Below are 87,391 nucleotides of genomic sequence, written 5' to 3'. Positions count from 1 at the left end.
TATCCTCATGGAAGTCGCTGTTGCAGACGGTAGTGCTGCTGATATATTTTATGTGCAGACTACCGAAACAGCTGATGATGCCTTCATTTATATGCAAGGTGGTTTCGATGACCCCAGGGTAGCAACTGTACAAATCAATGGCATGATTAATATTGCTTTTGTTTACACTGACTGAGCACCATCAACAGGCACTAGGGGAATGTCAAGAAAAAAGGTTAGTCGTCAATCCTCTTGAAGGAACCACTCGTCACTAGGGTCAGATACTGAAGTCCAACTCCACGAATCGTCATACCAAAGGTCACGCACGTAACTCCACCCCTTCGGTGCGTCAATGTCAAATACCTGAGTAAACCCTTCATTATCGGTACAACTTCCCTTAATCTTGGTGTCCTGATAGAAATAGACTAACGTTGTTGTGTCCACGTCTGTTCCGTGGACAAGCTTCCAATGTTTGGGGGTAAGGGTCAATATGTCATCCGAGTATAGTCCCCGTTCTAGAAAAAACTCCAAATTTACAGCGTAAAAACTACCTACCGTAGAGGGGTCAATCAAAACGTTAGAACAATCCTGATCAAGATTTACAAAATCTTCAAGACGCCAGCCGAAGGCTGCTAGGGGCGTCGGAAGAAAAATGCTGAGGTCACCAGTCTTAGATAAGGTGCCCAAGATTGGCAAAAATTCATACTCTTCGCTATATGCCTCATCATAATTAAGGGCAATAAGTGTGAGGCTTAAATCAGGATTATAGTCAGCAGTTAGTTCCTGCAGGGTCCCCGTATTATCAAAATAAACATCAAATACAAGCTCATGTTCCTCTAATTGCTGTTGTGGGACGAAGCCAGAAACGTGGTAACCGTCACGAAAGAGCTGGTGGTTTAGCTCAATTGTAGACATGCGCTCTTCCTTAAAACTCTGCGGGACTCTAGCTGTGACCTCACGAGCAACGTACTCCTTCAGGCGTTCTAGTCCTTCTTGGAAGTCAGCCTCGAGCGGGTCCCAACCTGTCTTACCATCACCCTCCATTAAATAGAAACCAACACCAATAAACAAAACACCAACAAAGGCAGCTAGTAAAGTTCGCATGGTTCTACTTATCATCAACAGGCACTAGAAGAATGTCAAGAAATTTGAAAGTCACTAGTGGAGTTATAATTTTCGTTACTGAATACTTCTAGCGTCACATCGTTTCTGAATCCGACTGAAGTTAGGCTCAAGAAAGAGAGGGCATATCGTGTTTAAGTCAATTAGGATGTTATGCGTTTTTGCCTTGTGCCTTGCGGCTGTACTGGTGTTGGCTGCATGCAGTCAGGATTCTGGTGGTTCGAAAACCCACTACATCCCTTCGGACGCCCTAACGACAGAAGGGGACGATGGACTTTCAATTTTTTGGGATGTAAGTCATTGGGCGAGCCAAATCGTTTATGAGGAGACTTATCTTGATGGTATGCCGGTTGGGGCGACAATTGTAGGAATGAGAATTAGGCTTGGCGACAACGGCTTGGGTGGCGGGTCGCAGGATGCTTTTGTTGCTGACACAATTGAGAAGTTTGAGGTTCGACTCAGTTCATCCGAAAATGGACCGGGTACTCTTAGTGATATTTTTGCAGACAATCGGGGTTCAGACGAAGTAATTGTGATTCCTGAAACAAGCTGGGAAATCGCTGCTGACGATTACGAAAATTGTGATGGTATTTGCGAGTTTGGGCCGTTAATTAGCTTTGCTAACCCGTTCGTTTACGCGGGTGGTGACCTTCTAATGGAAGTTGCTCAGAATGGAGGGACGAATGTTAGGTATGCGGATGCAGAGACTCAAGTGGACACCGTTCATGTTTACCTTGACCTCTCAGCAGATTGGGATGCAGCGAGGTCTGGGCACTTCAGTACAACCGTATTGCCTTACATTGCTTTTGTCTACACTGACTGAGCACCCTCAACAAGCACTAGAAGAATGTCAAGAAAAAAAGGGTTAGTCGTCAAGCCTCAGGCCTAAGGTTCTTTTGTGGTCACCATTCCATCGAGTCAATAACTCTAATGTCGATACTAGCGAAATTAGGGTTAGCATCGAAAACTTGGGAGAACGCCCTACTTCCTCCCGCCCTAATGTTCGATAAGTTACCAACAAGAAAATCAGCAGAGTCTATAAGACGGCCGTTCGCATCACGCAGAATTATTTCTATCTTGACGTCCATCCCTATGGAGTTATTGTTCTTAATCTCCCCATAAATCTCGATGTCTCCCCAGTCAGTCTCTCTTTTATCAACGCTAAGGAAACTAAACCCAAGGGCATTCTCTATCTGTACTGAACCTCGAGTACTAGTAGCACTAGGAAAGGGGGTGCTCGTAGTAGAACTACCTCCTAAGCATTCAGAGCCAAATTGTTCCTTGAGTAGTGGAACCACTTGACTAAGGTCTGCCGTTGCGCGACGGACCTTACCGTTGTCGCTATGAAACTCAACCCCAAATACTTGGCCTCTCAAATTAAGAAAACTGTTTGTATAGGTAGCAAGTGGAAGGCTGAGCACGACTGCTTCTCTACCAGTTTTGTTTTTGCTAATCTCACTAGAGATGACCATCCCATCGTGGTTTTTGCTTTGGCTTGTAAACGTCTCGCCAAGTGGAGTTAGTACCACCTTCATACCGTCAGCGGGGTCAACAAATTCTCCACCACCGTAACCTCCCCAAACCGGTGGTCCGCCAGTTGTTTTGTCTAAATGAATGTAAACCGTGACAGTAAAATCTCCAGGTACGAAACTAAACCCAGCAGAAAAGAGTGGTACCCGTCCCTTTCCGGGGTCCAAATTGAGCGCTTGGCGGCAAGAGTCATCGAACCAAAAAACCTCACTCAAATAATGGGGTCCACTTCGGAACCACTCGACATCCTGGGCGTAAGAGGTTACTAAGCCCGTTAGTAGTAAGACTGCCAGTAAGGCACGCATGGTTCTACTTATCATCAACAAGCACTAGAATAATGTCAAGAAAAAAGGGTTAGTCGTCAAGTCTCAGGCCTAAGGTTCTTTTGTGGTCACCATTCGTACGAGACAATAACTCTAATGTGGATACTAGCGAAATTAGGGTTAGCATCGAAAACTTAAGAGAATGCCCAACTTGGGTGACGTCCAATGCATGTGTGTTTTATTTACATGCAACACTATGGTCATGACTAATGACCAAAGCCGCGTCCTCGTGTTAGGTAGCCTCAATATGGATCTGGTGGTTCCGGTAGCAGCACAGCCCAGTCCTGGCGATACTGTTTTAGGTGCGGATGTTCAAACTTTTCCAGGTGGCAAAGGTGCTAATCAAGCCGCTGCCGCAGCTCTAGCTGGAGGCAATGTTTCTATGTTGGGTCGGGTCGGAAACGATGGCTACGGCGATGAACTGCGTGCTGCGTTGAATTCTGTTCAAGTAAATACTAATCGAGTCTTAAGTACTGTTGGTCCAAGTGGAATGGCTTTTATTACAGTCGACGACAACGGGGAGAACATGATTGTTGTGAGCTCCGGCGCGAATAGGAAGCTGGTTCCAACGGACTTACGAGAAGAGGACTTCGCTAATGTTTCAGTGTTACTCATGCAACTTGAGTTACCTCTGGACACAGTAACTCACGCAGCGGCTCTCGCTTGGGATCGTGATATTACGGTAATCCTTAACGCTGCTCCGGTGGCTCCTTTACCTCCGGAGCTTTTAAGCCACATCTCTATTTTAGTAGTAAACGAAGGCGAAGCCGGATCCCTTGCCGGCCTACCAGTAAATAACGTTACACAGGCTGAACAGGCCTCACAAAAACTCATCGATCAGGGGGTAGATTCCGTCATAGTGACCCTCGGAAGCGCAGGTGCCTATTGGCAATCCAACAATAATGGAGGTCTCATTAAACCGCATTCGGTAACCGCAATCGACACAACTGCTGCAGGCGATGCCTTCTGTGGAGCTCTCGCTGCTGAATTATCTCAAGGCAACAATCTCGAGGAAGGATTAACTTTTGCTAATGCAGCCGGGGCAATAACCGTAACCAAATTGGGAGCCCAACCCAGCCTCCCCACTAAGATAGAAATCGATAGCCTATTACTTACTGCCAACTCAAGCCCTCACACCAACTAGCCCTTGCATTAATCTTGATATATTCATTATTCTCGCGTTCCTGAACAGATCACCCCTTTATTTCTAACTTGCGGGGCGACCATCGTAGCCAAATAACAACCATAAGCAAAACACCTGTCAACAAGCCCAATGCAGTTGGGATGTCTTTAGTTGAACCGGTTTCAATAACAATGCCGATTAACGGAGAAATAATTATCGGGGCAATCATTGCAGTGGCTATCACGAGCGGGGTAAGCATCTCAGCCCTGCCTGGAAATACCTCTTCAAGCCAAACCAAAGCCGTAGGGAAAATAGGTGCCAAAGCAAAACCAACGAGAGCGTAAGCATATGGCGCCAATACAATGTATTGCGCAAAAAGAATAGCCAGAACACCTAATCCCGATGAAAAAAGCATAAGACGCCTTGTCGATACGAGCGCACTGATTGGTACGCAAACCAACCGCCCTACCGTAAGCGCTCCCCAGTACAAAGCAGTCAGAGCCGCAGCCCGGCCGGATCCAAATGACGGTTCTAAATGCACCGGCTCCCAACTACCTATCCCTACCTCGACCCCAACATAAAAAAAGAACAACAGGCAAAAAGCAAACATCCTGATCCAAGCCCCACCCAGCCCCCGTATCGGAGACGGGGCGGCTGGAGGTTCCCGTAATCGCCAGACGAACCATAACAGAGCTGCTCCCGCTACTGCGGTAAAAACAAATGCCGGACGGAAGCTCGGTAAAAACATCGCAACCAACAGTGGGCCCGCCACCGCACCCACCCCGAATGTAGTGTGTAGGAGATTCATAGCAGGTGCACCCCCATCTTCGAAAGACCGCACCACCAGTAGATTTACGCTGACATCCAGAAACCCCATTCCAAGACCGATTAAACCCGCGCCGAGTAAAACCATAGTCCAATCGAAACCCAAACCAACTACAGTCGCACCGATCACCAACAGACTTGCCGCAATAATCATCGGACGGCGATATCCAAAATGGGAAACTATCAGGCCACTACAAACTATTGCTGTAAATGCGCCGAGGAAATGGGCACTCACCACAAGTCCAGCAGCACTTTGACCTATCCCAAAACTATCCTGAAATGCCAACAAAGCTGGCCCGTATATAGAAAGAGTTACTCCAACTAAACCAAACGTAAGAAATCCGATGCCAATGACACGCTGCTTCCCTGCACCTTGAAACACACCTTGCAGCGACATGAGTGACATCATATAGGCCGTGAAGCTTCAACACGACATATTACATAGTTACCCGAAACAACATACCTTCTGTATAATCACTTCTCAGTGCACTGGAGGCCTACATTGAATACTGATTGGGATCTGGACAAGTTGAGACTAAGCTATTTGAATTTCTTTGAGGCTAAGTCGCACCTAGTTTATCCTAGCGCCTCGCTAAAGGCGGATGATCCAACTCTGATGTTTACCAGTGCGGGTATGGTCCAGTTCAAACCTTATTTCTTAGGAGCTACCCCCAAGTTCGCTAATTTCGAAGGTACTCACCACCGGGTAGTAACAGCACAAAAGTGTCTCCGTATAGGTGATATTGAAAATGTTGGTAGGACATTGCGCCACCACTCATTTTTCGAAATGCTAGGTAATTTTTCTTTTGGTGATTACTTCAAAAAGGAAGCTGCCGCTTGGAGCTGGGAGTACCTTACATCAGCTGATTGGATGAACCTAGATCCAAAGCGACTTCATGTGACTATTTTCCTAGATGACGACGAAGCTTATGAAATTTGGACTGACCACGTCGGTATACCTCCTGATCATATTTCCCGTTGGGGTGAGGATGAGAACTTTTGGCCGGCTAGCGCCATTACTAAGGGGCCGAATGGGCCTTGTGGGCCTTGCTCAGAAATCTTTTTTGACCGGGGTCCAGAATTTGGAACTCCGGATGAAACTGGCCCCAACACAGGTAGTGGCGACCGGTATATAGAAATCTGGAATCTCGTCTTCACTCAATTCGATCGCCAAGATAATGGGGAACTCAAGCCTCTTCCCCAGCAGAACATTGATACAGGACTAGGCTTTGAACGTCTAGCCGCTGTCATGACCGGCGCCGAAGATGCTTATGCAACCAACCTGTTCCAACCGACAATCAAGGTCCTAGAAAAATATTCTGGGATTTCTTACCAGGGGAAAACAAGTGTTTCGCACAGAGTGATAGCTGATCATGTACGTGCAGTTACCTGCGCCGTAGCCGACGGGGTACTACCCACAAACGACGGTCCTGGTTACGTTATAAAAATGCTAATCCGTCGGGCATCTCGGCACGCATGGCTATTAGGCATTCGTAAACCTATTCTTCATGCTCTAGTCGAATGCGCAGTCGAAGCCATGAGCACCGCTTACCCAGACTTAATTCACGCACAGGAACGAGTACAAGGTATTGTCCATACCGAGGAAAAACAATTCCTGCGTACGCTCGAATCCGGTATTTTACGGGTTGAGGACATCCTAACAAACCTTCCAGATTCAATACTACCTGGGGAAACCGCCTTTGATCTTTGGCAAACTTACGGATTTCCCTTGGACATTACAAGAGAAATGGCGGCCGAGCGGAACATTACCGTTGACGCTGAAGGCTATGAAGTAGCCCGTAATGTCGCCCGGAAGGTCGCGCAACAAAATACGGTTGACCAAAACCTTTTTTCTGAACTCCGAGATGATTTAGGTGCAGTTGCCAAAAAGTACGGTGAAACAACCTTCACAGGTTACGAAAATATGGAACAAACCGATGCAAAAGTTATAGCTCTCCTTTCCGAGGATAAGGCAACGACCGAACTAACAGTTGGACAGAAGGGACATATAGTAATTGAAAGCAGCCCCTTTTACCCTAGAGGCGGTGGTCAAATCGGAGATCGGGGGATCCTCGAGTGGGAAGACGGGCAGGCTAAAATCCTTGAAACCACGAAAACCAATCACGGCCTAATTCTTCACCACGCTACGATTACCCAAGGAACGCTACAGGTGAATAACGATGTCTTAGCGATCCCAGATCCCATCCGCAATAACACGAGTAAGAATCACACAGCTACACACCTACTACACGCTGCCCTACGAACAATTTTAGGGACTCACGTAGCGCAATCCGGCTCTCTGGTAGAGCCTGAAAGACTCCGGTTTGACTTCTCTCATTCTAAAGCCCTGGACCCAAAAGAGCTTGAAAGCATAGAAACCCTAGTCAATTCCTGGATCCAAGGAAACTACGAAATTAAAACCAGCTTCGTCCCTATAAACGAGGCACGTGAATCAGGAGCTATGATGCTCTTTGGTGAAAAATACGGAGAGATTGTCCGTATAGTCGAAGTACATGCAGAAACGAACAAAATTCCTATTTCGATAGAACTATGCGCCGGTACACACGTAAAGCTCACAGGATCTATAGGTCCATTCCTAATTACTGAAGAAGAGGCTGTTTCCGCTGGCGTTAGACGTATTACTGCTGTCACCGGAATGAGCGCCATTAGCGACATCAGTAAACTCAAGGGTTACATAACTCGCCTACAAGATCACTTCGGTGCTCATCGGTCTGAGATAGAAACTAGGGTAATTAGTCTCAGTAGCGACCTCAAGGACACACAACGAGAAGTTAGAGATTTGCGTGAAAAATTAGCTGCAGCACAGACTAAAGAAGCAACCGATCATGAAACTCAAGAAGCCGGCGGCTTCAAATACGCAAGTGCGGTTCTCAAAGATCTCGATGCTAACTCACTTAGAACTGCTGCTGATAACCTCCTTGAAAACTCAGCAGTTGACCTAGTAGTTCTAGGAAGCGGGGCTCTTATGGTGGTTAAATTAACAAGTGACGCCCAAAAACGTGGCCTTCACGCAGGCACCTTGATCCAAACATTAGTAGCTCGAGCAGGTGGCAGTGGCGGTGGCCGCCCCGACATCGCTCAGGCAGGTGTCAAAAATCCTGATCACATTAAATTATGTCTTGACGCCATCCCTGAAATCCTAGAATCTTCTGAATAACGCCGAAAGATTTTTCTCTCTGATGACTACTCTACCCAGATTAATAGCATTTGATTTGGACGGAACACTCCTTACCAGCCAAAAACGTGTAACTGACCGAACCGTTTCCGCCATAAGAGAATTGAGTATCAGAGGCGTAAGAATCATTCTTTGCACGGGTCGACCACCCAGAAATACGCGTTCCTTTATGAACCAACTGGAGATTAATACTGCGATCGTGTACAACGGAGCTGGTTTATATGGCTACCGTAATAACGTAACAACTCATGTGCAAACTCTCTCAAAAACAACGGCACAAGTAATACTTAAAAAAATGCGTGAAACCTTCTCAGATATCCAAGTTGGCCTAGAAACCTTAGAAGGTTGGTATCTCGACCAAAATTTCTTTGATTTCCGCCAGCAAATACGAGAAGAGCCTGACCAGATCCCACCGAATGGAGTAGGTCGCGTTGAAAGATTTCTTGAGGGACAAAGCGCAATCAAACTACTCTTTAGACACCCTCACAAATCAGCCCTGGAATTATCGCGATCTTTGTCAAAGCAAAGTATTTACCAAACATGGAGCGCTAGTTCGGTGTTAGAAGTGATGCATCCACAGGTCAACAAAGGTAACGCCCTTTGCCGGCTAGCTAAAAAACTAGGAATTGAACGGGAAGAGACAGCAGCTTTCGGTGACCAGCATAACGACCGGGAAATGCTCCTGTGGGCAGGAACGAGTGTAGCTCCCGCAAACGCTTCTCCACAAATCCGTGCCATCTCTAATGTTCTCACGACCTCCAACGACGAAGACGGTATCGCCAGAGTGTTGGAGAATTGGTTGGGTAAATCATGAGCATAATGCGGGGAATACTTGCCCTAGATGTTGGAGAAGCCCGGATAGGCGTCGCGGTAAGCCCACCTGGAACCTCCTTCGTTTTCGGAAGGGAAACAATTTTGCGAAGCAATTTATCTACCGACTTGCAAAAAATATATGACCTCGCTGACATAGAAAAGGCTACATTGATAGTAGTAGGTCTACCCGTTAGAACCGATGGAAAAGAGTCATTGCAAGCAAAACGTATATGCTCCTTTACGGAAGCCATAAAACAGCACGGTCTCGAGGTGACTTTCGAAGATGAGCGTTATACCAGTAAGTTAGCCTCTCGTCATATAGCAAGGCACAATCCAAACAAAAGCATCAAACGTAATAAGGGTCTTATAGATAAGATTTCCGCTGTCTTAATCCTAGAATCATTCATAGAGCGGACCAAGCTATGACCCCTTCAGCAAATTCAAGTCACCCAATTGCCTATTCTGACCTAATTGTTGGCACGAAATTTTTGTTTTGCGCCCTATTCTTATTTTTATCAGGCATAGCTCTGGGACTCACGCACTTACTAAGCCCGGTAACACCTAATAGCAATAATGTTATTCAATTCGAAGTTCTAAACGGTTGGGGTGCTTCGCACACTTCAAGACAGTTAGAGACCGCAGGGCTCGTGCGCAACGGGAAACTATTTAGCATTATGCTGCGCATCCGAAATTTAGATACTAAAATAGGAGCGGGCCTTTACGAACTTCACCAAGGCATGAGTGCTCATCAAATAAGCAACAAGTTGATGGCAGGTGGAAAACCACGAACGATAAGGGTCCTATTGCCGGAAGGACTTCGTGACAATGAAGTAGCCGAAACTCTAGCTGCTTCAGGCCTCGGAAACCAGGAAGAGTTTTTCTTAATGATTAGAGAACCTAGAAATTTTCGGAAGGCTTACATCCCAGAAAACCTTGGACTGGAAGGTTTTCTCTTCCCAGCCAGTTACGAGATACCAGTTAAAAGTACCCCAGAGGAAGTCTTAGGATTTCTACTTAACCGCTTTGATCAAGAAATTACGCCTGATGTCGCATCACTATTGTTAGAACGTAACCTTTCAATTATTGAATGGGTAATCTTGGCTAGTATTGTGCAGACTGAAGCTGGAAACGATGACGAGATGAAAATTATTGCTGGCGTATTCCTAAATCGCCTGGACCAAGGAATGCCTTTGCAGTCAGATCCCACAGTTGCTTACGGCCTTAACAAACAACTTCCAGCGTTAGATATAAGGGCGGGAGATTTTGAGCAAGATCATGAGTGGAATACATACACACGAAGCGGTTTACCATCAACTCCCATTAGCAACCCTGGCCAAGTTGCCCTTCTTGCAGTACTATCGCCCCAACGACTGGACTCTAACGGTCTCCCATACTTTTACTTTTTACACGGGTTCGACGGAGATAAGCGCGTTTTCCGTCCTAATGTAAATCTTGCTAATCATAATCGCGACAGAAACAAGTACTTACAACAGTAATATCTCTTCTCGCAGGTAACAAATTATCGTACCGATTCACTAAAGATATTTCATAGGCGAGGAAGGGTAACCCCAGTCTGTCCCTGATACTTGCCTTTACGATCACCGTAGGTTACCTCTGGCCTCTCCCCTTGAAAAAATAATAATTGAACTATTCCTTCATTGGCATATACCTTCGCCGGTAGTGGAGTCGTGTTAGATAGCTCCAGAGTTACATGACCCTCCCAACCAGGCTCTAGGGGCGTCACGTTGGCCACAATTCCACACCGGGCGTACGAACTCTTACCTAGCGCTACAACCATCACATTATCTGGAATCCTAAGGTACTCGACAGAGCGGGTAAGAACGAAAGAGTTAGGGGGAATGATACATTCTTCGTCGGATAGCTCAATGAGGCTATCAGTATCGAATTTTTTTGGATCTACAACCGTATTAAAGGCGTTCACAAAAATAGCCCACTCAGGAGCCGCCCGAAGATCATACCCAAAGCTCGATAACCCGTAACTAATGACGCCTTCCCGAACCAAGTTTTCTTCGAAAGGTTCGATCATGCCCTCCAGGGCCCTTTCGCGAATCCACCAATCTGGTCTAATGCTCATGGGCGGTAGTTTACCAGTCAACCGGTATGCCTTAGAAGTACCTCTTCTATTAAGAGTCCTTTCATGTTGCCATTTTGTTTCCTCTCAGCATTGCTTTTCGGCACCTTGGAATACAAACAATGACTCTTGAAAATATTTCCGTGTGACGCAAACGGCTTTAATCGCGGAGCGAACATATCCACGGAACGTCTGCGAGCAATTATGGTGACACGAACTTATCTTTTTGGGCTCGTATTCGAAATGTACCCACAACCGTTAGTTCCATTTTTTAGAAATATAAGGTATTAACCAAATTTACGATTGTGCAGAAATTTCGATCCTTTTTTAACTTCCTCTACTTACGGCCGTTAGGAATACGGAAAATATTGTCTCCCCCGCTCGGCTTTTCACTTTAATTTCCGCACCGTGCTGCTTAGCAATCTGTTGGGCAATAGCCAGTCCTAACCCAACGCCACCACCGGCTCCTTTGTAAAACTTCTTGAAAATATAAGGTTGAATCTCTTCTGGAATTCCAGGACCATCATCACAAACTCTTAAAATAACCTTGTCCTCATCGGTTTGTAGGTGTAATACAACCCGAGTGGGATCTCCCACCGCTCTTAGCGCATTGGCTGCCAGATTTCTAATAAGTTGCCGAAGGCGATCTGCATCCCCGACCACACCGACTTCAGAATTACCAGTGACACGAAGACCCGGAAATTCCGCCGCTACTGGTTGTAGAATATCCTGCAACGGCTGAACAAAAGAAGGTGCGTTACCTTGAAGCAATTCTCCCCTGGATAGCTCTAGTAAATCTTCCACCAGACGTGCCATCCCATCAGCTATCCGGCTCGCATCGCGAAGATCATTTTCTTGTTCGGAATTTGAATGACGTAAAGCACGAACTAAAAACCCTTTAAGGCTTGTAAGGGGGGTCCTCAATTCATGGCTAGTCTCAGCAAGAAATTCTCTTTGGCCATCAATCGAAACCTTAAGCCGAGCAATAAGTGCATTTAATACCTGGCTTAATTCCCCAACTTCGTCATCTGGCCCTTCATACCCGACAGGAGCTAACCGCATAGGCCCCATTTTGGCTGCTACCCTAGCCAAGCTAGTGATCGGTTTAATCGCTAGACCAGCCACCCAGTATCCAATCACGCCGCTCAAAACCACAAGTGACAACGCTGTAAAAAGTAGTACTAGTCCAATTCGCCTAATTACATTGCCGATATAAGACATATCACTAATCACGGCAACAACCCCCATGTCGAATGGGGCAAGAGCAACTTGGACGCGGGTCCCTTCGATCTTCCCTTGCCAGTCCTGGGCCTGAATCATCGCAGCCAGTACGATCTCTCGTGGAAGAGCAGCAGTTGAACGCTCAAAAGCTGGGCTGGAACCAACGAAAAGAGTACCTACCGAATCGTAAAGTTGGACTGCGACTCTCCCTGTTGGTCCCGTGAGGTATTCCTCCGTCTCCTTGTTTCCCGCATACACTTCAACTACTTTCTTAACATCACGCCTAAGAGCCCTCTGTTCATCGCCGCGCAAAACCGAACTAACTATCCAGAATGACGACAAGGAGGCCAACACGCTTAAAACCGCTATCGTGAAACTTCCGAGAATAGCCACCCGCCACCTCAAAGGCATTCCCGACCTTATTAGCCTTCTTCGGCTGCTGACAGCTTCAGTCCCGGAAACTGCTTATCAACCCTTAACCGCGTAACCAATTCCACGGACAGTACGTATCACACCAAAGCCACCTGCTTGACGAAGCTTTCCCCTAATGTTGGCAATGTGCACATCCACCACATTACTTGATTGCGGCAACTCAGGTCCCCAAACATTCTTCTCTATCTCCTCCCGACTGTAAACACGACCCGGTTTACTACAGAGATAAGTTATTAATTGGAACTCTCTAGGCGATAACCTAACTTCCTTAGAACCGCAAAATACCTGCCGACTTATTTCATCTACCGACAGATCGCCAAGCTTTTTCACACTCGTGTTTGTCCGTTTCCGAAGTTGCACGTTTACACGGGCAACAAGTTCGCTTATGTGAAAGGGTTTAGCCAAGTAGTCGTCGGCTCCATGATTAAGCATTTCTACTTTAGTGCCGAGGTCATGTGCAGCAGTAAGGATAATGATGGGAATTTCACTAGTGCTGCGGACCCGCCGTGCGATTTCCGCTCCACTCAGATCAGGCAACCCAAGGTCTAGGATAACTAAATCTGGTTGCTCTTCCCGAATCGCTAAAAGGCCACGAATTCCTGTTTCAAAAGTATCAACGTGAAACCCGCTTTCCTCTAATTCTAATTTCAGAAGTCGGCTAATATCTTGGTCATCCTCCACAATGATAATTTTGCGCCTGTCAATGGGTATCACGGACTTTCTCTCGCACTAAACGTCATACTTATGCCGAATTGTTTTTGAAGCCATGCGCCAAAATCTACAGCGCCGTGGCCCTCTTTTACGATGACTAAAATACTTCTTCCGTCAGCGTCCACTATCCCAGTTAAGGCGCTACCAAGAACACCCGTCTCTCCCCCAGATTGTTTGTCTTGTTCCATTGAAAATATCAGGAGCCTAAGTTGTTGTCCAGGAGGGAGCCTCCCAAACATCTCTAGGCGTCTTTCTACGACCCGACCAGTAGCATATACACGCAACAGATCTACGGATACGAGACGTACCTCACTCCCAGATTCAATTGTTACGGGAAGAATGGGAGCCTGACCTAACAAAAGCACTAGCCCGATAGGGATTAACATCGTAGTCTACTTACCTGGCAGAAATCTTGTTGCCTCATTAGGGTATGGTAACAACCATCCCTTAATTGTTTGTAACTAAACATTAAGATAATCTTCATAGTGTTGTTGTCTACTTTTGGTTGGGACAATTGGTCAACAACCTTTACTTAAACTTAAATTTCTTAGCCTCATTATTTGTTTTAAGGGCCTTTTGTCGAAGCCCAAGAAATCAATCGACTGGGTTGGAAAGAACAATCTCGTTGAACAAAAAGTACAACCCCACACTATTTAAACCTAATTATCTAATCCATTATCGTATTGACAACGTACCAACCGACTTCGCTTCAGCGAACCGATTCCAACCAAATATCCACCAAGTTTTTTCCAGTGCGCAAAAAACGGCGAACCTTTTTCCAAAAACTGTATTAAAACTCAATACAATCATAGAATAAGTCATCATGTCGGTTTTTGTATTAAATAAACCGTTGGGTTTGACGTCGAGGAAAACAGTAAACTTGGGAAGCCAAGCTTTAGCCGTAAAAAAGGTAGGGCACGCTGGAACTCTGGATCCTCTTGCAACTGGCGTCCTAATCCTCCTTGCGGGACAAGCTACCAAGCTATCGCCTTTCCTCAGCCTTACTACGAAGCGTTATTTAGCTAGCGTAGCTTTCGGGGCTAGCACATTGACTCTCGACGCCGAGGGACCCATATTAGATAGGGCTAGCGCAGAACACATCACCACCGACGCCATAAAAGACTCACTGGGATACTTCCTTTCTCTAGAACACCAGGTGCCCCCACAATTTTCAGCGATAAAACAGAAAGGGGTACCCAGTTACCGGTCAGCCCGCAAAGGCCAAACAATCAATCATGCTCCCCGGCCAGCTCAATACCACACCATCACGTTGATTGGCTTCTATAGTGGTCACTCAGTTCTGCCTAAATTTTTCTCACCCGATCAAAATGGTCATTGGCGTCCGGCCGATCATGGATTTGCGTTTAATACAGCTAAATCGCTCGGGAATTTCCCGACAGCTATATTCGATTTAGAAGTCAGCGCTGGAACCTATGCAAGGGGCTTTGCTCGTGATCTCGGCTCTATTCTAAAAATACCTTCCCACCTAAGTGGCCTGCTCCGCACTCAGGCCGGACACTTCACGCTAACACAGGCTGTATCACCGCTAAATCTAAAATCAGACCAGGGCTTAAGTTTAGTTAATGCTCTTCCATATCCAGTGGTCCAGTTAGAAGAAGATGAAACGTTACGCGTACTAAAGGGACAACGACTGCCTCTGCAAAAGAATGAGCGTCACAGCTTAATTAGCCCAAATGGACATTTGGTTGCTGTGGCAGAACCTTCAAACGGACGCATGCGGTTGCTAAGGGTTTTCTCGGGTTAGATCACGATCTAGTGGTTCTTAGACTTTGAAGCACTTTTGTGTTTTATTCTTCATCGCAATCTTTAAAAATCAAAGTTTTGTTAGCCCTATAAGGGCAGTGTTTGTCCCATATGCCAGGTTTTTCGGTAGTAGCCTAGGATTCACCACGGAATTACAACCAATCGATTCGGCCTATGTGAACATTAGGTCCCAACCCGATAAAAATTACTAACCTTTACGAAAAATACCGAATACTTCGCACTCCGTAACAGGAACGCCAAAAACCTGTTCCACTACGAATTTCCTAATTCGTCCTCTAGCGGAGTTTGCCCAAGCTTTTTCTAATAAGACCTTCGGCTGATTCTTGTGGCTTAGTGATTGCCAACTCAGCGACAACCGCCTTAACGTTAGCCTCTCTATATCCCAAAGCAACTAGAGCTTCGATAGCATCCACGCTGGCCTGACTGCGTACGGTTCCGCTCGGTTTTTGATCCTTACTTTTGAGTGGGAATTCAGCAACCTTATGCTCTAATTCCAACACAATACGCTCAGCCGTTCTTTTCCCAATACCAGGGGCGCTGGAGAGGAGCTCAGAGTCTTTCTGAAGGATAGCAGTCCCGATTACATTTGCCTCGAGGGTAGACAGCATAGCAAGCCCCAGTTTAGGGCCAACTCCAGACACGCTAATTAATTGTTTAAACATATTGAGCAAAACATTATCAGGAAACCCATAGAGCGTCCAACCATCATCACGGACTACCAAATGTGTATAGAGACGGACCAAACTACCCAACCGAAGACCGATAAGGATCGTTTTCGGCACATATACCTCTAAGCCTATAGGCCCAACCTCAACAACAACGCTCTCATCTGACAGCTCCGAAACGGTACCTTCAACAAATTTTATCAAGCTACCTCCTTAAATATTCTTCCGAGTAGCGCAGTTTGATAAATATACCCTCTCACGAACCAGATCGCAGGCTGGCCTACGGCCAAAAGAGATTTCGCAGGAGAAAAAGTGCATCACGCTCTATACCAAACAGCCCGATTACGTTAAATCAAATAATCGATTCTAAGCTAGATGGGCTGCGAACCTTTTTCCTTACTTGTGCATTGCCCCCAAGACCCCAAACTTTCTCGTTTGAACAAGGTATATAACACCTGGCGATACTTTTTAAACAGCATGGCCGATACCCCAGTGGCAAAAAGGCCAGAAAAGTATCAAAGTAGCCTACTTCTCGAAAGGCTTTCCGATAGCTTTAGGGGCTATGGCCCGTCCGACGAAACCAGCTAAGACAAGCATGGTGAGCACAAATGGGATAGCTTGGACTATAGTAGGTGGAAGAAGTTGCGTACCACCCAACAACGTAGCTGCCGCCTCAAAAGCCCCAAAAAGAAGCGTTGCGCCAAGAACACCCCACGGATTCCATTTGCCAAAAATTAGTGCGGCCAGCGCAATAAACCCTCTCCCTCCAGCCATCTCCCGAATAAACTGATTAAGATTTCCTATAGACAAGAAGGCACCAGCTAGACCTGCTAAAACACCCGAAAGTATCACAGCGTAATATCTGATTTGGCGTACGTCAATCCCAACAGAATCTGCTGCTTCAGGATGCTCTCCCACAGATCGTAATCTTAGGCCAAAGGGGGTACGGAAGATTACATACCAGGTTATTGGTACCAACAAAAAAGCCAAATAAACAAGGGGACTTAAGGTAAAATCACCGAAACCCCACTCAGGTAACCGATTCCGAAGCGGTTCACTAGTCGAGGAATTATCGTAAAGCCCAGTCAGTATAAGTCTAGGTATTCCGATTGCCATAAGGTTTATTGCAGTGGCTGTAATTATTTGGTCAGCGTTATACCGGATTGATATAACTGCATGTATCCACCCGACTAAGGCCCCCGCTGCTGCAGCCGCTAAAACGCCAGCTACTGGAGCCAGAGGCACGAAGGCATTAGGGTTGTCTACCAAAAACGGGGCCTCAATCAACTGAGCAGTTATTGCGGCGCTTAGAGCCCCAAAAAGCATAATGCCCTCAAGGGCAATGTTCACCACACCCGACCGCTCGCTAAACATCCCACCGAGCGCAGCTAGGAGAAGGGGCGTTGTAGCTCTAAGGGTAGAACCTATTAAAGTAACTAGTAGGATTGCGTCAAGACTCACCAGATGACCTCTCCTGATATGATTTTCGTCCCGCATTCCCTAGACTGGAAGATCTCTGAACCAACCCTTTGCTAGCCTTGCGAAGAAGAAATCCTTTGGCAGCAATAAACAGCACTACCAAGGCAAGAATCATGCTGACAACATCTCTAGTCAACCCTGGGAAAGTAATGTTTAGAACTGAACCACCGTTCTTTAATACCCCGAACAAAAAAGCTGACAAAACTATACCTAGGGGGGAATTGCCGCCCAATAGGGCTACCGCAATTCCATCGAAACCATCGCCGGTAGGCAAAGCTTGTCGCAAAGAAAAATCATTTAAGGCGCCACCCAAAACATAATGACAGGCGGTAAGACCAGCGAACGCGCCACTCACCGTCATGGCTAGTATAGTATTCCTAGAAATGCTAACACCACCGTATTCTGCGGCCTCAGGAGAAACCCCTACAGCTCTAAGTTCGTATCCCCACTTTGTTCGCCACAGGACGTACTGCATCAAAACCGCAGATGCTATAGCGATAAGAAAGGCAGCGTTAAGATTTGTTGGAGGTATAGCAATGCTGGCTTTCGTAAGTCCAAATGCCGCGCTCACACCAAAACTCAACACTCCAGCGAAACAAGATATAGCGAACCGAAACAACCAAGGCATACGAGTAGCCATCTTCGTGATAATTAAAAGGATTACTAGTCCTACCACTATCCCAATAACTAAGGCACCATTGATCTTTACCTCATTAACACCCGGAGTTTCTCGCACATCAATCCCAAAAAACTCAGGTAACTGGGGCAACCTTGCGGCTTCCCTAACCTCCTGCGACTTAGGTTCTGACCCCGCAACCTTAAACGGTAGGTTGAGAACAACTACCTGATCACCAACCCGTGGTAACCCAACCAAAACCGTGCCAATCAAAACCGTAACACCTACTAATCCTAGTATTGCCCGCGGAGCTTTCTTAAAAACCTTCCGGATGATGGGGATAATTGCTAACGCGAGAATAAATAACCCTGCCAGCGCAAAGAAAACGATAATCCGGAGAGCGGAAGCCGCAAAGGAGGGACTCGAAGACAAAATAAATAGCAAAAATGCCGCCGCGACAAGATTCAGGAGAATAGTATTGATAACTTCGCTAGCTCCAAATCGAGCTTTAAGCCAGCCGGGTAGAGCTCCCCACAGTCCACCTCCAACTGCGGCTGCTATGACGGTTGCAGGAAGAATTAAAATCTTTGGTCCAGGTAAATACACACCTATCAACATTGCAAAAATAGCCCCAATAATCATCTGACCGGGAGCACCAATATTGAATAGGCCGGCTTGAAAGCCAAAGGCTACTGCCAGGCCTGTAAAAATCAGAGGAGTAGAAAACTTCAGCGCTTCCATGAAGCCAGAAAGTGTCCCTAACGAGTCTGAGAACAGCGTTAGATAGGCATGCCATAACGTGTCTATCCGTCCCACCAAATACATATAGGGACTCGAAATTTCAACACTGCGACCTATAGGGGTTGGCTGTAGCAGCAACACCACAATAGCAGCTACAACCAAAGCTAATAGTATGGACATAGTTGGGACAGCTGTAATTGTTATAATTCTATCAATTACACCGCTAATCTGAGAAGAAAGTCTCAAACTAAGGAATACCGAAACGCTCCCAGCTAAGAACATGAGAAAAGCAGATAGGCCCATCCCTCCGTTTTTGTACGGAAGCCGACGAACATTCAGACCAGCCTCTTTAGCTTCTGCAAGGGAATATTTTAGGGGTACAGAATAAGCACGATCGGCTATTTCTCGTAAACGCAATATATCAGTAGTACCTTTAGGATTTTTAATCCGATCTTCAACTACCTCAACGAAAGCTCCCATCCGGGCTTCCGTTACAGCTTGACTAAAAAGATTCAGACCCCATGCGTTAAGGCCAATCGTAGCAACCCCGAATCCAAGCCATAGAAATTGCCGGGTCCTACCAACCAGAACTGTACTCCCAGCAAGGCCTATTAAACAGATTGATCCTAGTATCAATAGAGGCACCTGACCAGGGACGTCAACTGGTTCTGTGCGCCCAGTGAAGTCAATCGAACGGTTAGTTAAGAGCACCACAGCGCTTCTAGCTCCTGTCTCGCGGTTAGTGGCCGCCCACGGGGCAACCCACAATCCCAGGAAAGCAATACCCGCAAGAACAAGAACTACTAACCGCTCATTCACTCAAATCACGCCTCCATACCTGACTGGAGCGATTGTGACACATTGATCCCTTCATCCGTTAGACAAAAGGCAGTTAATAACTGAAATACAAATTATTTCGGCCAAAGGAATGACAACGATTTAAGAGTTTACTTATTAACTTAGCCCTCTATTTTTAACTCCTTTCGCAACAAGGTGAACTCCCTTGATACCCATTTAATAGTGTTTTATGGCAACCGCTTGATGGTTCTAACCGTCGTTGGGATAAGTTTGCAAAGATCCCAACGGTACAATTTTCATGCAACCGGCCACCCCCACTGCCTGTATGGGCCAAAATAGAAACATGAGAGTTCTCGCCTTACTACTTTTGGCGGGTTCAACTTATGCACAAACACTAGTCTTGAACCTTAATTCAGAGGCTCAAGCCTTGGGCTTCTCTGTGCAGATGAAAGATGTTTCAGTTGAAAGGACCAAGCTGAACTTTGGTGTTTCCCTAGCACCAACACCACAGGTTCGAGCAGCATTTCGTAATTCACGTAGCTTTGGACCCATTGGGAATCTACAGCTTTCGGGTTCAGCCTCTGTTAGCAACCATGGTGAGTATTTTGTCGACCTTTCCGGACAGGCAGCGTTCGGGTCAATCGCAGGTAAGGTCACAATAGCCGTCGGAAATACGACCTTGAGGCCCTTCTCCCCTGAAACACGGTTTCCCTTGGAACCACCAGCTTCAGGATTTTTAACAGCACATTGGCAACAAGTCAGTTTTAAATTAGATTATCGACCGTCCCGCGTTATTCTCCTAAATCTTTCTCCTTCTGTTTTTCGAACTACTAGTAATTTCGGGGGTTTTATCAGAACAGAGGCACATTTTTACCGAGCCCTCGGAAACCATAACCTAGAATTCGAAGCTGAAGGGCTTACCAATCATCCACAAAAAAACGACTATTTCAATTTAGGGGCTACGTTCGTATCATCGCCGCGTCATTATCCCAGCTGGCAACTAGCGTTTACAGCTGGCGGTAATAGTGATGGTTTAATACTTGGTACCCGTTTGAAAGGAACTCACTACTTACGAAACCAGACCGAGATCGTCGTTTCATTTTCATCAGAACCTTACAAAGATGATTCGGAGAAGTATCGCTTATCAACTGAATTAATTTTACCTTTTAACGAGCCCGGTTTTTCCTTACAATTAGGCTCCGGACTGACTAAAATGGAGGTAGAAACTGTTTTACATACTGGTATTAAGTTAATAATTGATCTGAAGCCTTAATCACCAAAACTAAGTAACCTCAAAGGAGGATGGAAATTATATGATGTCTTGTTTCAGTTTTATGGAGCGGCCCCTAAACCGCCTAGCTATGGGATCTCTCAAAACTATTGTGGGAATAAAACATTTTTAACTATGAATCCTTCTACTCAAACACCTAACACTAGCCCAGCACTTGAGGGCCGTTTCCAGGCACTACCTACGTGTCAAGTTTGTAGATTTTAGATGGCACTTCCCTCTCTCTTGGGACATGAGGAGGCCCAAGATCTTGTCAGAAACTTTCGTGGTCACGCCCTCCTATTAACAGGTCCTGAAGGTGTAGGAAGACGCGCCTTGGCTCACTGGTATAACGCATATCTTAATTGCGAAAAACCAAAGGATTCGGACCCATGTGGAACATGCAAAAGTTGTGCTACGCCTCCCGACAAACACCCTGATTATCGGGAATTATTCCCCCAAACCTCTACTACCTCAGGTAAAAGATCCCGAAATCCCGAAATCCGCATTGGGGAACTAGTTGTACGGCAGGGCAATGCCGACCAGCCTTTGGTGTCGTGGCTAGAACAAAGACCTATATATAAACGTAGAGTGGGGGTAATAGATGGAGCTCAACACCTCACTCGGAGTGCAGCTAATTCTTTCCTCAAGACGCTCGAGGCGCCCCCTAACTACGCCACAATAATACTCATTGCCCCAAGCAAATCCGCAGTGTTGCCCACGGTGACCTCCCGATGCACCCAGATACGCTTGGGTCCTGTTGACACATCTGATTTCTCAGATTTAGATTTTTTACCCGCTTACCGGCTAGGCCAAATCGGTCCACTCTTAAGGGCCCGTTCAAACCTACAATCCGCCAAAGAATTAGCTGAAACTGTTTCGGCTTTGGCAGCTTCGCTTGAGAGGAATTTAAGTAATAGTTTTGAGATTGCGGAAAGACTGGAAAACCATTGGTTGGTTTCCAATATAGATATATTCACCACTCTGCGTGAACATTTCCGGTTGTTACCACCAACATTATATTACAAAGCATCCAACGCCATAGATAGATGTGAAACCCGCCTGAAGCACTACGGCTCAGCCTCTTTAGCATTTGTAGAATTGATCCTTAATTTAAGGAAGATAACCCGCTAAAGATTACTATTAACTACCCTTTTTGTGACGATGCCACTTCAATATTCTTTCGATTACCCTGACTTGTAATACGTTCTACTTCTTCCGCTGGATACTGCACCGTACCACCCTCATCCTTTCGCATTTCTACAGTACCTTTCAAAGGATTTAAGTTAATTATACGGCCGCAGGTGCCACTTTCTTTATGACATGCTCGACCACCTTTTTTAGGCATTCCTTTTAGGAGGCTCTTATACTGTTCGTGTTCGTATTGAAGGCAACATTTGAGCCGCCCACACGGCCCAGTAATCTTGTCCGGATTGAGAGGTAACTGTTGGTCACGCGCCATACGTATTCCAACAGGCTTAAACTCCTGCAACCACGTCGAACTACACGACCCATCACCACAGGCTCCCAGGGTACCCATTATTCGCGCCTGATCCCGTGGGCCTATATTCAAGAACTCTGTCCGTGCTGACGTATGTGCCTTCAATAATCTTGCTAAGCCCTGTAGCGAAGCATTACGTTCACTAGAGTAATTGACGATCAGTAATTTCTCGTCCAATGTGAACTCTAAGGAAACAATTTTTAATTTAAGCCCTTGCTCTCTGGCTCGAGCCCGAACGAGCCATTTGAGATCGTCAGCTTTAGCGATGAGATGTCGATAGCGTTCGATATCCTCACGTAACGCCGAGCGAATTACGCGCCCATTAGCCTGCGAATGGCTGTTAGCTTCAGTACGAACACGTCCAATTTCTACTCCTCGTCGGGTTTTAACTATACAAAGACTGCCAAGATCCGGAACCTCCGGCGACACCTCCATGTAATGGATCTTCGGTCCATTATCAAACTTTATTCCTACACACTCAGGCACATTTGCCACCAAAGCCCTTCAAAGCCCAATGTTACACCGTCAGTCATGGTAATGCGAGACTCTGTTTGCCTCGAGTACCGGTTTGAATGAATGGCGATGAAAAGAGGTAGGACCATGCTTACGAATAGCCTTAAGGTGCTCCGCGGTTCCATAACCCATATTGCTTTCAAGAAAATATCCCGGATATGCCCGAGCCAACCTAACCAATAGCCTGTCACGATAGGTTTTCGCTAGAATACTCGCGGCCGCCACTTGAATACTAATGCTATCTGCTCTGGGAGGCGAAAGCACCGGGACGGTGGAAGGAAGAAAGAGATAATCAGTAATCAAGCCACCTGGGGAAACTACTAACCGCGACACAGCCCGTTCGGCAGCAAGATGGGTAGCTCCCAAAATATTAAGACGGTCTATGTCCCGTGGCTCAACCACCCCAATACCCCAAGCTAGAGCTTCCTCAATAATACGCTTTTCCCACTCATAGCGCTGCTTGCCAGAAACCTCCTTCGAATCTCTGTACGGATAATTTCCGTAAGGGAGCATGACTGCAGCGACCACAACTGGACCTCCCAGGGCGCCCCGGCCGGCCTCGTCAATTCCCACTAACGGGGTACTTCCGAGAGACCATAACTTCCGCTCTAACGACCATTTAGCGTTTGAGTTAGGACCGTTTCTTTTCATACCAAGATGAGATCTAACTGATACCTATCACCGGTTAACATCTTCTTATAAACCTTTAATCTCCAAGTTACCACTACACACCTAAGCTTAGCTTTATTTCTAAGTTAGCCTTAAGGCGCGAGTGAATAATTTTTGTCAGCCTGATAGGCTGGTTTGTGTTTGGTTTTAATTTCGGCTTTACCTTTGCTTGGGCCTTATTACTTTTACCTTTGGTCCTATTCCTTCCTCGAGCGAGTGGCACCAGGACCTTGCGCTGTCTCACTCTTGCGGTACTCATCATCGCATTGGCCCAACCTGAATTTAAGGCACCTGAAGAGAGCGTTGCCCTACTGATTGATGTCTCTGATAGTGTTGAGAGCCGAGCTAAGCTTACGGCATTGGATCTTGACTTTTCGACGACTAAAGTTGATTTCGAAGTATATTTCTTTGCTGAGAGCGCGACGCGCATATCAAATCCTACTTCAAACGTTCCGGGATTCCTAGAGACAAACAAGACGGACCTTGCTCGTGCCCTTCATGTAGCCGGTTCATCAAGGGCCCAACGTATATTATTAATCTCCGACGGTACAGAAAGTACTGGTAATGCCTTGGAGGCCCTTCCAGACTTTCCTGTAGATGTCTTTCCTATAGAGCCCCTACCGAATGCTCGAATGGTCAAATTGCTTGGCCCGAACCAGGCAAATCCCGGTGAAACAGTAGAAATTGTTGCAGTTATTGAAACGGATCAGGAAGCCAACATTATTTTGCGTCCAGAAGCAAACAACGAATCCTTGAAAACTATTCAACTAGGCATCCCCAAAGGCCTTAGCTCCGTCCCTTTCCAATATCAAATATCGGGGGACTCAGATGTCAGAATGAAAGTCGGATTCGAGATAGCCTTTACACAACCAACTGCCGACGACAATTTAGAGATAACAATCGCCCTAGAAGACCAGGATCCGGTTTTAGTAATTGGCGATCCAGCAACAGCTCTTTTGCTCAAACGACAAGGCTTTAAAATCCATGAAGGAACTGTGGCAGATGTCGAAATTCCATTCCTATTCAGTAGCGTCATCCTACGAGAATCTGCCGGCACATTTACTCCTGGTCAGATGATTTTACTTAAGCGTTATGTCGAAGATGGCGGTGGATTGATGATGACGGGTGGGCCGGATAGTTTCGGTCTGGGCTCATGGTACAGGACTCCAATAGAGGAAGTTCTTCCTGTTAATACAGACCTCCGCACTGACACGGATCTTCCTCTCGTAGCCATGGTGATCATTCTTGACCGTTCGCAATCTATGGGTGCAGGTAAGCCAAGCAAAATCGATCTGGCTAAAGAGGGAGCGATAGGAGTAGTTGATCTTGCCTATCACGAAGACCTATTAGGCCTTGTTGCCTTCAGCGACGAGGCCCTTACTGATTGGGTTTTTGAACTCAGGCCAGCAACCGATCGAGGAAAATCGGAAATGCTAAACAGCATATTAGCAATCACAACGCGAGGAGGAACCATTCTCGGGCCTGCATATGCGAAAGGAGTGCGGGCCCTTTCGAATGCAAACGCTTCTCTAAAACATATTATTGTTCTTTCTGACGGCAATCTTTACGACGAACGATCTTCCCCTTCAGATGGTCCAGTGGAAACATTGAACCAAATGGCTGCTCAAGCACTGGTAGAAAAGATCACGACATCCACTATCGCGATTGGGGAGTCCGCTGATTTTGATGTTCTAGAGGCAATAGCTACCTCTGGCGGGGGTAGATACTACGAGACCTTGGATACAGGCACCCTCCCAAGGATATTCACTAATGAGGCCATTACCGCCACACGGTCACTTATTCGCGATGATCCCTTCCAACCCGTGACTCATCGCCACCCACTAGCAATCTTTGGCAGTTCTCCCCCGCCACCAGACGCTTATGTAGCCAGCACCCTCAAACCTGATTCAGAAATATTGATAGAGGCTCTGAACAACGAACCCCTACTGGCGGTTCGTCACCACGGCCTGGGACGCACCGCTGCATTAACCACAGACCTTAATCTTTGGGGCGGTAAATTCAGTAGATGGTCCCAGCTTCCAAATTCCTTAAGCGCAGTTGTTCGTTGGCTACAAACAACCCCAGAAGAGTTCACGGTCTACGCCTATCAAGAGAAAAATGAACTAAGAATAGTAGTAGATGCTGTTAGGAACGGTTCTTACGTAAATAATCGTAATTTAATAGTTCGATATCTAGGAGAAGAAAGACCCCTCGAACAGATTGGACCTGGTCGATACCAAGGCTCCGTTTCGGCATCAGAAACATCCGGCACATTACTTATAGCTGATAACAACGAGATCGTAGCTAGAACGCGGGTAAGCGCACCCCCAGGGGAATTTAACCGAAAAGGAGCGAGTGACCTGCTGACGCGAATAGCTACAAGAACTGGAGGAAACGTTTACGATGATTTGTCGAAATACTCCCCATCTTCGTCTTCGTCTTCAGTGCCTCTAAGGCCTTATTTAATCCTGACCAGCACAATCATATTTCTGGTGGAGTTAACTCTGCGCCGCTTTGGCTATATTGCTGCCGTCAACCAGTAAACAGTTTCGTTACGGCACCTCTCGATTGGCACAGCGGTCAATCCGGGGGGGGGGACAATGATACTCATCGACTGGCGTCTTAGTAATCTCACGAAGCGAAGAGGTTGCATAAGAGCCTTTACGAAGCCTGAATTGAACAAAAAGATATTTTCCATGACGCTCAATTCTAAAGTCACTATGTACACCGCGGCTGAATCGACGGTCTCCTAGTCTGTTTAAAAGTTCGACCAGGTCACTCCCATTTCCTGAAGAACCTGTTATTCTACGAGACTTTCTTGTCCTTTGGATATATGTACCTTTCGACCATAGAGCGGTAAAGGTCCACTGATCTCTAACTTTTTAGGGCAGTCATTCATCTCTATATTGTCTACTAGAAACGTATCGCCCGTATTATGCTTCCGAGCCCAGTCTCCCACCACAACCTGATCAAACAGGCCCTCAAAGAAACATCTTTCTAAAACCCTGTTGAAATGCATACTCTTTAAAGCTCCAAGAAAGAACCGCTTTAACTTCTGTCCGCCAAGTACATTTTCTCCCCTAGCCGACCTGAAACGGCTATAGCATTTCGGCCGCAACGCCTGAACCTTTGTGGCCCGAAATAGTTTGGGGACCCGCGACTGTTGATAGCTTCCAAAACAGATCTACCAGAGAATCTATCCGAAGAAGAAATGTCCCGAATCTTTATCTTGAATTCATTACCCCGTAAATGACCTATAGCTATTTTTTGAGACGCCGAAAGCACCTCGACCCCCGGCACATCTGCGAGTAGACGTACTGCTCCAGCTTTACGATTCGGGATGCTTAGCCACTGCTTAATAATTGCCCACTTGTCTTTCAACCCTGCAACCCCGATTTCCCTTTCGCAAAGACCACCAATAGACCAAGGCTCTGGCTAGATCACGCTTTATTAATCCCTTCTTCCGAACATAGAAAAAGAGATGGGCACCGGACCCCTTAGGTTCATACAAGGGCACCTCAATCATAGCATTTTCTTCTAGTTTTTCACGAAGATTTGCCCCACTACTCTCAATATCGGGTGTTCCTAACGGTAATTCAGCCTAATTGAACGCCACTCCTTTAAGCAATATTAGAAACACTAGTCATTTCTGGAAAGCGATATCCTAGTTGATTCATTCCAAAGCACCACGTGTTTTACGGTTTTGATTTTCAATTCGCTCCTGCATGAACTGCCTAGCCAAATAAAAGCGTCTTTCAAGAGTTTCTGCTTCAAGCAACACTTGTCCCGACTGACTAGGTAATTGGAGATTCGCACATATGAATGACGCCTGATGAAACAAATCGCTTGGTAGTGCCCTTTCGATTTGTTTTGTTGCATCTTTAGAGAAGAACGAAGCTGCATAAAGGCGGAACGTGTCTAGAGCGTCCCAAGCCGCAATCTGTTCTTCATTAGGATCACTCCTCTTTATTGGCGCAGGCAGGTCGGAAATATGAAAAAGGCTTCTTTCCACGCCGTCCCGATCCTGAATTCCTTCCTCGCAGGCAACTTCTAGACGACACCGTTCACGACCATGGCTAAGGATATGATACGTCCCGTCAGGATTTTCATCGACAGAAAGAATAGTCATAAAGGTTCCCATTCCCCACATAGTTGGAGAGCCATCTGACACCGGACTCGATGACCTGTCAAGCGCTATGGCAAACCGTGGGTCATCTTCTTCCATACAAAGCCTCACAAGCTTTTTGTAACGCTCCTCAAACACATATAACGGAATAGTCATCCCGGGAAACACAACCGTATCAGGTAACAGAAAGAGCGGGAGGCTACTCATAAGATAAGGTTACCAAGAACAAGCACTACTGCGTTGATTTAACAGCATCGACTCGAACTAAGTGAACACATAATTTGATTGGCCTAAAAGAGGCTACTTTGGTTGTAGAGGGATCCCACTGTGAATATGGAATCCCTCTTTCTGGCGGAACCGACGGGATTCGAACCCGCGACCTTCTGCGTGACAGGCAGATATGCTAACCGCTACACTACGGCTCCTCAACTCAACAAAAGTCTATTGGCACAGAGATTAAGGTGTCAATAGGATAGCTATCAAACCAGTAATTCCATCAAAATGCCCACAAGAACAATAGCGCTAATTGCTAGGTTCATTCCAAATGAACTCACAACTGCCTTAGTTCCACCGCGCCGCACCACAATATGAGAATAGATTAATACCAAACCTATCGCAACAAGACTAAACGTGTATGGAATGCCAAAACCATATATTGGAATTGCTAAACATAAACCCCCAAGAGCGCAACTGTGCGCTAAAGCAGCTATAAAAAGGGCCTTCTTGGTGCCGAACCGAGCAGGAATACTGTGAATACCTTCAAAAATATCGAATTCTTTATCAAGCAACGAGTAAATAATATCGAAGCCAGCTACCCAGAATCCAACTCCAATCCAAAGGACAATGGCAATCCCAGAAAACGAACCCGTAACCGCTATCCATCCTGCTGGAGCCGCGGCGCCGATTGTCAGCCCGAGCCAGAAATGGCACAACCAGGTCCATCTCTTAGTCAAGGGGTAAAAGGCGAGGAAAAAAATAGCTATAGGGAGCAAAGCCAAAGTCAATTCATTTAGCGACCAGGCCGACACCGTCAGCAAAGTAAACCCTAAGCCCGTAACAATAATGCCGTCAGTTTTGGTTAGAAGCCCAGAAGGAATTGCTCGAGCTGCTGTCCGTGGATTCTTCCCATCAATCTGAGCGTCTAAAACCCGGTTAAGAGCCATGCTGGCTGTCCGGGCACCGACCATAGCAAGGCTAATCCAAAAAAATTTGGTCCATCCCGGCCACCCAGAAGCTGCTAGCAGCATCCCTCCATAGGCAAAAGGAAGGGCAAACAATGTATGTTCGATCTTCAGGAAGTTTAAATAGGTCCCCAAATTCCTTTGCCGAACCCCGTTGCCCACAGGTTTGGACGATACCATAGAGAATAGGTATGACTTCAAATCACCGACCAAATTTTTCTATTTTTCATAACGATATATCAATGTTGGCGTGAGGCCTCTTTAAGGGCATGAGTAGAGAAACCGAAACTAGGCCGAGTTGAAGTAGTTGCGCCATATAATATCTGCTGACCAAGTTTACCCAACGTATTCTCTCCCAAGGCAACCTCCATACCTAATTCTTTTCTTAGGTAGTCGAGGTTTATTTCGTCAAGCAACGTCTCAGTTCCATAACGCACTATGTTTGGTGATAGTAGCAAAAGGTCTGCTTCCTCAGGCTCAATCTGTTCAAGGATATCTCGACCTGCAAGAAGACCAGCGACTGTTGTCATGGCACCAAACGTTCTATTTTCCAAACATCTGATTTCAAGATCCAACCCCTCAACAAGCTTCAAGGGCTCTATGGCTTCTGAAAGTATCGGATAAAAAAGCTGCCCAGTTACAAGCATAACGCGACGCGGTCCCTTATAAATACCTGTTGGTTTTGTTAAGGGTTCGTCCAAAAAATCACGAACCATGCCTACTCCATTCTCTAGCATTGGAAAACCCTCGTATGCGTAAGTCGGAGGTACTCGCAGGCCAGATACAAGATAAAATTCGTCACTCAAATATACAAAGCGTGAATCACGTTTAGCTTTCATCAGTTTCTGAAATCGTTCCACCCGTTTAACGACATCCTGAGCTTCTTGGATCGCATAGGTCTGAATTTCCGGAAGATTAATCCTATGTTCAGTAAGACCTACAGGCACAAGTGCTACTGCTAACACATTTGATCTGCTGGCCAAATATTCAAGTGATTCTTCAAGTTCAGCACCATCGTTCCTACCAGGTACCAAAACAATTTGGGTATATAGGTCAATCTCTTGAAGCCGCTCAATCATTTCTGCGATACGAAGGGATTTGGGATCCTTTACTTTTCCTGCTAAAGGCTTCATCATTTTGTCACGAAGACCTGCATTAGTCGTATGAACCGACACGTACAATGGACTAAGCCTTTCATCCAAAATGCGACACACATCTTGTTCAGTAAGGTTGGTTAACGTAACAAAAGAACCGTAAAGAAAGCTAGTCCGGAAATCATCATCCATCAAATACAGACTTTTCCGAAATCCTTTAGGCATTTGATGGACATAGCAGAATTCACATTGATTAGCGCATAAATTAATACCATCAAATATGACATCTTCAAATTCTAGGCCAGGGTCCTCCCAAGATACAGAAAAGCTAATTACCTTACCGTATTGATCCCCAAGCTTCAGCTGAGCTGCCCCGGTCGAGAGTTCGCGTCTGTATGCAAGAATATCCGGGATAGCTAAGCCATTAACCGAAAGCAACGACCAGCCCGCTGATATGCCTGCTCTCGCAGCAGCCGATCCTGACTCGACCGATTTCACGACGCCTCTAGGAGGTACGGATAAATGGTCTTCTTTAGGCATCAAGGCTGCAGTTTAGCAAAATTAATTAGGAGTCAAGCTCACTCGGGTTGCATTAATCTGGGCTGCTTAGGCAGCTATACCAACTGATCTTCGTCAATAGGCTCAGAATCCCTGACCACAGAAACCACAAACCCATGAATAGGCGGAAAAGTTTCTACAGAAACATTTGATCCTTCGGCAACTCCGTTAGGTATCCCTTTTTCCGGACCGAAAACCAAGGGAAACCCGATGTCGACGACCATAATATCGTTAGAAATAGCTAAAACTTCGCCAGTACCCTTTAGGTGGCTAATTGTTTTAACCTCAAACTCGCGCGCCCCGGTCGATTGCCAAGCATGAATGACCCCTGTGGCGTTAATAATTACTTCAACTTCCCCACTGGTTAAGGCATAGGGTCCAGTTCTATCCAAAAGATGGAGAATAGAATTAGTAACTTGACATTCCAGAAGGGGGCTCCCCTCAACCTTAGGAAACAACCGGACTCGCGTAGAGAACGATTTCCAAGTTTGGATAAAACCATCGACAGAATCCTCAAACACGTTGCGCATTCTACACTGCCCAGCGTGACAGTTACCCAATTGCGAGATGCACAAGGCCCCCGTGTTAAGCTATACCTCGTGAAAAAAAGGATCCGACTATGACAAAATCCCCGTCGAAGCGAAGTCAGACGGGGATTTGCATGTGAATCGGTCAGAGAGTTGGCCATGCTCGAACAACTAGACGAAGTCCAAAATCTCGATCTAAAACTTGACGCTCTGCAGGAAGAAGTGGGGCAGGTCCCCCCAGACCTGATTTCTACTCGCCAACAAAAGATCAACCTAAATAAACTTCTCGAAACACGTCTTGGGGAACAAGCTGAATTGCGCAAAGAGTTGAATAGAAATGAATTAGAATTATCTAGCCTTGAATCCCGCCGTCGACAGGCAAGCGAAGGCGCGCTAAGAGCTGGATCGTCTAAAGAAGCCTCCCAGTTCCAAAACCAGGAACTTCAATTCGCTACCAGGATTCAAGAGCTAGAAGAGGATACCCTCCCTCTAATGGAAAGCGTTGAACAGGTTTCAGAAGTAGTCAGCTCGCTAGAGCAAGAATTAGACGAATTGGAGCCACACCTTCAATCCCTTACACAAGAAGAGCAAGTCAGAATAGACTCGCTGGATCAGAGCCTCAACTTGGTTCAGGACGAGAGAAATTCCCTAGCCGATATAATCGACCCCAAACTCCTTAGGCAATATGATCAAGTAAGGCGTGCACGCCGAGGCTTGGGCCTGGTTACCATTCAAAATAACAAAACTTGTGGCGGTTGTACGATGCAGCTACCGATACATGTAGTTCAAAAAGCTCGAGCCAGCAAAACGGTTACTAGGTGCCCAAGTTGCGGAAGAATCCTTTGGAATAAAACCTAGGCGGGGTTAGTCATAGCACCGAGATTCTTGTGATTCCCAACAAACGCGATAACTAACTAGAGCCTTAGATTCGTTAGGCCTGTTTAACAGGACCAGAAAGTTCCCTCGTGTGGAAAACCGGGGGTTCGAGGGATATCAAAATCTAACGAAGCTGAGTAAGCGGATCCACAGGACGACCTCGTTGATGCAATTCAAAGTGTAAGTGAGGCCCAGTAGAAATACCAGTTGACCCAATTGCTCCAATAATCTGCCCTTGATTAACATACTGACCGACGTCTACATGAATTTGGCTGTGATGGGCATACCAGGTTTCTTCCTGTCCACCGTGGCGAATTTTAGTAAGTAGGCCGTAACCGCTGCCGGACCAGCCTGCAAAAATGACCGTCCCACTCCTAGATGCGTGAATACCAGTGCCATAAGGTGCCGCAACATCAAGCCCACGATGGAACCCTGACGTACCCATACCGAGACTCCGTCGACCAAAGTAGGAAGTAATACGCCCATGAACTGGCCAGCGATACCGCTGCTCTTCCTCTCTAACCTGAGCGAGTCTTTCCAGAGCACGAGTCGGTTCCACATCTGGAAGGTAGATCATCATTCCCGGCTGCAAATCGTTTGGACCAGTTATTCCATTAATTCGAGCTAGCGCAACAGGATTTATCCGATACTGCCCCAGAATATCAATCAGGGTTTCGCCAGGTTGTATCGTTACCAATAAACCCTCTGCGCCAACCGGTGGGATCAGTAACTCCACTCCCACGGGAAGCAAATCAAGAGAAGAAAGATCTGGATTGGCACCCACCAAAGCATCTAAACTAATCCCAAATTTCTCTACTACCTCAGTCAATGTCTCACCTGACATTAAGGTGTGTTGTCGAAAGCTAGGGGGAGGAGTCGGAGCTGTATCTGCCTGACCTCCTTGATAACGCGTGTAAGGAAGCCTTAATATCTGGCCTGGTTGTAACACAGTCCTTACCAAATCGTTATACTGCATCAATACATCAATGCTAATATTGTACTTTTCAGCAATTCCCCCGATTGTGTCCCCTGGCTGCACTACACGAACCACATAACCACTACCGGCACAAATACCCGAAGAGGCTAATATCGCAATGAGTAAAAACCGTCTAATGTTCATTCCTTAAATAATCGTAATACAAGTTCCCACTAACGCCCGAGCAAAGTACCAGGAGTTTGGGTGAGGTAGATGAGGGATCCCTAGAAACTGTAAACCCCCAATTGTACTAGAACAGCTCTAACTCCAGCCAGGAAAGTAAGCACCTAGGAGCCCTAGAAATAGCTACCCGAGCTTTCTTATTAAAGCTCCCATGATTTTTTTCACCTACTGAGACTACTACCAAAATTTCTGTTACATACTGATTTTTACTTGGCCGCTTTAACTTTAAGGGTCGATTACAGTCAACGAATATTAAAATTCTGTTGGAAGGTTTAACTAACTGTAATTATGCCATTTGTGCAACATTAATCATCTCTTGACCCTACAAGATTCTCTAAATCGCAATAAGCTATCTCCAGTAGAATTCACCTCCTAAACAAGGTTATTGGCTTAGGATCCAATGTTCCGTCATACTAAACTCCCCGGCTGTTGATGAATCAACCTATGCATATCTCCTAACCTAAGGGCGCTTACCGTTTTGAATCCGAAACTGCTGCCACCTGGCTAATCAAAATCGTTTCTGCCTTGTGGATATTTCAAATGGAATCTCAACCCGCCTTACACGGGAATCACCAACATTACCTTCACTCCCGGAAGGAAAGTCATGACGCAATACTGCAAGCCCAATCAAACCAATTATCGGGTGTTCAACGACATGCCCAAGCCAACCTACTGACCGACCTTGATTTTCAACCCTATATTCACCGGAACACGGAGGTTTCTCAAGAATTACCCCGGCTAATCCCCGATTAACGCGAGCACGAGCATCGACACGAGCCATAATCTCCTGGCCTAGGTAACAACCCTTGTTAAAAGAAACTGCTTTAGTTAAATCAATCTCTTGAGGAAGGGCGCCATTTCTAGCTTCGGTCGCTACTGAAGGAATTCCTGCTTCAACACGGGCTATTTGAATTGCATCGACACCCCCGAGAGAAACATGCTCCATAAATTTTCCTGACAGTAGAGCTTCACAATCGGAAATTTTACAATGCACATCAAAGCCTCGCGATGCAGTACGAGCCCTCTCGTAAATCAATACCTCTATTCCATCAATACACCCCTCATATGAATATCCTTGGTTAGGCAAGGCTCCCATTCCCTCAAGGATTATGGTGGCGCCTTTGCCTTGGAGGGAAAACGTACACATTTTGCTTTGTAAATTATGGACAGTAACCTGATCGAAAACTATATGATTATTGAATCCTAGTTCGACAAGTACGCCACCGGGATTTTCAACAGCAATAAATATATCTGTCTCATGCTTTAGCACACTCATTTCAGCTTGTACGTGACCTCGGTGATCAAGCAACAGAGACTGATTTACCCCCCCTATGTTCAGCTCCTTAACGACATTCGAAACCTGCCCATTGACAAAATCGATCCTATCTGCCCCCCGAATGGCTAGCGGAGCCGAACTAATCAGTGGAATCAACAATGCACTATTCTTAGACTGAAGAGTTTTATATTCCTCAAACGCGTCGCCGAATGTGACGACCTCTGTTCCTTGAATATAAGCACCCAGCCCGATCAACAATTGCCGGAGTCCCGTTGGCCCCTTTACGGCTTCCATGATTAGCTCCTTTAGCCGTTACTCTTACCTTCGCCTACACAATACCCGTACAGACGATTAACAGACTAATTCTGGAGGCTAGTTAAATGCATACGCCAGTACCTTATCTCACCCGAAGCTTACTACTCAGGGTTTTCTCCCAATATGGTTAGCCCATACTCTTTCTATACACGTTAGTTGATTCCACAGTTATTTAGCAATTACAAAACCCAAATTTTGGAGATACCCAGGAACTGTATGGGATAACATTATAACCATTAGGCTAAAGCATTAAGTCTAACAAATCCGTTTGTAATTCTAATTGTTTTTTGCTTTTAAATCAGCTAAACCCAAGTAACTATCATGAGTTTCTATCACCTAATTGCCACTCGAGGCCAGCCCAAATCAAGCCTTCGATATCACCATCAAGAACTTCATCTGGATCATGGCTCATCTCACCTGACCGGTGATCTTTTATGTACTGCTTATCTAGAACGTAACTCCGTATCTGGGATCCCCATTCTATCGCTTTTTGCTCACCCCGAGCCTTCAACTGCTCATCGAGGCGACGTTGTTCTTCCCTCTCCCACAATCGGCTCCGAAGAACAGTCATGGCTTTCTCTCGATTCTTGATTTGTGATTTCCCGTCCTGGCAGGTCACGACAATTTCATCTTGGGTCCCACCCCGAAAAACCAAACGCACAGCTGAATCTGTTGTGTTTACAGACTGACCACCAGGCCCGCTTGATCTAAAGACGTCAACACGAACGTCTTTAGGGTCAATATCGATCTCAATTTCATCAGCAATTTCTGGCACCACATCCACCGAAGCAAAACTCGTATGCCTTCTGTTCTGGGAATCAAAAGGACTAACTCGAACTAGCCTATGTACACCGCCCTCAACTCGGAGTAGGCCGAATGCTCTTTCCCCGCGAACAATAAACTGCGCGTGATCAATTCCTTTAGGAGCATCACTATTGGACGCAAGATCAAGAAGTTCAAACACAAAACCATTTCGTTCTGCAAATCTCCGATACATACGCAGCAACATTCCAGCCCAATCGGATGACTCGGTCCCACCAGCTCCCGGCTTAATGGTCAAGATAGCCGGCCGCTCATCATTTGGCCCAGAAAAGAGTGTTTCTCGGAATAGGGTTGATAAAACACCTTCAATCCTGTCTTGCTCGGCACCGAGTTCTTCGTTCTCCTTTTGATCTTCCGAAGAGATTTCCAAATATTCTTGAAGATCTTCAATATCATTTTTTAGGGAAGAAAATTCATTAATAACCTTACGTAACCTAGTAGCTTCTTGCGTGACAATGCGTGCGCGCTCTGGAGAATTCCAAAGCTCGGGATCGTTCAATATTGGTTCGAGCTGTTCTAAGCGAAGCTGCTTACTAGATAGATCAAAGATACCCCCGAAGAGCATCTAGCCGCTCAATAATTTCTAACACCACTTCACCTCACAGCGAAGCCTACCAAACTTCAGAACATATCGTTGGCCCATAGATTGCAATAGCTTGCCGAGATCTAACGTAAACCAAGTTAAATCGAAACTCAACGGAGCCTATGATATATTGGGGTATACTTGTATGCTTCTAAGACTACTTTTTTTGACACTCTTACAGAAGCGATCTGATTTTCCATGGAGGCGGTTTGAAGGTGCTTCAACCCTTCCGTCCAGTATTTGACTTACTCGATATTGCCATCATTGCGATACTGCTTTACCAGGGATACAAGCTACTCATTGGCACAAGGGCCTGGAACGTTTTCCGCGGGCTTGCAGCTGTCACTTTGTTGTGGTTGTTGGCTACGCAATTCCAATTAGACGCAACAAAATGGATTTTTGACCGTGTTGCTCCGGTTGCGTTTATAGCACTAATAGTAGTTTTTCAACCGGAACTAAGAGCGGCTTTGGAACGGGTAGGGCGAGGCCGTTTTGGTAGGCCCGTGGGCGAAAAGCCTGTCCAGGAAATAATGTCTGCTGTACGGGAACTTGCAACGCAACAGAACGGTGCCCTCATCGCCATAGAACAGGGAACTCCCCTCAGAGAATATAGTCTTAGCGGAACAATATTAGATGCTCCCGTCACCTCAGCCCTCCTGCAAACCATATTTGCTTCTAAAGGCCCTTTGCACGATGGTGGAGTAATAATACAAGGAAAACAACTTTTGGCAGCGGGAGCAATATTCCCGTTATCGGATTACCAGGAGGCCTGGACAATCACCCACGGAACTCGCCATCGAGCAGCGTTAGGTCTTTCTGAAATAACTGACGCATTGGTAATAGTCATAAGCGAAGAACAAGGTACGGTTAGTCTTGCCCAAGAAGGCCGACTTCGACCTGGGGTACCCCCATCAGAAGTCTTAGAGGCTCTACGCAAGGTTTATCAAGAATGATTGAAGTAACAAAACAAACGGTTTTTACATTCATTCTTCGTATAGTAGAGCACTGGCCAGTCAAAGTCGCAGCAATAATCGCAGCGGTCATGTTGTGGTTGTTCGTGTCGACAGCCAGTGTTGCAGTAACGCAAAGAAGCCTTCTTATCCCCATCCATATAGAAGGCCTGGACGCTAATGAAGTGGCAAGTGGAATTCCAAATTACGTAGAGGTAACGATCTCAGGTCCTAATAACCGGGTCAACAGACTGAATCCCGAAAGCCTCTATGCCTTCATACAACTACCAGACTCGCCTGGCTCCTTCGAAGATCCGATTGAGGTGTCTGTGCCAAACAAAATTGACCTCATTTCAGTGACTCCGTCCGAAGTAATTGGTGCTGTAGAAGTAGTGTCCACAAAACTCGTACCAGTTACTGTAGTCTTTCAGGGAGAAATACCTCGAGGCCGTTCATTCGAAACGTCTATTGACCCAGATAAAGTCTTAGTGCGCGGTCGGGCTAATACTCTTGACTTAGTAACCCAGGTCACGGCACCGATAAGTCCAATAGCAGGTATCTATGATTTGGCGATCTTTGCTTCCGATGTCAATGGTTTACCTATCTCTGCAATAGAAATCCTGCCCGAAACAATTGCAGTTAGTGTCAAAATTGCACCTATAACAACTACCAGAACGGTCCCATTAATCGTAAGGACACCAAAGATACCAGGATCGATAGTCACTATAATTTCCGAACGCCATTTGATAGAGCTTTTGGGACCAGAGGACCTTCTTGCTGACTTAAATGCGGTCCCAGGCGTAGTAGAATTGCCTACCCTTAACCCTCTACCAGGCGATTATACTTTGCCGGTTTTCGTAACCCTCCCTGAGGGTCTTAGGGAAAATTTCATTTCAAGTGCCCGAGTTCGTATTCAGCCTCAACCCTAGGTTCTTGCGAATCATTACCAAATGACAGGAGGAACTGTGTGATACATCCCATACGCTATTATGGCGATCCTATTCTTCGCCGAGTGGCGAAACCTATCACCTCGTTCGATGACAATCTGGCAAAACTTGTTGACGATATGGTTGAGACTGTATATGACGCAAACGGCATTGGCCTTGCGGCACCTCAAATCGGTGTATCAGTAAGACTGTTTTTGGCGCTCGAAACCACACCTTTAGAAGAAGATGAGCGTAACTATTCCGAAACTACGGCTAAAGAGGAAAAACGTGAATTGTGGGGTGTTCAGGCTGAACATATCCTTGTAAACCCCGAAATAATTGAACATTCAGGAACTCAGGTTGGGCCAGATGGGTGCCTGAGTGTCCCAGGCCTCTTCTACGAAACAATGGAACGATGGGACACTATCACTGTTAATTACCAGAAGATTGATGGGACGCCCACCACCATGAAAGCTTCTGGTCGCCTGGCTCATATCATCCAGCATGAGACCGACCACCTTAACGGGATCCTGTTCTTTGACAGATTATCTGCGAGCCAGCGGGCAAAATTCAAAGATGAATACAGATCTGAATTAGCGGAAATGCAACGTCATTCAAAGCTTTTCATCAAGTCTCTAACTTCCACTGACGGCAAATCACACTGGTATTAGGAGCAATAGTGATGACCGACTTACGGATTGCCTTCTTCGGGTCTCCTGCCTTTGCTCTCCCTTCATTGGAAATAATTAATCAGGAACACCATCTTGCTTTGGTAATTTCCCAACCTGACAAACCTGCTGGTCGCGGGCTATCGAAGCGGCCGCCACCGGTAGCAATTTGGGCATCTCGTAACGAAATTCCCTTGTTGCAGCCAAAAACTTTAAAAACTAATTCGGTATTTCGAGACAAATTTATACAGGCCAACTGCGATGTAGCAGTAACGGTTGCTTACGGCAAAATCTTGCCAGAAAATCTATTACAAATACCCCCATACGGCTTCCTAAATGCTCATGCAAGTTTATTGCCTAGTTACCGTGGAGCGGCACCAATTCAGTGGGCTCTGATAAATGGAGACACTGAAACGGGAATTTCAATCATGAGTACAGAAATCGGCCTTGATACTGGACCCGTTCGTCTTACTAGGAGCTTACCAATAGGACCTGATTCGACATCTACAGACTTATTTAGGCAGTTATCAGAACTCTCAGCCAAAACGCTGACAGAGGCCTTGACTCGCCTAGATAAAGGTAACCTTCCAACCTATACTCAAGATCACGACCGAGCTACATTTGCCCCTCTTCTAACCCGCGATGATGGGAGGATTTACTGGGACCGTGCAGCACGAGAGATCTATAACCGGTATCGTGGTGTTCATAGTTGGCCAGGAAGCTGGTGCCTATTTCTGGGTAGGAGGTTAAAGATCCAACGCATGAGTGTTATCGATAGGGATGGTCCTCCTGGGAAGGTATTAGCAATAACTAAGTCCGGAGTAATCATTAGTACGGGTTCAGGGGCCATTTGTCTTGAGCAAGTAAAGCCTGAAGGAAAGGCTACTATGTCGGCAATGGATTGGTGTAACGGCTATGGCGTTCAGGAGGGAGCATTTTTTGCTTAGGGTAGCTATAGTCGGTAGACCTAACGTTGGGAAATCTACTCTTTTTAATCGCTTAATTGGTAGCCGAGAAGCTATTGTTTCAGATCGCCCCGGCGTGACAAGGGACGTAAAAGAAGGTGTAGTAACGACGGACCTGGGAAACTCATTTATTCTATTCGACACAGGCGGGGTGTGGTCAGGCGATCGATGGGAAACCCCAATTCGCGAACGAATAGAAGCGGCATTTGTCAACATTGACCTAATACTATATTGTGTTGACGGTAGGACCGGAATGGTACCACTAGACCACGAAATAGCTTCCTGGCTCCGCACTAAATCATTACCAGTGATCCTTGTCGCGACTAAGCTTGATGACCCTAAACACGAAGAAACTATAGAAATGTACGAACTGCATGGCCTAGGATTTGGTGAACCTTGGCCTACCGGAGCAGAACATGCACGAGGAGTTTTGGAGTTAGCCGACGCAATTGTAGATAAATTTCCTAAAGTCGAACCGATTCCTGAAGAGGAACCAGTTCGACTTGCAATCATAGGTAGGCCGAACGTCGGAAAATCTAGCCTATTAAACGCGTTAGTAGGCCACGAAAGAGTCATCGTTGCAGATGCGCCTGGAACGACTCGGGATTCTGTCGATGTTCAGTTTCATTTTGGCGGGAGATCCTTTCTCCTAATAGACACTGCAGGAATCAGACGCAAGCCAACAGAACGACTTGAACATTATAGTAAACTCAGGTCAGAACAGGCTATAGCCAACTCTGACGTGGCACTCTTAGTGATTGACCCGTTTGAACTTGGCGATCACGAACTTCGACTTGCAAACTTTGCTTATGAAACAGGGAAACCCGTTGTCCTAGCTATCAATAAGTGGGATTTAGTCAAAAATGAAGTGCTGAAGGAAACACGTCGTTCGGTTAACGACATATTGCTACATATAGCCTTTGCTCCAAGAGTTTTTACAAGCGCAGAAACAGCCTTCGGTTTACACGAGCTTCTTGCCACATCGGTCCGTGTCTACAACTCAACAAGGCGTCGCATCCCAACAAGCGAACTAAACCGTTGGGTAGAAGCATGGGTTCAAAGGCAAGCGCCGCCAAATTTTCGTGGACGCCCTTTAAAGCTCTTTTATACGACTCAGGCTGATATAGCTCCGCCAACGTTTATCTTCAGCATAAATAATGCCAGTTACGTTACTCGAGCTTACGAACAATATTTACGAAACAGGATTAGAGAAGACTTAGATTTTTCCGAAGTGCCAGTGCGACTCGTCTTTAAAACCCGGGGTCGGAATGGCACCAAACGAATTAGGTTGTAGCTATTTCTACTGTGAGAGAAACTCGGATGTTCCCTTTGCGCGTTTCGCCGAGAACCTCATTAATCGTGAATCGCCCCAAGCCCTCTGCAAAGACTTCATCACCCGGTACTAATAATCCAGATTTCTTAGTAGCTGACCCATTGACGGTCACGTTAGAAGCATCTATGCCTTTCTTAAAAAACGCCCGAGACACTTTAAACGCCTTAGCCCCTAAAGCATCAACTCTTAAGGAAGGTACGATAACTGTATAAAGGTAAGAACTTTCTTCGCCAAGAACATGCAGAGGGACTTCAGTCCCTTTTCCCAGCTCATTATTCTCCAAACCACCTACAGTCATTTCAGGTAAGTTAGAGTGCAAGGTTACTGCAAACATTCCCTTTGTTCCAGGAATTATATCGCCTACACTTCCCAGATTTATACGCCACTTTTTAAACAAGGCGGTTAAGGTGACTGCATCCTTTACGCTTTCGAAAAACACCGCAGTGAGCTTAGTGGAAGCTTCAGGAATATTAGAAGGGAAAGCCGTTAAAACCGTTCTAACTGCTCCAGGATATCCGCCGGAGCGAGTATAGTTAATTTTTGCCTTACGCAACTTAGCTCCTAGAGTATCCCCTTCCCGCGGATCCAAAAAATCCGTGTGTGCAACCCGCCCTCCATATGCGGCTTTTATCAACGACGACGGTTCCCCTACTGAAATCACCAAACTCTTTCACGCTCAAATGGGACTGACGCTACCCAATTAAGTGCCTTAACCTTACCAAATCTATTTGACAGGGTTTACTTCCTACCCTGATTTTTATTAGGAAAACCCTAGACGCTATTTCCCAAACCTTTGTAATAAATAACCAAAGTGCGATCCAGTAAATCGATCACAAAACTTGTGCTTTCGTTCATTCTTAGGGTGCCGCTCAAACAACATTTAGTTCTCTTATGACTCAACCATTAAACTAGTCCCCTCTCCTTCAACCATCGTATCCAGTCCATCCTAGGCCTAAAAATGAGACAATACACCTTGTGAAAACTTTAAGCATCCTTGGTTCTACAGGGTCTATCGGCCGGCAATCGTTAGAGGTAGCAGCGTGGCGAGGCTATAACATCGTAGGGCTTAGTGGCGGCCTTAATGCCGATGAATTGATAGGCCAGGCGAACCGCTGGCGCCCTAATTTAGTCTCATGCCAACCTGAGGCTGAAAGCGCCATTCGGCCTCACCTTCCTCCCGGAACAAATCTACTAACAGGGGATGAGGGAACCGAAGCAGTGGCTTTATTGGAGGCAGATACAGTTATATCAGCTATTCCTGGTTATGCCGGCTTGAAACCTACCCGTTTAGCTCTCGAACAGGGACGTCACGTAGCCTTAGCAAATAAAGAGGCAATGGTCGTGGCTGGCCCTTTAATGCAGAATACGGTCCTCGCTTCGGGAGCGACTATCACCCCCATTGACTCGGAACATTCTGCCCTTTACCAGTGCCTTGTGGGGGAGGATCCTGCCTATATTGAGGCCCTTATATTAACTGCTTCTGGAGGCCCTTTCCTTCGACAACCTCAAGATCTTAAGACTGTAACAGTAGAACAAGCACTGCGCCACCCTAATTGGTCAATGGGGCCAAAAGTAACTATCGATTCTGCAACTCTATTTAACAAAGGCCTCGAAATACTTGAAGCTCATTTCCTTTTTAACATTCCACTTTGTGCGATCGAAGTTGTTATCCATCCGGAATCTCTAGTCCATGGCCTAGTTAGATTTACTGACGGTAGTACTAAAGCACAGGTAGGCCCACATGACATGCGCCTTCCTATTCAGTTGGCTATCGAATACCCGAATCGCCCTAGTGTTCCGTTACCACCGTTTCACCTACAAGGCACATGGAGTTTTATGGCCCCAGATCGGGATCGCTTCCCAAGTTTAGACCTCGCTTACCAGGCTGGTGAACTAGGGAGCGTAGCCCCGGCCTATATCAATGCCGCTGACGAGGTAGCAGTAAAGGCTTTTCTTGCTGGAAAAATTTCTTTCCCGGATATCCCAAAAATCTTAGCTGCAGTCTTGAGTGAAACTCCATCTGTTGATCTATCCTGGGACAATCTAAATCAAGCTAACGAAGAAGCGTCATTTCTTGCAACAAGCATCGCGGAAAACATTGCCCGGTAGTATTTACATACCCCCCCAAGTACACTTGTGCAGCAAATCGTCCCTTATCGGTAGGGTAATTTTCATAAACAAACCTTTTTGGTTACCTTTCTGGCATAATAAAGTAGTGAGCGACGATTCGTGTTAACCACAGTAATATTTCTTCTAATTCTTCTGAGTGCAGTTACTATCCATGAGCTTGCTCACTATATAAACGCTAAGAGCGTTGGCTTACCCGTACGAACATTTAGTGTTGGAGTAGGACCAGTGTTGTTACGACGGATCTGGCACAACACTGAGTGGCGCCTTTCGCTATTCCCCATCGGGGGATACGTTGACCTCCCAGGAATGGCGCCTACATCAGATGATCAAGGTAAGCTGCAACATCCGACCAATGGGATGGCAATAAAATCACTACCAGAAAAATTATGGGTTCTATCGGGAGGGGTGATCGCCAATTTTTTCCTTGGCGTCATTCTCATTTGTATCGTTATAATAATTTCCCCTAGTTATCGCCAAATTACTGCGAACGTTATTCCGTTTGAAACGGGAGCCCTAATTAGTAGTGTCTTGCCGGAATCAGCTGCTGATTCATTCGGACTAAAACCCCTAGACACAATTATAAGTATCAATAACATCTCTAACCCAAACCGTGACATTGTTGTACGTGAAATACAGAATTCGAATAAACTAGATTTCCTTCTGTTACGAGAAGGCGCTACGGTCAACTTATCTTTACCATGGCCACCAAACGATTCTAGAGCCACGCCAGTGCTTGGAGTGCACTTAGCACCGTTAACTATAGAGCATACGAGAATAGGGACATTTGAAGCGATAGGAGAAGCCTTTTGGTTCAGCGTAAAGCTCCTACCTAAGATGGTGCACGGTTTCGCAAAAGGTCTCGCCACCACCCTAACTGGCAAACGAAGTGACGAGATAGCTGGTCCAGTAGGAATAATATCCCTTGTTAATCAGGCAGCACAAATCGGCTTAGCACCGGTCTTGTTTCTAGCTGCAGTGATAAACCTGTCTCTGGCAATATTTAACCTTTTCCCAATCCCAGGACTCGACGGTGGCCGGATGTTGCTTGCCACCGTGACATCGCTTCGAGGTAAACCATTTCGGCCTGGACAAGAAGAGACGATCCATTTTTTCGGGGTATTTGCTGTCCTTGCACTTATAGTACTAATTACCTTAAACGAGATTAGTGGCCTCTTTAACCCCTGATACAGTGCCTTTACTCACCCCACGACACGCTGATCTCACAGGTACTTGCGGCATTTTAATCCCGGCTTTTAACGAGGAAAAAACAATTGCGTCTGTTGTACAAGCTGCTATAGCTTCCGATTTAGGCCCAGTCTTGGTAATAGACGATGGATCTACCGACAAAACCGTGGAAAACGCACTACAAAACGGTTCCGTTGTCCTCTCCTTAAGCAAAAATAGTGGTAAAGGCAGAGCAATAGTAACTGGTGCTACTTCAATGCAGACCGATTATATTCTTATGATTGACGCCGACCTCCTTGGCTTAAATGAAAAACACCTACAGGATCTTGCAATTCCAGTCCTAACCAAAGCAACCAATATGACACGCGGCTACTTCCGTGGCGGTCGTTGGCAAACCACCGCCGCACAGATCATTTCTCCCCAATTAAGTGGCCAGCGAATGCTAAGTCGGGAACGCCTCCTAAAGATCCCTGGATTAGCAAATTCTGGTTATGGGATTGAAACTGCCATAACAGCGGCTGCCCGAAAAGAAAATTGGAGTATTGTGGAGGTCCCTCTAACGGGGGTATCACAAGTCCTAAAAGAAGAAAAAAGAGGACTAATTAGAGGCCTTCATGCACGAATTCGCATGTACTGGGAAATATTTATTTCCTTGGTTAAAGGTTTTGGTTCATGAATTTTTCCTTCGAAACAATAGAAGTAGGCCCTTTAAAAACCAATGCATATCTAATAGAAGCCGATAATGCCAAGGTTCTCATCGATCCTGGTGGCAACTTTAATGACATTGCTAATGCCATAGATAAGACCGGAGGGGGACTAGAGGCTGTTTGGTTAACCCATGCTCACTTCGATCACGTCTCGGCTTTACATCAAATTGTCGCACAATATTCGGTACCGTTCTATATGCATCCAGACGCTAGCTACTTCTTAGAACACGCTACAGGCATGGCTAAAGCTTTTGGTTTCTCGATAAATGAACCGCCAACAAACTTTATCCCATTAAAAGATAGGCAGCTACTAGCTGTCGGTACTCATCAATGCCTATGCCTAGCGACACCTGGGCACGCCCCTGGGCATATAGCTTTTTGGTTTAAGAATGAAAAATTAGTTTTCTCTGGCGACACACTTTTCAGCGGTTCCATTGGCCGCACTGATTTACCTTTCGGTGACCTGGACCTGTTACGCCACAGCATTGAGTCTCGCCTGATGGGCTTAGAAGAAACCACCACTGTCCTCCCAGGTCACGGTCCACCCACAACAATAGCTATAGAGAAAGCAACCAATCCTTTTCTTTGACATTACGAGAACCAACTAGTCGAATTAATTCTCAGCCAAACGGGACTCAATAGCCTTAGCATGCGCCTCGAGCCCTTCAGCCCTTGCCATTCGAGCCGCCGAGGGACCTAATAATTCTACGATTTCTGGACTTAGTTCCACTACAGGCATTACCTTCTGGAAATCCCGGAGGTTAACAAAACTTGCGAATCTAGCTGTGGCGGCAGTCGGCATAACGTGACTAGGTCCAGCATTGTAATCACCTATGGCCTCGGGACTATTGGTACCCAGGAAAACACCCCCAGCATTTTTAACAAAATCCAAAAGCTCCCAGGGTTCTCTAGTAAGAAGGCACAAATGTTCCGGGGCATAAAGGTTAGCTACCTCGATACCCTCATAAAGATCATCTACCAAAATCATAACGGCCCTTTCCTCAAGAGACGAAATTGCGTTGGATGCGGTAGGCAAATTCTCGGTTGCAGAAAGAAGCTTAGTCTGGACATCATCAATCAAACGCTCACTGGTAGTGACTAACAGGGGCTGCGCTCCTATATGTTCTGCTTGTGCAACCAAATCTGAGGTCACATGTATCGGGTCGGCATGTTCATCAGCAAGAATCAAAGTTTCAGTTGGTCCAGGTAACGCCTCTATCCCTACATCCCCAAAAACAAGTCGTTTAGCAATCACTACGAACTTGTTTCCAGGACCAACTATTTTATCTACTCGGGGAACCGACTCGGTACCGTAGGCAAGAGCCGCAATGGCCTGAGCTCCACCAATCCTGAAAAGGCTAGTAATACCGAGATGATGCGCTGCGCATAAGATCGGATCAGGAACCTCTCCATTGGGTCCTGGTGGGGTAGTTATTACAAGATCGCTCACGCCTGCCACTTTGGCTGGTATGGCTAACATTAATAGAGAACTAAACAGAGGGGCTGAGCCACCGGGTACGTAAATACCTACTTTAGCAAGAGGCCTAATGACCTGCCCCAGAAGCGCACCTTTTTCGCGTAACCAAAACCCTTTAGTGGGTTGTTTTTGATAGTACCTTTCTATTCTTCCTGCTGCTTCAGCAATTGCTGTTTTTAGTTGAGGATCAGTCCGCGCGGCACCACGAGCGATTTCTTCAATAGGAACCTGGGTTTTTTCCACATCAACCCCATCAAATACCTTGGTAAGTTCCCGGATTTGTTGATCACCCTCGCGCCTAACTTGTTCAATGATTTTTGTAACAGCTGCAACTGAAGCTCTGTCAAAAACCAGGTCTCCCCTCCTGCTTTTAAACAGTTCTTCAGCAGCGGCTAGACCACGCAAAATTTTCATAGGTTAATCATACTTGTATCAGGCTACCTACATTGATGCCCAAATCCTTTGGTTCGGATAGGCCCCATTCTTTGGTGAGATATTTCCCACCATTTTTACTTTGACTCAATCAGAAACCCCGCAAAGCTAAAATTTATTTGGCTGTCAGAAAAGGTAGCCCTGAGACCACCTGGCCCCCTAATCCTTATGAGGTTTTTACTGTTTGGGTTAGGCTACGAAAAGCTTCAGGTTCACGAACTGCTAGATCAGCCAAAACTTTACGATTTATCTCAACTCCTAGCTTTCGGAGTCCAAACATCAAGCTAGAATAGGTAGTCCCCTCTTTCCGAGCAGCGGCATTAATTCTCGAAATCCAGAGTCTCCTAAAATCATTCTTGCGATTTCGTCTATCTCGGTATTGATAATCTGCAGCATTAAGCAAGGTTTGATGAGCTGTCTTATAGTTTTTGGACCGCCTGCCCCAAAAACCCTTGGCTTGTTTAAGGGTCTTTTTGTGACGAGCCCTACGAACTGTTCCAGTCTTAGCTCTTGGCATAACAGATACTCCTACTCGTAAGGCAACAACGCTTTGAGGCGTTTCGCTTCAGAATCTGCAATGACGAGGCCGTTCCGACCTTGTCTAATACGTTTGCCTGATTTCTTGAAGTTCAGGTGTCGCTTCCCCGACTTCATCGCCTTTACTTTACCTCGCCCTGTGATTTTCACACGGGCTTTGGTGCCCTTATGGGTCTTTAATTTCGGCATCAGCTCATTCTCCTCATGTCGACAGTACCACTTTTATCGCTAAATTTATTCCGAAGCCGGCTCTTTATCCGGGGATACCCGTCCCGTAACAGACCGGAGAGTCATGGTCATATCCATACCAGCAAGAGTTGGCGGTGAATCTATAGCAGCTATTTCACCCACGTCATGCGAGACTCTATTGAGAATTTCTTTACCAAGCTCTGGATGAGTGCGCTCTCTTCCTCTGAACATTATTACTACCTTTACCTTGTGACCACTTTTCAAAAATCTCTTGATATGGTTAACCTTGGTTGTGTAATCGTGCTCCTCTATCTTAATTCGGAACTTGATTGATTTCATCTCTTGGTTCTTGGCGCGCTTACGAGCCTCCTTGGCCTGTTGCTGTATTTCGTATCTATACTTACCGTAGTCCATCATGCGAGCCACTGGGGGCTGGGAGTTCTCCCCAACTAACACTAGATCCAAACCCTCTTCTCGAGCCCGACTAAGCGCGTCTTTAGTATCGAGAATACCTTGTTGTTGTCCACCAGAATCAATAAACCTTACCTGGCGAGCACGAATCTGATCATTGACTTTCATCTCTCTCGATATAAACTCCACCTCCAGTTTTGATGGTACTAGCCGTGCGCCTAAACGCCGACTTAAAAAGTCACGGCGAGTAAGTGTAGCAGAAAAAGAGATCCCGTTCAACGGAGATCGAGTCAAGTAGTTTAATCTGCATAACGTGTATGGTGGTTTAATTAGATGGTGGACCTCACCGACAGTTATCTTAGAAAAATATTTGACCAGATGAACCGCATTGCAATTCTCGGTGCTAGCCTAAATTCTCTAAGGGCAGGATACTACGTGAGCACATACCTTCATCAGGTAAGATTTTCTATTTTTCCAGTAAATCCTACCTATCTTGGCAAAAGCCTTGAGAACCGCCCTTTCGTCGCTTCCCTTTCCGAAATTGATGAACCCCTGGACACTATCAATATCTTTCGAGCCAGCCATCTTCTACTCGCACATCTTCCCGAAATTCTAGCCCTAAAGCCTCTTCCTCGTTTAGCTTGGTTCCAGCCCGGCTCACACGATCCTAAAGTCACCTGCGAACTTTATAACGCAGGCATAACAGTGATTCAACAACGATGTATATTTACAGAACATAACCGCTTAAATTAGCCTTATGAAATCTTCAAATACACTCTCACTCGGCTTCTCGCCCTGCCCTAACGACACCCTAATTTTTTATGGCCTAGCCCACAAGTACGTTGGTGCTGAAATTAATTGGAATCTCCATATTGATGACATTCAGTCTCTAAACTCCCTAGCAATAACTAACACGATCGACGTTGCAAAAATAAGCTACAACGCCTTCGGCCATGTTGCATCGAAATACGTCATGCTAGGAGCTGGAGGAGCCCTAGGGCGAGGGGTCGGCCCCTTGGTAGTTTCACGCGAACCGCTCTCTGACTTAGAGGGAAAAACAGTTGCGATACCTGGCTCCTTAACAACGGCACATTTACTACTCCGCCTTTCGCAACCAGACACCATAAAAATGGTTCCGGTTCGTTACGACATGATTATGCCTTCCGTTTCTTCTGGTGAGGTGGATGCTGGCCTAATCATCCATGAAAGTCGGTTTACATACGAAGACTTAGGTCTCTACAAATACATTGACTTGGGAGCATGGTGGGAAGAAAGCACGGGCCTTCCAATCCCTTTAGGGGGGATTGCTGCTAAGAGGGAACTAGGTTGGCAACGCTTGCTCAGAATCGAAGAAATCATCCGAGAAAGCCTAGAGTTTGGTCAGCAGCACCTATCAGAAGCTAATTCCTACATTGCAGAGCACGCTCAGGAAATGAGTGCCGAAGTGCGACAACAACATATTGACCTCTACGTGAATGATTTCAGCATTGATCTTGGACCCTCGGGTAGGGCTGCCTGCCGTGCCTTACTAGAATTGTCGGCCGAACGGAATCTAATTCCAAAGGTCCCTCAGGATTTATTTTTAACGGCTTAAACTAAAATTATTCTTGCCCCAACTGGGCTGACCAAAGCCAGAACCATGGCGGTGGTATAAACTGTTATGCTTCAAGTCCTGGTAACCGCTTGGGACGCAACGACCCAACCGGCGGTACTGTTTAACCAACATGTTGCTAGACGATCAACATTAACTAAAACCCTTATTGTTTCTGTTATTTCTAGCACCTTAGGTGTTACTTTTTTTGCTGTAGCTATCAATAACTTGTTCACCTCGGGACCAATTACTGTATTTTCAGCCCTTGCCATCCCCCTTGGCCTAGTCTATTTGATTTTAATTTGGCTGATTGGCGGTTTCATAATTATGAACACCGCTTATATTGGTCTTGTTGCTTGGGAAATTGTTGCTTTGGCATGGATCCCAATTGGATTCATAGCTTTGTTATTTTCGCCGCTGGCATGGCTCATGCCGGCACCGGGTATTTTGTTTTTCGGGATTGCATTATCAATTTGGCACCTGGTCATTATCCACGGAGCAATAAAAACCCTATCGCCTACGAAGACCCGCCCTACATTTTTGTTGTATCTGGGGACGGTATTTTTTTTACCGACCTCGCTTTTTGCGTTATTCATTACGCTATTTAACGCTTCCTAAGCCCCCAACTAACCAGTACCAAACTAAGTCAAACCTCAAAAAAGGTAGAACCCCCCCTAAATCGCTTAGGAGGACTCAACCCTCTTCGTTCATCGCGGAAGCTAGCGTTATCCCTAATTTACGTCCCGTATTAGCAGCAATTTCATAAGGAAGTTCGCCATTTACACAAACGCCAGCACTGTATAGGCCTGGGGTCCTTTTAAGGGTGAATCCGTCCTGCCCGAGTTCATGCAGCCCGAACCGTTGAAAAGTTACAGTATAGGGCAGCGCCCCACACTCTTTTGGAAATTCAACGCTAGTGTTCTCAAACGCATATCCGTATTTGATCAAGTTTAAAAAAAGATCATCGTAGGCCATTTCGCTAAGCCTGCCGGCTACCTCAATGACGCTTCCAGAACTCAAACGAGCTTTAAGAAAGCTGCCGACGCAAAGGGCCACTCTTGGCGCAAATCGAACCACTCCTTCCCACGTCACAACACCACCTAGCCTGGTTTCGGTCCATATCAAATCTGTAACGTTGGATTGTAATAGATGAAGGCTCTCTAAACTCTCAAGAATGTATTTAGCCTTGACTCGCAATACGGCGCCATCGGGTTGACTTGCGCCCATGTTCCCGTCCAGCAGACTAGCCATAAGGGTGTCAGGTGCGGGTTTTAATTGTCCGACTCTTGCTCCTAAAGCATAAACCGAGTCCAGGCTTGTCGTAACTAAAAGAGTTTTGATGCCCTTAGAGGCACACACAAAAGCTGCCTCACTTCCAACTATTCCGGCCCCAACAATGATGATCTCATATCCGCTAGTACTAATCCCCAGACCTCTATCTACTTTCAAGTGATACCCCCCAGATGCCATAAATGGTTGCTTAAGCCTCGTGTTTGCAGAAACGATCTATCTCCTTTTCCAAGGATTTAACGAAACCAAAACCATGTTGAAGCTAAGTATTTGAAAGATTAATGAGCGCCTAACGTCAATCACGAATTGTCAGACTTTGTAAAGCGAATTGTGCCCGTCCTGATTGGCATCTCTTTCCAATCTTATGCTGCATGAAGCTACCAGCCTGAAGTTACGATAGATCTTGGCAGATTATTGATTGTCCTTCCCGTAAATTATCAGGCCTAATCTCTAAAGCTTGTTGATTGTTATCCATTGGGAGCTTAATTGCATTAATCTCGACCTAACTTTGGGTCTATCAGCGGTTCACATAGGCTTTATCCCTATGTGAACCGCTGATAGACCCGGGAATTGCCGCCAATAGTTAATGTTGCAAAACCCTGCTAATTCTATATGCTCACTTAGGATTGATGGGTGGAAAAAGCCTTTTATCGAATCAGGAAGATACTCGTATGCGCTTCTATAACCAGATAAAGCACCCCCGATCGCGGGAATAATCTTGGAACTGTACAGTCTAACTAAGTTACCTAGCGGTCCCGAAGGCGGGGAAGTAAATTCCAGTATTACTAATTTTCCTCCTGGGATGAGCAAGCGAAAGAACTCATTAAGGCCCTGATCGACGTCCTCTAAATTACGGAGTCCGTAAGATATAGTTATTGCCCCAAAGCTACAATCCGGGTAAGATAGCTCACTAGCGTTACCTACTTCCCAGGTGATGCTAAGCCCTCGTAAATTAGCCTTTCGACGTGCGATAGTTAGCATGCGCTCGGACAAATCTACTCCTACTACGTTGACTCTTGGGCCATACCTTTTTATGGCTAATGCAAGATCTCCAGTTCCAGTTGCGGCATCTAGAATTCTAGACGGTGAATCTACTAAGGCCGCTTTTACTGCCTGGGATCGCCACCTCTGATCCAAACCAAGGCTAAGAACAGAATTTATTAGATCGTATCTCGGTGCGATTGATGAAAACATTTCTTCCACTTGTTCAGCTTTTACCTGTCTCTGGTTAGCTATTTGAGCACCCACAAGCAAAGGTACCACGCGATAAGTACCAGTTAGCTTTTGAAAATGAACGGCAAATTTGGTCTACTTTAAATCTGGGAGATCGTAGGTAGACAAAAAGTTATCTAATTTGGCCCTTGAGAACCCGGAAAGACTAGTAGCATTGCCATTATAAACAAGGGTAGGGACACTTCTCCGGCCGCCATTCAGCGCCATTACGTATTCCGCGGCATCCTGATCTTCTTCTATATTAACTTCTTCAAAAGGAATGTTGAGCTTTGAAAGGTACTGTTTGGTAATTATGCAGTCTCCACACCAGTGAGTGGTGTAAACCTTTACTTTTTCGTGCATTCTTATCCTCCGCCTTATGCATCTCTGAATCCCGCATACTTAATCGCAAACCCAGTATCCCCCGAATCGAGTGAATTAACCTCTCTTTAGGCGACTTTCCGTTGTCCTAATTCATTGGCCTCGACTTGGATGGCCCCATAAACCTCTGCCTGGCTGGCAAGCACACGCCCGTCCTTCACCAACTCGAGTAGACCAGCGAATAGAATGCCGACCTTTTGCCAAGCACAACCTTCCGCTAGTTCACGAAAGGTGCCATTTTGCTTACGAAGCAACCATCGGATCAATTTTTTTACGGCATCAGCGACAGAGAAGCGTTCAACAGCAACTTCGAAATAACTCCCAACCCTAAACCTGGAAATAAGAGCTGCAAGCTTACGAGCCGAAGTATCAGTAGGAGGCCTTGGTCGGTCGTATTTTGGGCTCTCGGCACGCGCAGGTAAAACTAAGCGTCGCTGCTCCCTTTGATTACGGAGAAATTCTATGGCTCCCTCAAGGGCTTCCAACTCTAGGATGACCTCTAAGGTCTCCTCCATAACGCTTATTTCGTCATCTTCTATTTTAGGCGGTTTAGGCAGAAGGAGTCGAACTTTCAACTCAACGACATGGGCAAGTTGCGGTAGGGCCTGTGTGGCTAACGACAAATCATCGACGTAATTATTAAAGAAACTAAGAAAAGACTTAACTAACCCTACTAGGTTTACCTCAGAAGGTAGAATAGAACCAGCTCTTAGCGAATACCCTAGTTCGGTAAGAGTTCCTTTAAATGTGTCCTGAACAACAAGAAAACCCGTTTTAACTTTCACTAGAGAAGTTTATCAGGTAGGTCCTTAGGCGTGATGTCGGATTGTCCTCACCTGAGTACAAGAGGAGGAAGACAATCTCTTGAGCCTCCAAAAACCTTAACATCGTCGAAATTTACCTCCCCCAAAGTTACACTGGTCCTTGTGTATCACCACTTTGCCCGACCTCTTCTTTTTAAATTTGACCCAGAACACATTCATGACCTCACAATGGGTTTGCTTTCATATCTAGCCGAGCGGCCCAGCCTATTGAGTTGGGTGACTAGTCGCCTGCCAGTGTCTGACGATCGCCTCCGAACCCAAGTTATGGGGTTAGATTTCCCAAATCCTGTCGGTCTAGCTGCAGGTCTTGATAAAAACGGCCTAGCTATCCCCGTTTGGGCTGCCCTAGGTTTCGGCACAATTGAACTCGGGAGCGTCACTTTTAGAGGTCAAGTCGGGAATGCCAGGCCCAGGCTATTTCGACTTCCCGAAAACTCGGCTCTTATAAACCGTATGGGCTTTAATAATGAGGGTTCTGCTGCGATCGCAGAACGATTATCCCTCCTACGAGGTTCGGGTAGGTGGCCTAAAATCCCTGTCGGGATCAATATTGGAAAGACTAAAATAGTTCCTAACAACCTTGCTCCGAAAGATTACGCTGGCGCAATGAGAGTTTTGTGGTCGCACGGGGATTACTTTGTCATCAACGTTAGTTCTCCAAATACTTTGAGACTTAGAGAGCTCCAAGCCACTGAAGCCCTTGAATCAATACTTAAATCTATTCATGAAGTTCGTGAAAGCCGAGGATTTAAACCAATTCTGATAAAAATCGCCCCTGATTTAGAACCAGGAAGAGTAGAAGAGATTGCTGAGTTGGCTCACAAACATGCTTTAGATGGAATTATTGCAACTAACACAACTGTCACCCGTCCCGGTACAACGAAAAATCTGAACGAAGCTGGTGGTCTTTCTGGAAAGCCTCTTTCAGAATTATCTTTGCAGACACTAAGGACACTAGCCAGCATTAGCGACCTTCCGATAATCTCCGTCGGTGGGATTTTCTCGGCAGAAGATGCCTATGATCGTTTTGCTGCTGGGGCTAGCTTGATACAAGGGTATACTGCCTTTGTCTTTCACGGCCCAACCTGGGTATGTGACATAAACCAGGGCCTAATTAAGCTTTTGAATCGCGATGGTTATAAGAATCTTACCGAACTAAGGAAATCAAAAGCTAAGTAGTCAATCCACACCAGAATCAGTCGATCTATATAACAGCCAGAGTAAGTATGTTTTTCGGGAAGCTAATTTTCCGATGATTCATTCAATTTTAAAAGCTATATTTTCCTGAGACTAACGAACAACCATGGTAATCATGCTCGGTAAGTGTTGTGTGCTTATATGGAAACCCTGGTATACAGATTTTCAACTAGATCTACTACCTACTACTCCTTCGACCGAGGCAACCACAAAGTCTCGGTCGCTTTAGTCCTGACGTTCACCGTCCGAGCTAACGTGAAAAGAAGGTCAGAAAGGCGGTTGAGGTAAACTACAATTTGAGTATTTACCTCCTCCTTATTAGCCATTGCCACTACCTCTCGCTCCGCCCTCCGTGTAACGCCTCGAGCGAGATGTAACCCAGCAGCACAGGAATGACCACCAGGAATAATAAAGGACTGCAGTGGTGAGAGTTCATGATCGAATCGGTCTATTAATTTTTCAAGTTGTGAAACATCTTTTTCCGTAACGACTCTTAGGTTCTGTCGAGGCGAGGCGTCCATTGGTGTTGCTAGGTCCGCCCCAATCTCAAACAATCTTTTCTGAATACCGAGCAGCTCCTTTACGATATCCCCTAATTCGTCTCCAGCGAAACTAACGGCAAATCCAATAGCACTATTCGCTTCGTCAACTGCGCCACAAACCCCAATTCTCGGGTTAGCTTTTGAAACACGATCGCCACCAAAAAGCCCTGTTACGCCGTCATCTCCAGTTCGGGTATATATCTTCATGCCTAAAGACTACCCCGTGTCGAAACAATTAATTATAGAGGCCATTACCATGTTCCTGGAACTCGAGCGACATTATGATTAGGATCCTTTTATTAGCCAAACTACCGATTAGAAAAGCATAGTCCTAACCCTACATATTAATTATTTATAGGCTTTATTGCTATTAGAGAAACTATCTTTCCCTCGTCATCAAATCACAAGTCCTGAGCCTTAATGCTTTTGATATTAAGCGTTAAAGCGCCTACTTAACCTCGATGACCCGGGCAGCCTCTTTACCCGATAATAAGGCTAAGGGCACCCCTCCTCCTGGGAATACGGTGCCACCTGCAAGTGCAAGATTAGAAATACCTGGAACCCGATTATTCGGACGCAATGTCGATAGAAGGCTGTCTGGAGCGTTACCATAAATACTGCCCCGATAAGCCATCCTAGCAAGGTGCCTAGGCCCTAAATGCTTTGTCCAAATTATTTGCTCAGGTTCAAGAAAACCGCGATTTATGAGTAATTGGGTAACCCGACGAGTTTGACGCTCCTCATCGATTGAGTGCTCAACTGTTGGCGCATTAGTCATTACAAACCAGTTCTCGCAACCCAAGGGAGCGTCACCCGAATCACCCCGGCAGCTAAGGTAAATATACAAAGTTGGATCTTCAGGCCACTCCCCTAGTTGGATTGAGTCAAACTCAGAACGATAGTTAGCCGGATAGGAAATTGTGTGATGAGACATTAAGGGATTATGGCCACGTACCGCCAAAAATACTACTAAACCCGACAGACTTGGCCTAGCCTGTTCTAATCGATGTCGCCAACCTAGTAGTTGGTAGGTCCGGATGATATCTAGTGAGGACACGACAGCATCGCATTTGATTTGGTCATCAGCAACGACTGAACTTATACACCCTTTGTTTATCTCTAAGTGCGTAACTTCTGCTGATCGGCGAATATCGACACGAAGATTTACTGCTAATTCCTCTAGGGCTCTCACCAACCCATACATCCCGCCTCTTGGGAACACAGTCCCCTGTCCGAATTCAACCCAGGCAATATTATGCAATATAGCTGGGGCTAGATACGGATTGGCACCTAGATAAGTCGCGAACCGTAAGAATATCCGCTCAAGATCAGGACTAGGATTGAAAGACCTTATAAGACTTGCCAACTTCATTGTGGGGTAAGACCTAAAGCCGTATCTAATAGCATACTTGAAGAGACTGAGAATTCCAGGAGCTCTCCCAAATACAAAAGTCTCACAGGCCCCAACGTATAACTTTCGAGCCTCTTTAAGAAGCTGAACGAAACTAACCTTCTCCGCTGGATCTAATTGCTCTTGAGTCTTCTCCCAATCCTGGTAGACATCAAGGACCCGTCCAGATGAAAAAATATTTCTACTAAGCAGCTCAAGAGGCTCGAAAGAGATTGGGCATTTATAACCTGCATCTTGAAATATTCCAGTGACCACATCTGGCATAGTAAGAACACTGGGGCCAGTATCAAAACGAAAACCATCTTCTACAATCTCGCTCGCCTTACCCCCTAATGTTGGTTCCTGTTCTACAAGAATGACCTGGTTCTCTTTAAGCGCCAGATAGATAGCAGCTGATAATCCGGCTAGCCCCCCGCCTAGTACTACGACTTTTCTCACGGGTAATTACGCCCCTTCCAGGTATAGCTTCCTCTCTTATTCAGAGCATAAAGGCTAATGAACCAAACAACGATAGGGGCGATTGGCTGCAACCACAACCACATTGGATTTCTCCCAACCTTTAAATCGACCAATATTCGCAACCCCAATCCAAGCAAGCACACCAGGAGCCAACGCTCCTCGAAGATAACAAGTCCCCAGCTAAGGGTATAGCTGAGGGCGCTAAGTATGAGGATGATAAAAAGAAATGACACGTGGCCTGCTGCTGGTAAAATACTTTTAGCAAACCCCTCAATAAGGTCCTTCGATCGTCTGTACATACGAGTTTGAAGTACTTGTGCACCAAGTGCCAGCGCTACAAGTTGACCTGAGGCCTTAGCGCGACGGGCTAGAGACACGTCCTCTAACACTAGGTTCTTGACTGATACATGTCCTCCTGATTTCCAATATGCCTCTCGAGTCCACATCATCATTTGCCCATTGGCAGCCACTAAAGAATCTAAGGGCAGGTGTTTGGCGCCAAGTTGCGGTAACCCACCCAAGAGAATGACATCTAGTTGGGGTACTGCAATCCGCTCAAGAACGCTTTCAACTTTCTGTAAGGGCCATACACTTAGAAGCCCTGCGCCTTGGGCCTTCCGAAAACTTAGTATCGCCCCAAGTGCTCCTTCCTTCCAAAATACGTCGGCATCCGTGAAAATAAGAATTTCTCCCTGAGCCAACTTGGCGAGCTGATGGCATGCCCAATTTTTTCCACCCCATCCTTTCGGTAATGGCGTTCCTTTCACAACCCGGAGTCGGATATTGTTATTGCTTGCTTCAGCTAGTAGCTGTGAACTACCGTCACTCGACTCGTCATCAAGGACCAAAATCTCGTCAGCTGGTTGCGCCAAAAGTAGTGGCAGTGTCAGGGGAAGAATATCAACCTCGTTCCTAACTGGCATAAGAATAGAAACCTTCTCATCGGTCCTTAATCCGAAACGAATTGTTGGAAAGGTACAGAGATTAAGAATCAAAACCATAAACTGTACACCAAGAAAGCAAACCGAAGACCAAAAAAGTATTGTCAGAATCTCCAGAACCTCTCAACCCATGCATTGCGCTCATTAGCTGGTCGCCGACCCCTAATCCACGTTACAAAACCTTCGGGTATTTCCTGAGGGTCAGCTACACCTATTGCTGAGTCTACCTCGTCAAGGAGAAGGTTAAGATCATCTATCAATTCAGTCCCGTTATGATTCTCCAGGTCCCTTGGAATGCCGATGTTGAGAAAAGCCTCAGGGCGCTCGCCTCCCCTAAGAACAACCCGACAAGCTATAGGTACTAGGGGAACTCGTGCCTTTGAGCTCAGATAGGTCGCGCCTTTGAAAACATGTTTTACCCTACCTGGTTTCCTAAGTTCTCCTTCGGGAAAAATAAACATTGATTGGCCCTTCTGCAATCTCTTTAAAACTTTCCGTACTTTACGCGCATCAATCATTCCTAGTTTTCGGAAAAATCGGAATCTACCTAGTTGATCGGGATCCATCAGTCCGCCTACATGACGAGAAATCTTTAGCCGTATCAACCAAAGTAGGTACCCGTCCCACCAAGAATGGTGATTTAAAGCAATCACGGCGGCATAAGGGAAACTCTCCCAACACCCTCGAACATAAACTCCGCCTAGCCCAGTTCTCAGCGACCGACGAATGATCAGTGGCATAATTAAAACGATCCATCGCTCTAATGCACATTGGAATACTTCGAGAGGTCTTTTTCGAAAATGCCTCATGTGCTCTGCCTTAGTAGACGTATTTTCTGGGTTAACGGAGTCCAAAGGACAGTAAGGGCCGTTATAGCGACAAAACCCACAAGCGCTGCAGCATGAAGCTTAAATATTATCAACCCAACTACCATTAAAAAGCCTTGGGTGACAAAAACAATTCTAAGTGATTTGAGTCCCTGACAACGGAGTCGGGGCTCAATACGTAACAGGATAGATACCAAGATCACTCCCGCCACGTACCAACCCATAAAATTGCTGATAGGTACCCCAAAATACCTTCCGGCTGGGTCGAATTGCCAAAACCCTTGGTGCACCATTAGAGGGTCTAATCCAAGGTCCCAAGCAACCAAAAACAACGGTGCAAGCCATCTGATTCCACGATCTGGAGCGGCAGCGATAGCTACGATCGTGAAAGCCCACCAGCCTAGGATGACGAGTATTGGAACGCCAAAGATAGTTGGGCCAGGCGCTGAATAAGTATAGTTACCGAATGGAACACCAGTGCGAGTCCCTAAAAGTTCTATTGCTACACCAAAGACTATAGTCACTATAGCCAGTACGAATGCTTTATTTCCGATCAAGGCCTTGACTGCGCCGAACACACCAATAGCTAACAGTGCCGTACTAAGGTAGGAAAATAAAGGGAACAACTTAGGAAAAAGGGGCGTTGGTACCATCGAAATAGCCCACATCACCAAGGTAGCTTTCCACCAAAACCCCGGGGTTTTCAGTATCTCACGCAATCTAGCTCTTGATTCGGGTTCCAAGACAAGCAACATTCCCGAAACGACCATAAGATTTGTTATGAGGAAAAATACTGCTTCTTCGAGAGGCAACCCCAGTAACAGTATGCCGGTCGTATGTTCAGAACTGATCCACCAAATGTTTAGACCAATGGCTATGCGATCCGCCAACCAAAAATAGATTGTTGGTATAGACAAAGCAACTGCCCACAACTTAGTTCGGCGAAGAATAAGATCCCCACCGAAGCCCCATTGTATCGCAAGAATAGGGCAAGCCCAAACCAAGATAAGACCGAGATAGGATCCCCAGGATACATTAGTAAGGACAAGCCCCAAGGCCGCCACACTAACAAACACGCACGCGACAATTGGCCGAAATATCCGACTTTCAGCCACCTTAGGCGCATTTAACTCCTTAAACCGAAATCGGAGAGTCAAAAGGAAAAGGCCGGTGATTACTGTCTGCAAAACAAAAAACAGATACTCTTCAATCGGCACATGACCAATTGTGGCGATCACCTTTCCTGCGGGATACCCCCAAACGCCATTAGCAACGAGATAATTGTCCCAAGGGGTCGTGTATAGGACAGCCATAACCACGTGTGCTAAAAGAGCGATTACTGGCCATCGCATTAAGGCTCCAAACTTGCCCTTATCAAAGACCTGAGTTCGGAAGCAGATCAAATACCAGACAATCATTGCTGCAACGGCAGGCAAGGTAAACGCGAGGTGAAATTGCATGTAGGTCATTTCGCACCTCCTATTCCTAAGCCAATGAACCGGCGGCGTGACAAATCTCTAAGAAGAACCCTCGCCGCATTTCGCCCCGATGCTCCCATAATTCCCCCTCCAGGGTGGGTGCTCGCACCAGTTAAGTAAAGGCCTTTAAGGTGGGACTTATATTGAGCCATACCAAGGAAGGGACGAAGCGCAAACATCTGGTCTAAACTCATTTCCAAATGCATTACATTCCCACGAAACAACCCCAACTCCCGTTCTAGCCATAACGGATGCTGGAAGAGACTTCCCACTATTTTCTCTTTTGTCCCTGGCGCAAACTCTTCAAACTTATCGATAATCGAGTCGGCAACTTGATCCACTATGACATCCCAGTTGCGATCATTGGATAATTTGTAAGGAAAGTATTGGGCCCATAACCATAGTACCTCACCTCCTTGCGGAGCAAGAGTGTCATCCACAGCACTGAAGGTCATTGCCACAATAGGTGGGTCAGTAGCGGGATCCCCGCGAAGGTAGTCGCCATATGCAGCCATAATCTGTGAACGGGACCGACAAATCAACTGCAAAGCAGTCCTAGCTTCGATCCCACTATGCGACGCGTATTTAATAGGCTCAGATAAAGCTAGGCGAACAACCGCCCCAAAACCATTACCAGTCCGCATCGATTTGGCAGCCGGTGGCCTGTGTTGAGAAGGCAAAAGCCTGGAAAATACCTCTATTGCATGAGTTCCAGAAATAATAGCTCGTGCGGTGTAGTTCTCGGCACCAACCCGAATTCCGGTGGCTCGGTTACCCTTAACCAGAATTTCATCTACAGGAGCCTCAGTGAATATCTCCCCGCCGTGCTCTTCGATATGTCGGGAAAGAGCCTCCGATAATTTGCCTGAACCTCCTCGGGGCCTGGCGATCCCTCCTTCATGATAGAGGGGATGCCAAAGAAGAAATGGAGCTGACATCGATTCACTTGGGGGCGGACCAGATTGAGCAGCCATCCACACAAGAGGCGCTTTAAGTCTTTCCTCGTGGAAAAATTCGTCGATAACCTCACCATATGGCCGGGAGATTGCGGACAGCGACCTTCGCCAATCTCGAGTTATGCCTCTACCAAACAACATCTTCCGACCAAGATTTAATGGGCTTGGAACTTCGAGGAAGATATCCTTAACTACACGAGCAAACGGTCGCCAGTAATCTAAAAAGTTAGCGTAAGATTCACCTTCGCCTGGAAAAATCCGATCGATACCATCCGCAGTCTTCTGCGCATCTCGATAGAAAAACAGCGGATCTCCACTCTCAAAGGGCGCAAAAAATAATGGATCTAGTTCCAAGTACTCAAGACCAAACCGCTCTAAACCAAGTTCCTGGACAATCGGGGTTAATCGAATAAGGATATGAGCACTTCCGCCTAAATCGAACTGATAACCAGGTACGATTTCCTTGGTTGATACGGCACCACCCACCTGAGAGCGCCTTTCGAACACAGCAACTTTATAACCTGCCTGAGCCAGATAGGCAGAAGCAACCAGTGCGTTGTGGCCTGCTCCAATAGTAATTACGTCAAAGTCCGGCACTCCTTCATCCTATCGCCGATTTAAGAGAATTTGTAGGTTGTGCCTTTCTAAACATGTGAAGCAGGGTATATCTGCCAACATTCAGTAATAACTCACTCCATAGACTCAATTAAAAAGAACTAATAGGCAACCTAAGAAACTACTGACCGATGCTGTCATAATTAAGTTGTGAACAATAGAGCTCCCGCTTTTTTGGGCTGACAGCTCATACCCATGACCTCTAATAAAGCTTCAGCACACTTATTAACGTTAAGGTCTACAAAATCAACGTATCTGTACTCCGGCCATGACACGCCTACGATTGAACCTCTTTATCGGAATCTAAAAAGTGCATTCCTGGAAATCTAGAACGGCGCCTATGCGAAGCAATAATAATCGCAGCGGAAAACTAACAACAATACAATGATAAGGCGTCAACTAGCTCTTGTTCTCACGAAAATCTCTAATAAAACTCTCGGGATAACGGAAACCCTTTCAACGGGCTTTAAGTGAGCACGCTGCGTGAGATTATTGTATTGGTTGTTTTCTAATTTGGTCAGAATGCCTTCATAGCTGAGAGCCGCAATTCCAACCGCTATGCCGGCGCTACCGTGAAGGCGGGGTATACCTTTCCAACCGATACGGTACAACCCTTTAGCCTTTCCTATAAGTTCTTCAAGTAAGGCGAAGTACCCCTTAGTAGCCCTTCCTTGAGAAAGATCGTCCACCGAAACATCATATTTTTCTAGGAGTTCGTCTGGAAGATAACAACGACCATTATTAAGATCCTCACCGACATCCCTCAAAATGTTAGTGAGTTGCATAGCATTACCAAGAGCTACTGCATAATCCAGAGTCTCGGGACCACCCCGATAACCAGTGATCGGAGTAACGAGCAATCCAATCACGCCAGCAACACGACGGCAATAAACCATAAGTTCATCACATGACTTAAATTGCTTAAAAGAAATGTCGCTGAGGAGCCCGAGGTGGAGTTCCTCAAAGGCTGAAAATGGTATCGGGAAACGCTCAACAACCCAACGTAAGCCAACAGCTAAAGGGTCCTCAAGACACCGTTCGTCTCCATAAGCTTGGTTAATTACCTGCCACCATAAAGCAAGTCGTGATTTGGCATCATCACGATTGCAAGCCTCGTCAACAGAGTCATCGCCACTTCTACAAGCCGCGTATATAATCTGGATAGCGATCCGAGTATTTCGTCCGAAGAACTTCGACCCAAAAAAGAACGTACTAGAGTGTTCCCGGGTTACGCCCTGGGCATAATTAATGGCCGCTTGGAGACTCACTAAAGATCTACCAGAACCTAATGGCCGCAAGGCTTACCCCCAAAACTAGGGTAATATCGGTCTTTATTGCGGTTTTTAGTTACTGTCAACATCAGAAGTCACTCCATACCGATTTTCCACGTAATCCTGGACCATCTGGTTGAACTGTTGGGCAATATTTCTCCCTTGGAGCGTCGCAACAAGTTTGCCATCTTGGTAGACCGGAGCCCGAGGTGATTCTCCTGTACCAGGAAGAGAAACTCCTATATCAGCATGCTTAGACTCTCCCGGACCATTAACAACGCAACCCATCACTGCTACCCTAAGCCCTTCAACGCCTGGGTATATTTCTTTCCAGGAGGGCATCATTTCCTTTAAATAAACTTGAATGTCTCTTGCCATTTCTTGGAATAGAGTACTCGTGGTACGCCCACAACCTGGGCAGGCAGTCACCGTTGGAACAAAATTTCGTATATCTAGGGCCTGGAGTATCTCTTGGGACACCTGCACCTCACGATCTCGTGGGGCACCCGGTTGAGGAGTAAGCGAAACACGAATCGTGTCCCCAATACCTTCTGCCAGGAGGGTGGTGATTCCAGCCGTACTAGACACAATCCCTTTGGTGTCCATACCTGCCTCTGTGAGCCCTACATGAAGCGGATATTCGCAACGTTGCGCAAGTTGCCGATAAACACTCCATAGATCCCAAACTCGTGAGACCTTAGCGCTGATAACTATTTTGTCCCGCCCAAGACCCCGACGTTGAGCAAGATCTGCTGACCTTAAAGCGGATTCAATCATTGCTTCGATGAGTACTTCGTTTGCCTCTTGGGGATTTGAAAGGGAGGCATTGCGATCCATGAGATTTTTTAGTAGATCCTGATCTAAAGAACCCCAATTCACACCGATTCTGATTGGTTTATCAAACTCTATAGCTACGTCTATCATTGTTAGAAAATTAGTATCATGCCTATTACCCACGCCAACATTCCCAGGGTTAATCCGGTACTTCGCTAAACCTTCAGCCGCCTGGGGATTCTCCTTAAGCAAGATGTGACCGTTATAGTGGAAATCCCCTACCAGTGGAACTGGTTTTCCTTGATCGGCAATAAGGTCACGTATTTGGGGTACCGCTCTGGCGGACTCAGTATTATTTATTGTAATACGTACAATTTCACTACCAGCTTCAGCAAGCCTCACGACCTGATTTGCAGTTGCAACAACGTCAGCAGTGTCTGTATTAGTCATCGACTGGACAACCACCGGATGATCTGAACCGACAGGAATGCCACCAATCCAAACGGTAGGAGTTGTACGTCTTGGTGCTTTAATCATGCGCTTCATTTTACCTTTAGACCAACCTTATATACATCAACCGATATAAACTCCCCATTATGGGAATAGAGGCTACAGAGAAGTTTCACCCCGAATAGTCTTTAGGACTTCTTCTAGAAGCACTCTCGTAGTGCTCATACCTTCTCGACCATATATAGTCTCGGTTCCTTCCCAATCTCCAAAATAGCCCCCCGCTTCACGCAAAATCACTGGAAACGGTGCAGCGTCCCAAGGTTCAAGAATGGGATCTAACATCACTTCTATCCGCCCAGTAGCAACTAGCGCATGTCCGTATGCATCAGACCAACCAGCCCGATGATAGACTGCTTCCTGCATTCGTGCGAAAGAATCGCCTTTCTCATATTTAGCGAACTGATAGGGACTAGGATCCGTACACGATAAGTATGCATGCTCAAGGCTGGTTGTACCAGCAACATTACACCGCCGCCCATTCCAGAAGCACCCTACACCTGAGGCCGCATATACGGTTTCTCCAAGTCCCGGAAAATGGGAGACTCCTACCTCAATATTTCCCTCTATTTCCAGCCCAATCAAAACACCATAAAGTGGTACGCCTCGACTGAAAGCTTTAGTTCCGTCAATGGGATCAATTACCCATCGATGACTCTCGCCGCTTCCCATCTCCCCAAATTCCTCCCCCAAAACCCCGTGATTGGGAAAGGTATCCTCTATTCGGCTCCTGATAAGAAGTTCCGACCTCCGGTCAGCCTCAGTAACTGGGGTGTTATCCACTTTAAACTCAGTTTCCACCCCTGATTGAAACAAGCGAAGGGTCTCTTTACCTGCAAGGTGAGCTGTCTCCACAGCGAAATCAATATACTTGGACAGATCAGACACAACCCCACTCTATCTTTTAAAAGCCGGTGGTACCATGTTTTTGTGCTTTTTGACCGAGAAACACTACAAGAAAACGAACGTAAGACTCTGGCTCCATATGCAAGTTTTTCTGCTGACTCTAAAGGCCGAAAATATAAAGAACCGGAAAGTCGGTCCAGGACCGCTTTTCAAAAGGATCGGGACCGCGTCATCCACACTAGCGCTTTCCGTCGCCTAGAGTACAAGACCCAGGTTTTTGTTAATTATGAGGGCGATTATTACAGGACACGCTTAACCCATACCCTTGAGGTCGCCCAGGTCGCTCGGGCTTTATCTAGAGCACTCGGCCTCAATGAGGATTTAGCAGAAACAGTAGCTCTAGCCCACGACTTGGGCCATCCCCCATTTGGACACGCTGGGGAAGAAACTCTAGATCGTCTTGCTTCATCAGTTGGTGGCTTTGACCACAACAAACAAAGTCTACGTATAGTCAGCAAGTTGGAACAACGATACGCTAATTTCCCTGGCCTTAACCTATGCTGGGAAACTCTAGAAGGAATTATTAAACATGAAACTGCGTATGACACTGCCGATGATCAGTGGCAACCAGGTAAACAGCCAAGCCTCGAAGCTCAGGTAGTGAATCTTGCTGACGAGCTGGCTTATAACGCCCACGATCTTGACGACGGCCTTCGATCAGGCCTTCTAAATATCCGCCAAATAGCTAATGTTCCCCTGATTGGGATCCTAATGAATTCCCTCGGAATCGATAATCAGCCATTCAGCCGTGAGGATCGCTACCTCTTAATTCGCGAGTTGCTCGGCCTGGCAATCGAGGACGCAGTAGCAACAACTGTGAAGCAGATTAGGAGAGCTGGGGCGCGAGATGCTAATGATGTTCGAGGAGAAGAAGGCAGGCTTGTAACCAATTCCGCTAGGGTTACCAAGCAATTGTTAGAACTAAGAACCTTTTTACACGACAATCTATACTTCCATTATCGGATTATAAGAATGAGAAAAAAGGCTGATCAAATTTTGTCGCAAATCTTTGAAGCATACATGACCAGTCCCCAAATGCTGCCTTCGGCTACCTACGAAGAAATAGAACTTCTAGGTTTAAGGAGAACTATTACCGACTACATCGCAGGCATGACGGACCGATATGCTAGTGAAGAGTATGGAAAATTATTTTACCCAAATTTGCTAACTTAAACTTTTGCAACTAATTCATCGCAAAGACTGCGAAACGCCTATAAGCGCACCTGTTTCTGCATCCCGAAACCAAGAAACATTGACGTCGCGACGAAGCACCCTAATGATCAACCACGGGCTAGTAATTACCTGAGAAACAGTAATACCTTCATCGGGCACCGTTTTAAAAACATCTACGAACAGGTCGTTACCATCTATTTCTATTCCCTCTACGCTGACTGCATACCCACTAGTCGGCCGTTCCCCAAGGAACACCCCAACAACAACCTCCCGATCAAAGTTAACTTCAGGCACCTCCGGGAGAGTTAACCTATCCGCATAGCCTCTCGACCAAATTTCAAGCAATTCCGTTTGATCAGACGCAAGAAAATAGGTCTCCTCCGCAACACCACCTGAATTAGATCCTGAAGCAAGTATTTCCCATTGAACTACCTGCGCAGCCCTCTCGAATGAAGCGTTATTCACTCTAAGGTCCGCATCAAAAAACAACCCCGTAACTAGATGCTCTTTGAGGCCACCTATTACCTTACGCTCAAGGGTGCTTTCTGGGATAAGGTATAAAACAAATGGTTGGCCAGATTCCTCGAAAGTGTCGGCTAACACATCTGCTTCTTGCGAAGTAAGTTGCCCTAAATTCCTCATCCTGCCTAACCTCGGTACTGGTATAACTCGCTTTGAAACGCCAAAAGCTGGCTCTGTTGCAAGCGTAAACCATCTCTCTCCATCAAAATAGACTATTTCTTCGACTAAACCGACAACATCTATATGTAGATCCGTAGTCAAAGGGATGCGCTGTACACTGGCAGGAGCCTCAATCTGTTCAATATTTTTCTGCAAAAACGGTTTTGCATCAATAAGGGAAGCACCAAACACCCAAAGGGGGTCTTCGCTATTACCATCAGTGATGTCATATTTTTGTCCGTGTATTTTTAGCGTGGTTGGCTCTCCATATACGAATGAAAGACTCGTATTCCTATCGCCAAACAGCTGGATTTCGTGTAACGATGGCGCTACATTACGTTGGCACGCGGCACCCAGTAGAAGCAGTCCCACAAGGGAAAGGGCTTTGGGTAAAAGAGCCAGGCGCATAAGGATTTCCTCCGATTGAACATATGCTATCACCTCCCTGTCGGAAGAAGCCCATTCTAAAAAACCTTAGGAACGTTCACCAATCATGTGTGATTTTCACGATAACCTCATTTTTTCACTTTTCCGTTTAACAGAACAGGATATTTTAGTTAGTTAGGGTCCGGCAGCTTAGCGCTAGGAGTGACATGCTCATGTTCGCTTTCAACCGACTTTTTGTAGAGGTGATTTGTGAAATTCGGTAGATTATTCATTGCGACAGTAACGGTTTTCCTCATCATGTTTGTTTGGGCCAAAAACACAAGTTATTCCGTTATTGTTCTGGGTAGCGAACCTGAGGCAATCGTTGCTGCAATATCTGCGGCTGAAAGTGGCGCTAAGACTTTATTGATAAGTAGCGATAATCGACTAGGGGGACTGTTTGTAGAAGGAATGCTCAACATGCTTGATCTACGAACCCAACCCTATAATTACCAAGGGGGTCTATTCAAAAGGTGGTGGGATTTGGTTGGTGGCTCCTCGTCATTTGACGTTTCGGAAGCAGAACAGGCCTTTCGAGTCTTGTTAGAACAAGCTGCCGTTGATGTCAAACTTGATTCTGGCCCAATGCGACTTGAGATAGATCGTGATCAGCGGGTACTCGGGGTTTGGGTCGACTCAGACCTTTACCTTGCTAATCAAGTGATAGACGGAACTAGCGAAATGTCTTTAGCTGCTGCGGCTGGAGCTAATTACACTCTGGGTTTTAATTCTGTAGGATTGAACGCCCGAATGGCAGACACACTTGTTTTCCGAATTATAGATGTAGATTGGGAGGAACTTACCCAAGAAATAAGGTTACGCGGTCCGAACTATGCTAATAGCGACGCCAATGCAGCCTGGGGCCACTTTGGGGGGTACCCTGCTGAATACGAATCCTTAGACCCAAACTTACGTCTCCGAGGCCTCAATCTTGGGCGCCAACACGACGGATCGATCTTAGTAAACGCACTATTGATACATGGTCTTGACCCATTTTCGCCTGATAGTTTGCGTACTGGCCGAAACCGTGCTTCGACAGAAGCTGGTCGAGTAGTCCGATATCTAAGCCGAGGTATTCCGGGTTTCCAAAAAGCGCAACTAGCTGGAGTTGCTGACCGACTCTACCTAAGGGACACGAGACACCTTGAGGCAATGTGTAAATTAACGATAAACGACATAATAGACAATCGCGTGACTCCTTTTGATGTAGTCACAGGTGGCTACCCTCTCGACGTCCAACCCCTATCTCAATTCGATTCGGGTTTCGTTTTTGGTACACCTGAAATATATGGTGCTCGCTTATGCGTGACCGTTCCGAATAATCTCGATGGAATTTGGGTCGTAGGGAAATCAGTCGGCTTCGATCCTATCGCAGCTTCAAGTGCTCGGGTTGTACCCTTTGGAATGGCCCTAGGAGAAGCTGTCGGACTAGCAGCCTCTAAAGCTTCGTCGGAAAATCTTACTCCGCACATGATCCTAAAAAACATTGTAGCTCAACAGGAAATCCGTAGCGAGCTTCTGACCCGTGGAGCAGTACTTCCCCCCCTTCATGACAAAAGCCCTTTGGGGCCTAGGTCACACCCAAATTATCAAGCATATCGTCTTCTCCTGAGTCGTGGCCTAGCAGTCGGTGGTTATGATAACGACCCTAACCTTGACGAGCCTATGTCAGCGCTAAACTATCTTTATCTTCTGAGCAATATAGGGACACGCTTTCTCAACAACTCACTCTTAGGACGGGATCTACTTAATCTTTACGGAACCTCCGAGAGATCCTTAACCCCAAAACTAGCACTTGAGATAACACAGTTAGCCGCATGTATAGCCACTTCGTGTCCGTTGCAATCAACCGAAAAACCACTGCCAGATTTGAACCTTATGATTTTTGACCTTCATCTCTCAAACCCAATATCACGGGGACAAATGTATCAACTTGCCGTAACAATAGCTGGGTTAGATATTTTTTGATTAGTAAGCCCAGGGACAAGGACACAAGTCTCACAGTTACTCTATTTAATCATTTAGATGGATTTTCAAGCTATCGATAAATTGGCGTGCTGTCCTGCCTGAATAACCGTTACCCCAATCTGCGTACCTGATGGCCTTCTTAGTAAGATGCGGTTCTAACACGCCCTCTTGTGCTGCAAGTTGTTCTACTATGCGAACATAACTGTGTTGTGTTTGATTAGGAAAAGTAATGGTCAAACCAAACCTATCTGCTAATGACAGGTTTTCATTGTGGCTGTCCCAACGGTTGACATCATCATCAAGGGGATCAGGACGATCAGTAAAGTTCTCTCTAATTAAATGGCGGCGGTTACTAGTTGCATAAAACCTGACGTTAATTGGGCGCCTTTCCAAACCACCCTCGATGAGACTCTTCAGGTTTCTATATCCTACTTCGCCTTTCTCAAAACTTAAATCATCTAGGAATACTACAAATCTTTGAGGATGATGGGCTAGTTGAGAGAGGATGCTTGTCAAATCGTTTAGATGTTCTCGACGGACTTCTACCATCCGTAGTCCCTGTCCAGCAAACTGCTTTAACAGGCCACGGATGGCTGTTGATTTACCCGTTCCCCTTGGCCCGTAAAGGAGGACATCTTGAGAAAAGCTGCCAGTTAACAGGGCCTCCGTATTGCTTACTAATCTATCTAACTGGTCATCTACATCAAAGAGGATGTTTGAATCATCAGTTTCTACCCGAGGAAGAGCGATGAAGTCCTGCTGCCATACAAACGCATGGTGCTGAGCAAATCTACCTAAACCAATTTTTCTATAAATACTTTCAAGTAATCGTATAACCCCGATAGAATCAGCTTCCTTTATGCAGGCGGATAATTGACCAACCTCTGGGGACATTGTGCCTGAGCCTACTCCCTGCAAACTTGGTATCGGTCGATCGGTAATCGCTGCTAGAAGTTCTTCCCAGTCTCGATTAATAGCGGAAATTAAACATTCAATATCTAAAGAAAGTGCGCAATTTAAGGAATCAGTAAGAAGGGCGCCAGAACCTAAATCCCTACCGCCATCTGAATTACATCCCAGCAAATCTTCTGCTGCGATTTGGGTAAGGTCACAGCAACCACGTTCAACAAGGCACCGGAAAACATCCCGATACGCTCCGTGGGCTTCTTGTATTTGCCCACGTTCAATCGCCCTTTCGAGATCGACCAGCCTCTGCCACCACTTTTTATCCTCGAGTCCAGATAACAAATAAAACATCATGCTTGTTGCAGAGTTTTTTTACGAGCCAGGTCAGGCGTATTTTCAAAAACTGCTGCTTCTCCCGCTTCTATGGCCAGAGGAGAGCGATGAAATTGCAACCACGAGATTGGAGGGTCCACGCTCACTAAATGAACTCCGGGAGGCGCGTCGATCTTGTTTGAAAACGATCGAGCAGCGACTGAAGCTCCCTTAAGTTGTTGACTCAAAGGCCACTGAATAGGTAAAGCTCTTACAACCCGATGAAAAGCTTGACCGAATTTAGACTGACTTAATTGCGACACTATTCGGACAACATTAGAAAGCTCGGTATTAACTCCTACGTGGATCCCAACCATCTTTTCTGGCTTGAGTAGAGCAAGGGCGCGATAGGGAACTGGCTCCACAAACCCACCATCGGTAAGAAAATGGTTCTTCCAACAAACCGCTGAGAAAAAAAGTGGCAAGGCACAACTAGCCCGGATAGCCTCAGCAATTGAACCCTCATTTATGACAACTAATTCACCGGATTCTATATCAGTACAACCTACCGCCAAAGGAATCTCCGTATCTTCGAATTTTGCTCCAGAAAAAAATTTTCGATCCAACCATGCGGACAACTTTGTACCGTTAATCAGAGCTCCACGATGCAGACCAAAATCAATACCTTGGGCCCAAATTTCAAGATTATTCTGTTGTCTAACTAGGTGCTCTAAAGCTACACCGTTCATCCCGAGAGCGTATAAGGCTGCAATAACTGCTCCGAAACTACTCCCCGCAATTGCATCAGGAAAAAATCCACGCTCCTCGAGTGCCTTAAGAGCTCCAACGTGCGCGAACCCCCGGGCAGTCCCACCGCCAAGGGCAACCCCTAATTTCGGGCGTATAGACCACATAGGATAAGTTTATCAGAGTAGAAACGGTTGTCTGGTGGTAGCATGGCCTCAATGGTAGCCATCTACCAACACGCGAGACCTGCCAACTTTAATCAATTGATTGGCCAAGATCATGTCAGGGATGTTTTGGCTGCCGCAACTGAAAAGGGTCGACTTGGCCACGCTTATCTTTTCTCCGGACCACGAGGTGTCGGCAAAACTACCACAGCTAGACTACTCGCAATGGCAGCAAATTGTGGGACTTCAATCAAAACAAAGGGTCCTTGTGGAACCTGCGACGGCTGCCTCTCAGTTCAGTCAGGTAACCACCCGGATGTAACTGAGCTTGATGCAGCTAGCAATAACTCCGTAGAAGACGTACGTGATTTGCGTGAAAAAATTGGCCTCACTCCCCTTTTAGGTCACACGAGAGTATGGATTTTAGATGAAGCCCATATGCTTAGCAAGGCCGCTGCTAATGCTCTCCTGAAGACTTTAGAAGAACCTCCTCCTGGACTAATGTTCATACTCGCGACAACAGAGCCAGAGAAGTTACCAGCGACCATAGTTTCCCGCTGTCAACATTTCCGTTTTCGGCGGTTGTCCGAACCTGAGATCACGTCTAAGCTTGTCCGTCTTTGCGCAGAGGCCGGTATCCAAGCCTCGGAACAGGCTCTTAACCTCGTATCCCGATCTGCCGATGGGGCTATGCGAGATGCTGAGAGTTTGTTAGAGCGGTTGCTGGCGATGGGAAAACAAATATCTATTGAAGTTGCCGAACAAGCACTTGGCCTACCACCTCGCGATTTATTAGAGACTCTCGCTAGCCACATAACTAACGGCGACCTCAAAAAAGCCATGGTCACGGCCGACCTTCTTTATCGTGATGGTTACTCACCCCGTACCATTTGCCATAACCTAGGCAAGATAATTAGAGAAGCTATCCACTCGGCTTGGGGAGAGAAAGGCTTTTCTTTATCGACCCCACCTAACGACCTTCTACGATTACTTCACGCTTTAGACGACGAGGACTACCGTTTTACGCAGAGCGAAGACATGTACTCCTGCGAAGTTGCCCTCATAAAAGCAGCTAACGCCTTAACGGGCAACACTCCGCTACCTTTAACTGATTCCGCCACTGGGCTATCCCAAGTATCTTCCTCTGAGAGTAACCTACCGGAGTCAGTGGACCCAGCTGCTGAAGTCCACCACGCTTTATCTAACAATAGTCCGGTCCCGACCATACCTCCTCTTTCTCAAACAGAAAACACGAATTCTCCCGCAAGGATTTGGGAAAAGGTAAAGGGTGAGGCAGCAGCCCAGTTAAAAGCGTTTTTAATTCCAGCCAAAGCGGAGGTAACCAGCAAAAACATTACCCTCTTTTACTCCGAGACTCATCGTTTCCATTATGATCGGATAACTGAGAGGGTTGGGGAATTAGAACAACTCGTGCATTCAGTAGCAGGACCTGAATATTCCATCACTCTCTCAGGGCCTGAAAAGATCTTAAAAAAAGTTTGAGCCCGGCTAATAACCGGGCTCAAACTTCACCCGTTTTACTAAGTGGCAAGACACAATCTACGAGCCCGAGGCAAGTAGACCTAGTAAATGCACCCGAAGACGCCTGTCCTGATTCCGATGTTAAGGACTCTACTCTCCAAGAAAATCATTTTGATAGCTTGCCCAAAACAGATTCCCGTGATTCTATAGATACTGAAATCGCTGAATCGCCCCCCCTAAACGCGCACCGCCTAAAAGGTCCTTTGGACGAATCTAGAGGCCTACCCCTAACCGAAGGGTTGCGGGAATACGTCAAAAATCTTCAGGCAATATTTCCTGGAAAATTTCTTGGGCTGAAACCGGGTAAACAAACATCAGACCCCGAATCCGCTCAACACTCAACGAATCTAGATAATTCTAATTAAGACTAAACTAAGGCCTTGTTGAAAATATGACTAAGAAACCTTAGGCCTTAACTTGACCGGAGTCTAATGTAGAATATGTTTCGAGGCGATTATGAATATCCAAAAACTTATGAAAGAAGCGCAGAAAGCACAGGAACGCGTAGCTGAAGTACAGAAGCGACTTTCTAATCTTACGACTGAAGGCTCTTCGGGAGGTGGACTAGTTATCGTCAAGGCTACAGGGGACGGAAATATTACCGGGATAAACATTGATCCTAGTGCTGTTGATACCAATGATTTAGAACTGCTTGAGGATTTGTTAGTAGCGGCCATAAGTGATGCTCAAAGAAAGTCTAAGGAGCTCCAAGAACAAGAAATGGGCTCAGCTATGGGGGGTCTAGGTGGACTGCCAGGCCTTTTTTAAAGTGCTGCTTTAATGAAATATCCTCCTGCCTTACTCAACCTGATAAGAGAGCTGGGGCGCCTTCCAGGTATAGGCCCAAAAAGCGCCCAACGACTGGCCTTCCATATTTTCAACAAGGAAGAAGAAGAAGTTTTGCGGTTAGCACAATCCATTGAAGACGCTGCCTCCGGCCTAAGCAAATGCCCTGCTTGTTTCAATGTCAAATCGACCGAAGAAACTATTTGCACAGTTTGCAATGAACCAAGTCGTGACCGTGCGACGCTTTGCGTAGTTGAACAACCTGCTGACCTACTAGCTATTGAACGAAGTGGAGAATACAGTGGGATATATCATGTACTCCATGGTGCTTTAAGCCCCATGAATGGTGTAGGCCCGGATCAACTAACTATTCGAGAATTGGACGAACGGCTTACCGAGGTTTCCGAAGTCATATTGGCCACTTCAACCACAGTGGAAGGGGAAGCAACCGCAATGTACCTGGGAAAGCTCTTTTCAGCTAAAGGAGTATCTCTCTCCCGAATAGCTTATGGCTTACCGGTCGGTGGTGACCTCGAATACGCAGATGAAGTTACCCTTGGAAGAGCCATTACCCACAGGAGTCCGCTATAATTTTCCAATAGCTTTTTTGTTATTCGTGTAGCACAATAGTTGACAATAACGAAAACGCCGCATAATATTTTGGCGATGATACTCTCAGAAGGGATCGATGATTATGGGCAAACTTAAAACCAGAAGTCTTGTGATAGTCGAATCCCCAACTAAGGCTAGAACGATTAGTCGTTTCCTCCCGGAAAATTTCGAAGTCGAAGCCAGCATGGGTCACGTGCGTGACCTACCAGCCTCCGCCGCAGAAATTCCAACCGCGGTCAAAAAAGAAACATGGTCGCGATTGGGCGTAAATATAGGAAACAATTTCCAGCCCATATATGTTGTGAGCAACGGGAAAAAATCAGTAGTAACGAATCTCAAGGCTGCCCTCAAAAAAGCCGATGAGCTTTATATAGCTACGGATGAGGATCGAGAAGGCGAATCTATTGGTTGGCATCTTCTAGAGCTATTAAAGCCAAAAATTCCGGTACGCAGAATGGTCTTCCACGAAATAACCGAGAAAGCAATACTTCAAGCTTTAGAAAACACTCGTGCCATTAACCAAGACCTAGTTGAGGCGCAAGAAACTCGGAGAGTTCTTGACCGGCTTGTTGGCTACACTATTTCTCCGCTTCTTTGGAAAAAGATCGCTCCCCGCCTAAGCGCAGGACGAGTCCAAAGTGTCGCTGTTCGTTTAATGGTGCTCCGTGAAAAAGAACGATTGAAGTTTGTTCCTGCTGCATATTGGAATCTAAAAGCGAACCTCGGAAAGGCCCAGACTACCTTTGAGGCAACCCTTACACACTTGGGAGACACCCGGCTCGTAACTGGACGCGACTTCGATCCAGATACTGGTCTATTGAAATCTCATCTCAAAGCTGGAAATGACGTTCTATTACTAAAAGAACAAAAAGCATCCACTATAGCCGAAGCAGCCTCTCGGAACCGTTGGTCCGTAAAGGAAATAGACGAAAGGATCTCTTCTAGATCCCCATCTCCGCCGTTCATCACTTCTACCCTCCAACAGGAAGCCAGCAGAAAACTGAACCTTTCTGCTCGAAACACTATGCGCGTCGCCCAGGGACTGTACGAGAAAGGCCTCATTACCTATATGCGGACTGATTCAACCTTACTCTCGCAAGAGGCCCTAGAATCGGCCCGTACAGCAGTGAAGGACCTTTACGGCGACGAATTCTTAAGTCCTTCGCCAAGGCAATTCGCCAACAAATCTAGGAACGCCCAGGAAGCTCATGAGGCTATCAGGCCAGCCGGAAATGCAATGAAAACAAAGGACAGTCTCGGACTATCCGGTTCAGAAGGAGCTTTATACGATCTTATTTGGAAGCGTACCGTAGCCACACAGATGACTGACGCTCGTTTAAAGTTTGTCACTGCGAGAATAGAAGTGTTAGGAGATGGCGAAGTCGCCCTCTTCCGCGCAACTGGCCGAACTACCCTTTTCCCAGGCTTCTTCCGGGCCTACGTTGAAGGTTCAGACGATCCCGAAGCCGTTCTAGAGGACAGAGAACAACCCTTACCAGAATTATTTGCTGGGGATGAATTGGCTTGTAATGGTGTTGGGGTTATCGGACACGAAACAAAACCACCCGCTCGATATACTGAGGCCTCTCTTGTAAAGCTTCTTGAGTTGGAAGGGATTGGGCGACCGAGCACCTATGCCAGCATAATTGAAACCGTCATGCAACGTGGATATGCAAGGAAGTCTGGAAGTCAGCTGGTGCCAACTTTTACGGCCTTCGCAACCAACAGTCTCCTTGAAGATCAATTCTCTCATCTTGTTGATACAGAATTCACGGCTACAATGGAATCAGCTCTCGACGATATTGCATCTGGCAAACTTAATTCCACTCCTTATCTAAAGTCATTTTTCCTGGGTGAAGATGGTATAGAAGCTCGTGTTGAGGAGGGTCTTACAACAATTGACGCACGTTCTATCTCAACTATCCAAGCTGAAAAATGGGGACCCTATCGGGTCCGAGTTGGTCGTTATGGTCCTTATGTAGAAGGTAGCATAAATAACGAAATTGTTACCGCTTCTCTGCCAAATGATTTATCGCCCGCTGACCTAACCCAGGAAAGTATAGAAAAACTTCTACGTAACGGCCAAGATGGCGATGAGGCTATTGGCGAAGACCCTAACACAGGCCTTCCTATAACCCTTCGTTCCGGACCATATGGACCCTACCTAGAACTAGGCGAAAAGGATACAAAGAAAAAACCGAAGCGCGTATCCCTACCTCCTGGGTTAAGCCGACAGGATGTCACGGAATCTTTGGCCGTTGAACTCATTAACTTGCCAAAAGATATTGGTCTACATCCTAAATCGGGAGTCCCTATTGAAATTGGTATAGGTCGCTACGGGCCATTCGTACGCCATGGAAAGGTATACGCCTCGCTACCGAAGGGCGACAATCTATTCGAGACATCACTGGATCGTGCGATAGCACTAATAACCAAAAAAGAAAACCGGAATAAACCGCTCCGAATACTTGGGGACCACCCGGATTCTGGAGAACCCGTGCAAGTATTGGATGGACGTTACGGGCCTTATGTTAAACATGCGTCCACAAACGCCACCTTGCCCAAAGGGATAACTCCTGAAACCGTAACATTTGAACAGGGACTTACCCTGCTAGCTGAAAAGGAAGCAAAAAAACCTACACCCAGGGGTAGTCGGGCCGCTGCCAAAAAGAAACGTCCTAAAGCCAGTAAGCCCAAAAGCTCTCGGCCTAAAGCCACTTGGGATGATCTTTCGCAGCATTTAGCTGAACTAGACAAAAACGTAGCCGATGTAGTAACACGAATCGAGGGTTTAAACGGCTCTGCCGCTATCGACTTAAAGGCAGTAGCCACTGCCACCAGACTTACCGAGGAAGAGGTTGCCGCGATGCACAAACGCGGAATGTTCAAGCTCCGTATGGCTCACGGTAAGGCTAGGGCCCAATCTGAGAAACGTCCTTAACTTATGATAGGCCATACCTTGAATCTTTCAGGGTTAGCAAGTGCAGGTGACGGTCTCCCTGTAAAGGTACCGGGAACTACATTGTCGGTCCAACGAGTGAGTGAAAGGGGACGTTTTACACCACAAACCCCACAGTGGTTTTTAGTGATTGAAGGAGAGGTCATAATCGACCTACCCCACGGTGATTTTCGTATTTTAAAGACAGGAGATTTTCTTCGGATTGGGAAAGGCGAGCCTACCCATTTAGAACCCATTTCACCCGTTGTATTGTTACGAGCAGACGACCCCTAACCAAACACAAACTTCTCAATACGAACGGATGAAATAATCTACCATGGCACAACGCTATACCACCTCGGGAGGAATAGTTATAAGGAGAAAGCCCTTACCAAGTGGGGATGTAATTGCGACCATTCTGAGCACGAACCTAAAATGGCGAGGTATTGCTCGGAAAGGTAAGCTACCTGGTGGGAACTTAGGTCGGCTAAGTCTATTCCACGATGTAATTGTCCAGAGTTATCGCCGGCGGGAAGATGACCTTGCGATCTTAACGCAAGTTCAGCTCAACGGTGCTCTACCTAACCTAAGCCGTCCAGAAATTTATCCTCATGCGCACCAGCTCGCGGAACTGGCAGATGCCCTAACCGTAGATATCCAAATCGGGGAACGGATTTATTACTACTTGGCTGGCGGCCTCCGTGGACTCAACCAGTCAGAAGATCCAGCTAAAATTGGACTAATCTTCTCATGGCGACTTCTACAGGCAGCTGGAATAGCACCGAGAGTGCAGAGATGCTCCCGATGCAATACGGCGCCTCCTCTTCATTTCTTCGATATTTCTGGTGGGGGAATCACCTGTGAAAAGTGCCAAATTGGCCTCCCAATTCCTACAATAGTAGGAGACGACCTAAGAGAAATTTTAGTCGGTACGATTCGCTCTAGCCTCCAACGTCCCTTCGCTAAGCGGAAAGAGCACGAAATGCTATTTCGTCAATATTGCTCCTTCCATGTTGAACACCTCCACTCTTTTGATAGTAATCGCCCTACTTTTAGCGAGACGAGCCAGTAAAGTGTTCGCGTTACTAGTCTCGGCACTTTTTGGTTACCTGATAGGGGGATTTCCAAGCGCCGCTCTCTTAGCAAGGTTAAATGGTAAGTCCATTTTTACGATTGGATCCGGAAATATGGGTGCCATGAACACCGTTCGTAACGTTGGGGTGGTTAAAGGCGTATTAGTACTGCTAGCAGACATCGGAAAAGGTTCACTGGCTACTTTTCTCGGGATGAAGCTAGCTTCCTTAAACGGAGCAACTGATTTGTGGTTATTAGCCATTCCGCTAGTCGCTGGGGCCACGGCTGTAGTCGGTCACGGATGGTCACCTTATATTGGCTTAAAAGGCGGTAAGGGGTTGTCTACAACTTTAGGAGTTGGGTTGCCTCTTTACCCTATTCCTGCCCTATTTGGCTTAATTACCTTGATTACCATAATCCTGGTGCTTCGCCGCGTTAATCTCGCCTCGACGATAACTATCGGTATCTATCCACTCATAGTGTTATTGGTACTAATTTACGCTGGCGAAACTTCAAGGGTGGCCATTACCATTTTCTGTGGTGTGCTTCTATTAGGGATAATTGGGCTCATTAAACACATACCCTCGCTCCAGACACACGAACCTACACTTTTTTAGATTTAAACCCTATTTTTTGATTTAACGGTATCTGTCATAACTATTTCCCGCAGGACTCCAACAAGATAAAGGCTTCCCGCTATCACTAATGCACCCCCCGTAGGAGTCTGTTCTATGGCTGCTCCTAAAGCTTGCACAGGATCTATCACGGAATCAGATTCTGGACACAGAGCTTTAAGCTCCGATACTGGCATACCTTTGGGGCCACTAACTGCCTCGGTTAAAACCAGATGGTTGGCATTTTTACAGAGAGGCTTTAGTACCCCTAAAGCATCCTTACCTTTAGTGATGCCAAGTAAGAGCGTATAACCCGCGGGAAGTAGTTTTGTTAGCTCCCGACTAACGATTCTAGCTGCAGCCGGATTATGAGCCCCATCAAGAACGACTTCACGACCTCGATACAAAAACCTCTCCAGCCTCCCCTGCCAAACAGAGTTCTTTATCCCCCGCTTGAGAGATTCGTTAGGCAAATTAATCGCCCAACCTGCGGCTATAGCCAAAGCCTGATTCCTAACCTGATGCGTTCCAACCGCGGGGGACTGTACTGAAATTGTCTTACCCCATCCCTCTATGCCTATTTTCAATCCTGACCAACCAAGGTTCTGATGGCTGATAGAAGCTTCGTCTAGAGTTAACAGAGGGGTACCAAGCCGGGCTGCAGAACATTTTATTTCACGTAACGCCTGTCCTCGAGCTGAAGTAACGGCTGGTACGCCAGATCGGAGTATCCCTGCTTTCTCCTTTGCAATCTCGGCTAAGGTCTCACCTAGCGTTCCTGTGTGATCAAGACCAATCTCTGTAATAACGCTTAGTACCGGTTCCACCACATTGGTAGCGTCAAGACGACCGCCAAGTCCGACTTCTATAACACCAAAATCAACCTTTGCGTCTGCGAACAACCGGAAGGCAGCAGCCGTGGTTATTTCAAAAAAACTTGCTCTAAGTCGATCCGCCTCATCCCTCAGCTCAGCCAAAACCTGAGCCAGGTGATCAAATGACGCTTCCTGGCCATTAATAACGAACCGTTCTGTAACTCTCTGCAAGTGGGGGCTTGTAAAACGAGCTGAAGAGTACCCACCCGCCATTAAACATGAATCGAGAGAAGCCGTAACGCTTCCCTTCCCGTTAGTCCCCGCTACTAGAATGGAATCAAATTCCCGCTCAGGGTTTCCTAATTTCTGCAACATCGACCTAACCCTTGTCAAGCCTGGCCTCATCCCAACATTTTTCCGTTCAAAAAGCCAAGAGCGTAATTCTTCAGGCTTCATTATCCACCCTTNTCAACCACTCAGCCTCTNTATCCCNACGTGGATCATGATGGAGTTCAACCAATCGAGCAACCTTCTCACACCCACCCGATTTACGGATCATTTCAGACNCATAAATCGNGTGATTTACCTTCATCTGCATGTCCCCTCTAATTCCACCTAGTATTGGTTTGGGTGGAAATACTCCCGTTTTGATGATGTGTACCAATATTCGCCTCCACAGGACAAATGGACGGGAACTTTTACCTACATCATGTAGTATTGCCGCTCTAATCAAAACAGCAGAACTTTGGGGATTACGCTGAAGGANCTCCTTTGCTACTTGACAACCATGATGGCGCTCCCGAGGATCCATCCTGGAATAGAGTTTGTATTCATTAGAGCTTAGATTCTTTTGAGCNAAAGAATCATCCGGCTTTACAAACCGCAAAAACACTCCCCAAAGAGTGCGTTGCATAAGAGTTAAACTTCTTCCCCAAATTCCCACGATAGATTGTATCTTTTGAGTCATGTCTTGCACACCCTCACCGACTAAGTTCCAGGTATGCTTAACAGCATGCAAGCAAAGGTAAGACGCCTTTTTTTGGGAGCCTTAATACTAGCTTCCATAGTGTCCATAAGTAGTATCGGTATAAGCCAACGAGTTGTCGGTACCGACCCACAAGAAACTGCAGATCAGGCGATTATCAAGTGGCTTAACTTAGAACGGCCGACTTTTGAGAACTACCAAAATCTGGGCTTAGAGGCTGCTTGCAAAACACTACCTGATGTGATCCTGAACCCACCTCCCCTACAGGGAACAGAAGTCAATCTCAATGACAGCCGAGCCATAAATACCGGTGATCCCACNGTCCTCAAATATACATATAGTGCCACCCTGCCTCGGAACCGGTTAGAAATTGTTCAAGTAACATTGAAGCGAAGCGAGGGAAAAGCGCTTTGGGAGGCGACCAAAGTTGGCTATTGGATTGATGACAACCAAACCGGCCGTCGCTGGCTTCAGGGATCCCTTCCTCTAACCATTTTTTCTGCCTTTAGTTTGTTTGTCCTGTACTTAACTATAACGAAATCGATACTACGAAAATGGTTAGAGGAAGGATTAAGAGTCTTAAGATCTCACAAACGCTTAGTGATAGGAACCCTATTGGGCCTCTACAGTATGTTTTTTCTCGGATCATTTCTTGGGTCACAATTACCCAGCGAGTGTCGTGACTCCGTGGTTACTCTCATAGAAACCACGATAACAGCAGTAGGCGCTACTGAGGCTTACGGCAGTGGTAACGTCGTTCGGGCTGCTACCGTGACCTTTTATCAAAATTTCGTTGTCGTAGCTGCTTCTCTCACAGGTACCTTTGCTTTGCTGTTTGGAATTCCCGCATATGTCCTAAGCGCGTCCTCATTTTTTATTCAAGGAATTCCTTTTGGCCTACTGGGAGCCTTTTCTGGGCCTAATCTTCTATTCGTACTGATCCTAGTTTTTCTGGAATTAACAGCNTATTTCCTAGTAGTGGCTGNTGGCNGGATTTTATTGGCNACGATCATTCGCCGAGGTTTNCGTTCCTACCCTNTTGCGGCAAAAAAGCTGTTCGTAATATTTCCTATTGTCCTTCTATTTCTTTTAATAGCTGCCTGGTATGAAGCTTTGTTTCTTATTCAATTTATAAAGTAAACCGTATTGACCCGACAAGAAACTCCAGGAGAACAACATAATTGATTACACTTCAACACAATTTGTTTCTTACGGCTCGAGGAACTATAACGCCAAGAATTAGGCTAGATCTAGTGTATTGAAAAAACTAAAGCGCTACTCAAGATATGTTAAAACACAGAACTCTTTTTTAAGGAACTAACCTACCTTTTAATTAATTGGTTTATGCCCCTTCCGTATCCATTCAGCATTTAACACAAACAGATTGGTATGCTACCAGGCATGCCGGAACCTATGTCCTATGGCCTACATATTGTTTTAGACGGATTCCAGGCCAGTGCCGAAGCAATGTCCAAAGAAGTAGTTGGCAAAGAAATNTTANAAGACCTCGGGCGNATCATAGAGCCCGAAGCTGTATCAGATACCCGCCTTTTCTCTTTCTATGATTCTCTTTGTCCTGGAAATAGTGGTGCTACGCTATTACCTGAATCTAACGTTACGCTACATTTCTTCCCGGACACCAGCAAATTAACGCTTAAGGCCTTTAGCCGCCATCAATTCCGCATAGGAGAGATAATTACACTGTTAAGTCTTCATTTAGGAGTAGGTCGTTTTGAAACCGTCCGTCGCAATCATAGCCGCCCGACGCCCAGAGACCAAATAATACTAAAGCGAGTGCTACAGGGAGACAGGCTTTATGCACACCTTCGCCTAGAAGACCTTTTGAAAGAAGGGGCGCCACAGGGTTTTGGTAATGCCTGATCTCATTTTAGCAATTGATCAGGGAACCACCAGCTCGAGAGCTCTTCTTTTCGACCATGCGGGCCAGACTAAATCATTTGCGCAACGGGAGTTAACTCAAATATACCCGAAGCCTGGTTGGGTAGAGCATGACCCAACCGAGATTTGGACCAGTCAACGTGAGGTTATATCTGAATGCTTAGCCTCTTCTGGGGCAACACATTCAGACTTGGCAGCTATAGGACTTACTAATCAACGTGAGACCACCATTATTTGGGATCGTTCTACAGGAAAACCCATCCACAATGCTATCGTCTGGCAAGACCGACGAACAACCGCCATAACCGACCGTTTAGCAAGAGAGGGCTTAGAGGATCTCTTCATACGAAACACCGGCCTTGTCCTAGACCCATACTTTTCAGCTAGCAAAATATCTTGGCTCCTCGATAATGTGCCTGGAGCCAGAACGAGGGCAGAAGCTGGAGAGCTAGCGTTTGGTACTGTCGACAGTTGGTTAGTTTATAAATTAACCCAAGGCGAAGTTCACGTAACGGACGTAAGCAATGCTAGTAGAACACTTTTATTCAACATCAAGACCTTAACTTGGGACCATGACCTTCTAGAAATTTTTAATGTCCCCAAATCCCTACTGCCAGAAGTCCGCTCTTCTTCAGAAATTTACGGGGAAATAACCTCATTATCTAAGGATTCGGTCCCGATAGCCGGCATAGCCGGTGACCAACATGCAGCCACTTTTGGACAAACTTGTTTTGCTCCTGGTCAAGGGAAAAATACTTACGGTACGGGTTGCTTTCTGTTACTCAACACCGGAACAGAATTAATAGCTTCTCCTGACCGACTCCTTACGACCATAGCTTGGGATCAAAATGGCTTAAATTATGCTACCGAAGGCAGTATTTTTATTGGTGGGGCTGTTGTTCAATGGCTCCGAGACGGCCTGGGGATCATCCAAAACTCGAACGAAGTTGAAGATTTAGCATCATCCGTATCAGACAACGGCGGCATCTATTTTGTACCCGCCTTCGTGGGACTCGGCGCCCCCCATTGGGATCCACACGCTCGCGGTACCGTTACTGGAATTACAAGGGGTAGTACAGGGGCTCATTTGGCCCGCGCTGCTCTTGAGGGAATCGCGTTCCAAGTCCATGATGTCGTACAAGCTATGGAAGCAGCCAGTGGAATACCATTAACAGAGTTACGGGTTGATGGTGGAGCTTGCAACAATAACCTACTAATGCAATTCCAGGCCGATATCTTAGGAGTACCCGTTGTTAGGCCAGCTAATACAGAAACCACTGCTCTAGGTGCAGCTTATCTAGCTGGCCTAGCTGTGGGTTTCTGGGAAAGCAAGGAAGAAATTGCTAACCAATGGTTAGAGGGTACGAGATTCGAACCGATCATGAAGGACAATGACCGTGAAGCCCTACTATCAGGTTGGCAGAACGCCTTAGGTAGGTCTATAGGAACGATACTTTGAACAGAGAAGTGGCCCTCAATCGTCTTCGTTCAGAGCCTTTCGATTGTCTAGTTATCGGTGGTGGCGCAGTCGGAGCTGGTATAGCGGTAGATGCGGCAAACCGTGGCCTTCGCGTAGCTTTAATCGAACGAGATGATTTTGGATCTGGAACTAGTAGTCGCAGCACAAAACTAATTCACGGTGGCGTAAGGTACTTAGAGCAAGCCATAAAAACTTTTGACCGGACTCAATTCAGTCTAGTTCGGGACGCTCTTAGGGAAAGGGCTATTCTTCTTTCTATAGCCCCTCATCTTTGCCGACCTCTACCGATTGTGACGCCCCTGTATAATCCGCTACACATCCCCTACTATCTAACTGGGTTGAAGCTCTATGATTGGCTTGCAGGTAAAGCCAACATCAAACCTAGTCGCTTTATCGACAATCGGGAGGCCCTCGTTCGCTTCCCTATGCTTAAGCCGAAAGGACTTCGTGGAGCAGTAGTCTATTTCGATGGGCAATTTGATGACGCCCGTCTTAACGTATCTTTGATATTAACAGCGGATCAGCAGGGTGCAGCCGTAGCCAATAGGGTTGAGTTAATTGGACTATTAAAGCAAAATTGTCAGTTGATTGGTGCTGCACTACGCGACACTACAAACGGCAATGAGTGGGAACTTGAAGCATCCGCAATAATAAATGCTACAGGACCTTTCTCAGATAGCATCCGATTAATGGATGACCCAATGGCAAGACCGATATTATCTACAAGCTCAGGTACTCACATTGTATTGTCAAAAGCTTTCTCACCACCAGATACAGGACTACTAATCCCGGAAACAGAAGATGGCCGGGTATTGTTTTTACTACCTTGGTTAAACCACACTTTGGTTGGCACTACTGATAATCCTGCGGAGATTGTTCATGATCCTAAGGCAACAGCCGATGATATTGCCTACTTACTCCACCATTTGAAGAAGTATTTTTCCATACCTGTCTCCGAAGACGACATTACTGCTTCTTGGTCAGGACTCCGTCCATTAGTTTCAAACACAACGCAGTCTGATACGGCACAGTTGTCGAGGGACCACATCGTTAATGTGAGCACTTCTGGATTGATTACGGTTGCAGGTGGAAAATGGACAACTTATCGGAAGATGGCTCTTGACACCGTAAACTTTGCAATAAAATCAAAGGGATTGACAGCACCTAGGCCATCCCAGACCGAGAAATTAGCGTTATTTGGAGCCAAGCATTTTACGCCAAATATTGCTGACCAATTAACTCAAGATCACGGTTTTGATTCAGACATAGCTGATCACCTAGCACGTGCTTATGGGGATCAAGCTAATGTTGTGGCAGAATTAGCCTCCAACGGTTTAAGTAAGCGCCTGACCGAGGATCAACCTTTCATTGAAGCGGAGATAGTTTACGCGGCAAGAACTGAAGGAGCTATGTCTGGTATAGATGCACTAACTCGCCGTACGCGTTTGGGGGTTCTTGATCACACAGCGACTAGAAATGCTGCTAAACGGGTAAGCGACATATTGGGTAAGGAATTGAATTGGAGTGCAGAGGAAATGGACAAAGACTACATAAATACTGTGACTTCCCTCGACTAGGGATTAAACCCATTGCATAATAAAATAGGGATCTTTAAGCTTTAACTGCATCCGTAGTATTGTGTAGCACTGATGGACTGTTTAAGTAATGTGCCGGGATGGCGGAATCGGTAGACGCGACAGACTTAAAATCTGTTGCCCCAAAGGGCGTGCGGGTTCAAGTCCCGCTCCCGGCACCATCGTTACGTCGCTAAAAATACCCAAATTCTGCGTCGACATGACTCTTTAAACTTGTTTAAATCACTTCAAGAAACAAAATTATTGTTAATAACTGTATTGACTTTTTTGATTTAGAATCACAAACATTGATGGTTATCATCCGATAAGTAGCGTCTCGCATCTCAGCCTTGCAGCTCCGTGCATATTTAGTACATTCCGGATGGGAATGTGCATCTCCTAGCTTTGCATCTTTAACCTGTTTAACAAATATACCTACGCCCAAAGTAGAGGTATATTAGAGGTGGAGGCGGTCTATGTCAGACTACGTTTTTCCGAAAGTCCAACAATTATTTTCTATTCAAATGATTACCTTATTCCATGGAGCAGTAAGTGCTTAATCGTCGTAACGTCAGTCCGCTTAATGGCCGTTGGAAGTTCAAGACAGATCCAGAAAACATCGGAGACTTCCAGGAACCGGAAAAAACCACTCAAAGCTGGGCTCGCGAGACAACCTTTTTCGACGTGGAGTTTGATGATGGTTTGTGGGAAGACATTCAGGTACCTGCTAATTGGCATACTGAGGGGTACGACTACAACGATGGTATTGCCTGGTATCGCACTCGCTTCTCGTACACTCCCGATGGAGTTAATAACGTCTTNCGGATTCTCTTCAANGGCGTTGATTACTTTTGTGATGCCTGGCTTAACGGATACTACCTCGGTAGTCACGAGGGCTTCTTTCAGCACTTTGCGTTCGATGTTTCCAAGTGGATTCGTGAAGGAGAAAACCTCCTTGTAGTAAAGGTGGAAAACNCAGGNGCTCCTACCAAACGCTTTGACATTTTCAAAGGTGCGCTACCGGGTATGAATTGGGATGCTAATGATCCTAATGTGGACCCTGGGGGTATCACTAATGACGTTGCGCTTTTATCAAGTAGAGATGGTTACCTCGAACGGCTTAAAGCAACTCCTCTTGTAAATTTAGAATCAAGTACCGCTAAGGTACAAAGTAGGATCGTTATTTTCAACACTAGCGGATCCTTCAAAACAAAGCGAGTGAGAGTTGCGCTAACTCCACACAATTTCGATGGTAAGGCCTATTTTGTGGAAAATGACTTTTTGTTGCCGCCTGGTCGTTCGGAGATTGATTGTTATGTGGATGTTGATGATCCGCAATTATGGTGGCCGTGGGATATGGGTGAGCAGAATCTTTACGACATCACAGTTACTGTTTCTGATGACCAAGGAGTCCTAGATGAAATGAGTGACCGGATGGGATTACGGCACCTTCATCAAGTTGAGGGTACTTGGGAGTGTTACATCAACGGTGAACGAATCTTCGCTAAAGGCCCAAATTACTTGAGTGAGCAATTCCAGGCCAACATGACACGTGAGAAGTACGAACAGGACGTGCAGTTCATGAAGGAAGCCAACATGAACATGGTGCGCGTTTACTGTGTTGTGGAGAGGGAGGAACTCTACGACGTTTGTGACGAGAAAGGCGTTCTCGTCTACCAGGACTT

The 87,391-nt window shown here is 46.2% G+C and carries 83 protein-coding genes and 2 tRNA genes; 40 read left to right on the top strand and 45 right to left on the bottom strand.

Going from position 1 to position 87,391, the window contains the following annotated elements:
- Positions 1–222: 222 nt before the first annotated feature.
- Positions 223–1,083, bottom strand: coding sequence for a hypothetical protein (locus tag CMO31_06155; protein ID MAZ53581.1), 861 nt, complete (start codon positions 1,081–1,083; stop codon positions 223–225).
- A 166-nt stretch (positions 1,084–1,249) separates the two neighbouring features.
- Here CMO31_06155 and CMO31_06150 point away from each other — a divergent pair, with 166 nt between their 5' ends.
- On the top strand, positions 1,250–1,924 hold the full coding sequence (locus CMO31_06150) for a hypothetical protein (GenBank protein ID MAZ53580.1): 675 nt from the start codon (positions 1,250–1,252) through the stop codon (positions 1,922–1,924).
- A gap of 79 nt (positions 1,925–2,003) precedes the next feature.
- Here the strand turns inward: CMO31_06150 and CMO31_06145 are convergent, their stop codons facing one another.
- On the bottom strand, positions 2,004–2,936 hold the full coding sequence (locus CMO31_06145) for a hypothetical protein (protein MAZ53579.1): 933 nt from the start codon (positions 2,934–2,936) through the stop codon (positions 2,004–2,006).
- Between the two features lie 220 nt (positions 2,937–3,156).
- On the opposite strand from CMO31_06145, the gene rbsK reads away from it, so the two are divergent.
- The gene (gene rbsK, locus CMO31_06140) at positions 3,157–4,098 is read left to right on the top strand and encodes a ribokinase (GenBank protein ID MAZ53578.1); all 942 of its coding nucleotides are present in this window, start codon (positions 3,157–3,159) and stop codon (positions 4,096–4,098) included.
- 49 nt (positions 4,099–4,147) lie between these two features.
- Here the strand turns inward: rbsK and CMO31_06135 are convergent, their stop codons facing one another.
- Positions 4,148–5,311: a hypothetical protein gene (locus tag CMO31_06135; GenBank protein MAZ53577.1), complete on the bottom strand. Its 1,164-nt coding sequence runs from the start codon at positions 5,309–5,311 to the stop codon at positions 4,148–4,150.
- A 111-nt stretch (positions 5,312–5,422) separates the two neighbouring features.
- Here CMO31_06135 and CMO31_06130 point away from each other — a divergent pair, with 111 nt between their 5' ends.
- Genes CMO31_06130 through CMO31_06115 form a run of 4 tightly spaced genes read left to right on the top strand, consistent with a single transcriptional unit; the run spans position 5,423 to position 10,407 of the window.
- Positions 5,423–8,080 carry an alanine--tRNA ligase gene (locus CMO31_06130; protein MAZ53576.1) on the top strand — a complete coding sequence of 886 codons (2,658 nt, stop codon included), beginning with the start codon at positions 5,423–5,425 and terminating at the stop codon, positions 8,078–8,080.
- 22 nt (positions 8,081–8,102) lie between these two features.
- Positions 8,103–8,912, top strand: a complete 810-nt coding sequence (locus CMO31_06125; protein ID MAZ53575.1) for a hypothetical protein — start codon at positions 8,103–8,105, stop codon at positions 8,910–8,912.
- Positions 8,909–9,337 carry a Holliday junction resolvase RuvX gene (locus CMO31_06120; GenBank protein ID MAZ53574.1) on the top strand — a complete coding sequence of 143 codons (429 nt, stop codon included), beginning with the start codon at positions 8,909–8,911 and terminating at the stop codon, positions 9,335–9,337. Before CMO31_06125 ends, CMO31_06120 begins: the two co-directional genes overlap by 4 nt.
- A complete protein-coding gene (locus CMO31_06115; protein ID MAZ53573.1) occupies positions 9,334–10,407 on the top strand; it encodes a 4-amino-4-deoxychorismate lyase in 1,074 nt (357 codons plus the stop codon). The genes CMO31_06120 and CMO31_06115 overlap by 4 nt, the downstream gene beginning before the upstream one ends.
- Positions 10,408–10,457: 50 nt before the next feature.
- Here the strand turns inward: CMO31_06115 and CMO31_06110 are convergent, their stop codons facing one another.
- The 4 genes from CMO31_06110 to CMO31_06095 form a co-directional block, all read right to left on the bottom strand.
- Entirely contained in the window at positions 10,458–11,006 is a 549-nt protein-coding gene (locus tag CMO31_06110) for a dCTP deaminase (protein ID MAZ53572.1), read from the bottom strand.
- 324 nt (positions 11,007–11,330) lie between these two features.
- Complete coding sequence (locus CMO31_06105) at positions 11,331–12,635, bottom strand: hypothetical protein (GenBank protein ID MAZ53571.1); 1,305 nt, start codon at positions 12,633–12,635, stop codon at positions 11,331–11,333.
- 57 nt (positions 12,636–12,692) lie between these two features.
- A complete protein-coding gene (locus CMO31_06100; GenBank protein ID MAZ53570.1) occupies positions 12,693–13,361 on the bottom strand; it encodes a DNA-binding response regulator in 669 nt (222 codons plus the stop codon).
- A 5-nt stretch (positions 13,362–13,366) separates the two neighbouring features.
- Complete coding sequence (locus tag CMO31_06095) at positions 13,367–13,753, bottom strand: hypothetical protein (protein MAZ53569.1); 387 nt, start codon at positions 13,751–13,753, stop codon at positions 13,367–13,369.
- 437 nt (positions 13,754–14,190) lie between these two features.
- On the opposite strand from CMO31_06095, the gene truB reads away from it, so the two are divergent.
- Positions 14,191–15,132 (top strand): tRNA pseudouridine(55) synthase TruB, encoded by a 942-nt coding sequence (gene truB, locus CMO31_06090; GenBank protein MAZ53568.1) that lies wholly within the window; start codon positions 14,191–14,193, stop codon positions 15,130–15,132.
- Between the two features lie 295 nt (positions 15,133–15,427).
- On the opposite strand, the gene ruvA is transcribed toward truB, so the two are convergent.
- The 3 genes from ruvA to CMO31_06075 form a co-directional block, all read right to left on the bottom strand.
- Complete coding sequence (gene ruvA / locus CMO31_06085) at positions 15,428–16,021, bottom strand: Holliday junction branch migration protein RuvA (protein MAZ53567.1); 594 nt, start codon at positions 16,019–16,021, stop codon at positions 15,428–15,430.
- A 321-nt stretch (positions 16,022–16,342) separates the two neighbouring features.
- A complete protein-coding gene (locus tag CMO31_06080) occupies positions 16,343–17,314 on the bottom strand; it encodes a sugar ABC transporter permease (protein ID MAZ53566.1) in 972 nt (323 codons plus the stop codon).
- A complete protein-coding gene (locus tag CMO31_06075; GenBank protein MAZ53565.1) occupies positions 17,268–19,472 on the bottom strand; it encodes a hypothetical protein in 2,205 nt (734 codons plus the stop codon). The genes CMO31_06080 and CMO31_06075 overlap by 47 nt, the downstream gene beginning before the upstream one ends.
- A 322-nt stretch (positions 19,473–19,794) precedes the next feature.
- Here CMO31_06075 and CMO31_06070 point away from each other — a divergent pair, with 322 nt between their 5' ends.
- Together CMO31_06070 and CMO31_06065 are read left to right on the top strand one after the other, a co-directional pair.
- Positions 19,795–20,724 (top strand): hypothetical protein, encoded by a 930-nt coding sequence (locus CMO31_06070; protein ID MAZ53564.1) that lies wholly within the window; start codon positions 19,795–19,797, stop codon positions 20,722–20,724.
- Positions 20,725–20,946: 222 nt separating this feature from the next.
- The gene (locus tag CMO31_06065) at positions 20,947–21,852 is read left to right on the top strand and encodes a hypothetical protein (protein MAZ53563.1); all 906 of its coding nucleotides are present in this window, start codon (positions 20,947–20,949) and stop codon (positions 21,850–21,852) included.
- A gap of 13 nt (positions 21,853–21,865) precedes the next feature.
- Here CMO31_06065 and CMO31_06060 read toward each other — a convergent pair whose 3' ends face one another.
- Positions 21,866–22,705, bottom strand: coding sequence for a hypothetical protein (locus tag CMO31_06060; GenBank protein MAZ53562.1), 840 nt, complete (start codon positions 22,703–22,705; stop codon positions 21,866–21,868).
- A gap of 39 nt (positions 22,706–22,744) precedes the next feature.
- A complete protein-coding gene (locus CMO31_06055) occupies positions 22,745–23,383 on the bottom strand; it encodes a ribonuclease HII (GenBank protein ID MAZ53561.1) in 639 nt (212 codons plus the stop codon).
- A gap of 155 nt (positions 23,384–23,538) precedes the next feature.
- On the opposite strand from CMO31_06055, the gene CMO31_06050 reads away from it, so the two are divergent.
- Positions 23,539–25,944, top strand: coding sequence for a hypothetical protein (locus CMO31_06050; protein MAZ53560.1), 2,406 nt, complete (start codon positions 23,539–23,541; stop codon positions 25,942–25,944).
- A gap of 257 nt (positions 25,945–26,201) precedes the next feature.
- On the opposite strand, the gene CMO31_06045 is transcribed toward CMO31_06050, so the two are convergent.
- The 7 genes from CMO31_06045 to CMO31_06015 all read right to left on the bottom strand — a co-directional run bounded on the left by CMO31_06045 (position 26,202) and on the right by CMO31_06015 (position 30,890).
- Positions 26,202–26,420 (bottom strand): hypothetical protein, encoded by a 219-nt coding sequence (locus CMO31_06045; GenBank protein MAZ53559.1) that lies wholly within the window; start codon positions 26,418–26,420, stop codon positions 26,202–26,204.
- Positions 26,421–26,449: 29 nt separating this feature from the next.
- Positions 26,450–26,821: a hypothetical protein gene (locus CMO31_06040; GenBank protein ID MAZ53558.1), complete on the bottom strand. Its 372-nt coding sequence runs from the start codon at positions 26,819–26,821 to the stop codon at positions 26,450–26,452.
- A 253-nt stretch (positions 26,822–27,074) separates the two neighbouring features.
- On the bottom strand, positions 27,075–27,734 hold the full coding sequence (locus CMO31_06035) for a peptidase S16 (GenBank protein ID MAZ53557.1): 660 nt from the start codon (positions 27,732–27,734) through the stop codon (positions 27,075–27,077).
- 142 nt (positions 27,735–27,876) lie between these two features.
- Positions 27,877–27,952 (bottom strand) — tRNA-Asp (locus CMO31_06030).
- Between the two features lie 54 nt (positions 27,953–28,006).
- The gene (locus CMO31_06025) at positions 28,007–28,888 is read right to left on the bottom strand and encodes a 4-hydroxybenzoate octaprenyltransferase (GenBank protein ID MAZ53556.1); all 882 of its coding nucleotides are present in this window, start codon (positions 28,886–28,888) and stop codon (positions 28,007–28,009) included.
- A 59-nt stretch (positions 28,889–28,947) separates the two neighbouring features.
- Positions 28,948–30,342 (bottom strand): Fe-S oxidoreductase, encoded by a 1,395-nt coding sequence (locus tag CMO31_06020; protein ID MAZ53555.1) that lies wholly within the window; start codon positions 30,340–30,342, stop codon positions 28,948–28,950.
- Between the two features lie 74 nt (positions 30,343–30,416).
- On the bottom strand, positions 30,417–30,890 hold the full coding sequence (locus CMO31_06015) for a hypothetical protein (protein MAZ53554.1): 474 nt from the start codon (positions 30,888–30,890) through the stop codon (positions 30,417–30,419).
- Between the two features lie 156 nt (positions 30,891–31,046).
- On the opposite strand from CMO31_06015, the gene CMO31_06010 reads away from it, so the two are divergent.
- A complete protein-coding gene (locus tag CMO31_06010) occupies positions 31,047–31,745 on the top strand; it encodes a hypothetical protein (protein MAZ53553.1) in 699 nt (232 codons plus the stop codon).
- 142 nt (positions 31,746–31,887) lie between these two features.
- Here the strand turns inward: CMO31_06010 and CMO31_06005 are convergent, their stop codons facing one another.
- The 3 genes from CMO31_06005 to CMO31_05995 all read right to left on the bottom strand — a co-directional run bounded on the left by CMO31_06005 (position 31,888) and on the right by CMO31_05995 (position 35,928).
- Positions 31,888–32,883 carry a peptidase M23 gene (locus CMO31_06005; protein MAZ53552.1) on the bottom strand — a complete coding sequence of 332 codons (996 nt, stop codon included), beginning with the start codon at positions 32,881–32,883 and terminating at the stop codon, positions 31,888–31,890.
- A gap of 547 nt (positions 32,884–33,430) precedes the next feature.
- Entirely contained in the window at positions 33,431–34,492 is a 1,062-nt protein-coding gene (locus tag CMO31_06000; GenBank protein ID MAZ53551.1) for a hypothetical protein, read from the bottom strand.
- A 340-nt stretch (positions 34,493–34,832) separates the two neighbouring features.
- Positions 34,833–35,928, bottom strand: a protein-coding gene (locus tag CMO31_05995; protein ID MAZ53550.1) for a peptide chain release factor 2 whose coding sequence is annotated in 2 segments (ribosomal slippage) — positions 34,833–35,879 and positions 35,881–35,928 — 1,095 coding nt in all. Because the reading frame shifts where the segments join, the coding sequence is not laid out codon by codon here.
- 205 nt (positions 35,929–36,133) lie between these two features.
- Here CMO31_05995 and CMO31_05990 point away from each other — a divergent pair.
- The 5 genes from CMO31_05990 to der are packed head-to-tail and all read left to right on the top strand — an operon-like array spanning position 36,134 to position 40,721.
- The gene (locus tag CMO31_05990; GenBank protein ID MAZ53549.1) at positions 36,134–36,871 is read left to right on the top strand and encodes a TIGR00159 family protein; all 738 of its coding nucleotides are present in this window, start codon (positions 36,134–36,136) and stop codon (positions 36,869–36,871) included.
- Complete coding sequence (locus tag CMO31_05985) at positions 36,868–37,797, top strand: hypothetical protein (protein ID MAZ53548.1); 930 nt, start codon at positions 36,868–36,870, stop codon at positions 37,795–37,797. The genes CMO31_05990 and CMO31_05985 overlap by 4 nt, the downstream gene beginning before the upstream one ends.
- A 38-nt stretch (positions 37,798–37,835) precedes the next feature.
- Complete coding sequence (locus tag CMO31_05980; GenBank protein ID MAZ53547.1) at positions 37,836–38,465, top strand: peptide deformylase; 630 nt, start codon at positions 37,836–37,838, stop codon at positions 38,463–38,465.
- An 11-nt stretch (positions 38,466–38,476) separates the two neighbouring features.
- Entirely contained in the window at positions 38,477–39,409 is a 933-nt protein-coding gene (locus tag CMO31_05975; GenBank protein ID MAZ53546.1) for a methionyl-tRNA formyltransferase, read from the top strand.
- Positions 39,402–40,721, top strand: a complete 1,320-nt coding sequence (gene der / locus CMO31_05970; protein MAZ53545.1) for a ribosome biogenesis GTPase Der — start codon at positions 39,402–39,404, stop codon at positions 40,719–40,721. Before CMO31_05975 ends, der begins: the two co-directional genes overlap by 8 nt.
- On the opposite strand, the gene CMO31_05965 is transcribed toward der, so the two are convergent.
- Complete coding sequence (locus CMO31_05965; protein ID MAZ53544.1) at positions 40,711–41,394, bottom strand: hypothetical protein; 684 nt, start codon at positions 41,392–41,394, stop codon at positions 40,711–40,713. The genes der and CMO31_05965 overlap by 11 nt on opposite strands.
- A 341-nt stretch (positions 41,395–41,735) precedes the next feature.
- On the opposite strand from CMO31_05965, the gene CMO31_05960 reads away from it, so the two are divergent.
- The 4 genes from CMO31_05960 to CMO31_05945 all read left to right on the top strand — a co-directional run bounded on the left by CMO31_05960 (position 41,736) and on the right by CMO31_05945 (position 45,371).
- Positions 41,736–42,869, top strand: coding sequence for a 1-deoxy-D-xylulose-5-phosphate reductoisomerase (locus CMO31_05960; GenBank protein ID MAZ53543.1), 1,134 nt, complete (start codon positions 41,736–41,738; stop codon positions 42,867–42,869).
- Positions 42,870–42,989: 120 nt separating this feature from the next.
- Positions 42,990–44,075: a hypothetical protein gene (locus CMO31_05955; GenBank protein ID MAZ53542.1), complete on the top strand. Its 1,086-nt coding sequence runs from the start codon at positions 42,990–42,992 to the stop codon at positions 44,073–44,075.
- 52 nt (positions 44,076–44,127) lie between these two features.
- A complete protein-coding gene (locus CMO31_05950) occupies positions 44,128–44,751 on the top strand; it encodes a glycosyl transferase family 2 (GenBank protein MAZ53541.1) in 624 nt (207 codons plus the stop codon).
- Complete coding sequence (locus CMO31_05945; GenBank protein MAZ53540.1) at positions 44,748–45,371, top strand: hydrolase; 624 nt, start codon at positions 44,748–44,750, stop codon at positions 45,369–45,371. Before CMO31_05950 ends, CMO31_05945 begins: the two co-directional genes overlap by 4 nt.
- A gap of 24 nt (positions 45,372–45,395) precedes the next feature.
- Here the strand turns inward: CMO31_05945 and hisD are convergent, their stop codons facing one another.
- The 4 genes from hisD to CMO31_05925 form a co-directional block, all read right to left on the bottom strand.
- Complete coding sequence (gene hisD, locus CMO31_05940; GenBank protein MAZ53539.1) at positions 45,396–46,673, bottom strand: histidinol dehydrogenase; 1,278 nt, start codon at positions 46,671–46,673, stop codon at positions 45,396–45,398.
- 184 nt (positions 46,674–46,857) lie between these two features.
- Entirely contained in the window at positions 46,858–47,208 is a 351-nt protein-coding gene (locus tag CMO31_05935; GenBank protein MAZ53538.1) for a 50S ribosomal protein L20, read from the bottom strand.
- An 11-nt stretch (positions 47,209–47,219) separates the two neighbouring features.
- Complete coding sequence (locus tag CMO31_05930; GenBank protein MAZ53537.1) at positions 47,220–47,417, bottom strand: 50S ribosomal protein L35; 198 nt, start codon at positions 47,415–47,417, stop codon at positions 47,220–47,222.
- Positions 47,418–47,462: 45 nt separating this feature from the next.
- Positions 47,463–48,017, bottom strand: coding sequence for a translation initiation factor IF-3 (locus CMO31_05925; protein ID MAZ53536.1), 555 nt, complete (start codon positions 48,015–48,017; stop codon positions 47,463–47,465).
- A 144-nt stretch (positions 48,018–48,161) separates the two neighbouring features.
- On the opposite strand from CMO31_05925, the gene CMO31_05920 reads away from it, so the two are divergent.
- The 3 genes from CMO31_05920 to CMO31_05910 all read left to right on the top strand — a co-directional run bounded on the left by CMO31_05920 (position 48,162) and on the right by CMO31_05910 (position 50,037).
- Positions 48,162–48,581, top strand: a complete 420-nt coding sequence (locus tag CMO31_05920) for a CoA-binding protein (GenBank protein ID MAZ53535.1) — start codon at positions 48,162–48,164, stop codon at positions 48,579–48,581.
- Between the two features lie 4 nt (positions 48,582–48,585).
- A complete protein-coding gene (locus CMO31_05915) occupies positions 48,586–49,422 on the top strand; it encodes a 1,4-dihydroxy-6-naphthoate synthase (protein MAZ53534.1) in 837 nt (278 codons plus the stop codon).
- 66 nt (positions 49,423–49,488) lie between these two features.
- Positions 49,489–50,037: a hypothetical protein gene (locus CMO31_05910; GenBank protein ID MAZ53533.1), complete on the top strand. Its 549-nt coding sequence runs from the start codon at positions 49,489–49,491 to the stop codon at positions 50,035–50,037.
- Positions 50,038–50,112: 75 nt separating this feature from the next.
- On the opposite strand, the gene CMO31_05905 is transcribed toward CMO31_05910, so the two are convergent.
- From CMO31_05905 to CMO31_05890, 4 genes are all read right to left on the bottom strand, one after another.
- Positions 50,113–50,889 (bottom strand): tRNA uridine 5-carboxymethylaminomethyl modification protein GidA, encoded by a 777-nt coding sequence (locus tag CMO31_05905; GenBank protein ID MAZ53532.1) that lies wholly within the window; start codon positions 50,887–50,889, stop codon positions 50,113–50,115.
- A 345-nt stretch (positions 50,890–51,234) separates the two neighbouring features.
- Positions 51,235–51,903: a bifunctional demethylmenaquinone methyltransferase/2-methoxy-6-polyprenyl-1,4-benzoquinol methylase UbiE gene (locus CMO31_05900; protein ID MAZ53531.1), complete on the bottom strand. Its 669-nt coding sequence runs from the start codon at positions 51,901–51,903 to the stop codon at positions 51,235–51,237.
- Between the two features lie 114 nt (positions 51,904–52,017).
- Positions 52,018–52,284 (bottom strand): NrdH-redoxin, encoded by a 267-nt coding sequence (locus CMO31_05895; GenBank protein ID MAZ53530.1) that lies wholly within the window; start codon positions 52,282–52,284, stop codon positions 52,018–52,020.
- An 86-nt stretch (positions 52,285–52,370) separates the two neighbouring features.
- Positions 52,371–53,087: a hypothetical protein gene (locus CMO31_05890; GenBank protein MAZ53529.1), complete on the bottom strand. Its 717-nt coding sequence runs from the start codon at positions 53,085–53,087 to the stop codon at positions 52,371–52,373.
- 33 nt (positions 53,088–53,120) lie between these two features.
- On the opposite strand from CMO31_05890, the gene CMO31_05885 reads away from it, so the two are divergent.
- Positions 53,121–54,305 carry a dihydroorotate dehydrogenase (quinone) gene (locus tag CMO31_05885; protein ID MAZ53528.1) on the top strand — a complete coding sequence of 395 codons (1,185 nt, stop codon included), beginning with the start codon at positions 53,121–53,123 and terminating at the stop codon, positions 54,303–54,305.
- 203 nt (positions 54,306–54,508) lie between these two features.
- Here the strand turns inward: CMO31_05885 and CMO31_05880 are convergent, their stop codons facing one another.
- The 9 genes from CMO31_05880 to CMO31_05840 form a co-directional block, all read right to left on the bottom strand.
- Positions 54,509–55,072, bottom strand: coding sequence for an ATP:cob(I)alamin adenosyltransferase (locus tag CMO31_05880; GenBank protein MAZ53527.1), 564 nt, complete (start codon positions 55,070–55,072; stop codon positions 54,509–54,511).
- Positions 55,073–55,313: 241 nt separating this feature from the next.
- Positions 55,314–56,714 (bottom strand): hypothetical protein, encoded by a 1,401-nt coding sequence (locus CMO31_05875; GenBank protein MAZ53526.1) that lies wholly within the window; start codon positions 56,712–56,714, stop codon positions 55,314–55,316.
- Positions 56,711–57,736 (bottom strand): family 2 glycosyl transferase, encoded by a 1,026-nt coding sequence (locus tag CMO31_05870; protein ID MAZ53525.1) that lies wholly within the window; start codon positions 57,734–57,736, stop codon positions 56,711–56,713. Before CMO31_05870 ends, CMO31_05875 begins: the two co-directional genes overlap by 4 nt.
- 44 nt (positions 57,737–57,780) lie before the next feature.
- Positions 57,781–58,485, bottom strand: a complete 705-nt coding sequence (locus CMO31_05865; GenBank protein ID MAZ53524.1) for a 1-acyl-sn-glycerol-3-phosphate acyltransferase — start codon at positions 58,483–58,485, stop codon at positions 57,781–57,783.
- The gene (locus tag CMO31_05860) at positions 58,482–59,972 is read right to left on the bottom strand and encodes a lycopene cyclase (protein MAZ53523.1); all 1,491 of its coding nucleotides are present in this window, start codon (positions 59,970–59,972) and stop codon (positions 58,482–58,484) included. Before CMO31_05860 ends, CMO31_05865 begins: the two co-directional genes overlap by 4 nt.
- On the bottom strand, positions 59,969–61,534 hold the full coding sequence (locus CMO31_05855; GenBank protein ID MAZ53522.1) for an FAD-dependent oxidoreductase: 1,566 nt from the start codon (positions 61,532–61,534) through the stop codon (positions 59,969–59,971). The genes CMO31_05860 and CMO31_05855 overlap by 4 nt, the downstream gene beginning before the upstream one ends.
- Before the next feature lie 413 nt (positions 61,535–61,947).
- Positions 61,948–62,850, bottom strand: a complete 903-nt coding sequence (locus tag CMO31_05850; GenBank protein MAZ53521.1) for a phytoene synthase — start codon at positions 62,848–62,850, stop codon at positions 61,948–61,950.
- Positions 62,851–62,895: 45 nt separating this feature from the next.
- A complete protein-coding gene (locus CMO31_05845; GenBank protein ID MAZ53520.1) occupies positions 62,896–64,143 on the bottom strand; it encodes a 4-hydroxy-3-methylbut-2-en-1-yl diphosphate synthase in 1,248 nt (415 codons plus the stop codon).
- A 63-nt stretch (positions 64,144–64,206) separates the two neighbouring features.
- Positions 64,207–64,992: a histidinol phosphate phosphatase gene (locus tag CMO31_05840; GenBank protein ID MAZ53519.1), complete on the bottom strand. Its 786-nt coding sequence runs from the start codon at positions 64,990–64,992 to the stop codon at positions 64,207–64,209.
- Positions 64,993–65,034: 42 nt separating this feature from the next.
- On the opposite strand from CMO31_05840, the gene CMO31_05835 reads away from it, so the two are divergent.
- The gene (locus tag CMO31_05835) at positions 65,035–66,183 is read left to right on the top strand and encodes a deoxyguanosinetriphosphate triphosphohydrolase (protein MAZ53518.1); all 1,149 of its coding nucleotides are present in this window, start codon (positions 65,035–65,037) and stop codon (positions 66,181–66,183) included.
- Positions 66,184–66,198: 15 nt separating this feature from the next.
- On the opposite strand, the gene CMO31_05830 is transcribed toward CMO31_05835, so the two are convergent.
- Positions 66,199–67,272 carry a hypothetical protein gene (locus tag CMO31_05830; protein MAZ53517.1) on the bottom strand — a complete coding sequence of 358 codons (1,074 nt, stop codon included), beginning with the start codon at positions 67,270–67,272 and terminating at the stop codon, positions 66,199–66,201.
- A gap of 228 nt (positions 67,273–67,500) precedes the next feature.
- Between CMO31_05830 and CMO31_05825 the strand changes: the two genes are divergently transcribed.
- Complete coding sequence (locus CMO31_05825) at positions 67,501–69,258, top strand: hypothetical protein (protein ID MAZ53516.1); 1,758 nt, start codon at positions 67,501–67,503, stop codon at positions 69,256–69,258.
- Between the two features lie 45 nt (positions 69,259–69,303).
- On the opposite strand, the gene CMO31_05820 is transcribed toward CMO31_05825, so the two are convergent.
- Together CMO31_05820 and CMO31_05815 are read right to left on the bottom strand one after the other, a co-directional pair.
- The gene (locus CMO31_05820; protein MAZ53515.1) at positions 69,304–70,518 is read right to left on the bottom strand and encodes an AAA+ family ATPase; all 1,215 of its coding nucleotides are present in this window, start codon (positions 70,516–70,518) and stop codon (positions 69,304–69,306) included.
- A complete protein-coding gene (locus CMO31_05815; protein ID MAZ53514.1) occupies positions 70,515–71,390 on the bottom strand; it encodes a hypothetical protein in 876 nt (291 codons plus the stop codon). Before CMO31_05815 ends, CMO31_05820 begins: the two co-directional genes overlap by 4 nt.
- Before the next feature lie 51 nt (positions 71,391–71,441).
- Here CMO31_05815 and dnaX point away from each other — a divergent pair, with 51 nt between their 5' ends.
- The 8 genes from dnaX to CMO31_05775 all read left to right on the top strand — a co-directional run bounded on the left by dnaX (position 71,442) and on the right by CMO31_05775 (position 78,956).
- Complete coding sequence (gene dnaX / locus CMO31_05810; GenBank protein ID MAZ53513.1) at positions 71,442–72,890, top strand: DNA polymerase III, subunit gamma and tau; 1,449 nt, start codon at positions 71,442–71,444, stop codon at positions 72,888–72,890.
- The gene (locus CMO31_05805; GenBank protein MAZ53512.1) at positions 72,887–73,294 is read left to right on the top strand and encodes a hypothetical protein; all 408 of its coding nucleotides are present in this window, start codon (positions 72,887–72,889) and stop codon (positions 73,292–73,294) included. Before dnaX ends, CMO31_05805 begins: the two co-directional genes overlap by 4 nt.
- Before the next feature lie 91 nt (positions 73,295–73,385).
- Complete coding sequence (locus tag CMO31_05800) at positions 73,386–73,697, top strand: YbaB/EbfC family nucleoid-associated protein (GenBank protein MAZ53511.1); 312 nt, start codon at positions 73,386–73,388, stop codon at positions 73,695–73,697.
- A gap of 12 nt (positions 73,698–73,709) precedes the next feature.
- Positions 73,710–74,306, top strand: coding sequence for a recombination protein RecR (locus CMO31_05795; GenBank protein MAZ53510.1), 597 nt, complete (start codon positions 73,710–73,712; stop codon positions 74,304–74,306).
- Between the two features lie 103 nt (positions 74,307–74,409).
- Positions 74,410–77,268 (top strand): DNA topoisomerase I, encoded by a 2,859-nt coding sequence (locus tag CMO31_05790; protein MAZ53509.1) that lies wholly within the window; start codon positions 74,410–74,412, stop codon positions 77,266–77,268.
- A gap of 3 nt (positions 77,269–77,271) precedes the next feature.
- On the top strand, positions 77,272–77,559 hold the full coding sequence (locus CMO31_05785; protein MAZ53508.1) for a hypothetical protein: 288 nt from the start codon (positions 77,272–77,274) through the stop codon (positions 77,557–77,559).
- A 43-nt stretch (positions 77,560–77,602) separates the two neighbouring features.
- Positions 77,603–78,337, top strand: coding sequence for a DNA repair protein RecO (gene recO / locus CMO31_05780; GenBank protein ID MAZ53507.1), 735 nt, complete (start codon positions 77,603–77,605; stop codon positions 78,335–78,337).
- Complete coding sequence (locus CMO31_05775) at positions 78,276–78,956, top strand: hypothetical protein (protein MAZ53506.1); 681 nt, start codon at positions 78,276–78,278, stop codon at positions 78,954–78,956. Before recO ends, CMO31_05775 begins: the two co-directional genes overlap by 62 nt.
- A 2-nt stretch (positions 78,957–78,958) precedes the next feature.
- On the opposite strand, the gene CMO31_05770 is transcribed toward CMO31_05775, so the two are convergent.
- Together CMO31_05770 and CMO31_05765 are read right to left on the bottom strand one after the other, a co-directional pair.
- Positions 78,959–80,224 carry a bifunctional folylpolyglutamate synthase/dihydrofolate synthase gene (locus CMO31_05770; GenBank protein MAZ53505.1) on the bottom strand — a complete coding sequence of 422 codons (1,266 nt, stop codon included), beginning with the start codon at positions 80,222–80,224 and terminating at the stop codon, positions 78,959–78,961.
- On the bottom strand, positions 80,214–80,786 hold the full coding sequence (locus CMO31_05765; protein ID MAZ53504.1) for a hypothetical protein: 573 nt from the start codon (positions 80,784–80,786) through the stop codon (positions 80,214–80,216). The genes CMO31_05770 and CMO31_05765 overlap by 11 nt, the downstream gene beginning before the upstream one ends.
- On the opposite strand from CMO31_05765, the gene CMO31_05760 reads away from it, so the two are divergent.
- From CMO31_05760 to CMO31_05735, 6 genes are all read left to right on the top strand, one after another.
- A complete protein-coding gene (locus CMO31_05760) occupies positions 80,781–81,893 on the top strand; it encodes a hypothetical protein (protein MAZ53503.1) in 1,113 nt (370 codons plus the stop codon). The two genes, CMO31_05765 and CMO31_05760, sit on opposite strands and share 6 nt — an antisense overlap.
- A 261-nt stretch (positions 81,894–82,154) precedes the next feature.
- On the top strand, positions 82,155–82,634 hold the full coding sequence (locus tag CMO31_05755) for a hypothetical protein (GenBank protein ID MAZ53502.1): 480 nt from the start codon (positions 82,155–82,157) through the stop codon (positions 82,632–82,634).
- Positions 82,627–84,111, top strand: a complete 1,485-nt coding sequence (glpK, locus tag CMO31_05750) for a glycerol kinase (GenBank protein ID MAZ53501.1) — start codon at positions 82,627–82,629, stop codon at positions 84,109–84,111. Before CMO31_05755 ends, glpK begins: the two co-directional genes overlap by 8 nt.
- The gene (locus tag CMO31_05745; GenBank protein MAZ53500.1) at positions 84,108–85,709 is read left to right on the top strand and encodes a glycerol-3-phosphate dehydrogenase; all 1,602 of its coding nucleotides are present in this window, start codon (positions 84,108–84,110) and stop codon (positions 85,707–85,709) included. The genes glpK and CMO31_05745 overlap by 4 nt, the downstream gene beginning before the upstream one ends.
- 92 nt (positions 85,710–85,801) lie before the next feature.
- Positions 85,802–85,888, top strand: a tRNA-Leu gene (locus tag CMO31_05740).
- A gap of 370 nt (positions 85,889–86,258) precedes the next feature.
- Positions 86,259–87,391: hypothetical protein (locus CMO31_05735; GenBank protein ID MAZ53499.1), on the top strand; the 1,133-nt coding region annotated here is incomplete at its 3' end.

This window comes from Trueperaceae bacterium (assembly GCA_002707365.1).
In the GTDB taxonomy this organism is placed as follows: Bacteria; Deinococcota; Deinococci; order Deinococcales; family Trueperaceae; genus UBA6957.
The sequence above is the reverse complement of the archived record's forward strand: the minus strand, read 5'-3'. Positions and strand labels throughout refer to the sequence as shown.

What these genes read in the sequence shown, in the direction of transcription:
- CMO31_06155 (MAZ53581.1), bottom strand. Translation starts at nt 1,083, where the DNA reads ATGCGAACTTTACTAGCTGCCTTTGTTGGTGTTTTGTTTATTGGTGTT.
- CMO31_06150 (MAZ53580.1), top strand. Translation starts at nt 1,250, where the DNA reads ATGTTATGCGTTTTTGCCTTGTGCCTTGCGGCTGTACTGGTGTTGGCT.
- CMO31_06145 (MAZ53579.1), bottom strand. Translation starts at nt 2,936, where the DNA reads ATGCGTGCCTTACTGGCAGTCTTACTACTAACGGGCTTAGTAACCTCT.
- rbsK (MAZ53578.1), top strand. Translation starts at nt 3,157, where the DNA reads ATGACTAATGACCAAAGCCGCGTCCTCGTGTTAGGTAGCCTCAATATG.
- CMO31_06135 (MAZ53577.1), bottom strand. Translation starts at nt 5,311, where the DNA reads ATGATGTCACTCATGTCGCTGCAAGGTGTGTTTCAAGGTGCAGGGAAG.
- CMO31_06125 (MAZ53575.1), top strand. Translation starts at nt 8,103, where the DNA reads ATGACTACTCTACCCAGATTAATAGCATTTGATTTGGACGGAACACTC.
- CMO31_06120 (MAZ53574.1), top strand. Translation starts at nt 8,909, where the DNA reads ATGAGCATAATGCGGGGAATACTTGCCCTAGATGTTGGAGAAGCCCGG.
- CMO31_06115 (MAZ53573.1), top strand. Translation starts at nt 9,334, where the DNA reads ATGACCCCTTCAGCAAATTCAAGTCACCCAATTGCCTATTCTGACCTA.
- CMO31_06110 (MAZ53572.1), bottom strand. Translation starts at nt 11,006, where the DNA reads ATGAGCATTAGACCAGATTGGTGGATTCGCGAAAGGGCCCTGGAGGGC.
- CMO31_06105 (MAZ53571.1), bottom strand. Translation starts at nt 12,635, where the DNA reads ATGCCTTTGAGGTGGCGGGTGGCTATTCTCGGAAGTTTCACGATAGCG.
- CMO31_06095 (MAZ53569.1), bottom strand. Translation starts at nt 13,753, where the DNA reads ATGTTAATCCCTATCGGGCTAGTGCTTTTGTTAGGTCAGGCTCCCATT.
- truB (MAZ53568.1), top strand. Translation starts at nt 14,191, where the DNA reads ATGTCGGTTTTTGTATTAAATAAACCGTTGGGTTTGACGTCGAGGAAA.
- CMO31_06080 (MAZ53566.1), bottom strand. Translation starts at nt 17,314, where the DNA reads ATGCGGGACGAAAATCATATCAGGAGAGGTCATCTGGTGAGTCTTGAC.
- CMO31_06070 (MAZ53564.1), top strand. Translation starts at nt 19,795, where the DNA reads ATGAGAGTTCTCGCCTTACTACTTTTGGCGGGTTCAACTTATGCACAA.
- CMO31_06065 (MAZ53563.1), top strand. Translation starts at nt 20,947, where the DNA reads ATGGCACTTCCCTCTCTCTTGGGACATGAGGAGGCCCAAGATCTTGTC.
- CMO31_06055 (MAZ53561.1), bottom strand. Translation starts at nt 23,383, where the DNA reads ATGAAAAGAAACGGTCCTAACTCAAACGCTAAATGGTCGTTAGAGCGG.
- CMO31_06045 (MAZ53559.1), bottom strand. Translation starts at nt 26,420, where the DNA reads ATGCATTTCAACAGGGTTTTAGAAAGATGTTTCTTTGAGGGCCTGTTT.
- CMO31_06035 (MAZ53557.1), bottom strand. Translation starts at nt 27,734, where the DNA reads ATGAGTAGCCTCCCGCTCTTTCTGTTACCTGATACGGTTGTGTTTCCC.
- CMO31_06025 (MAZ53556.1), bottom strand. Translation starts at nt 28,888, where the DNA reads ATGGTATCGTCCAAACCTGTGGGCAACGGGGTTCGGCAAAGGAATTTG.
- CMO31_06020 (MAZ53555.1), bottom strand. Translation starts at nt 30,342, where the DNA reads ATGCCTAAAGAAGACCATTTATCCGTACCTCCTAGAGGCGTCGTGAAA.
- CMO31_06015 (MAZ53554.1), bottom strand. Translation starts at nt 30,890, where the DNA reads ATGCGCAACGTGTTTGAGGATTCTGTCGATGGTTTTATCCAAACTTGG.
- CMO31_06010 (MAZ53553.1), top strand. Translation starts at nt 31,047, where the DNA reads ATGCTCGAACAACTAGACGAAGTCCAAAATCTCGATCTAAAACTTGAC.
- CMO31_06005 (MAZ53552.1), bottom strand. Translation starts at nt 32,883, where the DNA reads ATGAACATTAGACGGTTTTTACTCATTGCGATATTAGCCTCTTCGGGT.
- CMO31_06000 (MAZ53551.1), bottom strand. Translation starts at nt 34,492, where the DNA reads ATGGAAGCCGTAAAGGGGCCAACGGGACTCCGGCAATTGTTGATCGGG.
- CMO31_05985 (MAZ53548.1), top strand. Translation starts at nt 36,868, where the DNA reads ATGATTGAAGTAACAAAACAAACGGTTTTTACATTCATTCTTCGTATA.
- CMO31_05975 (MAZ53546.1), top strand. Translation starts at nt 38,477, where the DNA reads ATGACCGACTTACGGATTGCCTTCTTCGGGTCTCCTGCCTTTGCTCTC.
- CMO31_05945 (MAZ53540.1), top strand. Translation starts at nt 44,748, where the DNA reads ATGAATTTTTCCTTCGAAACAATAGAAGTAGGCCCTTTAAAAACCAAT.
- hisD (MAZ53539.1), bottom strand. Translation starts at nt 46,673, where the DNA reads ATGAAAATTTTGCGTGGTCTAGCCGCTGCTGAAGAACTGTTTAAAAGC.
- CMO31_05935 (MAZ53538.1), bottom strand. Translation starts at nt 47,208, where the DNA reads ATGCCAAGAGCTAAGACTGGAACAGTTCGTAGGGCTCGTCACAAAAAG.
- CMO31_05930 (MAZ53537.1), bottom strand. Translation starts at nt 47,417, where the DNA reads ATGCCGAAATTAAAGACCCATAAGGGCACCAAAGCCCGTGTGAAAATC.
- CMO31_05920 (MAZ53535.1), top strand. Translation starts at nt 48,162, where the DNA reads ATGGTGGACCTCACCGACAGTTATCTTAGAAAAATATTTGACCAGATG.
- CMO31_05915 (MAZ53534.1), top strand. Translation starts at nt 48,586, where the DNA reads ATGAAATCTTCAAATACACTCTCACTCGGCTTCTCGCCCTGCCCTAAC.
- CMO31_05910 (MAZ53533.1), top strand. Translation starts at nt 49,489, where the DNA reads ATGCTTCAAGTCCTGGTAACCGCTTGGGACGCAACGACCCAACCGGCG.
- CMO31_05905 (MAZ53532.1), bottom strand. Translation starts at nt 50,889, where the DNA reads ATGGCATCTGGGGGGTATCACTTGAAAGTAGATAGAGGTCTGGGGATT.
- CMO31_05900 (MAZ53531.1), bottom strand. Translation starts at nt 51,903, where the DNA reads ATGTTTTCATCAATCGCACCGAGATACGATCTAATAAATTCTGTTCTT.
- CMO31_05895 (MAZ53530.1), bottom strand. Translation starts at nt 52,284, where the DNA reads ATGCACGAAAAAGTAAAGGTTTACACCACTCACTGGTGTGGAGACTGC.
- CMO31_05885 (MAZ53528.1), top strand. Translation starts at nt 53,121, where the DNA reads ATGTCGGATTGTCCTCACCTGAGTACAAGAGGAGGAAGACAATCTCTT.
- CMO31_05880 (MAZ53527.1), bottom strand. Translation starts at nt 55,072, where the DNA reads ATGAAGATATATACCCGAACTGGAGATGACGGCGTAACAGGGCTTTTT.
- CMO31_05870 (MAZ53525.1), bottom strand. Translation starts at nt 57,736, where the DNA reads ATGGTTTTGATTCTTAATCTCTGTACCTTTCCAACAATTCGTTTCGGA.
- CMO31_05865 (MAZ53524.1), bottom strand. Translation starts at nt 58,485, where the DNA reads ATGAGGCATTTTCGAAAAAGACCTCTCGAAGTATTCCAATGTGCATTA.
- CMO31_05860 (MAZ53523.1), bottom strand. Translation starts at nt 59,972, where the DNA reads ATGACCTACATGCAATTTCACCTCGCGTTTACCTTGCCTGCCGTTGCA.
- CMO31_05845 (MAZ53520.1), bottom strand. Translation starts at nt 64,143, where the DNA reads ATGAAGCGCATGATTAAAGCACCAAGACGTACAACTCCTACCGTTTGG.
- CMO31_05830 (MAZ53517.1), bottom strand. Translation starts at nt 67,272, where the DNA reads ATGCGCCTGGCTCTTTTACCCAAAGCCCTTTCCCTTGTGGGACTGCTT.
- CMO31_05820 (MAZ53515.1), bottom strand. Translation starts at nt 70,518, where the DNA reads ATGATGTTTTATTTGTTATCTGGACTCGAGGATAAAAAGTGGTGGCAG.
- CMO31_05815 (MAZ53514.1), bottom strand. Translation starts at nt 71,390, where the DNA reads ATGTGGTCTATACGCCCGAAATTAGGGGTTGCCCTTGGCGGTGGGACT.
- dnaX (MAZ53513.1), top strand. Translation starts at nt 71,442, where the DNA reads ATGGTAGCCATCTACCAACACGCGAGACCTGCCAACTTTAATCAATTG.
- CMO31_05800 (MAZ53511.1), top strand. Translation starts at nt 73,386, where the DNA reads ATGAATATCCAAAAACTTATGAAAGAAGCGCAGAAAGCACAGGAACGC.
- CMO31_05795 (MAZ53510.1), top strand. Translation starts at nt 73,710, where the DNA reads ATGAAATATCCTCCTGCCTTACTCAACCTGATAAGAGAGCTGGGGCGC.
- CMO31_05790 (MAZ53509.1), top strand. Translation starts at nt 74,410, where the DNA reads ATGGGCAAACTTAAAACCAGAAGTCTTGTGATAGTCGAATCCCCAACT.
- CMO31_05785 (MAZ53508.1), top strand. Translation starts at nt 77,272, where the DNA reads ATGATAGGCCATACCTTGAATCTTTCAGGGTTAGCAAGTGCAGGTGAC.
- recO (MAZ53507.1), top strand. Translation starts at nt 77,603, where the DNA reads ATGGCACAACGCTATACCACCTCGGGAGGAATAGTTATAAGGAGAAAG.
- CMO31_05775 (MAZ53506.1), top strand. Translation starts at nt 78,276, where the DNA reads ATGTTGAACACCTCCACTCTTTTGATAGTAATCGCCCTACTTTTAGCG.
- CMO31_05770 (MAZ53505.1), bottom strand. Translation starts at nt 80,224, where the DNA reads ATGAAGCCTGAAGAATTACGCTCTTGGCTTTTTGAACGGAAAAATGTT.
- glpK (MAZ53501.1), top strand. Translation starts at nt 82,627, where the DNA reads ATGCCTGATCTCATTTTAGCAATTGATCAGGGAACCACCAGCTCGAGA.